This is a genomic window from Psychrobacter sp. BF1, assembly GCF_019279065.1.
Lineage (GTDB): Bacteria > Pseudomonadota > Gammaproteobacteria > Pseudomonadales > Moraxellaceae > Psychrobacter > Psychrobacter urativorans.
This window is the reverse complement of record NZ_JAGYWV010000003.1, coordinates 1-115343: the sequence shown is the minus strand read 5'-3', so window position 1 is coordinate 115343 and position 115343 is coordinate 1. Positions and strand designations below refer to the sequence as shown.

The 115343-nt window shown below is 41.9% G+C and carries 91 protein-coding genes and 2 riboswitches (1 of these 93 running past the window's edge); of the genes, 43 read left to right on the top strand and 48 right to left on the bottom strand.

Going from position 1 to position 115343, the window contains the following annotated elements; genetic code table 11:
* On the bottom strand, positions 1–311 hold the 5' end (the start) of the coding sequence (locus tag KZA12_RS05285) for a serpin family protein (protein WP_218689481.1). 1054 nt of this gene lie to the left of the window's left edge; only the first 311 of its 1365 coding nucleotides appear in the window; it begins with the start codon at positions 309–311; its stop codon lies beyond the left edge, outside the window.
* A 268-nt stretch (positions 312–579) separates the two neighbouring features.
* On the opposite strand from KZA12_RS05285, the gene KZA12_RS05280 reads away from it, so the two are divergent.
* The 6 genes from KZA12_RS05280 to KZA12_RS05255 all read left to right on the top strand — a co-directional run bounded on the left by KZA12_RS05280 (position 580) and on the right by KZA12_RS05255 (position 7506).
* Positions 580–1257, top strand: coding sequence for a DsbA family protein (locus KZA12_RS05280; RefSeq protein ID WP_218689480.1), 678 nt, complete (start codon positions 580–582; stop codon positions 1255–1257).
* A gap of 188 nt (positions 1258–1445) precedes the next feature.
* Entirely contained in the window at positions 1446–2609 is a 1164-nt protein-coding gene (locus KZA12_RS05275) for an iron-containing alcohol dehydrogenase (RefSeq protein ID WP_218689479.1), read from the top strand.
* A 94-nt stretch (positions 2610–2703) separates the two neighbouring features.
* Positions 2704–3603: an SMP-30/gluconolactonase/LRE family protein gene (locus KZA12_RS05270; protein ID WP_218689478.1), complete on the top strand. Its 900-nt coding sequence runs from the start codon at positions 2704–2706 to the stop codon at positions 3601–3603.
* A 232-nt stretch (positions 3604–3835) separates the two neighbouring features.
* Positions 3836–4873, top strand: a complete 1038-nt coding sequence (locus KZA12_RS05265; protein ID WP_373416583.1) for a TAXI family TRAP transporter solute-binding subunit — start codon at positions 3836–3838, stop codon at positions 4871–4873.
* Positions 4851–5423 (top strand): DUF1850 domain-containing protein, encoded by a 573-nt coding sequence (locus KZA12_RS05260; protein WP_201622761.1) that lies wholly within the window; start codon positions 4851–4853, stop codon positions 5421–5423. Before KZA12_RS05265 ends, KZA12_RS05260 begins: the two co-directional genes overlap by 23 nt.
* Positions 5395–7506 (top strand): TRAP transporter permease, encoded by a 2112-nt coding sequence (locus KZA12_RS05255; protein WP_256932833.1) that lies wholly within the window; start codon positions 5395–5397, stop codon positions 7504–7506. Before KZA12_RS05260 ends, KZA12_RS05255 begins: the two co-directional genes overlap by 29 nt.
* 813 nt (positions 7507–8319) lie before the next feature.
* On the opposite strand, the gene KZA12_RS14835 is transcribed toward KZA12_RS05255, so the two are convergent.
* The gene (locus tag KZA12_RS14835) at positions 8320–8454 is read right to left on the bottom strand and encodes a hypothetical protein (protein WP_256932832.1); all 135 of its coding nucleotides are present in this window, start codon (positions 8452–8454) and stop codon (positions 8320–8322) included.
* Positions 8455–8867: 413 nt separating this feature from the next.
* Here KZA12_RS14835 and KZA12_RS05250 point away from each other — a divergent pair, with 413 nt between their 5' ends.
* The 6 genes from KZA12_RS05250 (at position 8868) to KZA12_RS05225 (ending at position 15831) form a co-directional block, all read left to right on the top strand.
* Entirely contained in the window at positions 8868–9746 is an 879-nt protein-coding gene (locus tag KZA12_RS05250; RefSeq protein ID WP_201622760.1) for a branched-chain amino acid ABC transporter permease, read from the top strand.
* A gap of 151 nt (positions 9747–9897) precedes the next feature.
* Complete coding sequence (locus tag KZA12_RS05245) at positions 9898–10995, top strand: branched-chain amino acid ABC transporter permease (protein WP_201622759.1); 1098 nt, start codon at positions 9898–9900, stop codon at positions 10993–10995.
* Positions 10992–11759 (top strand): ABC transporter ATP-binding protein, encoded by a 768-nt coding sequence (locus tag KZA12_RS05240; protein ID WP_201622758.1) that lies wholly within the window; start codon positions 10992–10994, stop codon positions 11757–11759. Before KZA12_RS05245 ends, KZA12_RS05240 begins: the two co-directional genes overlap by 4 nt.
* Before the next feature lie 68 nt (positions 11760–11827).
* Positions 11828–12589, top strand: a complete 762-nt coding sequence (locus tag KZA12_RS05235; RefSeq protein ID WP_373416587.1) for an ABC transporter ATP-binding protein — start codon at positions 11828–11830, stop codon at positions 12587–12589.
* 97 nt (positions 12590–12686) lie between these two features.
* A complete protein-coding gene (locus KZA12_RS05230) occupies positions 12687–14588 on the top strand; it encodes a long-chain fatty acid--CoA ligase (protein ID WP_218689477.1) in 1902 nt (633 codons plus the stop codon).
* Positions 14589–14613: 25 nt separating this feature from the next.
* Positions 14614–15831: an ABC transporter substrate-binding protein gene (locus KZA12_RS05225; protein ID WP_218689476.1), complete on the top strand. Its 1218-nt coding sequence runs from the start codon at positions 14614–14616 to the stop codon at positions 15829–15831.
* A gap of 253 nt (positions 15832–16084) precedes the next feature.
* On the opposite strand, the gene KZA12_RS05220 is transcribed toward KZA12_RS05225, so the two are convergent.
* Both KZA12_RS05220 and lipA read right to left on the bottom strand, forming a co-directional pair.
* Positions 16085–16558 (bottom strand): GFA family protein, encoded by a 474-nt coding sequence (locus tag KZA12_RS05220; RefSeq protein WP_218689475.1) that lies wholly within the window; start codon positions 16556–16558, stop codon positions 16085–16087.
* Between the two features lie 276 nt (positions 16559–16834).
* Complete coding sequence (gene lipA / locus KZA12_RS05215) at positions 16835–17881, bottom strand: lipoyl synthase (RefSeq protein WP_201622753.1); 1047 nt, start codon at positions 17879–17881, stop codon at positions 16835–16837.
* Between the two features lie 686 nt (positions 17882–18567).
* On the opposite strand from lipA, the gene acnB reads away from it, so the two are divergent.
* Both acnB and KZA12_RS05205 read left to right on the top strand, forming a co-directional pair.
* A complete protein-coding gene (acnB, locus tag KZA12_RS05210; protein WP_218689589.1) occupies positions 18568–21171 on the top strand; it encodes a bifunctional aconitate hydratase 2/2-methylisocitrate dehydratase in 2604 nt (867 codons plus the stop codon).
* A 144-nt stretch (positions 21172–21315) separates the two neighbouring features.
* Positions 21316–22239 (top strand): toll/interleukin-1 receptor domain-containing protein, encoded by a 924-nt coding sequence (locus KZA12_RS05205; RefSeq protein WP_218689474.1) that lies wholly within the window; start codon positions 21316–21318, stop codon positions 22237–22239.
* An 82-nt stretch (positions 22240–22321) separates the two neighbouring features.
* Here KZA12_RS05205 and KZA12_RS05200 read toward each other — a convergent pair whose 3' ends face one another.
* Entirely contained in the window at positions 22322–23119 is a 798-nt protein-coding gene (locus KZA12_RS05200) for an enoyl-CoA hydratase/isomerase family protein (protein ID WP_218689473.1), read from the bottom strand.
* A 524-nt stretch (positions 23120–23643) separates the two neighbouring features.
* Between KZA12_RS05200 and KZA12_RS05195 the strand changes: the two genes are divergently transcribed.
* Positions 23644–24456: an alpha/beta fold hydrolase gene (locus KZA12_RS05195; protein ID WP_201622747.1), complete on the top strand. Its 813-nt coding sequence runs from the start codon at positions 23644–23646 to the stop codon at positions 24454–24456.
* Between the two features lie 92 nt (positions 24457–24548).
* Here the strand turns inward: KZA12_RS05195 and KZA12_RS05190 are convergent, their stop codons facing one another.
* From KZA12_RS05190 to KZA12_RS05150, 9 genes are all read right to left on the bottom strand, one after another.
* Positions 24549–25625, bottom strand: coding sequence for an HpcH/HpaI aldolase/citrate lyase family protein (locus tag KZA12_RS05190; protein ID WP_227677198.1), 1077 nt, complete (start codon positions 25623–25625; stop codon positions 24549–24551).
* A 99-nt stretch (positions 25626–25724) separates the two neighbouring features.
* Positions 25725–26933, bottom strand: a complete 1209-nt coding sequence (locus KZA12_RS05185) for a cysteine protease StiP domain-containing protein (RefSeq protein WP_218689472.1) — start codon at positions 26931–26933, stop codon at positions 25725–25727.
* Positions 26934–26950: 17 nt separating this feature from the next.
* Positions 26951–27802: an HAD hydrolase family protein gene (locus KZA12_RS05180; protein ID WP_218689471.1), complete on the bottom strand. Its 852-nt coding sequence runs from the start codon at positions 27800–27802 to the stop codon at positions 26951–26953.
* A 416-nt stretch (positions 27803–28218) separates the two neighbouring features.
* A complete protein-coding gene (locus KZA12_RS05175; protein ID WP_218689470.1) occupies positions 28219–29190 on the bottom strand; it encodes a peptide ABC transporter ATP-binding protein in 972 nt (323 codons plus the stop codon).
* Positions 29187–30260, bottom strand: a complete 1074-nt coding sequence (locus tag KZA12_RS05170; RefSeq protein ID WP_201622743.1) for an ABC transporter ATP-binding protein — start codon at positions 30258–30260, stop codon at positions 29187–29189. The genes KZA12_RS05175 and KZA12_RS05170 overlap by 4 nt, the downstream gene beginning before the upstream one ends.
* Complete coding sequence (locus tag KZA12_RS05165) at positions 30260–31174, bottom strand: ABC transporter permease (RefSeq protein ID WP_218689469.1); 915 nt, start codon at positions 31172–31174, stop codon at positions 30260–30262. The genes KZA12_RS05170 and KZA12_RS05165 overlap by 1 nt, the downstream gene beginning before the upstream one ends.
* A gap of 270 nt (positions 31175–31444) precedes the next feature.
* Positions 31445–32461 carry an ABC transporter permease gene (locus KZA12_RS05160; RefSeq protein WP_149489051.1) on the bottom strand — a complete coding sequence of 339 codons (1017 nt, stop codon included), beginning with the start codon at positions 32459–32461 and terminating at the stop codon, positions 31445–31447.
* Positions 32462–32673: 212 nt separating this feature from the next.
* On the bottom strand, positions 32674–34317 hold the full coding sequence (locus KZA12_RS05155; RefSeq protein WP_218689468.1) for an ABC transporter substrate-binding protein: 1644 nt from the start codon (positions 34315–34317) through the stop codon (positions 32674–32676).
* Between the two features lie 480 nt (positions 34318–34797).
* A complete protein-coding gene (locus KZA12_RS05150; protein WP_218689467.1) occupies positions 34798–36087 on the bottom strand; it encodes a phosphoribosyltransferase domain-containing protein in 1290 nt (429 codons plus the stop codon).
* A 307-nt stretch (positions 36088–36394) separates the two neighbouring features.
* Here KZA12_RS05150 and KZA12_RS05145 point away from each other — a divergent pair, with 307 nt between their 5' ends.
* Positions 36395–37660 (top strand): RidA family protein, encoded by a 1266-nt coding sequence (locus KZA12_RS05145; protein WP_218689466.1) that lies wholly within the window; start codon positions 36395–36397, stop codon positions 37658–37660.
* 275 nt (positions 37661–37935) lie between these two features.
* Here the strand turns inward: KZA12_RS05145 and KZA12_RS05140 are convergent, their stop codons facing one another.
* A complete protein-coding gene (locus KZA12_RS05140; protein ID WP_218689465.1) occupies positions 37936–39198 on the bottom strand; it encodes a serine protease in 1263 nt (420 codons plus the stop codon).
* Positions 39199–39484: 286 nt separating this feature from the next.
* Here KZA12_RS05140 and KZA12_RS05135 point away from each other — a divergent pair, with 286 nt between their 5' ends.
* Positions 39485–40672: a sugar transporter gene (locus KZA12_RS05135; RefSeq protein WP_218689464.1), complete on the top strand. Its 1188-nt coding sequence runs from the start codon at positions 39485–39487 to the stop codon at positions 40670–40672.
* A 293-nt stretch (positions 40673–40965) separates the two neighbouring features.
* Here KZA12_RS05135 and KZA12_RS05130 read toward each other — a convergent pair whose 3' ends face one another.
* Positions 40966–42021 carry an ATP-grasp domain-containing protein gene (locus tag KZA12_RS05130; protein WP_256932848.1) on the bottom strand — a complete coding sequence of 352 codons (1056 nt, stop codon included), beginning with the start codon at positions 42019–42021 and terminating at the stop codon, positions 40966–40968.
* A 372-nt stretch (positions 42022–42393) separates the two neighbouring features.
* Here KZA12_RS05130 and KZA12_RS05125 point away from each other — a divergent pair, with 372 nt between their 5' ends.
* From KZA12_RS05125 to KZA12_RS05115, 3 genes are all read left to right on the top strand, one after another.
* Positions 42394–43614, top strand: coding sequence for a TerD family protein (locus KZA12_RS05125; protein ID WP_201622733.1), 1221 nt, complete (start codon positions 42394–42396; stop codon positions 43612–43614).
* A 295-nt stretch (positions 43615–43909) separates the two neighbouring features.
* The gene (locus KZA12_RS05120; protein WP_218689462.1) at positions 43910–45625 is read left to right on the top strand and encodes a LytS/YhcK type 5TM receptor domain-containing protein; all 1716 of its coding nucleotides are present in this window, start codon (positions 43910–43912) and stop codon (positions 45623–45625) included.
* Between the two features lie 12 nt (positions 45626–45637).
* Positions 45638–46375: a LytTR family DNA-binding domain-containing protein gene (locus KZA12_RS05115; protein WP_218689461.1), complete on the top strand. Its 738-nt coding sequence runs from the start codon at positions 45638–45640 to the stop codon at positions 46373–46375.
* 67 nt (positions 46376–46442) lie between these two features.
* Here KZA12_RS05115 and KZA12_RS05110 read toward each other — a convergent pair whose 3' ends face one another.
* The 4 genes from KZA12_RS05110 to KZA12_RS05095 all read right to left on the bottom strand — a co-directional run bounded on the left by KZA12_RS05110 (position 46443) and on the right by KZA12_RS05095 (position 50460).
* Entirely contained in the window at positions 46443–47885 is a 1443-nt protein-coding gene (locus tag KZA12_RS05110) for a YfcC family protein (RefSeq protein WP_218689460.1), read from the bottom strand.
* 319 nt (positions 47886–48204) lie between these two features.
* Positions 48205–48819: a TerD family protein gene (locus tag KZA12_RS05105; RefSeq protein ID WP_201622729.1), complete on the bottom strand. Its 615-nt coding sequence runs from the start codon at positions 48817–48819 to the stop codon at positions 48205–48207.
* Positions 48820–48918: 99 nt separating this feature from the next.
* Complete coding sequence (locus KZA12_RS05100; RefSeq protein ID WP_201622728.1) at positions 48919–49671, bottom strand: TIGR00266 family protein; 753 nt, start codon at positions 49669–49671, stop codon at positions 48919–48921.
* Positions 49672–49884: 213 nt separating this feature from the next.
* Positions 49885–50460: a TerD family protein gene (locus tag KZA12_RS05095; protein ID WP_216580975.1), complete on the bottom strand. Its 576-nt coding sequence runs from the start codon at positions 50458–50460 to the stop codon at positions 49885–49887.
* A gap of 666 nt (positions 50461–51126) precedes the next feature.
* On the opposite strand from KZA12_RS05095, the gene KZA12_RS05090 reads away from it, so the two are divergent.
* The gene (locus KZA12_RS05090; protein ID WP_218689459.1) at positions 51127–51786 is read left to right on the top strand and encodes a 7-cyano-7-deazaguanine/7-aminomethyl-7-deazaguanine transporter; all 660 of its coding nucleotides are present in this window, start codon (positions 51127–51129) and stop codon (positions 51784–51786) included.
* Positions 51787–52174: 388 nt separating this feature from the next.
* Here KZA12_RS05090 and KZA12_RS05085 read toward each other — a convergent pair whose 3' ends face one another.
* The 10 genes from KZA12_RS05085 to queC form a co-directional block, all read right to left on the bottom strand.
* Entirely contained in the window at positions 52175–53149 is a 975-nt protein-coding gene (locus tag KZA12_RS05085) for an EamA family transporter (RefSeq protein WP_218689458.1), read from the bottom strand.
* Between the two features lie 575 nt (positions 53150–53724).
* On the bottom strand, positions 53725–55104 hold the full coding sequence (locus KZA12_RS05080; RefSeq protein ID WP_218689457.1) for a cation:dicarboxylate symporter family transporter: 1380 nt from the start codon (positions 55102–55104) through the stop codon (positions 53725–53727).
* A gap of 305 nt (positions 55105–55409) precedes the next feature.
* Positions 55410–56516, bottom strand: a complete 1107-nt coding sequence (locus KZA12_RS05075; protein WP_201622723.1) for a DUF475 domain-containing protein — start codon at positions 56514–56516, stop codon at positions 55410–55412.
* Between the two features lie 313 nt (positions 56517–56829).
* Positions 56830–57405: a TerD family protein gene (locus KZA12_RS05070; protein WP_201622722.1), complete on the bottom strand. Its 576-nt coding sequence runs from the start codon at positions 57403–57405 to the stop codon at positions 56830–56832.
* Between the two features lie 217 nt (positions 57406–57622).
* Positions 57623–59944 carry a bifunctional 23S rRNA (guanine(2069)-N(7))-methyltransferase RlmK/23S rRNA (guanine(2445)-N(2))-methyltransferase RlmL gene (rlmKL, locus tag KZA12_RS05065; protein WP_218689456.1) on the bottom strand — a complete coding sequence of 774 codons (2322 nt, stop codon included), beginning with the start codon at positions 59942–59944 and terminating at the stop codon, positions 57623–57625.
* Positions 59945–60235: 291 nt separating this feature from the next.
* Complete coding sequence (locus tag KZA12_RS05060) at positions 60236–61423, bottom strand: mechanosensitive ion channel family protein (protein WP_256932830.1); 1188 nt, start codon at positions 61421–61423, stop codon at positions 60236–60238.
* 60 nt (positions 61424–61483) lie between these two features.
* Positions 61484–62992, bottom strand: a complete 1509-nt coding sequence (locus KZA12_RS05055; RefSeq protein WP_218689454.1) for a dihydrolipoyl dehydrogenase — start codon at positions 62990–62992, stop codon at positions 61484–61486.
* Positions 62993–63236: 244 nt separating this feature from the next.
* On the bottom strand, positions 63237–63731 hold the full coding sequence (locus tag KZA12_RS05050; RefSeq protein ID WP_201622718.1) for a peroxiredoxin: 495 nt from the start codon (positions 63729–63731) through the stop codon (positions 63237–63239).
* A 209-nt stretch (positions 63732–63940) separates the two neighbouring features.
* Positions 63941–64270 (bottom strand): hypothetical protein, encoded by a 330-nt coding sequence (locus KZA12_RS05045; RefSeq protein ID WP_201622717.1) that lies wholly within the window; start codon positions 64268–64270, stop codon positions 63941–63943.
* Positions 64271–64619: 349 nt separating this feature from the next.
* Positions 64620–65417, bottom strand: coding sequence for a 7-cyano-7-deazaguanine synthase QueC (gene queC / locus KZA12_RS05040; RefSeq protein ID WP_218689453.1), 798 nt, complete (start codon positions 65415–65417; stop codon positions 64620–64622).
* A 327-nt stretch (positions 65418–65744) separates the two neighbouring features.
* Here queC and ttcA point away from each other — a divergent pair, with 327 nt between their 5' ends.
* The gene (ttcA, locus tag KZA12_RS05035) at positions 65745–66737 is read left to right on the top strand and encodes a tRNA 2-thiocytidine(32) synthetase TtcA (protein WP_256932847.1); all 993 of its coding nucleotides are present in this window, start codon (positions 65745–65747) and stop codon (positions 66735–66737) included.
* A gap of 135 nt (positions 66738–66872) precedes the next feature.
* Here the strand turns inward: ttcA and KZA12_RS05030 are convergent, their stop codons facing one another.
* The 6 genes from KZA12_RS05030 to ccoN all read right to left on the bottom strand — a co-directional run bounded on the left by KZA12_RS05030 (position 66873) and on the right by ccoN (position 73008).
* Positions 66873–67466, bottom strand: a complete 594-nt coding sequence (locus tag KZA12_RS05030; RefSeq protein ID WP_201622714.1) for a FixH family protein — start codon at positions 67464–67466, stop codon at positions 66873–66875.
* Between the two features lie 187 nt (positions 67467–67653).
* Positions 67654–69063, bottom strand: coding sequence for a cytochrome c oxidase accessory protein CcoG (gene ccoG / locus KZA12_RS05025; RefSeq protein ID WP_201622713.1), 1410 nt, complete (start codon positions 69061–69063; stop codon positions 67654–67656).
* A 482-nt stretch (positions 69064–69545) separates the two neighbouring features.
* Positions 69546–70700 (bottom strand): cytochrome-c oxidase, cbb3-type subunit III, encoded by a 1155-nt coding sequence (gene ccoP, locus KZA12_RS05020; protein WP_201622712.1) that lies wholly within the window; start codon positions 70698–70700, stop codon positions 69546–69548.
* Positions 70697–70879 (bottom strand): cbb3-type cytochrome c oxidase subunit 3, encoded by a 183-nt coding sequence (locus KZA12_RS05015; protein WP_201622711.1) that lies wholly within the window; start codon positions 70877–70879, stop codon positions 70697–70699. Before KZA12_RS05015 ends, ccoP begins: the two co-directional genes overlap by 4 nt.
* The gene (gene ccoO, locus KZA12_RS05010; RefSeq protein WP_201622710.1) at positions 70879–71517 is read right to left on the bottom strand and encodes a cytochrome-c oxidase, cbb3-type subunit II; all 639 of its coding nucleotides are present in this window, start codon (positions 71515–71517) and stop codon (positions 70879–70881) included. The genes KZA12_RS05015 and ccoO overlap by 1 nt, the downstream gene beginning before the upstream one ends.
* A 9-nt stretch (positions 71518–71526) precedes the next feature.
* Entirely contained in the window at positions 71527–73008 is a 1482-nt protein-coding gene (gene ccoN, locus KZA12_RS05005) for a cytochrome-c oxidase, cbb3-type subunit I (protein WP_201622709.1), read from the bottom strand.
* A gap of 860 nt (positions 73009–73868) precedes the next feature.
* Between ccoN and KZA12_RS05000 the strand changes: the two genes are divergently transcribed.
* Positions 73869–74258 carry an SCP2 sterol-binding domain-containing protein gene (locus KZA12_RS05000; RefSeq protein ID WP_218689451.1) on the top strand — a complete coding sequence of 130 codons (390 nt, stop codon included), beginning with the start codon at positions 73869–73871 and terminating at the stop codon, positions 74256–74258.
* A gap of 235 nt (positions 74259–74493) precedes the next feature.
* On the opposite strand, the gene KZA12_RS04995 is transcribed toward KZA12_RS05000, so the two are convergent.
* Complete coding sequence (locus KZA12_RS04995; RefSeq protein WP_201622707.1) at positions 74494–75486, bottom strand: hypothetical protein; 993 nt, start codon at positions 75484–75486, stop codon at positions 74494–74496.
* Between the two features lie 411 nt (positions 75487–75897).
* Here KZA12_RS04995 and KZA12_RS04990 point away from each other — a divergent pair, with 411 nt between their 5' ends.
* The gene (locus tag KZA12_RS04990; protein ID WP_201622706.1) at positions 75898–77133 is read left to right on the top strand and encodes a lipoprotein-releasing ABC transporter permease subunit; all 1236 of its coding nucleotides are present in this window, start codon (positions 75898–75900) and stop codon (positions 77131–77133) included.
* Positions 77134–77185: 52 nt separating this feature from the next.
* Positions 77186–77866 (top strand): lipoprotein-releasing ABC transporter ATP-binding protein LolD, encoded by a 681-nt coding sequence (gene lolD, locus KZA12_RS04985; RefSeq protein ID WP_201622705.1) that lies wholly within the window; start codon positions 77186–77188, stop codon positions 77864–77866.
* Positions 77867–77981: 115 nt separating this feature from the next.
* Here lolD and KZA12_RS04980 read toward each other — a convergent pair whose 3' ends face one another.
* A complete protein-coding gene (locus tag KZA12_RS04980; RefSeq protein WP_227677196.1) occupies positions 77982–78587 on the bottom strand; it encodes a DUF2062 domain-containing protein in 606 nt (201 codons plus the stop codon).
* Positions 78588–78920: 333 nt separating this feature from the next.
* Between KZA12_RS04980 and KZA12_RS04975 the strand changes: the two genes are divergently transcribed.
* The 4 genes from KZA12_RS04975 (at position 78921) to KZA12_RS04960 (ending at position 85396) form a co-directional block, all read left to right on the top strand.
* Positions 78921–82133 (top strand): ComEC/Rec2 family competence protein, encoded by a 3213-nt coding sequence (locus KZA12_RS04975; RefSeq protein WP_218689450.1) that lies wholly within the window; start codon positions 78921–78923, stop codon positions 82131–82133.
* 209 nt (positions 82134–82342) lie between these two features.
* Complete coding sequence (gene sppA / locus KZA12_RS04970) at positions 82343–83392, top strand: signal peptide peptidase SppA (protein WP_201622703.1); 1050 nt, start codon at positions 82343–82345, stop codon at positions 83390–83392.
* A 174-nt stretch (positions 83393–83566) separates the two neighbouring features.
* Entirely contained in the window at positions 83567–84451 is an 885-nt protein-coding gene (locus KZA12_RS04965) for an alpha/beta fold hydrolase (protein ID WP_218689449.1), read from the top strand.
* Between the two features lie 108 nt (positions 84452–84559).
* Positions 84560–85396 carry a CPBP family intramembrane glutamic endopeptidase gene (locus tag KZA12_RS04960; protein WP_218689448.1) on the top strand — a complete coding sequence of 279 codons (837 nt, stop codon included), beginning with the start codon at positions 84560–84562 and terminating at the stop codon, positions 85394–85396.
* A gap of 45 nt (positions 85397–85441) precedes the next feature.
* Here the strand turns inward: KZA12_RS04960 and dusA are convergent, their stop codons facing one another.
* The 3 genes from dusA to KZA12_RS04945 all read right to left on the bottom strand — a co-directional run bounded on the left by dusA (position 85442) and on the right by KZA12_RS04945 (position 89577).
* On the bottom strand, positions 85442–86416 hold the full coding sequence (dusA, locus tag KZA12_RS04955) for a tRNA dihydrouridine(20/20a) synthase DusA (RefSeq protein WP_218689447.1): 975 nt from the start codon (positions 86414–86416) through the stop codon (positions 85442–85444).
* Between the two features lie 67 nt (positions 86417–86483).
* Complete coding sequence (locus KZA12_RS04950; RefSeq protein ID WP_218689446.1) at positions 86484–87785, bottom strand: MFS transporter; 1302 nt, start codon at positions 87783–87785, stop codon at positions 86484–86486.
* A gap of 154 nt (positions 87786–87939) precedes the next feature.
* Positions 87940–89577 carry a phospholipase D family protein gene (locus KZA12_RS04945; RefSeq protein ID WP_218689445.1) on the bottom strand — a complete coding sequence of 546 codons (1638 nt, stop codon included), beginning with the start codon at positions 89575–89577 and terminating at the stop codon, positions 87940–87942.
* A gap of 401 nt (positions 89578–89978) precedes the next feature.
* Here KZA12_RS04945 and KZA12_RS04940 point away from each other — a divergent pair, with 401 nt between their 5' ends.
* From KZA12_RS04940 to KZA12_RS04920, 5 genes are all read left to right on the top strand, one after another.
* Positions 89979–90611, top strand: coding sequence for a hypothetical protein (locus KZA12_RS04940; protein WP_218689444.1), 633 nt, complete (start codon positions 89979–89981; stop codon positions 90609–90611).
* 173 nt (positions 90612–90784) lie between these two features.
* The gene (locus tag KZA12_RS04935) at positions 90785–92050 is read left to right on the top strand and encodes an O-succinylhomoserine sulfhydrylase (protein ID WP_218689443.1); all 1266 of its coding nucleotides are present in this window, start codon (positions 90785–90787) and stop codon (positions 92048–92050) included.
* A 212-nt stretch (positions 92051–92262) separates the two neighbouring features.
* Positions 92263–92592: a YbaB/EbfC family nucleoid-associated protein gene (locus tag KZA12_RS04930; protein ID WP_201622695.1), complete on the top strand. Its 330-nt coding sequence runs from the start codon at positions 92263–92265 to the stop codon at positions 92590–92592.
* Between the two features lie 197 nt (positions 92593–92789).
* The gene (recR, locus tag KZA12_RS04925; RefSeq protein WP_201622694.1) at positions 92790–93383 is read left to right on the top strand and encodes a recombination mediator RecR; all 594 of its coding nucleotides are present in this window, start codon (positions 92790–92792) and stop codon (positions 93381–93383) included.
* A gap of 190 nt (positions 93384–93573) precedes the next feature.
* On the top strand, positions 93574–94851 hold the full coding sequence (locus KZA12_RS04920) for a ribonuclease D (protein WP_373416582.1): 1278 nt from the start codon (positions 93574–93576) through the stop codon (positions 94849–94851).
* Between the two features lie 32 nt (positions 94852–94883).
* Here the strand turns inward: KZA12_RS04920 and KZA12_RS04915 are convergent, their stop codons facing one another.
* The 5 genes from KZA12_RS04915 to gcvT form a co-directional block, all read right to left on the bottom strand.
* The gene (locus tag KZA12_RS04915; RefSeq protein ID WP_218689442.1) at positions 94884–95558 is read right to left on the bottom strand and encodes a triacylglycerol lipase; all 675 of its coding nucleotides are present in this window, start codon (positions 95556–95558) and stop codon (positions 94884–94886) included.
* A gap of 144 nt (positions 95559–95702) precedes the next feature.
* The gene (gene gcvP, locus KZA12_RS04910) at positions 95703–98603 is read right to left on the bottom strand and encodes an aminomethyl-transferring glycine dehydrogenase (RefSeq protein WP_218689441.1); all 2901 of its coding nucleotides are present in this window, start codon (positions 98601–98603) and stop codon (positions 95703–95705) included.
* Positions 98604–98767: 164 nt separating this feature from the next.
* Positions 98768–99538, bottom strand: a complete 771-nt coding sequence (locus KZA12_RS04905; protein ID WP_218689440.1) for a nitroreductase family protein — start codon at positions 99536–99538, stop codon at positions 98768–98770.
* A gap of 130 nt (positions 99539–99668) precedes the next feature.
* Positions 99669–100049 (bottom strand): glycine cleavage system protein GcvH, encoded by a 381-nt coding sequence (gcvH, locus tag KZA12_RS04900; protein WP_201622690.1) that lies wholly within the window; start codon positions 100047–100049, stop codon positions 99669–99671.
* Positions 100050–100208: 159 nt separating this feature from the next.
* Positions 100209–101369, bottom strand: coding sequence for a glycine cleavage system aminomethyltransferase GcvT (gene gcvT, locus KZA12_RS04895; RefSeq protein ID WP_218689439.1), 1161 nt, complete (start codon positions 101367–101369; stop codon positions 100209–100211).
* Between the two features lie 170 nt (positions 101370–101539).
* A riboswitch (glycine riboswitch) is annotated at positions 101540–101665 on the bottom strand.
* 56 nt (positions 101666–101721) lie between these two features.
* Positions 101722–101850: riboswitch (glycine riboswitch) on the bottom strand.
* Between the two features lie 484 nt (positions 101851–102334).
* Here gcvT and KZA12_RS04890 point away from each other — a divergent pair.
* The 5 genes from KZA12_RS04890 (at position 102335) to KZA12_RS04870 (ending at position 107840) form a co-directional block, all read left to right on the top strand.
* Entirely contained in the window at positions 102335–102655 is a 321-nt protein-coding gene (locus KZA12_RS04890; RefSeq protein WP_201622688.1) for a YcgL domain-containing protein, read from the top strand.
* A 165-nt stretch (positions 102656–102820) separates the two neighbouring features.
* Complete coding sequence (locus KZA12_RS14830) at positions 102821–103675, top strand: hypothetical protein (protein WP_227677195.1); 855 nt, start codon at positions 102821–102823, stop codon at positions 103673–103675.
* 323 nt (positions 103676–103998) lie between these two features.
* Positions 103999–104856, top strand: a complete 858-nt coding sequence (locus KZA12_RS04880; protein ID WP_201622687.1) for a MoxR family ATPase — start codon at positions 103999–104001, stop codon at positions 104854–104856.
* A gap of 51 nt (positions 104857–104907) precedes the next feature.
* A complete protein-coding gene (locus tag KZA12_RS04875; protein ID WP_218689438.1) occupies positions 104908–106149 on the top strand; it encodes a VWA domain-containing protein in 1242 nt (413 codons plus the stop codon).
* A gap of 479 nt (positions 106150–106628) precedes the next feature.
* Positions 106629–107840, top strand: coding sequence for a globin domain-containing protein (locus KZA12_RS04870; protein ID WP_218689437.1), 1212 nt, complete (start codon positions 106629–106631; stop codon positions 107838–107840).
* A gap of 82 nt (positions 107841–107922) precedes the next feature.
* Here KZA12_RS04870 and KZA12_RS04865 read toward each other — a convergent pair whose 3' ends face one another.
* Together KZA12_RS04865 and KZA12_RS04860 are read right to left on the bottom strand one after the other, a co-directional pair.
* Complete coding sequence (locus KZA12_RS04865) at positions 107923–109359, bottom strand: heavy metal sensor histidine kinase (protein ID WP_218689436.1); 1437 nt, start codon at positions 109357–109359, stop codon at positions 107923–107925.
* A 1-nt stretch (position 109360) separates the two neighbouring features.
* The gene (locus tag KZA12_RS04860) at positions 109361–110077 is read right to left on the bottom strand and encodes a heavy metal response regulator transcription factor (RefSeq protein WP_218689435.1); all 717 of its coding nucleotides are present in this window, start codon (positions 110075–110077) and stop codon (positions 109361–109363) included.
* Positions 110078–110334: 257 nt separating this feature from the next.
* On the opposite strand from KZA12_RS04860, the gene KZA12_RS04855 reads away from it, so the two are divergent.
* The 4 genes from KZA12_RS04855 to KZA12_RS04840 all read left to right on the top strand — a co-directional run bounded on the left by KZA12_RS04855 (position 110335) and on the right by KZA12_RS04840 (position 115269).
* Complete coding sequence (locus tag KZA12_RS04855; protein ID WP_218689434.1) at positions 110335–110934, top strand: DUF411 domain-containing protein; 600 nt, start codon at positions 110335–110337, stop codon at positions 110932–110934.
* 41 nt (positions 110935–110975) lie between these two features.
* Positions 110976–111710 carry a DUF305 domain-containing protein gene (locus tag KZA12_RS04850; RefSeq protein WP_218689433.1) on the top strand — a complete coding sequence of 245 codons (735 nt, stop codon included), beginning with the start codon at positions 110976–110978 and terminating at the stop codon, positions 111708–111710.
* 590 nt (positions 111711–112300) lie between these two features.
* Positions 112301–112699, top strand: coding sequence for a (deoxy)nucleoside triphosphate pyrophosphohydrolase (locus tag KZA12_RS04845; RefSeq protein ID WP_201622680.1), 399 nt, complete (start codon positions 112301–112303; stop codon positions 112697–112699).
* On the top strand, positions 112696–115269 hold the full coding sequence (locus KZA12_RS04840) for a DUF3427 domain-containing protein (protein WP_218689432.1): 2574 nt from the start codon (positions 112696–112698) through the stop codon (positions 115267–115269). The genes KZA12_RS04845 and KZA12_RS04840 overlap by 4 nt, the downstream gene beginning before the upstream one ends.
* Positions 115270–115343: the final 74 nt, after the last annotated feature.

Below are 115343 nucleotides of genomic sequence, written 5' to 3'. Positions count from 1 at the left end.
TGATCGGCTTGAGCGTTTAGCTGTTGATACAGCGCAATGGCGAATTGATTGTTGGCGGTGACAACTTGGTTGAGGCCTTTAGGAGTTGCAACAGAATCATCAGTAAGCACTGGTTGGATGGCGTCTTGCTGCGCATCTGACTTAGATGGGTCAGTACCTGTTTTGAGCACCTTGGCAGTATCAGCTGGACTGGTTAATACATAAGTACTATTACAGCCACTTATAGCCACAACTAAGCTACTAAGAGCCAAGCTTCGGTATAAGATTTTAGATAGCATTTTTGGGGAAGGTATTAAATGATTGAAGGTCATAATATAGTCGCTAATAAGGTAAAAGTTATGCTAATAAGCTCAAGGTTATATAGGTTTATAGTCAAGCAACCACAGAGTAAATCTATCAAACAACTGTTCGATACAATAGATGAGATGAGTAGCTGGCTAAAAATGAGCAGGCTTTTAACAAGTTATAGTGAATCAATTTAGTAAATAAAGGCAACCAGCTACTAACACTAGCATTAGCTAATAAGGCTATTATTAACAATAATCATCAGTAAAATTGTCAACATTAACAGGAGTTGTTATGACCAATTCAAAAAGCCAAGCATCACTACCATCAACACCACCATTAAAAATAGACATCGTATCAGATGTGGTTTGTCCTTGGTGCGTTATCGGCTATCGACAGTTAGCGCAAGCCTTAGAGTCGACTAATACGGCTTACGAGATTCACTGGCATCCGTTCGAGCTTAATCCTAATCTAGACGGTGAAGGTCAAAATCTACGCGAGCATGTGGCCGAAAAATATGGCGTAAGTGATGAAGAGTCACAGCAAAGTAGAGATAGGATGCAAGCAGCGGGCAGCGAGGTTGGCTTTAGTTTTAACTTTAATGATGATAGTCGGATATATAATACTTTTAACTTGCATCAACTGCTACATTGGGGCAAGCAACAAAATAAGATGCATGAGTTAAAGCAAGCTTTATTCACTGCGCACTTTACCAATAACCGCGATATTTCTACCGTTGAGGTATTGGCGGATATAGCTGGCGAAGTTGGCTTGGATCGAGCTACAGCAGTAGCCGTGTTAGCAGATCAACGTTTTGCTGATGATGTGCGCAAGTCTGAGCAGTGGTCACAGCAACAAGGTATTCAAAGTGTACCAGCAGTGATTTTTAATGACCGTCATCTGATCGCTGGTGCACAAGGGGTAGAAAACTATAGAATTATCTTAAAGCAGCTGGCTGAGATGGCTGAATAAATCGCTTTTTTAGTGCTACGTAAGTTAGAACTTTAAGCCTAAGCAGGTTTCACCTCAAGTATTACTTCGCTTGAGGTTTTATGTGAACAGCCGTTTATAGAATTCGCTAGTTATTAGTGCTATAAACTGTATTATTAAGCTCATATAGCATTTTTATGAGCCAAGCTTTATAGATAAGGAAGTCGTTGATGATGGGAATTGAGTTTTATACTAATGGGCATATTATTAGTGAAGCTGATAGCATGCGCCAAAAGCTTGGGGAGTTAGCTAAGCAATACGCTGCTAGCTGCGCCATTATCGTCACTGATGCTGGTATCACTCAACTGGGCTATGTTGCTATCGCTCAGCAAGCGCTACAAGCATCGGGGATAAAAGTGGTTGTTTTCGACAGCGTGGTAGCCGATCCACCAACTGAAGTGGTCAACGATGCCATGGCACTGGCAAGAGCCAATAACTGCGACTTAGTCATTGGCTTAGGTGGTGGCAGCTCTATTGATACCGCTAAGATAGTCGCTCTACATGCTAATGACTTTGAGTGCATAAACGATATCTTAGATGTGGATCTAAGTCACTTTAAAAAAACAGCGCTTTTCGCTATACCTACTACTGCAGGAACGGGTGCTGAAGCTACCTTTGTATCGGTTATTACTAGTAAGGATGGCAGCAAAAAAGCCATTTATACCCCAAAGATTATTCCCGATGTCGCTATTTTGGATGCGACACTGACCCTAAAGTTACCTCGTCATATCACGGCAGCAACGGCACTTGATGCTATGGTTCATTGCATTGAGGCTTATACTAGCCGTAGCAAAAAGAATGTTATCTCAGATGCATTAGCCCTAAAAGGACTACAAATGCTATGGCATAACTTTGATACTGTACTCAATCAAGGCGATAACCTCGAGGCTCGTGCTGAAATGCTGCTAGGCTCCACTTTAGCCGGCATGGCCTTTGTCAACTCTTCAGTAGCTGCTGTGCATGGCCTCTCTTATCCTTTGAGTATTAACTTTCATATTCCACATGGTCATGCTAATGCGTTAGTTATGTGCGGAGTGTTTAGCTTTAATTTATCAGCTGCTGCTCCTTTATATGCTGAGCTCGCCCGTGCGGTTATGCCTATCCAAACCGCTGCCATGAATGATTCAGATGCGGCAAGAGAGCTTATAGTTCAGTTAAAACGCTTCTTAGAAACTAGTGGACTCAAGTATCGCTTAACTGAGTTAGCTATCACTAAAAATGACATTCCAGCGCTGGCTGATATCGTTATCAATACCTACGCTCGGCTTATTGCCACTAATCCTAAGGACATGACTTTAGAACAAGTCACAGCAATATATGAGGAGATTCTCTGATAGTTGCTCATAAGTACTTAGTAAAGTACTTATAATTACTGCTAGCCACGGCTAGTTTTTAACTCGTTTTGTCTATTAATCAAGGAAGATAAAGATGTCAAAATATTCATTAGAAGTTGTTGTTGATGGTTTTCACTATCTAGAAGGACCACGCTGGCACAAAGGTGCCTTATGGTTCGTAGATTTTTATACTCAAGGAGTGTATCGGGTCAATGATGAGGGAGTAGCAGAAAAGAGAGTTCATATCGAGCAGCAACCTTCGGGTTTAGGCTGGTTACCTGATGACCGGATGCTGATTGTATCGATGAAAGATCGTAAAGTTATGCGCTTAGAGGCTAATGGTGAGTTAGTGGTGCACGCTGATATCTGGCAGCATTGTGCAGGCCACGCCAATGATATGGTGGTAGCGCCTAATGGGGATGCTTATGTCGGCAACTTTGGTTTTGACTTAATGGGTGGCGCTGATTATAAGAGCGCCGGCTTAGTGCTTGTAAAACCTGATGGTAGCTCACAGCTAGTAGCAGAGGGCTTAGCTTTTGCAAATGGTATGGTAATCTCTGCTGATCAAAAAACCTTAATCGTTAACGAGCTGTTCGGGAATAAAATATCGCAGTTTACTATTAATGAAGATGGCACCTTGGGAGACAAGCGCGATTTTGCCAGCTTTGGCGAGTTGGGAGATGAGCCCAATCTTGGAGTGCGTATAGGCAATGCCAAAATACTACCAGATGGCTTAGCGTTAGATGCTGAGGGAGCAGTATGGATTGCAGACACTCTAAATCAGCGTGCAGTACGTATAGCTGAAGGCGGAGAAATACTAGAGACTATCGATACTGCACCTGAAGGTGTGTTTGCGGTTGCTCTTGGTGGAGCAGAGGGCAATACCTTGTTTATGTGTGCAGCCCCTGACTGGGATGAAGCGGCACGTAAAGCGGAAACTAAAGGGCGTATGCTAGCAGTCAGGGTTGAGGTGGGTCATGCTGGCACGCCTTAATTTAATTTAAAGCTGCTTTACTTTGTATGTGGTTTGCAACAAAGCGTTTAAAACCCCTAACGATAAAAGCCTTTATTAACAAATTGTTAGCTGGCAAATAAGCTGAATTAAGGCTATAGATCGAAAGTTGCAATATAGTTTATTTAATGCGAAGATTGCTATATTATTACAAAGTATATTTAATTTAGCTTATCTTATTGTATAAGACCAACACTATTCAAGGATGAATTCAATGTCTAATACCCTGTTTAACACTATAAAGTCGCCACTATTACTATCTGCCATATTAGGGGCTAGTTTAACCATTAGTGCCTGTTCCTCTCCAAGTTCAGAAACTGCGGCAACAGATGACACAACAGCAAAGACAACAGACGCTGCGGTATCTGCAGATAAGCTTGAGACTAAGTTTGTTACTATAGCAACAGGCGGTGCATCAGGGCCTTATAATATTATCGGCACCGCACTATCAGAGATTTATGCTAAAACTTTTGGGGTTAACTCCAAAACTCAAACCACAGGTGCATCAGTAGAAAACGTTAACTTGTTGACCCAAAGTAAGGTCGATATGGTACTAGCGCTGAGCGACGTAGTCACTGATGCGATTGAAGGCACCAATAACTTTGAAGCACCGATCACTAACATTCAACAGATTGCCGTATTGTATCCCAACGTTGTTCAGCTAGTGACCTCTGAAGGCTCTGGCATTAAAAATATCGAAGATTTGCGTGGTAAGCGTATTGCCGTTGGTGACCAAGGTTCTGGAACCGAAGTTAATGCTAGAACTCTGCTAGAGGGTTTTGGCATGACTTATGATGATGTTAAAGTCGATTATTTAGGCTTTGCTGACGCTGCTGATGCGATGAAATCAGGTAAAATTGAGGCCGCTTTTATTAGTAGTGGCTTACCAAACTCATCAATACTAGAGTTGGAACAAGGAATAAAACTGCAAATAGTCGCTATCGATCAAGCTAAGCTAAGCGAGATTATCAAAACTAAGCCTTATTTCAAAACCTTTGAGATTCCTGCAGGTACTTATGGCAATGAAAAGGCCATACCAACCGCTGCTATTATGAATGCTTTATTGGTGCGTGCTGATTTATCTGAAGACGACGGTTACAAATTAACTAAAGCCATATTTGATAATTTAGAAGGTCTAAAAACAGCTCACCAAGCGGCTAATGATATCAGCTTAAAAACAGCTAGTGAGGGCATGGTAGCCCCTATGCATCCTGGAGCTAAAAAGTACTATGACGAGCAAGCCGCGAAATAAACCTTCATGGCTAGGACTATATTTATGGTCGGGCGCAGCATTGATTGCTGCGCTAGTTGTTTTTGCTCTATGCGCTATAGTGGATCGTCAGAATGTCATTGAAGTGCGAGTTAATAGTAGTGATAGAGAGGGTAAAGTCGCCAATACTGAACTAACCTGTTATTTCGTTGAACCTAACTTTCAACTGCGTTGGATTCATTCAGTAGAGAAGCAGTGGTGGGAGGAGCAGTATATCCGTAAGAGTGAGGGGTTACTGTTGACTACTACTTATTTTCAAGCTTTTGGGGCCGGCACCCCATCGACCGAAGTGCTCGCTAAAGTACAAAAACCTGGCTATATAGGCTATCAAATTAATCAAAAACTACCCGCTCTAAATTGGGTAGTATCACGGCTGACTCAAGGTGAGATTGACTACGGTGGTAACCGAATTCTAATCCACAAGTTAGTGCCGGACTATTCTGAAGTGACTATCACTCCAAGAGCTTATAATCTAATAGATAGATGGAAAAAGGACTTATGTCATGACCTCCCACGTGAAGGATCACAATAGCGGGTTTTCTTTAACTAACCATGATGCTAACTTAGCGCATCAATCTACTAGTCATATAGATACTGGGGTTAATACTGATATTGATGTGGTTAACGATGTCAATAATGATGTTGATCCTAGTGTCACGCAAGCGATACTAGAAAAATACGATCGCGAATCAATTACCCGCCATATCACTCATGGCCCTGTAAAATACTTTATTGCTATCCTTTGTATTTTATATTCTATTTTTCACTTATATATCACCTTTAATCCGATGCCAGCATTGCTGCAACGCTCTGTGCACGTAGGAGTTGGTTTTGCACTGATTTTCCTTATCTTTCCAGCTAGTAAAACCAGTAGCCGCAAAAAAGTTGCTTGGTACGACTGGATTTGGTTTGTGCTATCGCTATCAGGGATGGCTTATTTGATATATGAGTATCAAAGTATTGTGACCTCACGTGGCGGTATTGCCAATCAGGTCGATGTTATCTTCTCCATTATTACCGTTATTTGCGTGCTTGAGGGTAGTCGGCGGATTACTGGTTGGATTCTGCCAATATTGGCTTGTATATTTTTGCTATATCCTTTTATTAGTCACTTAGACTTTATGCCGAATCGACTACTCACTAGGCCTTATGATTTTGGCGATATTTTTGGTCAGTTATTTTTAAAGACCGAAGGGTTATATTCTGTCGCTATTGGGGCGTCAGTTACGTTTATCTTTTTGTTTATTTTGTTTGGCGCATTTTTAGCACGCTCTGGTATGGGTCAGTTATTTAATGACTTAGCATTGGCGCTGGCAGGTGATAAAAAGGGTGGTCCAGCCAAGGTTGCGGTCATATCCAGTGGCTTTATGGGCAGTATCAACGGTTCAGCCTTATCGAACGTGGTCAGTACTGGCGCTTTCACTATTCCGCTAATGAAAAAAGTAGGTTATCACAAAGACTTTGCAGGAGCAGTAGAAGCTAGTGCCTCAGTCGGTGGGCAGATATTGCCACCTATTATGGGTGCCAGTGCTTTTATTATGGCAGAGACGACGGGGCTACCTTATAGCACTATCGCCTTGGCCGCACTATTGCCAGCGATACTTTATTATTTAGGTGTGATCGCGCAAGTACATTTTCGTGCTGGGCGTCGCGACCTAAAAGGGATCGCTAAAGAGAGTTTACCGCGAGTAAAAGAAGTACTAAAAGCGCGTGGCCACATGCTACTACCCATAGTATTTTTGATATTTTTATTAATAAAAAATGTCCCAGTAGGCTATGCCGCTGCTTATACTATTGGCTTTACAGTGGTAGTAAGTATGCTGCGCAAAGAGACCCGTATGGGGTTCAAAGATATTCTAGGCGCTCTTGAGGATGGGGCACGCCAGTCATTAGCAGTGATGGCCGCTTGTGCAGTAGTAGGTATTATTATCGGAGTGGTTAGTTTGACCAGCTTTGGTACGGTAATGACCTCCTCTATTGTCACTTTAGGTGCAGGGTCCTTGTTCCTTACTCTGGTATTGACCATGCTAGCATCTATGGTCTTAGGCATGGGGCTACCTTCTATCCCAGCTTATATTATTACTGCTACGATGGCAGCACCGGCATTAGCAGGCTTTAATATTCCTATTTTATCAGCGCATATGTTCGTATTTTACTTTGGTATCTTTGCTAATATTACACCACCAGTGTGCCTTGCTGCCTTTGCCGGCGCAGGTATCTCAGGTGGTGATCCAATGAGAACAGGATTCTTATCATTGAAGCTGGCATTAGCTGGATTCATCATACCCTTTATGTTTATCTATAGCCCTGCTATGTTAATGATAGATCCGACTGGGCTTGCAGTAACAGCGAAAGATTTTCCGCTGCCGTCTATCATGAGTATAGTGACTATAGTAGTGACTTCAATCATTGGGGTCTTGGCCCTTAGCGCAGCTTTAGAAGGCTATTTCAAAAGTGATATGAATCTGATAGTGCGCTGTATTTTAGCAGCTGGAGCATTATTACTGATTTATCCAGGTCTTATAACTAGTGTAATAGGCGCTGTAATAATAGTCGCTATAGCGGTATTGAATACCAAGGCTAGCAAGTCGCTATCTACCCCTTCTCCTGCTTAGTGTTGAATGCGCAGCGTTCATAGTTAAGCGCTTATAGCTAAGCGTTCATAGTTAGGCGCTTATCGACAGTCCCATTATAAAAAAAGGTCACTTCATTTGAGGTGACCTTTTTTGTTAGCTATTTTTAGTAACTGGCTTTTAGTTACTCTGCTATATAAACCTTTAGCCAGCGCCTTTATTAGCATAGCCTGACTTTGCACAAAGCCATTATATTTAGCTAAATAATCATCTGTATTTTCGACACGGCTAATATTTAGTAGCAGTTCCCAACGGCAAAATTTGGTTCTTATTAGGTTTAAATCACTGATATCTGACTTTAGTAAAACCGTTACATCGTTATAAGCTTGACCAGTGAACTTTTGGCAGCTAGTACAGTGGCAAATAGTACAGTGGCAAATGAAGCGCTCAAAGGGCTGGTCATGGATAGTATAAGGCAGGACTAGAATATGGTTTAAAGAGTCAGCAGTTTACAGAATTATTAGGTTACAAAATAAATAAGTTATAAAGTCAGTGCTTTATTTGAGAAGAAATTGTTTTTAAAAATAGCAGCCTAAGGGTACGTTTAATCATTCACTAAGTCACCTTAAAGATTATCAGGGCTTAAGACTGTGAGTAGTTCAGATTGTCAGTGGTTAAAGTTGTCAGCGATGAAAATATTAGGCTGATCAGCCGATGGTCAGCATTGCAATAAGCAAGTTGCATGACGGTTATCTGTGCTAGTAATTTTAAGATCATAGCAGGGTCATTTGTCCCTATTTTAACTAGATTGGAAATATGGTTTAGCCCAGACGAGAGTAGCGGTATCTAGGTCAGTTAGCCGCGTTGCAGCGCCTCAGTTTGTGGCGGCATCGTGGCAGTATAAAAGTCATCAGCTGATAGCGGCTGCCGCTGCCGCTCACCATAATAAAAATAGCTGGCTGGAGTGGCTGCTGTATAGGCGTTAACCATCTAAAATCAGAGTGACAATAAGGGTCATGGTGACGGTTTTAGTGTTTGCTAGTGTGGTTTATCCGCCTAGTTAATTGAGACGTCTTATCCTAGCTGACTAACAACCCCTTAAATAATACTAAGTTTAAGCTAATCTGCCCGAGCAAAGTGTTTGACTGTGTGTTTGTAGACATTGTGTAAATGTTGCTGTAGTGTAAATAAGAAATAATTATTTTTTTTGAGATGGTTAGGTTAGAAAATGGCGTATTTGTAAGCTATAGCTCGCCTGTTTAACGGTATTTAACCATCAGCTCAGCGTCAACGGATAATCACTGTATCCCAAGGCTAGCTAACTATATTGCAACAATTGATATTTAATGAAAGTTAATTTTTAACAGTGTCATGGATGACACTTGGCTTATTAGAGGAAACACATGGACGTTTTACAACTGCTCATTAGCGGTACAGCTAACGGCTGCATATACGGGCTGTTGGCGCTAGGTTTTGTATTAATTTACAAAGCGTCAGAAGCAGTCAACTTTGCTCAGGGCGATATGTTAATGTTTGGGGCGATGTTGGGCATCACGTTTATTAACGCCGATGAAGCCAATCTGCCCTTTTTAGTGGGGTTAACCTTAGCCGCCATTTTAATGGGGTTATTTGGTTATCTATTAGACCGTTTTGTACTAAGAGGTATTTTTGGCCAACCCCAATTTGCGATGGTTATTCTGACCATCGCTTTAGGCTTTTTAATTCGTTTTGTCGCTGGCGTGATCTGGGGACACAATCCCATTTATCTTGAAACCCCCTTCACTGGCAAAATGTTGCCATTGGGCACTATCAACGTGCCTATCATTGATGTGGTGATTATCTTTGCCACTACCTTGTTAACCGCCATGATCTATTTTTTCTTTGCGCATACTCGTCTCGGGATTGCGATGCAAGCTAGTAGTCAAAATCAGATGGCGGCCTATTATATGGGCATTTCGGTAAAGCGGGTGAATGGCATAGTCTGGGCTTTATCAGGCGTGGTTGCGGCAATCGCTGGGATATTATTTGCCGCCAAGGGAGCGGTAGAACCGTCGGTTGGGCTGTTATTCGGCATTAAGGCATTTTCGGCAGCCGTTATTGGGGGCTTAGGATCGTTGCCGGGTGCCTTAGTAGGTGGCTTGTTGATTGGCATTATCGAACCATTTGCCTCACGTTATTTACCGTCAGGTACCGGGCAACTGGCCCCGTATGTATTGATGCTAATCATATTAATTTTGCGTCCTGGCGGTATCTTTTCGCAAGTCAAACAGAAAAAAGTATAGCCACATTAATTGAGGTACGTCGCATCTGCGCTGATTGATAGAGAGAGAACATTTAGATCACATTTATATTTAGATAATGCTTATTTATATAAGTACCAAGTATATAAGTACCAAGCATTAAGGATATAGAGATCAAGGACGAGGCCGCATCATGAAAACCATATTTAAACGTAGCTACGATCAGGATATCAACCTGTTTAAAGACCGATCGCATTTGATCAAATATGCGTTATTACTACTTTTATTGTTAGCCGCCCCATGGCTATTGGCCAGTTACTATTTAAATGAGCTAAGTGCGGTCTTAATCTGGTCGGTAGCAGGGCTAGGTTTGATGCTGTTAACTGGCCATACCGGACAGGTTAGTTTGGGTCATGCGGCGTTTATGGCCATTGGTGCATTTACCAACTTAGCCTTGATGCTACGAGGTTGTAACTTTTTCTTGGCCCTAGCAGCTAGTGCCATTATCACAGGATTGATAGGGGCTATTATCTCTCGGCCGATTCTGCGCACCAGCGGCATTTACCTGTCGATCGCCACCTTGGTGTTAAGTATCATCATCGAGGATGTGGCGATCTTGGCCGAGCCGATTACAGGGGGCGTGGCGGGTCTAACAGCAGCGCCTATCTTTATCTTTGGCTATCAAGTTGACCGCTATGTTGCCCCAACGGCGTTCTATTTTTTGTGTTTGGCTATTTTAATTCTAGTGATTGTCGCTTACTTAAATATTTTACGCTCGTCGACGGGTAGGGCGTTTGTCGCCATCCGTGATAGCGAGGTATCAGCACGGGCGTTGGGTATTAATGTGACCCGTTTTAAAACGCTAGCCTTTGGATTGTCCTGTGCCATTACAGGGATGGCCGGGGCATTATACGCCCACTTTGTCCAAGCAGTTAACTATGAAAGTTTTTTAGTTTTGATATCGATTACTTTGTTATTACAGGTAGTGGTTGGGGGCTTAGGCTCGATTCACGGGGCGATCTTAGGGGCGATTGTAGTGGTATTGCTACCGCAAGTGATTGCCATCGGTGGCGACTTTATGAGTCAAAATATGGGTATCTCGATCGCCAATTATCCGGGTATCGATACCGCCTTATTTGCCTTGGTTATTGTCATTATGATTATTTATGAGCCGCGTGGATTGTATGGTATGTGGGTTAAGGTACGCACTTGGTTAGAGCTGTTTCCACTGTATCGTAAGGGTATGTTCCGTCGCTCGAAGACCTATCTGAAAACGGAGCGGATGCAATGAGCTTATTACAAGTAGAGTCGCTGTCTATCGCTTTTGGTGGCGTCAAGGCGGTCGACCAAGTCAGTTTTACAGTAGAAGAGGGCGAGGTATTTACCATTGTCGGGCCCAATGGGGCAGGCAAGTCGACTATTTTTAATCTGATCAGTCGTTTGTATGAAGCCGATTCGGGCACGATTCATTTTGATGGTCATGACCTGACCCATGCACCGGCCCATGATATTGCCAAACATGGCATTGCACGCACTTTTCAAAACATTGAACTGTTTGATCACTCGACTGTGCTACAAAACTTGCTGATTGGTCGTAGTTGCAAACGCACCACCCATTGGCTGCAAGAGTTGTTGTTTTTACCCAGTGTGCGGCAAAGCGAACGGGAACATCGCCGCAAAGTAGAGGCGGTGATTGATTTTTTAGATTTGGCCCCTTATCGAGATAAGCTGATCGCAGCCTTGCCTTACGGTATTCGTAAAGTGGTCGAAATTGCCCGAGCCTTATCGTGCGAACCAAAATTAATTTTATTAGATGAACCGGCTTCTGGCCTGAGTGTGGAGGAGACCGCCGATATGGCATGGTGGATCGAAGACATGCAAAAAGACTTAGGTCTAACAATTTTGATGGTCGAGCATGACATGAGCTTGGTGAACAGGGTATCCAATCGGGTATTGGCTGTTGCCGAGGGCAAGTCATTGGCAATGGGTACGCCAGCTGAGGTGCAATCTAACCCTGCTGTGATCGAGGCCTATCTAGGCAAGGAAGCCGTATGACGACGACACTGTTAGAACGCACAAAGAAAAACGATTCAGCTGGTTCAGCTGCGTCTAATCCCGATAATTTGCTAGAACTGCATAACTTAGAAGCATTTTATGGGCCAGTCATGGCCCTGCGGGGCGTCTCCATCGAGGTGCCTAAAGGCAAAATCGTCACAATTTTAGGCGCAAATGGGGCGGGAAAAACCACCTTAATGAAGACTATCTCTGGGGCACTAAAACCCCGCAAGGGCGAGATATGGCTACGTGGCAACCGCATTGATGGCATTGAAGCCGATAGATTAGTGCGACAGGGATTGGCACATGTACCCGAAGGCCGAGAGGTGTTTCCGTTTTTAACTATCGCTGAAAACCTCGCAATGGGGGCTTATATCCGCAAAGATAAAGCAGAGATTGCCCGTGATATCGAGATGGTTTATACCTATTTTCCAATTTTAAAAGAACGCCGTAATCAGAGTGCGGGCACCATGTCAGGCGGGCAACAACAGATGCTGGCAATTGGACGAGGATTGATGTCTCGTCCTGATCTTATGTTGCTAGACGAGCCATCACTTGGATTATCGCCCCTATTGGTACAAGAGATCTTTGCGATTATTCGCAGACTAAATATCGAGCAGGGCGTTACTATTTTACTGGTCGAACAGAATGCCCGTATAGCCTTAGGTGCTGCCGACTATGGTTATGTGCTTGAAACTGGCCGCATTGTGATGGCTGACTCGGCAGCAAACCTTATTGAATCAGAGGATATTAAAGAGTTTTATTTGGGCCAGTCTGACAAAAAAACTGAAGCGCCGATGCGTTGGAAGCGCAAAAAGACATGGCGTTAAAACCGATAAAAGACAGCCGTATATGGCAAGTTTACCCAGCCTATGGACAGGCGATAGCAAGCGACAATCAGGTCAGTAAACCAAAGGTCAAGCAACGATGAATACCAATAATGCAACAAGGCCAACACCGAAGGCGGCCACACATTTTAATCCAACAGTAGACGTGCGCCAAGATCAACCTGTCGCTAATGCCAGCCATCAGGCAGCGCCGATCTTGATCGATGGCTGTGACACCTTAGTTAAGTTGTGGCGACAAAACTGCTTGAAGTGGGATAGCAAAATTGCCCACCGTGAAAAACAGCTGGGTATCTGGCAAAGCTATAGCTGGCTAGATTATTATCAGCGAGCGCAAGATATCGCCATGGGGCTGGTAGAGCTGGGCTGTCAAGCGGGCGATACCGTATCGATCCTAAGCGAAGATAATAAAGAATGGCTATATTGTGACATGGCCATTAATGGCATTGGAGCGATTGCCAATGGCATCTATACCACAGACAGTGCCAGCCAACTGGTCTACTTACTAAGTGACAGTCAATCGCGCTTTTTAATTGTCGAAAATGATGAGCAATTGCACAAGTTTTTGTCAGTGCGCCAGCAACTGCCTCATATAGCGAAGGTCATTGTTTTTGATAAAAAAGGCCTGCGTGATTTGGTCGATGATGACATCCTATTTTTAGATGATTTGTATACGCTAGGCATGGCAGCACCAGACGCAGCCACCCGTTTTGCTGCTGCCATTGCAGCCACCCAACCTGAAGACATACGCACCCTGATCTATACCTCTGGTACCACTGGTAACCCAAAAGGGGCCATGATTACCCAGCGCAATATATTGGCCCAACTGCAAAACCTACAGCCGGTACTAGACGTCCATTCTGATGATGAACAACTGTGTTTTTTGCCCTTGTGTCATATGTTAGAACGTTTGGTGTCAGTCGATATGCCTATTCATCATGGCTGCTATGTTAATTTTGCCGAAAGTATAGAAACCGTGTTTGATAATCTATGTGAGATTTCGCCGGATACCTTTACTGCCGTACCTCGATTTTGGGAAAAGATCTATGCCAGCGTAATTAACTTGCGGGCTGATGCAGGCGGTTTTAGCCAATGGATGTTTGATCAAGCCATTATCAGTGGTCATGCCAATAACAATAGTCCCCGTCCCAGCCTGATTAACCGCCTACAGCTTAAATTTTGGGATCTGTTGGTACTGCGTAACCTGCGCAAGCTGATCGGTATGAACAATATCCGGCGGGCTTTGACTGGTGCTGCGCCTATATCGCCCGAGCTATTACAGTGGTATCAAGCGATCGGGGTCACCATTTATGAAGGCTATGGTATGACCGAAAGCGCTGGAGTGATCTCGGTCAATACGGGACAAGAGATGCGGGTGGGTAGTGTCGGAAAGCCAGTGCCCAATACCCAAGTGCGTATTGCCGATAATGGCGAAATCTTATGCCAAGCCGATAGCATATTTTTTGGTTATTTAAATCTACCCGAAAAAACCGCCGAAGATCTAAAGGATGGCTGGCTGCATACTGGTGACGTCGGCGAGTTACGTGATGGCTACCTGTATATTACAGGCCGTATTAAAGACATTATTATTACCGCTGGTGGCAAAAATATCACCCCAGCTGCCATCGAGAGCCAGCTAAAATTTTCTCCTTATATTGGTGATGCTGTAGTAATCGGCAACCAACGCAAATACCTGACTTGTTTGATCATGATTGATCAAGACAATGTCGAAAAATACGCCCAAAATCATCAAGTGAACTTTTCTGATTTTAAATCACTATGCCAAGCCCCTAAAGTGCTTAAGCTGATTGAACAGGTGGTTAACGATGTTAATAAACAGTTCGCCTCAGTCGAACAGATCAAATACTTTCGCTTAATTGATGTCTTGTTAGGAGCAGAAGACGAAGAACTGACCGCTACCATGAAACTTAAACGTAGTCTCGTCGAACAAAAGCATCACGCTTTAATCGACTCAATGTATTAATCGGCGTTTGCCATAGGAGCAACACATGAAACGGATTTTCACCCTGACCCTAGCCATGCTATTAGCAGGCTGTTCACAAAACCCGGTCGAAGGCGACCCTGCCAATACAGCGGAGGGCGATGCAGCTACGACCAGCCTACCGGTTAATGGCGTCACCGATGACGAAGTCTTAATCGGCGGCATGCTAGATTTATCCGGTCCCTTTGCGGCTTTTTCTGTCCCTGCCGTCGCAGCTGCCAACCAGTATTTTGAAACAGTCAATGCAGCGGGTGGCGTTCACGGCCGCAAGATTAGATATATTGTCGAAGACCATGCCTACCAAGTTCCCAAGGCAGTCCAAGCAGCCAACAAATTGGTCACTCGCGACAAAGTCTTTGCCATGTTACTAAACGTCGGTACTGCCCACAACATGGCGGCTTTTCCGGTGTTAGATAATAACAATGTTCCCAATGTGATTCCCTTAAGCTTGGCCATGCCAATGCAGACAGAAGGCGATTTCTCACGGCGCTTTACCATCGGCTCGACCTATTATCAAACCATGAAAGCAGGCATGAAATACATTATCGAAAAAGAAAATGTGACCAAATTGTGTACTATGTACTTTCCATCAGATTTTGGAGAAGAGACTCATCAAGCAGCCAAAGAGTTGGCCGCAGAGATCAACACACTAGAGCTGGTTGAAGTATCTACCCATCGCCCCGACGAAACCGACATGTCCGGTACCTTGGCAAAAATGCGTGAAGCCGATTGTGGATTGGTTGCCGTTGCTCTAACGGTTAGACCCAGTATTGGCGTCGTTGCCACTGCCAAATCAATGGGTTGGGATGAGGCGAAATTTATTGTTCCTATATCCAGCTTTCATTCGGCAGTATCCGGTGCGCCAGGCGGTATTACTGAAGGTCTCTATGCCGTCTCACTATGGGAAGATCTAGACATCTTAAAAGCCAATCCTAAGACAGCAGAATGGATTGCTAACTACAAAAAAGCCAATGGAGAAGAGCCAAATACAGGCGCAGCGATTGGTTATCTGGGTGCTAAAATATTAGTCGAAGGCTTAGAAGCTGCTGGCCCTACTCTTAATGCCGACTCGTTAGCCAAAGGCATCGAAACCGTTAATATCGATGATGATGTGATCAATGCCCATATCGGTATGAGCGCTGATAACCATGCTGCCGTAACGCAAGCCTATCTGTCGCAGGTTGTCGACAGTCAATGGCAAACCGTAGCAAAAATTATCGAGTAATCAATATTGAGGACCAGTTCGTCTACTTAACGGCTGATAATCCAGCACTCAATGAAATCGACTGACCATAAACCCTTGCCGTTATTAATGACAAGGGTTTATGCGTTTAAATTGTGAGCAAACTTAGGGCATCTTAACCGGCTTTACATGACAATCCTTAGCGCAGGCTTTGGTCTGGCTAAGCGGTCATGAATAGTCATAGTGAAAACAGAGGTCACTTAAGCTGATCTTTTTTAGTAACTATCTTTAGCTACTAACGTCTAGCTACTCTGCTATATAAACCTTTAGCCAGCGCCTTTATTAGCATCGCCTGACTTTGTACAAAGCCATTGTATTTGGGTAAGTCATCGTCCATGTCTTCAACACGACGATTATAAAATAGATGCATAGTAGGTTCAGGTAGCGCCGCTACATCAGGGTAGTTAGTAGTAGGCACTAAGATAAGATTGCCAGCTAATCCCATCTCTATACTGGGTTTATCGCAGCGAGTACATAGACCACGGCTAATATTCGGTGGCAGTTTCCAACGGCGAAATTTGGTTCTTATTAGGTTTAGATCACTGACATCTGACTTTAGTAAAACCGTCACATCGTTATAAGCTTGACCGGTGAACTCTTGACAGATAGTACAGTGGCAGATAAAGCGGCCAACAGGCTGATTGTTGATAGTATAAGTGTTGCTTTGACAGGCGCAAGAGCCTTCCTGTGGGGTAAATTCATTGCTCATCGGTCAGTCCTTAATAACAAAGTTTATCTACATTTATTATGCTTAAATATAGCATCATCTCAGGCGTATGATAGGCTCACGCCCCAATAATTAGAGGATGACCCACGTTTGGCGCATAGAATGTATCCTATGAAAGCCAAAGATACTAATCTAAGTTTCGATGCTACGTTACTAGATTTTCGGCTAGAAAAAAGCCAAGGTATTAGTAGAGCGTTTATAAAAAAAGGAGACCTATAGCAGGTCTCCTATTTTATAAACTGTGTAAGAAATAAAATTCTAGCAGCCCAATTTGCCTTCAGCAATAAGGGCTTTTTTGCTACGGATAGGAGCTGGGCAATCTTCACCATAATACTGACGGTCGGCAAAGTAGCTTGAACGTACCATAGGACCCGCCCAAATGTTAAAGAAGCCAATTTTTTTGCCGTAATCCATATAACGCTGGAACTCATCTGGATGTACATAGCGATCGACTGGCGCGTGGTTCTTACTAGGCTGTAAGTACTGGCCCACAGTAATCATATCAACGTTATGCGCTTTTAGATCGTCAAGTAAAGTATAAATCTCTTCTTCAGTCTCGCCTAAGCCCACCATAAAGCCACATTTAGTAGCGATATCAGGACGACGTTCTTTATAAATTTTTAGCAAGTCTAAAGAATGCTGATAATCAGAGCCGGGGCGGAAAGCTTTATAAAGACGGGGCACCGTTTCAATATTATGGTTAAACACATCTGGCGCTGTTTCTGTGAGTAGGTCTAAAGCGATATCCATACGACCACGGAAATCAGGAACTAAGATTTCAATTAAGCAATTCGGGCTAAGTGCTCTTGCCTCATTAAGTACTTCAACAAAGTGAGCAGCGCCACCATCTTTTAGATCATCACGATCAACTGAGGTGATAACCGCATACTTTAGCTTAAGACCTAAGATGGTTTCGGCAGTATGGCGTGGCTCATCAGCATCTAGCTGATTAGGGCGACCATGACCGACGTCACAGAATGGGCAGCGACGAGTACAAATGTCACCCATAATCATAAAGGTAGCCGTACCATCAGAGAAGCACTGTGCTAAGTTTGGGCAGGCAGCTTCTTCACAAACGGTAAATAGCTTTTGCTCACGCAAAGTGGCTTTAATACGAGCTACTTCGGCAGGGGATGAGAGTTTAACCCGGATCCAGTCTGGCTTTTTCTTGGCCTCGACAGTCGGGATCACTTTAATTGGGATACGCGCAACTTTATCGTAGCCACGTAATTTTTCGCCTTGGATGGCTTTCTTGGGTTTGACTCTGGCAGCAGGGACGTGCGTTTGTACGGCTAATGAGCTCATAGTTCTTCCTAACCCTTATGATCCTAAACCTTCATAATCCAAATTGTTACAGGATAAGGGTTTAATTTATTATTTGACGACAGTGATTATTCATTGATAACGAGTGTTTTGAATGACCCAATTATAGCAAAAATAACTATTTTTATCATCTTTGTATCGTGACAGAATAGAGGAAAAATAAACTGAAATACGGTTTAGATATTAGAATAAATAGCTATTAATGAGTTATAAGATTTAGTTGCGATGCGGCGCTCAGTTGTACTCATTTATGACTCTGAGATACAGACATGGAGGCGAGTGGTTACTAGGATAAAGCTAAAGAATTATTATATTGAATATAAGCGACTTGAGTGACAACCATTGAGATTAAAGTGCACTTTAGGCGTAGCGTTTAATTTAACAGAAATACTTGCAAAAAACACGGCAAAATTAACTTAATATCTATATTGGTTTTATTTATCACTATTGATAACCTAAAGTTTATTAAAAGCCATCCATAGTAGAAAATACCTCCCATTTCGTTAATAAATGTTGGCTATACCTAGCTGTTTACGCTTTGGTCATTAACATTTTGGACGTTTTAAGCTATATTAACAGCCATAAATATCCCATTTAGCGTGCCAGCGCAGGCAGTCATTCTGACTACCCACGTGCTGCGCTGATAATTAATGACGAGGATGACTATTGTGTTAGAAGCTTATCGTAAACATGTCGCAGAACGTGCCGAGTTAGGAATTGTACCTTTACCACTTAGTGAGCAACAAGTAGTAGATTTGGTTGAATTACTTAAAAACCCACCTGCAGGCGAAGGCGAGTTCTTAATGGACTTGTTAGAAAACCGTATTCCCCCTGGTGTTGATCAAGCCGCTTATGTTAAAGCTGCGTTTTTAGCCGCTATCGTAAAAGGTGAAGCTGAGTCTTCATTAGTCAGCAAGCAAAAGGCAGTACAAATCTTAGGTACTATGCAAGGGGGTTATAACGTCCAGCCCCTAGTTGCGGCTTTGGATGATAAAGAATTGGCGCAAGACGCTGCTGAAGCTTTAAAGAAAACTTTGCTAGTGTTTGACGCGTTCAATGACGTGACTGAAAAAGCAGAAGCTGGCAATGCTATTGCTAAAGAAGTGGTGCAGTCTTGGGCGGATGCTGAATGGTTCTTATCTCGTGCAGAAGTACCAAAAAAATCTACTTATACTACTTTTAAAGTTAGTGGCGAAACCAACACTGATGACTTGTCTCCGGCGCAAGATGCGTGGAGCCGTCCTGATATCCCATTACATGCTTTAGCTATGCATAAAAACTCTCGCGATGGCATTGTTGCTGACGAAGAGGGCGTTGTTGGGTCTATGAAACAGATCGAAGCGCTAAAAGAAAAAGGTCATCCACTTGCCTATGTTGGTGACGTTGTAGGTACCGGTTCTAGCCGTAAATCTGCGACCAACTCGGTACTATGGTTGATGGGCGATGATATCCCTAACGTGCCAAACAAACGTGGCGGCGGTCTAGTACTAGGTAATAATATCGCACCTATTTTCTTTAATACTATGGAAGACTCTGGCGCATTACCAATCGAAAAAGTAGCAGTTGACAATCTAAATATGGGCGATGTGTTTGACATCTATCCGTATGATGGCAAAATCACTAAGCATGATTCTGATGAAGTACTATCAACCTTTAAGCTAAACTCGCCAACTTTGCTTGACGAAGTTCGTGCCGGTGGTCGTATTCCATTAATCGTTGGTCGTGGTTTGACTAACCGTGCCCGTGAATACATGGGTTTGGGTCATTCAGACGTATTTGCTAAGCCAGAAGAGCCAACTGATACTGGCAAAGGCTTTACACTAGCGCAAAAAATGGTTGGTAAAGCTTGTGGTCTAGTAGGCGTGCGCCCTGGTATGTACTGCGAACCAAAAATTACTACTGTAGGCAGTCAAGATACTACTGGTCCGATGACCCGTGATGAGCTAAAAGACTTAGCTTGTTTAGGTTTCCAAGCCGATCTAGTATTGCAGTCTTTTTGTCATACCGCGGCTTATCCGAAGCCGGTCGATGTCGAAACTCAGCATACGCTTCCTGATTTTATCATGAACCGTGGCGGCGTCAGCTTACGTCCAGGCGATGGTATTATTCACTCATGGTTGAACCGTATGTTACTTCCAGATACCGTTGGTACTGGTGGTGACTCGCATACTCGTTTCCCAATTGGTATCTCATTCCCAGCAGGTTCTGGTTTAGTCGCCTTTGCTGCTGCGACTGGTGTTATGCCGCTTGATATGCCTGAATCGGTTCGTGTACGCTTCGTTGGCGAGCGTCAACCTGGTATCACGTTACGTGACTTAGTTCATGCCATCCCTTACCAAGCGATTAAAGAAGGTCTATTAACCGTTGATAAGAAGGGCAAAATCAACGAGTTTAACGGTCGTATTCTTGAAATTGAAGGTCTAGAAGACTTAACTGCTGAGCAAGCGTTTGAATTGTCTGATGCCTCAGCTGAGCGTAGTGCTGCTGGTTGCACCATCACTCTATCTGAAGCGTCAGTGACTGAGTATCTAACGTCGAATATCACCTTACTTCAGTGGATGATTTCAGAAGGTTATGGCGATGCACGTACTATCAGCCGCCGTATTGAGCAAATGCAAGAATGGCTTGCTAATCCAAGCCTGATGCGTGCTGATGAAGATGCAGAATACGCAATCGATATGACTATTGATATGTCTGAAATCAAAGAGCCGATACTTTGCTGCCCGAACGATCCAGATGATGCTAAGACTTTAGGTGATGTCGCTGGTGATACTATTGATGAAGTATTCATTGGGTCATGTATGACCAACATTGGTCACTTCCGCGCTGCTGGTAAATTGCTAAAAGATGTCCCAGCAGGTAGCTTGCAAACTCGTCTATGGATTGCGCCGCCAACCAAAATGGATGCGCGTCAATTGATGGAAGAAGGTTATTACAATATCTATGCGCAAGCCGGTGCTCGTACTGAGATGCCAGGTTGTTCACTATGTATGGGTAACCAAGCGCGTATCGCCCCAAACTCTACAGCGGTTTCGACTTCAACTCGTAACTTCCCGAACCGTTTAGGTCAAGGTGCTGACGTCTATCTAGCGTCTGCTGAAGTAGCGGCGGTTGCTGCGGTACTAGGTAAACTACCAACCAATGACGAATATCAGCAATATGCTGGTATGCTGAACAGCATGGGCGATGAAGTGTATAAATACATGAACTTCGACCGTATGTCAGAGTATACCGAAGAAGCTGATAAAATTAGCGTTGCTCAATTGAGCTAAGCTTTAGGTTTGAAAGTTAATGATTAAAATAAACCCCGTATCTTTATGATGCGGGGTTTTTTATTGAGTATAATGCTTGATAATACGAAAAATATATTTAAATATTGTACTATTCTACGAACTATTACATTAAAAGGAAAATATATGAGTTTAGCTCCAAAGTGTTTTATCTCATATTCTCACGATAATGATCTTCACAAAGAATGGGTGTTGAATCTTGCCACAAGATTAATGAAAAACGGCGTAGATATAATTTTAGATCAATGGGATGTAAGGTTAGGTGGCGATCTACCATTTTTTATGGAACGTGGATTAACTGAAGTAGATCGAGTGATATGTGTTTGTACAGAAACATATGTTTCTAAAGCAAATACAGGTTCTGGCGGTGTTGGCTATGAAAAAATGATTTTGACGTCAGAATTAATGAGTAATATAAATTCTGAAAAAATAATACCTCTTATAAAAAATAATGATGCATCTAAAGTTACACCAGTATTTCTTCAGTCAAAAAATTACATAGATTTTCGTAATAAAGATGATTACGAAAAAAAGTATATTGAATTGATAAAAGAAATACACGGTGAGTCTACTAAGGCTCGACCAGCACTAGGTAGTAATCCATTTGAAAATTCTGAAAGTCCAATAGCACGTATGACTAGTATAAGTGTAAGTCAATATTTAAACCCAAATTTCAGTGATAAAGTCGATTTTGATTACGAAAACAATGACGGTCGCTACATAATTGGCGCAGGTAGTATGCAATTTGAACTCTACTTTTCTAGTGCAAGCAATGGAGCAATACATATTTATAATGCTCCATCAAATATAGAGGGCGTAGCCTTGGCCTATGGCGCTAGCTCTTTTTCTGATATAACTGATGCATCAGTACTTGATTACACCTCTAGTTCGAGAACACCTAAAACAGGGGAGTTTATTACTTTAGTAAACCGAAGTGGGTTTTTTGCTGTTATTAAACTTGGTGATATAAAAGCAAGAAATCATGGAGCAGAAAGATCATCTGTATCATTTGAATATAAAATCAATCAAAATAAGAAATCAGCTTTTTAGTTAACTTTCTTTATTTCTAGCTACTTAATTAATCTTATCGCTCGTTTTATCGCTCATAAAAGTGAGCGATAAAATGATTTGGCTACCTACCCACATAAATCGGCTTACGCTTTTCCATAAATGCCGTAATGCCTTCCTTAAAGTCATCCGTTTTGGCGAGCATGGTTTGCTGATCGACTTCCATATCCAGTGCTTCATTTAGTCCCATAAAGCTGTGAGTATTAATCATATGCTTCATAGAGGCTAGCGCCTTGCCAGGCAGATTGCTTAAACGAGTTGCCAATGCTTGCACGCTTGCATCTAATTCATCGCTGCTGACCACTTGATTCACTAAGTTTAATCTTGCCATATCTTCGCTAGTCAATTTGTCGCCAAGCATCACCATTTCAGTGGTCTTAGCTACGCCAATTAATTGAGTCAATAAATAAATCCCACCAGCATCGGGTACTAGACCAATATTCACAAATGCCTGCACGAATTTGGCATTATCAGCCGCAACACGGAAGTCACAAGTCAGCGCTAAGTTCATACCTGCGCCTGCGACCGCACCTGCTAACTTGGCAATAATCGGCTTATGGATAGCGCGCAGTTTCAAACTAATTTCAGCAACTTCGCCAACCATAAAGTTAAGCTTGTCAGATAAGGCGCCACCTTCCATACCGTTCTCAAGCATCTCACCAATATGCCCACCACTTGAGAAGTTACCACCAGCGCCTTGCAATACAATCACTCGTACTTGCTCATCAGTATCGGCCTTGTTAAGGGCCTCCATCATAGCGTTCTTAAGGGTAGTACTAAAAGCATTTAAAGTCTTTGGATCATTCATAGTAATAGTGGCGATATGATCGTTAACTTGATAATCAACTGAAGGCTGCGACATGGGTTTTATCCTTATTGTAGTTTGTGGTAATAAATCATTAGATGCTCATTACTATAGCAGTTTGGATGACTTATAAAAGCAGGTTCTATGAGCGCTGAGACTATGCGTAGATGCCAAATGCATAGATACCTAGATACAGGTCTGATAAGTGGCTTCATTGCAGGCTGGGTTTTGTACACTTCAGGGTTAATGGTAAAAAGTCGTTTGTAAGCACTGAAGCTATAAGTTTGGTTATCCTAATGGCTAAGTAATAATACTATTAAATCAATGCATTATATTCTATGATAAAAACATTGAAATTTAGTTTATAGTCAGTCCACGCAAGAGTTGCTGCAGAGTCATTAGTATAAGTTTGCACGAGCCTTAGTCATATCTTCACTTTTAGACAGAAAATTTATATCAGTAGCTGGCGATTTACTAGTTGTAAATAGGATTGACTATATTAACCGATCAGCTGACATTTAAAATTAGTCAGCAAATCAATCGAACTTATTAAAGTTACTATTGCCTACAAGGAAGTGGTTATGCCTCATATTCAGCTTAATAATGCCAATATATATTATGAAGATAGCGCGCCTGACCAGCGGCATAAGCCTGTCATAATATTCGCTCACGGACTACTGTGGAGTACGCGAATGTATGACGAGCAAGTTGCCTATTTTAAAAAGAACTATCGCTGTATTGCTTTTGACTTCCGGGGGCAAGGTCAGTCGCAGATTACCAAAGACGGCTATGATATGGACTCGCTAACTGATGACGTTATTGCCTTGATGGATGCGTTGGCCATACAGAAGTGTAATTTTGTTGGTTTATCGATGGGCGGATTTGTAGGTCAGCGTATCGCTATTACTCATCCTGAGCGCTTATTATCATTAGTTCTATTAGAGACCTCGGGCGATGCTGAAGACCCTGATAATATCCCTAAATACGCTAAGTTAATGACCGCTATGCGCTGGTTAGGTATGAAGCCTGTCAGCAAAAAGATAATGCCTATCATGTTTGGTAGCACTTTTTTGACAGATAAATCACGTCGGTCGCAATATAAACAATGGCAAAAAATGCTAGAGGGCAATCATAAGATTGGCGCAACTAAAGCCACCAAAGGGGTGATTGAGCGTGCAGGTGTTTATCAGCAGCTGGGTAAGATTAACACACCAACGCTCATTATAGTCGGTGATGAAGATATGGCGACCCCTTATCCTAAAGCTGAGCGTATACATTTTGCTATAGCAGGGTCAAAGCTGGCCGTAGTGAAAGGCGCGGGGCACACGGCGACTGTAGAACAACCTCAGCAAGTGAATAATCTAATTAGCAAATTCTTGGGTAGCTGCCTTTAGTGGTAGCAGTTAGGCTATAAATTAGCTGTTAAAAAGCCGTTATCAAATTTATGATAACGGCTTTTTTACTATTTAAGGCTTATATTATAAGCTTACAGCAAGGGCTTATAGTCACTATTACCATCATTAATAGTACCAAAAACTTCAGCACGATTGACAACTTCAGTCGCCCATGCACGATGAGTTGCTGGCTCTAGCATAGTATTATTGTATTTAAATACCGCTTTGGCCTCGCTATGGAGTATGGCTTGCGCTTCATCTAACATGCTAGCAGGCACACAGTAGGCTTGTTGCACTAGAGCAATTTGACTAGGATGAATAACAGTTTTGCCGACTAATCCTAAGCCCACGTCACGAGTTAACTCTTGCATAAATAGTGTCGGCTGGTCTAAGTACTCAAAGACTGGCGCTGACAGATAAAACCCATGAGGCACAAAACAGCCGAGCAGCTGATAAGCTAAAGTACCAATTGGAGTATCATAGATGATACTGTTCTTTGGACGGCGCAAACGTAGGGCTGCAAATAAGTCGTTACCACCGATACGTAAGGCAAATACCGGCTGACTAAAGGCTTCTTTAAAACCGATGGCCAACTCTTGGTTGTGATGCGGATCAAAAAGGGCCGCGGTCTCTAGAGTCGGCATCAACAGTTGGTCGGTATCTAGATTTTGACAAGCCATACGCCAATTAGATAGGCTATACATATCGACTTTAGGTAATACAAACCCATCGAGCAATCCAATATGCCTAAAATCTGCTAATTTCTGTAGCATCATTGGGTTGCGTGGGCGCACAAATACTAAGGGTCGGGTAGGCTGCTTTGATTGCGGCTCTATCTGATCAACAGCTTGTCTTGAAGGCTCATTGATCATATCAACATGCGCCGCCCAAGTATCTAACAGCGCTTGTAAACGTATCAATGCTAACTCTATGTCGCTATGACTAACCGCATCTTCTAAACAGATAATAATACTGTTGATCGTCGAGAGTTTGTCACGCTTGATAACTTGCCAGATATCTTGTCGCGTAGCAGGCATGTAGAGACTAGCACCCAACTGGTAAGGATGATGGGTGTGCGGCTTGACCAGCGCATGCCGATCGGTAATGAGATTGGCATAAGACTGAGTATAATTATAAAGGCTGGACTCGTTTGTTGTCATATCGGGCATAATTAACGTCGTAAATAGTGATAAAGAAGTGAATGTAATTAACAGATATTGACCATAGCAATACTATAAATAGCAGGTTTAAAATAGTGATTTAAACTACTAATTATCTGCGGTTGTATTACGTTGCTTGATTAAGGTAATAGCCTGATAAGGAAGTATTTTAACACCTAATACCTCAATATTAATATCTCGCTGAGCACATAAATGTCTTAATAATAAGGTATCAGGATGGTCGGCTGTCGCTAGCAAAACACACTCAGGATCACGGCGCAATATCGCTCTTGTTGCCTCGGCAATAGTCGGTTTAATACGATTGCGATTGCTAATGTCATATTTTATTGCCAGCTCATCAATTAACGCTGCGGTCTGATAGCGTGGCTGTCCAAAGGTAGCTAAAGCCACTGGTAATACCGTCAGCTGTTGTCTTGCCATGTCAATATGATCAATGAAAGCTAGACTATGATCAACTTCTACTAAGTTATCATAAAATATACTGCGATGTAGCCCGTATTGTGGCTCAGTATATAAGCTACGTGATATAAGCCCTGACACAGTACTGTTTAACAGTCCGGAGGGAATTAACCAGTCATCGGTACTGGCTGCTAGCCAAGCCACACCAGCAGGATCAGCCAGAGTCAATAGCGGCACAACACTTAGACCTTGATGAAAAAAGTTAGCAAAATTCATATCAGTAGGATGATTAAATGACGCAAGGCTACTCGCTAGCTCTTGATAGATAGCCCCTTTACCCGTCCAGCCATCGACAAATACTATAGGACTATTCGGATAAGCCTCCAGCAGCATTTTTAGGGCTACAGGATCAAGGCCACGATCACGAATGATGCTGATACCATAATGCACGCTAGGCAGATTGTAAGCACTATTCGTGTCGGCTAGAGCACGTTGTAATAATACCCCTACTGGCAAGCCGGCACGCACTAAGCTGATTAAGACTAACGGGTTTTTATTAGTGATGCTTTGATAAAAAATATCATGTAAAGAATAGGCTAAGTTAGCGATATCAGTAGCAGTGCGCTGGGTGCCTTGCGTCAATGCTTGAGCGTATAGCTGCTCGTGCATCGCAGTTGGAGCGCTCTCCAAAGTTAACATATCTGAGTAATGGCGTTGACCGTTTTGAATTAAGGCTTCTTTTTGGCTGACTGGCACATTGGCAATGGCTTCTTTATTGACGATATCTAACAGGACAATGACATCGCTGGCAAGATAACTCCCTGAGCCATAACGAGCTAACTGAGCTATTTTTGTAGCTTGATCCACTGGAGAGATAGCAAGGTTATCTTTATTCATTATGATGGCCACGCCTGTTATTGAGAGGTTGATGCTGATTGTAGCTCTGAATGTAGCTGCCCATGGTTGGGCATACCGTACCAGTCTAGTAATTGCAGAAATGGGAGATCTGCCAAACTATCACCAAAGCCAAAACTGGGGCGCTGACTGTCTAAATGGTGTTCTAGCAGGAACTGTACCGCATGACGTTTATGAATAACATGCGGGAGTATCGCTAAGTTATTAGCGTTGACATGGACATAAAAGTGCTGATCAAAATCCCGTATTAATAACGGTAATTTATCGGCCAAATCTACTAATACTTGATGGTCTTTTTGCGCATGTTTAATAGCTAAATAAATGGTTAACTTGCGCTTATTAGTACCATTATAACTAATCTTACCACTATCAAAAGTATCGCTATGCGGCGTAAACACTAACTGACTGTTAGCCCCTTTACTGTGATTAGCAAACACTTCGCTTAGCTGGTTGAGCTTATCTTGTAGTGGTGTGAGCTGCTGATACATATGCTGTTGCCAAGCCGCCAGTAATTTATTATCTGGGCTTAGTATTATCGCGCCATGAGTCAATACTTGCCAACTGTCAAAAGGCAGTTTGACTCGTTGTATCTCCGATCTATCACGCGCAGTGACTACTATCAATTCAGTGCTAACAAGCAGCCAATTAAAAAACGCCGCTTGGCGCTGAGTCATAAAGCTCAAGGGCTGGCCTTGTTTATTTACACTGGCACAAATTAAGTTTTCGGTTTCACCGGTCGCTAAATCCCAAGCGTCAATTTTACGCTGGGTCTGAAATAGAGTATCGTCCAAATCCATTAGCGCATAAGGTTTGATGAGGTTTGCACTAGGTTGGAAAAATGGGAAGGTCATTAGGTTTTCCAAAAATAGAATAATAGCAGGGCTGTTTAGATAGGGCTTATATACAAATATTTAATGGATATAAAGCGCTGATTGTTAGAGTTGTTAATTAGCTATCTAGCATGCTTTAGCCAAGTTCAGACAGTATAACGATAATCATAAAAAAGGTCAGAATAAATCGCTAATAAAAAAGGAAAAGTATGATAACAGGAGTGGATTGAATCCATTTGGGGTTGGGTAGATAAGTTTGAAGGAATAAAAAATGAAGGGACGCGTTATAAAAACGAGTTAGAGCTGAGTAGGGCTATTGATTTGATAAGCTCAGAAGATTTAGCTTGTAAATATTCTGAGCTTATTGAAGTTTGATTATTCAAATAATAGAACGGCATTAAGCTGGTAGGGCTGATCATTATAGAGTCAGCACCTAATTATCCATATATCTCTTCTAGTCGTAAACAAGAGACTAAGCGTCCTTGCCACTCACGCAGCTCAGGCTCGATTTCGCTACAGATAGGCTTAGCATAAGGACAGCGTTTATGAAGCGCACAGCCACTTGGCGGGTTAAGAGGGCTAGGCAACTCGCCTTGTAGGGTCAGCTGTTTTTTATGTCCGGTCACTGAGGGTGCTGCCGAGAGTAAAGCGATGGTATAAGGGTGTTTGGGATCATCGTAAATAGCATCTTTAGCACCATGCTCGACCGCCTTACCTAAATACATCACCATCACATCATCGGCTACATGGCGTACGACCGAGAGGTTATGCGAGATAAAAACATAGGCGGTGCGATACTCATCTTGCAAGTCCATAAATAAATTCAGTACTTGCGCCTGAATAGAGACGTCAAGGGCTGATGTTGGTTCATCAGCGACCACAATTTTAGGGTTGAGCATCATGGCGCGGGCAAGAGCAATACGCTGGCGCTGACCACCAGAAAACATATGCGGATAGCGACCAGTATGCTCAGGACGTAAACCAACATGCTTCATCATGGCATGCACTTTGCTGCGTTTTTCTTCTTTGCTCAGCGTAGTATGAATGTCTAACGGTTCGGTCAGCTGAAAACCAATAGTATGGCGTGGGTTGAGACTGCCATAAGGGTTTTGGAACACCATTTGAATCTCAGTACGCAAGTTTTTAAGCGCACTTCTGCTGTAACTGGTAGTTGCCTCATTATTAATAAATAGCTCGCCACCGGTCGGCTGCTCTATCAAAGTAAGCTGGCGCGCTAAAGTAGACTTGCCACAGCCCGACTCACCGACAACCGCTAGGGTTTTCCCTGCCTCTAACTCAAATGAGATGCCGTTCAACGCCTTGACGAAGGCTTTACCTTTTCCTAATCCTAGAGACACCTCATAGTGTTTATGTAGGTTGTCGGCCTTTAAAACGATTTTATGACTCATATTTCAGACTCCAGAGTTGCCGTTTGAGCAGTCCGAGTAGGATGTTCAGGAAGGGTGGCGTGAATACAGCGGACCTCGCCATTTGGGGTTTTTAAAATAGGGGGCGGCACCTCACAGGCGGGCTCTTTATAGGGGCAACGTGGCGAAAGTAAGCACCCTGTTGGACGATCATATTGACTAGGAACCACACCCGGTAAGCTGTTCAATCTATCTTGTCCAACTGCCAGCTCAGGAATAGCTTGTAGTAGCGCCTCGGTATAAGGATGGGCAGGTTTTTGGAATATTTCTGGCACGGTGCTAGTCTCGACCACTTGACCGGCATACATAACGGCGACATCACGAGAGTTCTGCGCCACTAAGCCCAAGTCATGAGTGATAAGCACCATGGCCATTTGCTTTTCACGCTGCAGGCGACCGAGCAAATCCATAATTTGAGCCTGAACCGTCACATCGAGAGCGGTTGTCGGCTCATCAGCGATAAGCAATTTCGGCTCACAAGCCAGCGCCATTGCAATCATCACTCGCTGACTCATACCACCTGAGAGTTGATGCGGATAGACACGCAGACGGTTCTTAGCATCTGGCATTTCAACCAGCTCTAATAATTCTAAAAGACGCTGTCTTACCGCAGCTCCGCGCAAGCCAAGATGGGTGGTTAATACTTCGCCCATTTGCATCTCGATGGTAAAGCTTGGATTAAGGCATGACATGGCGTTCTGAAATATCATCGAAATATCTTTGCCAATAATCTTGCGCTTTTGTTTTGCTGGCATGGTTAACAGCTCTTTGCCATCAAAGTTCAGTCGATCAGCAACCACAGTAGCAGAAGAGGGCAATAATCCCATCAGCGCCATCATAGTGACTGATTTACCAGAGCCAGATTCACCAACAACCGCAATGACCTCTCCTTGTTTTATTTTTAAAGAGACGTCATCGACCGCACGAAAAGCTCGTGCTCCTTCGCCAAAAGTAACCGATAGATGCTCAATATCGAGCAGTAGTGAGTTATTGGTGGCAAGGGTATTCACTGAGCTATTTACGTCAAAGCTATTTACTTGAGAATCGTTCATTAAGACACCTGCTTCAATTTTGGATCTAAGGCATCACGTAGACCGTCGCCCGTTAGATTGATAGACAAAGCAGCTAAGAAAATCGCTATACCCGGCCAAATCGCTAACCAAACATTGCTTTGGATATATTGGCGAGCAGTACCTAGCATGGCACCCCACTCAGCATCAGGTGGTTGCACACCGAAACCTAAGAAACCAATCGCACCCGCTTCCAAAATAGCAGTAGAGAAAATCATAGTAGCTTGGACGATTAAGGGCGCCATACAGTTGGGTAGTATAGTAATAAATAACAGCCTTAATACGCCTGCACCCATAACTTTTGAGGCGATAAAATACTCACGTTGTAGCTCAACCATGGCTGTAGCACGAGTCAACCTGATAAAAGGCGGTGTACATACTAGGGCAATAGTAATAATGGTATTAGTCATTGACGGCCCTAAGATAGCGGCAATAATGATGGCAAGCAATAGGCTTGGATAAGACATCAAAATATCATTCACTAGCATGACCGCTTTGCCCCAAACCTTGGGCCAAAAGGCAGCACTTAGTCCTAAAGATACCCCGACAATCATAGCGATAGAGGTAGCACTGATACCAATAAATAGCGAATAACGTGCGCCGTGCATAACGCGTGAGAGGGTGTCACGACCAGCATCATCGGTGCCCAAAAAGAACATCGAATCACCACCACTAAAGAAGGATGGCGGTAGCTGCTCTTTACCGGTAAATAATTCATACGGGTCATAAGGCGCAATGGTAGGGGCTAATATGGCGATGATGACCATCAGCATTAAAACGATAAAACCCAGTACGGCGCCTTTGTTTCGACAAAAGGTGTATAAAAACAGCTGCCAAGAAGTTGGCGGTTTAGGGGCAACCTGCGCAACATCGGAAGGAATTACAGAAGGCTTCATTGGATATTCCTTTAGTGAATTAGACCTTGTTTTACTCCACTAGTTTGCTTACTTTATTGCGCTAAGTTGCTTATTTAAATTGCTTATTGCTTGAGCTAACTTAGCATCTGCTTGTCTTAGGCAAGCTGAGTAATACAAACTTAGGGACACAAGGTCATCATGAGCACTATGGGTAATTATTAAAAACTATAAATAGCTATTGCAGATACAATTATGATGAATTACAGAGGCATCAAAAATGTAGCAAGTGGGCTTCACCCTAACAATAAACTATGAAGAATGGCGAATTCTAGGATTAATAAATCCATATAAAATATCGATCATTAAGCTCACCAGAATCAGTGCAGTGGCGACCAATAAAATACCATTTTGTACAATAGGGTAATCACGAGTAAAGAAGCCATCTAGTAACCAGTTGCCAACGCCCGGCCAACTAAAGATAGTTTCGGTGATAATAGCCCCAGCGAGTAACGTCGCCATCTGCAATCCCACTACGGTGACCACAGTGATAAGCGCATTACGCATCACATGAATCAAAATCACCCGTTTTGGTGATAAGCCTTTAGCTCTTGCTGTACGTACATAATCTTCGTCTAACACCTCAAGCATTGCTGAGCGGGTCATACGAGCGATCATAGCTAGAGGAATGGTAGATAGAGCCACTGAGGGTAAGATAAAATGTTTGACAACGTTCCAAAAGGCACCGGGCTCACCAGAGCTTAAAGACCCTAATAGCCAAGAACCATATAAAGGTTTGACGTCTAGGAACTGGGCGACAGAGATGACCCCAGAGACCGGTAGTAGACCTAAATAATGAGCAAAGATACCTGTCAAAATAGGCCCAAGTAGGTAGATGGGCATAGAGTAGCCGGCAAGTGCGCCCGACATTAAGGTATAGTCAATCCAAGTGCCTCGACGCAATGCGGCAAAAATACCCAAACTGATACCAACCACACTCGCTATGGTAATCGCGCAAAGTGCTAATTCTAATGTCGGCACAAAATGGGCGAAAAAATCTTGTAATATAGGGGTGCGAGTACGAAAGGATTCACCAAAGTTACCTTGCAGTATCCCAGTGAGATAATCCCAATATTGTACGGGCAAGGGTTTGTCTAAACCAAGGCGCGCTAAAGCCTGCGCATGTAGCTCAGGATCAACCATACGCTCGCCCATCATAATCTCAACAGCATCGCCAGGTACAAGACGAATGAGAATAAAAGTCGATAGGGTTAAGCCGATATAGACAGGAACTAAGATTAAAATCCGGCGTAGAATATAAAGTAGCATAGCTCGGCTCGTTTTTATAAAAGTGGCTTTTAGCAAATATAGCTCAAGCTCAGACAAAGGTGGCTGGAACAGAATCTCTGAACCAGCCACAAACGTATATAAAGCAATAACTATCAAGTAAAAGGTGGCACTAAAGTTTATTAGGTATTGGTATTGAAGCTAATACTAGTACTGAATGCAGCGCTAGTATTAACTAAGGCTATTTACTACCTTTATTCAATATCAACGCCATCAAAGCGAATTGAGCCGAGTGGGCTGATTTTGTAGTCTTTAACGTTAGGGGTGGTTAATACCGTCACCACTGAGTTAGCAACTGTGGTCCAAGGCAATTGATCTTTAAAGATAACCTGAGCTTGCGTATAATTGGCAATACGCTCATCTTGGTTGGTAATGGCACGCGCATCGGTCACCAGCTTATCAAAGTCTTTATTACACCAGCGTGAGTAGTTATTACCACCAACCGCATCACAAGATAATAAGACACCTAACCAGTTATCAGGATCCCCATTATCGCCAGTCCAACCCGCTAGAATAGCCTCAGGCTCGCCTTTGGCAGCACGTTTTAGATACTCGCCCCATTCATACGTCACCAGCTTGGCTTTTACGCCTACTTTGGCCCAATCGGCCTGAATCATCTCTGCCATCAGCTTGGCATTAGGGTTATAAGGGCGCTGCACTGGCATATACCATAAGTCGATTTCTAAGTTTTTTGCACCAGCTTCGGCCAATAGTGCCTTAGCTTTTTCGACATCGTAAGGCGCATCTTTGATGTCTTTATTATAGCCCCACTGCGTTGGCGGCATTGGGTTAGTGGCTTTGATACCAGAACCTTGATAGACCGCATCGATAATAGCGTCTTTATTAATCGCCATATCGAGCGCACGGCGAACATTCACATCTTTAAGTTCTGGTTTTTCAGTGTTATAGCCTAAGTAACCGACGTTAAAGCCAGCCTCATCTAAAACGTTTGCTTTGCCAGATTTTTTAGCAGAGTCTACTTCAGAGGGGTTGGCATAAGCTGAGACATTACATTCGCCCGCTTGTATTTTTTGCGCACGAACCGCAGAGTCTTTGGTGATGACAAAGACTAAGTTATCGATATGGATATCGTCTTTGTTCCAGTAGTCAGGGTTTTTGCTATAGCGAATCTGTGCGTCTTTTTGATAGGAAGTAAAGACAAACGGCCCAGTACCGACCGGCTTAGTGTTTAGGTCAGCGGCTTTACCAGCATCCTGTAATTGCTTAGCGTACTCTGCAGAATGCACATAGGCAAACGGCATGGCTAGGTTTTGTAAGAAGGGCGCATTGGTCTCAGTTAGAGTAATTTTGACCGTATAATCATCAACTTTTTCTACTTTATCGATGATCTCAGGCAAACCCATATCTACTGAGTAAGGGAATTCAGCCGGATAGTCTTTGTTAAAGGCAAAGTCAGTATCAATCATACGTTCGATAGTAAAGATAACGTCATCAGCGTTGAAGTCACGCTTTGGCGTGAAGTAATCAGTCTTGCCGAACTTGACGCCTTTACGTAGATTGAGGGTATAAGTCTTGCCATCTTCGCTGATTTCCCAGCTTTCTGCTAAGCCTGGCTCAATTTCGGTTTCGCCACGTTTGAACTGGACGATACCGTTAAAGATAGGGTAAGAACTGGCATCAAAGTCAGTACCTGCCGTATATTGAGCAGGGTCAAAGCCGGCAGGGCTACCTTCTGAACAATAAATTAGGGTCTTAGCTGCTTTGGCATCGCTGCCAGCATCTGCTGTTTTGTCGGTGGTTTTATTGTCGCCGCTACAGGCACTGATGCCTAAGGTTAGGGCTGCTAATAAGGTAAGCTTGAAAAATGGGATTTGCATTGTGATAACATCCTGTATAAACCATCAGATAATTACCAATTAATAAGACGACAGTGACACTATGCGCCACTGATATCGTCATATAATTGATAAACCCTTAATTCCTTTTAAAGTATTTACTCATTCGCGTTATGTTAGGTCATCATTAATTAGCTAAAGCTTGAAATGATCTAACAACTGCAATCTCAAATCTTTGGTTTTCAAATAATTGAGAGGGTGGCGCTGAATGAGCAAATGAATAGACAGAATATATATGTAAAGGTAAGGTTAAGCAAGATGTCTATAACGTAAATATGAATTTTTTTATGCTATAAGCATCTTTTTTATTATGATTTTTACAATTAAGCGCCTTAAAATCAGATACCTATAAAGCTAAAGTCTGTTTTAGCAGTACTATTACACAATCTAAACACGCTATTATTAGTGCTATAAACCCATTATCAGTAACTATTAAGACCAATATCTATCTTAAACGAGACTCTAGCTAGGACTTACTATCAGCACATTATCCAAACCATGCCACAGCGAATCAACACTCTCAGACGAGGTTTCTACACACAATACGATCAAGTCCCAGTCAGCAGGGTTGACGTTATAAACAAAGTTAGTCATGCCTAAACCATAATTATCGGTAAAGCTTAACCTCGTGCTAATACCGCCCCCTAGCGCAATTGGCGAGCGGGTTAAGGCGCTAAATTTAATCTCAGGATGATTAATTACATTATCGATATTGCTGTTTTTCTCAAGCCATTCGGCCAATAAAAACGGTAACCATACAAATTCATTACTGCCCAATACTAGAATTCTTGGAGGCAAGTAGGCGTCATCAAGCTGTCTTTGCTGATTAAAGACCCTAACTGCTTGTTGAAAATTTGCCAAGTAACTATCGAAGCCATCGGTGCTAGTTAAGGTGGGGAAACGTCCCCAATTGCCCGTATCACCTAAAGCATTACTACCAGCTTCTGTGGTATCAACTGATGGCATCATTATAGGCTCAGGATTAGGGGCATCCGTCCATTGCCAAGCGCCAGATAGCAGATGATGCCGATAAAAGTCGATATTTGCTAAGCGGCTGGCAACGCTATCGTCAGTATCAGCTTGATGCTGATTTAGCGACCAGTCAACCAAGGTTGTAAGATGTACTTGCTGTAGTTGGGTTAATCCTGCTGCCCGTAATGCGCTGACCACATTGACGCAAGTATTGCCTGTTGAGGCTTCATCATCGACCATAATAAGGGTCTTGGTTGCTAGCAGCTGGGCCTGAGTCACCTTATCAGCGCTTTGATAAATCAGGTGCTGACTGGCATGACTATGGTCTTCGCTAAAAGTGGTCAATAAAACATTGTCGTTATTACCATCATCGTGCTGGGCATGGCGAGTAGAGTTAAGCAATAACGCATTGGGATAGCGAGTCTGCAACGCTTGATGAACGCCAGCGGATAGCCCAACTGCTGTCTCTGCCATACCAATCACTAGGATAGGTTCAGCTAACTCATCAGGGACCAAATTGGCTAAATCAGTAAAGGAGGTGCGCATAACACTCGGCGCTACTGGGATATGACGTCCTAAGACTTTTGAGACAAAAAGAAATGCACGCTTAGGATTAATACGCTGGGCAAAGTCTAATAAGTCTTCTAATTGATAAGGCTGCTCGCCAGCACCGGCACGGTTAATAGCCGAATTTATCTGATAGCTTAGCGCCAGCTCACCACGGGGTAGAACGATATTACGTTTGTGAACATCAATAGATTTAGCACCGTTTTCAATCATCGCCTATATATTTCCTGTTTTATAAATTCTATAAATAATTTTTATGATATCTAGTACATTATACCCTTAGCCTTACATATTTGGGCTTAGCGGGTTCTTATTTGAAAAATTAAATGGCTTTTTTTAACCTTTATTTTAGTTGTCTTAAACGAAGTTTATTTGTAGGTGCAGCAGTTATTCCTATGGTACAGTTGTACACTATCACTGCTGTTCCTAACTATAATTATCTCGCTCTGCTTTTGCTAGGGAAAATACCCTTAAACCAATAGCTCTATAAAAATACATACCAAATAGGATCTATTTACCCATGAATAATATCATTATAAAAGCATCAAGAAACACGGACAGTGTCGCAAAATGCCCATTATCAACGCAAACCGTTGCGTTTTCCCATTATAACCATCTCTCTGGCCAATTACCTGTTGATCCACAAACCAAGGACGTAGTCGCTGGCGATATTAGCGCACAGACAACCCAGTGCCTAGACAATATTAAGGCCATCGTTGAGAGTATTGGTCATGTTATGGACGACGTGGTTAAGATCACTATATTTCTAAAAGATATTACTGATATTGCCGCTGTAGATGCTGTTTATGCTACTTTTTTCCAAAGCTATCTGCCAACACGTACCGTGCTAGCAGTAGCAGCGCTTCCTATGGATAAGGCCTTGATACAAATAGATGCCGTCATCTCAAACGGTGAAGGGACTCAGCCACAAGCACCTTGTGATTTAGTAAAAGTGACCAACAACACGGATAATGCGCCAAAAACTAGCGTCTCTACGCAAACCGTCGCTTTTTCTCACTATAATAATATTTCAGCGCAATTGCCCATTGATCCTAAGACCGGCAGCTTAGTTAGCGGCGATGTAAAACAGCAGACCGCTCAGTGCTTAAAAAACATTAAGGCTATTTTACAGAGCATCGATGTGCCCATTGATGATATTGTAAAAGTAAATATCTTTTTGACGGACCTGACAAATACTGACGCTGTAAATGAAGTCTACAGCACCTTCTTCCCAGATTCGGCTATTGCTAGAACTGTTGGTTACTTGCCAGCACGCACGGTTAGTGCGGCCACTGCGTTACCGATGCAGGCGCTAGTACAGATTGATGCGGTGGTGTCGCATGGTGATGGGACGCCTCCGCAAGAAGTTGAAGATAGACATGGTATCGTCATAAAAGCTAATAATACTACTAATGCTCCAAAGAGTTCAGTAGCCACACAAACAGTCGCTTTTTCTCACTATAATAATATCTCAGCTCAACTTCCTATCAGTGCTGAATCAGGTAAAATGATTACAGGCGATGTGACGGCTCAGGCAACGCAGTGCTTAGAGAATATCAAAGCAATATTACAAAGTATTGATCATGTTATGGATGATGTGGTTAAAGTCAATATCCAGCTTAAGAACATTGCTGATATCGATGCGGTAAATGATATCTATACTCCGTTCTTTAACAGTGATTTGCCTGCGAGAACAGTCATCGGTGTGTCCGCCATTCCAATGGATGCTTTAATACAAATTGATGCTGTGGTTTCTAATGCTGAAGGTACACCACCAGCTTTATAGCATATTGTAGATAGTTAATATTTATACAGTTAAGAGTTAGCTAGTTAAGGGCAGTAGTCAAGGCTTTTAAGGATAGATACTACTGAGCAACCTGACTTAATAAAAGGGGACTAATAGCCAAAGCTACTAGTCCCTTTTTAGTGGTAATACTTGCTTTATACTGCTGGCAGAAGTAGCGTTGGCATCGATAAGTAATGCAATATTATCGAACTCAACGGACATTTATCTTCCTTAGTGCAGCGCTTATCAGTAGCTGTTTGCATCCTATTAAAAAATTATCCCTCACAACCTACCAACCATAGCGCACCCCGGCTTTGCTTACTTAGCTGCGGTGTGGTTAGTGGTATATGGCTGGCCATAGCAGAGAGTGAGTGGTTGGCTAAAGCGTTAACCGTATCATCGGTTAAATCCGTTAGGCTGATACCGGCACTGCTTAACAGCGCAGATAATAACTGAAATTTCACCGCGTAATTCATATTTTGTGCGTGCTCATAGTTTAAACTTGACGTAACCATGCCTAGCACCTCCCCAGTAGGTAATAATAGAGGGCTGCCACTAGAGCCAGGTTGAATCGGGGCAGTAAATTGCATATAGCGGATATCATTGCCAAAACCTGTCAGTCCTGAGACACAACCTTGAGTGACTTGTAGTTGACTGCTCACTCCAGATAAGGGAAAGCCCAAAGTAGTAATAGTCTCACCTAATAGATCATCGCATTGCTGCGCTAACGTTAGATAACTGGGTAGTGGCTCACTAACTTTTATAATCGCTGAGTCGCTACCGATGTCGCTGAGCACTACTTGTGCCTCACGATCAGGATAGCCTTGCTGGCGGATAGCGATCAAAGCTGCGGACTCAATCACATGGTAACAAGTGAGTAGATGATAGCGATCAATAGCAAAAGCAGTACCTGTCCAAGTTTCACCTGCGGTTACTTGTCGTGGCGGTCGCTCATCGTTATTGAACTGTCCTTGCTGCTGGCGTTGGGCTTCTTGTAGCAGGGCATGAGTATCTGGCGGGCGGATATCAAGACTAATCTGAATCCGTTGCTCTAGACTTGCCAATCCTTGGCTGGAGGCCTCGCCCAATGCCCGACATTTAAACTGCCCATTGCGCTGATAGATCTCTAAAATGATAGCGGCTTTGACATGACGCTCATTGGCAATAAAGTCATAATGAATAGTGTCATTGTTTACCGCTAAGCTAACGGTATTTAGCTCAACAGCCGGTAAATTAAGCGTAGGTTCGTAATAGGCATAGACGATAAGCTGTAAATAGTGGATACCCTGAGTGTTAAAGAGTGTCTGTAAGTCTAGCTGCCAAACCTTTGGCTCATCAGCATTATCCAATTTTGCCCACTCCTTAGGCTCATGTAAATAAGCTGGACTGCAAGCTGCCTTGCGACTCTCGTCTAGAGGTAGCAATAGTAGTCCAAGCTGCTGACCAAATTTGAGCGGATCTGAGGTAGAAAAACTCACTGAACATTGCGCTTGCTCAATAACCGTATTGGCGCCTAAAACTAAGGTCTGTGTACTCATAGCACGTCTCTTCTAGTTTTGCGGTAGGGTGGTTTATCATACTTAGGCATACTTAGGCATACTTAGGCATACTTAGGCGTACTGACACCTACATAGGCTTCACTTTAGTGACGCTAACAAAAAAGCTTTACTCTGTAGCATTATAAACCATGTCCACAAAGTAAATAAATGCTATCTAGGCTTGTTAGATTTTTGTTATTTTGCCATGCTACCTTAGTTGTGCTTAGCTGATAATATCCACTATTAAGCCAAGTATGTTCTAAAAGACAATGTTTTGGTAGGTCTTATGGCAAACCCTGTTACAGCCGATTTAGTGACGCTTCCAACCCAATACCTTCGTGTTATGTTAATGGGTGTCAGCGCGTTCGTCATCAATACCACAGAATTTGTTCCGGTAGCTTTACTAAGTGACATTGCCAAAGACTTTTCTATCACTACCGCCCAAACAGGTTTGATATTGACCCTTTATGCTTGGGTCGTGGCTGCTATGTCGCTACCGCTCATGCTGTTGACCAGTAGGCTTGAGCGTAAGCGCTTACTATTGGCGCTATTTGTAGTATTTATCGCCAGTCATGTACTGTCTGTTTTTGCTTGGAGTTTCCAAGTACTGCTCATTAGCCGAGTTGGCATTGCGTTTTCACACGCTATATTTTGGGCAATTACTGCCGCTATAACTTTGCGCGTAGCACCTGAAGGCAAGAGAGCTATGGCACTTAGCATACTAGCGACAGGAACTTCCTTAGCGCTAGTGTTGGGCGTTCCTATAGGCCGAGTATTAGGCCAATGGTTTGGTTGGCGTACTACTTTTGCGGGCATAGGTATTCTTGCTTTTGTGGTATTTATTCTACAAATAAAATTACTGCCAAACTTGCCTAGTATGTTTGATGGCTCTTTTAGAAAGCTACCAGAACTCCTTAAAAATCGACTATTAGTTTCGTTATATATCTTTTGCTTTGTAGCCTTTAGCGCTGACTATGCCGCTTATTCCTATATCGAACCCTTTATGAATCGGATCGGCTCTCTTAGTGAAAACTCAGTCACCTTTATACTGTTACTATTTGGTGGTGCTGGCCTTATTGGTAGTTATATATTTGGTCGTTGGAGTGATAAATCCACGCCCATGATGATGCTGGTTTCTATAGTACTGATATTAGGGTCTATGTTATTGATGTTATGGTCAGTCAAATCGATATGGTTATTTAGTATGGTTACCGTGATTTGGGGTACAGCCATGATGCTATTAATGCTGACTGTTCAGACCAAAGTCATTGAGATTGATATCAATGCGCAAGATATGGTGATGGCCATGTTCTCGGGCGTTATCAACTTCGGTATTGGGGCTGGGGCGCTACTGGGTGGCTATGCCGTTAGTTATATCTCATTGTCTAGCGTAGGTTTCGTAGGAGCTGGTATTGCAAGCTTGGCGCTCCTACTTATGGTGGTTATGCTAAGACGCTTTCCTGAGTTGCGTTAGAAGTTAGTGTTAAAAAATATCTAAGATAAAATTTAACTAAGTTAACTTTAATCGGCCTATCTTAAGAATATATAGTCAATCCCTTATACAGTATTAGAGTAACAAATAAGGTGCTACTGGGATGAATTTTGTGCAGTCTCTACAAGCGCAGCATGCAAGCAAAATTTATACCAGTAGCAGGCGGTAATAGCTGCCCTGTTTTTATTTAGGAGTAGCTAGAGTAAAAGTGCCTTTCGTGTTATAGCTGCTATATTTTTAGTCGTTATATTTTAGTCGTTATTTTTTTGAAAATATTAGATCTCAGCCTCAATTTTGACACTAGTCATGATCGAGCGCACTTGGCAGGGCTTAATTAGCTTGATGACGTCTGCTAACTTGGGCTTAGCGGTTAAACCAAGCCAATAACCAAAACCAATTTGGGTTAAGTCTACACCGCTATGAGTAGTATAACTGATGCCCCCAGCAGGGCGACTATTGATTTCGAGGACACGATGCACGCCCTCATCATCAGCCTTAGTCTGTACACTTACGATACCATCACAGCCAAAAGCTTTGATCAAGGGAATAACCACTTCCATCACTGATTCTTCATAGCCTATATGTTGGATTTTGCCAGTTTTATAACGGGTTACAGCAGCTAGCACTTCGCCATATTCACAGACCACATCGATAGAGTATTCTTGTCCTGACAGATAAGGCATTAATAGCATGGGAATAGGACGCTCTTTGATCATTTGACTGTTGTCATAAGCGGCTATAAATTGCGAAGTATTAATCTTCTTCTCTTCAGTGAAATAAAGGTGCTCAAAGCTATCATACGGCTCATCACAGCTCTTACCAGTATCCAGTCGCCAAAACCCTTGGGCAAAGATACCTATGACAGGTTTGACACATAAAGGCTGATGGTCATGCAGCGTTAATAAAGCTTTTAGCTCAGCAGTATTATCAAAGCGCCAAGCGGCTGCTACTGGAATATCATTAGCATGACACTGCTGCATAAAAGCAAACTTGTCTTCTATCGATGCCAAAGCTGCGATGCTAGTAGCACCTGTTAACAGTCTGATACCTGCAGCTGTAAAGGCTTCACGCTGCGCCTCGTAATCTATGCCATTACGACCAGTAAGCAGCACTTTGACATTATTGCGCTTGGCATTTTCTAACACAAACTGCCAGCGCGGGATAGTAATCGAAGCTTGAGATGCTATCTCTTCATCCGCCACAGCAATAGTAGGCTCCCTATATACCTCATCAGCATATTCAAAAATCTCGGGACGATCATGACGATGTGAGGCAATGATAGTGAATGGTACAGGGCTATGAGATTTCAATATTTGTAAGCTGGCAAGCATATCACGTTGGCTAGATTGACCTTCAGCGAGCCAAACGGCTGCTTTTGAATTACTAGGGTTAGTAGTTTGGTCAGTAATGGTTTGACTAGTGCTATTGTTTACAACGTCATTCATAACTTTCTCAGGGTTGGCTTATCAGTATTGAGGTCAGGCTAAGTAGTTGAGAGATTATGCGCAAAACCCACTGTAGATACAACAGTAAATGGTCATAAATGCAGCTTTGAAATCTAACAAAAAGACAGTATAAGCAATACTATGATTATTAAGGTTAGGGTTCAACCGAGCAAGACAGTCGCTTTATTCATGCTACTATAGGTCAATGCTAAAAACCCTGTTACCCCTTAATTATAACGACTTTAAAGGACCAATAGTATGAGCCAAAAGCTGATTGCTGGAGCCAATGCGCCGCTACCAACTGATAATATTAGCATCCGTATCTTGAGCCAGAGCTCTATTGACTGCGCCGCTTATCGCTTAACCACACAAGGTAAAGTGCGCGGTGATGGCGATATGATTTTTTATGGACAGACTAGTAGCGATGATAATAGTGTGAGCTTTCGCGGTCATGATAGCGATGGGTTCTTCGATATCAATTTATCGAGTCAACCTGCCAATATTGATAAGATTGCTTTAGCGTTTTCTAGCGCCCAAACGTTGGCCCAAATTGGTGATGTAGATATTCAAGTATTGCAAGGCAGCCAAGTATTAATGACTTGTCAGCTCAGTAGCGCTGGACGCAACGAGAAAGCTATCATCTTAGCAGAATGTTATCGCCGTCAAGGTAATTGGAAGTTCCGTTTTATCGCTCAAGGCTTTGAGGGCGGGCTGAAACCTTTATCGGAGCACTTCGGGGTAGAGATTGCGGATGAAGCACCTGTGCCTGCCGCAGCTATCAACACCTCAAAACCTGCGCAAGCCAATGCTGCCAATAGTCCACCACCTATTCCGGCAGCTTCTTCGATTAACCTCAGTAAAATTACTTTGACCAAAAATCAATCCAGCATTAATCTAAAAAAACGCGACGATTTTGGTAAAATATCAGTCAACTTAGACTGGAATCAACGTCCAAATACGGATAAGGCTGCCCCTAAAAAAGGCTTGCTAGGCGACTTGTTCAAGCAGCATGGCGCTAGTGGTATTGATCTCGATGTTGGGGCAATGATCCACCTTAAAAATGGCGAAAAGACTCTGATTCAAGCCCTAGGCAATCGCTTTGGCAGCTTGCAGTCAGCCCCTTATGTTTGTTTGCGTGCAGATGATAGAACCGGACAAGTTAGTGGCGGTGAATGGCTAGATATCAATGGTCAGCAGTGGGCACAGATTGAAGAGGTGTTTATCTTTGCCTTTATCTACGAAGGCGCACCCAATTGGGCTCAAACTGATGGGGTAGTGACAGTGCATGTTCCTGAGCAGCCACCGATCGAGACTCGTTTAACTGAAGGAGCTGGCAACTTGCCAATGTGTGCGATTGCACGCTTGGTAAACCAACAAGGCAGTATCAACGTTGAGCGTATTAACCAGTACTTTAAAGGCCATCAAGAGATGGACAAAGCTTTTAATTGGGGCTTTAGTTGGAAGCGGGGTCGCAAGTAAGGTTTTTAGCACTAATAATAGGTCAATTACACTCTAGTGACGATTTTGGTAGTCGGTGCTAGGGTGGTCAGTACTTGTTAAACCGCCTATATGTTTTCAAGCCTTTATTTGCCTTAAACAACGCTTATGCTTCAAAAAATTGTCATGTTCTAAGCAGCTTATATGCTCTAAAAAACTTAGATGCTTTAAACACCTGCTATGTTCTAAACACCTTTTAGACATGCAGCACCTCCTATAGCCACTATAAAAATGAGATATTTCGATGTGGGAAATATTGCTCCAAATGCTCTCAAGAATGACCCTCATTATTACTATTGCTTATCTAATTACTAGACTGCCTATATTTAGAAAGATGATTTACCAGAGAGTCGGCATAGGGGGATTATTCGTATTAATAATAATATTCGGTATGTTCGGCGTCATCGGTAACTATACCGCTCTTGTGGTAGAGCCTGGCAATCAAAGTGTTGTATCTAATTTGTGGAACCCTACGCTTCAGACAAATAATGCAGTAGCGGACACACGAAATATCGGCATTATTATTGGCGGTTTCTTCGGCGGTCCAATAGTGGGTATAGGCGCATCCATTATTGCTGGTGGGCATCGGTTATTAATGGGTGGCTTTATCAGTGAGGCTACTCTTTGGGTATCTATCTTAGGAGGCTGTCTTGCAGGATGGTTTGGTTACAAGTGGCGCGAAATGCGATTTATTAAACCCAAGTACATGTTTTTTACCAGTATTGTCATTCTAACGGTCCAAATTTTGGCTATTCCCTTTATAGCTGACAATCATCGTGCCGCCTTTGAATTAATTAGTTTTACAGGCCCCCCAATTATTATTGTTAATGGTATAGGAATATGGATCTGTGCCATGATTTTTTATAACGTCGTACAAGAAGAAGAGAGAACCAGAGCCAATCAAACCGTTAAAACCTTTTCAATTGCTGACCGCACTTTCTCCTTATTTCGAGGGGGTTTGAATGAGAAATCAGCTAAAGAAAGCACTAAGATTATCAAGCAATTAACGGGAGTCGAGCATGTTGCGATTACTAGAGGTATTCGTGAGCTGGCTTATACTGGGTCATTGAGTAATCACAAAAGACACGAACAAGAAGATTTGGTCTTACGCAAGCAGGTTTTAGCAACTGGCAAATCAGTGTTAAAGGAACCAAGAGCAAAATGGCTGTTTTCTAAAAAATCTAATAGCAGAGCCTTTATAGTGGTCCCCTTTTATGTCCATGATAAAACCATTGGTACGATCACTTTTTACTATGCAAGCTCGACTCACATTACTTCCGTTGAAAAGGAATTGGTTGAAGGTCTTGGTAAGCTGTTCTCAAATCAACTAGAGCTTGGTGAGATTGAACGTCATAATTTATTGCTACAAAATGCAAAAATTGAGGCATTACAAGCACAGATACAACCGCATTTTCTGTTCAATGCCCTTAATACCATCGTCGCTTTATGTAGAATTGATCCCATGCTAGCTCGAAATTTATTACTGCACTTATCTACTTATTTGCGCAACAATTTATCAGGTATTGCTGATTTTTTAGTACCGATCAGTAAAGAGATGGAAAACGTACAAGCCTATTTGGCTATTGAACAAGCACGTTTTCCAGATAAATTTGAGGTGCATATAGCAATAGATCCTGAGTTGATTGACTATGGCATTCCACCTTTTATCATTCAACCTTTGGTAGAGAATGCGATAAAGTATGGCGGATTTAAAAAGACAAAAGCCAAAGGTAAAGTGAGTATTGACATTAAGAGAGTATCAGAAACCTTGATCTCAATTGAAGTAGCTGATAATGGTGTTGGGGTGGCAGCGGATCGAATAGTAGATTTGGGTGAGCGAGTGGTAAAGTCATCTAAAGATGGCAGTGGTACGGCGTTATTTAACATAAAAGAACGACTTACCGCATTATATAGTCAAGAGGCTTGCTTTGTAGTTAATAGCGATATGGGTAAAGGGACTAAGGTTATAATTATATTGCCAGCTGAACACTAAGGAAACGTGTCGATGAATGTATATGTTATTGAAGATGAAGTGCTGGCTAGACAAGAATTGATTTATCTACTAAAGGAGACAGGTAAGATCAATGTTATTGGTGAAGCTGAAGATATGCATCAAGCTTTATGGGATATCAATGACAAGCAACCAGATGCCGTTTTTTTGGATATAGAACTCGAGAACGGCAACGGTCTTCAACTTGCCAAACAATTTCGCAATATGAAAAAGCCACCTATGATTGTTTTCGTGACTGCTTATGATGAATATGCGCTGGACGCATTTGAATTAGATGCTATAGATTATATAGTCAAACCCATTGATAGAGTGCGCCTGCTAAAAGCAGTGAACAAGTTAATGAAGCTGAGTAGTACATCTCATACAGAGAGTAAGGTTGAGATTTTGCCCTTAGTTAGTAAGGACAAGAAACATAGCATTAGTATAAAAGAGGAAGATCGAATTATAGTTATCAATACTAAAGATATCTTATATATAGGAACAGAAAATCGGCAAGCTTATGTTCAAACTATAGAAAAAAAATATATAACTGATACTTTACTTTATAAAATGATGGATAAGCTTGGCGATGATTTTATTCAAGTGCATAGAGGCTATATCGTCAATATAAAACAAATAGTAGCGTTAGAGCCTTGGTTTAATCGAACCTATTTAATTATCCTAAAAAACGGCGCTAAAATCTCGGTAAGTCGTTCTTACGTTAAAGCAGTCAAACAACTTCTTGAGTTATAAAAAATAAGGCGGGTAGATGTAATAAACATCTACCCACCTTATCTGAACAAAGCTATTTAATAATTGGTTATGACCAACCAATCATTTGAGCGACAATTAACGAGCCAATGGCAATCATGGCCCAAACGGCAAAAAGAGGTAAGAAAAAGCGCATCCATTTTTGATAAGGCACACCAGCGATAACTAGTGCCGCCATAAAATATCCGCTGGTAGGGAAGAGAACGTGGGTAAAGCCATCGCCAAGTTGATAGGCTAGTACCGCTGTTTGTCTAGTTACGCCAACCAAATCAGCAAGCGGTGCCATGATAGGCATAGTCACTAGAGCTTGGCCACTGCCAGAAGAGATTACAAAATTAATTGCAGTTTGGACGAAATACATACCAACAGCTGCAAGCTCAGGGGGCAAGTCTCCAACTAAAGTCCCTAAAGAGTGTACAAGGGTATCCATAACGTTGCCATCTTCTAAGACGACAGCGACTGCGCGAGCTAAGCCAACGATAAACGCGCCCATCAATACATCTTTAAAACCTTGGTTAAATCCATCACATATCTCAGTTAGCTTAAGACCAGCAATCATTCCAACGACGATGCCCATGATGACAAAGAGTCCAGACATCTCTATCATAAACCAGCCTTGCTGCAGCACGCCGTATACAAGTACTGCAAATAGAATGAGCGTGGCATAGGCAGCTAGCTTCTGACGAAATGTCATGGTAAGAGCAGTACCACCAACAATTTGATTAAACTCTATTCTCTTTTCACTATCCTCTTCATAGACATAACTTTTTGAAGGATCTTTCTTAATCTTCTTCGCATATCTTATAATAAAGAAAATCACAGCAGTGACTGCTAAAACAAATACGATTGAACGTAATCCCATTCCTGAGAATACTGGTAATCCAGATAGTTTTTGTCCAAGCCCTGTGTTGATTGGATTAAGCACGCCAGCACTAAAACCCGCACCAGTGCCACATAATGAAATCGCAGCAGCCGTTACCGAGTCATAGCCTAAAGCAATAATCAACGGCATAATAACTGGGATATAGACTAATGATAATTCGGGTGTACCAATTAGGGTGGCAATAAAAGCAAATACAGTAGTTAAAACCGCTATTAGCAGTAGACCATTATTGGCAAATTTACGTGCTAACTTATCAACGACAACTTCAATAATTCCCGTCCTTCTAAGAACCATAAACATACCACCGATGATGAATGTGAAGAACACGACTTCACCGGCATCAATAAGACCCCTAGGCACAGCAGTTAAAAATTCGGTGACCCCAACAGGCGTTTGCTCTATCAGATGGTAGGAGGTGGCATTAATGGTTGTTCTACCTTCTGGTCCAAGGACACGGTCATATTTACCAGAGGGTATAAAGTGGGTAAGAATAGCAGCGATGGCACTGAATACAAATAAGATGACATAGATATGCGGCATCTCGAAATTCTTCTTTTGCCCCACTTTTTTATCAACGCTAGCAATGCTATCAATTTTATGGTCTGACATTTTGTTTACTCCAAATAATCCGTTTTAGAGAATATGACTTATACGTCCTGTGTAGGTAAAACTGTATTATAAAAAGTACTGACAGTGTTGGGAATCATACGAAATGGTCATATAGACGACGAGTTGTACATCAGGAGCAACGAGTTGCTCATTAGTGTTATATCCATAAAGCATCAAAAGATAAATAAAGTCTTGAGTTAAGGCTTTATTGATAAGTAGGGTAGGCAGTAGTAGAGCTAAAAATTATAGTTATGAGGAGCAATAAAAAAGCCCAGCTATTTAAAATAGCTGGGCTTTTTTATTGCTCTATGGTGATTAACTAAGCGTGCGGAGAAATGGCCGGCATCAAGTCATGAAAGGTACGACCAGTAGCAGTTTCGCCAATAGCGTGCATTTTCCACTCGTCATTATGACGATAGACTTTAGCCATGATCATAGCAGTATGAGTACCTTGCGATGATAAGTTATAGCGAGCTACTTCACTATTATTATCCGCATTAACAATGCGGCAAAAAGCGTTTTCTACGGTCTCAAAGGTTTGACCAGTAAAGCTGTTTACTGTAAATACTAGTGAAACCACATTAGCTGGAACTTTTGATAGGTCAACATTGATGACTTCATCATCGCCATCGCCATCACCAGTACGGTTATCACCTGTATGTAGGATACTGCCATCTTTGGACTGCAATTGGCTAAACCAAATGGCATCGACGGCTTGTTTATTGCTATCGAACATAATGCAAGAGGCATCTAAATCGATAGAATCACCGCCACCGCTACCGCCGCCAAACAGCTTACCTAAAAATCCGCCTTTCTTCTCTGGCGCTGCTGATTGCGCAACATCCCAGCCTAAGCCTAGCTTAACTTTAGTAAGCGTACCGCCGGCTTCTTTGCTTAAGGATATTTTCTGTCCCTTTTGTAGACTAACTGCCATGTTATATTCCTTATACTAGTCATTAAAATGAATTATTAGAAACGAGCTCTTAAAAATAAACGGTTAATAAAATAGAACTTATAACTTATAGTGCAGCATTTATAAAAGGTTACCTAGCATGCCACTGTTACCGCCACGACCTCCTGAGCTAGTGCCTAGGATACTCTGTAGCCAGCCTTGATAGCTGTCACGATTTCTGGAACAAATAACAACCTTTCCGTTACCTGAAAAATTCAATACCATACCTTCACCGCTAGTAACTGAGTTGATGATATTACTCATAAAGCCTTTTTTCTTACTAGTAGCGACGGAGAGCTTATACTCTAAATTTGAATCCCAGCAAACCACATGACCATTATCGATAATGACATCTTTACCCGGGGTTACTTCAATCTCAAATAATGAGCCAAAACCAGAAACTACTACCTGACCATTACCTTGAGTCTGCATAACCATAAAGCCGCCGGTATCCCCGAATACAGCCCCACCAAGATTGCGTTGAATTTTAGCTTTAACATCAACACCGGTTTGTGCCGCTACAAAGGCACCGTCACTCAAAGTGTACTGTTGAGCACCGACATCTAGTATTTGCATATCACCGTCTAGAGTAGGAGCTAGCAAACAATCTCCTTCGCCATTGACTGCTTCAATCTGTTGCTGAAACAATGATTCATCATTGGCAAAACGGCGCATTAGTGACTGCACTAAGCCGCCTTGCAGCTTACCTTTAAGCTCAAGGTTAGACTCCATCATCACCATTGCATTGGCTTCACAATAAATCGAATCGCCTTTTTTAAGATTACAATGTAGAAACGGTTCGATGGTACCGATTAAGCTGAATGTTGCCGCCATGGGATGAAAATCCTTATATCAATATTTTAATAGTGCTTTGCTAGGGTTTAAACAATTAGGGTTTAAACGATTATAATTTAACGGTATTTCTTTGTTTTTGTATAGCTGTTTAAAAAAAAGACTTTCACTAGCCCATTAATTTTAAAGCCATCAAATGTGATTATAAAACACAGTTGATGGCTTATTTTAAATTGGCTAAGTTAGCTTTTATTGTTAGACATTAACGCCATAAGATGAAGCTAATGGACCTAAACCGCCGCTGAAGCCTTGGCCTACTGCACGGAACTTCCAATCACTGTTATGACGATATAATTCACCAAAAATCATCGCCGTTTCAGTACTACCATCTTCTGATAGGTCATAGCGAGCGATCTCAGTTTGACCATCGTCATTCACGACACGGATATAGGCATCACCAACTTGGCCAAAGTTTTGGTTACGAGCTTGGCCTTCGTAGATAATGGCACAAAGTGCGACTTTACTGACATCAGCTGGAATGTTAGCTAGATTTACTTTGATAGCTTCATCATCGCCGTCACCTTCGCCAGTACGGTTATCGCCAGTATGTTCTACAGCGCCATTGTCTGACTTTAAGTTATTAAAAAAGATAAAATCTTGATCGTTACGTACTTTACCGCCTTCATTGACCAAAAAGCCAATAGCGTCTAAGTCAAAATCTTGACCGTCAGTAGCACGTGGATCCCAGCCAAGACCAACGGTAATGTTAGTTAAGCCTGGTGCTTCTTTTGATAAGTTTACGTTGCCGCCTTTCGTTAAGCTAATAGCCATAAAAATTGTCCTTTGATTTATTGATTGGATTGATTTTTTGTTGGAGATACTGGTACTAAAAATACTGAGTTCAAAATACAGCTTTTATAACCTTACCTACTATAGTGGTACTACTCATAATTTTACTTACTAGCTAGCTATATTAGTAATTATTATAACTAGCACTCACCATAACTAGCATTTATCATCATTTTAACTGCTATGTCAGAAATGATATCAGCAACTATAGTTGGTAAAGAGGCAGCTGCTTAGATAGCACTCATCTACTTGGACTAAGTGAATTAAGCCATAGATATATTTAAGTTTTACTATACTAAGCGCTTACAGACTAAGCAAGTCGTATTTTGTGCATATGTATTACACTTGTATCGTAGTTGAATTATCAGTGGTTCAAACCTTAATCAACTCCTGCTAACTATAGTGAATATGTAGTATTAAGCTCTATAAATCTCAAATTTTAAGCCCTTGTTAGCAAGTCCGGTCAATAAGTGTAAAGGCTATAGTCAAAGTATTGTTTACAAGGACAGCGTTGCGCAGGATAGAGCTTACGCAAGGTGAAGAGGCTCAAACTTTGCGCTAGAATCACTTTAGCCATAAGTACCATTTTGCTTTATAATAATGCGCTCTCAGGTTCCCTCAACCCTGATTTAAAAAAAGGACTCTTTGATGAGCATCAGTAATATTTCTATCACTCCGCTTCAATCCATACGCTACAGCCGTGCTTTATTCTGGCTAGTCGGCCTCCATATCTTTATCATTGCTATCAGTAATTATCTGGTGCAAATACCTGTCGGATTATTTGGTTTTATCACTACTTGGGGAGCGATTACCTTTCCCTTTATCTTTTTGATTACTGATCTGACCGTACGTATATTTGGTCAGCAGTTAGCCCGAAGAATTATATTTTTCGCCATGCTTCCGGCGCTGGTTATCTCCTATTATTTCTCTGTAGTCTTTGCAAACGGTCTATTTGTTGGCCACGAGAAGCTATTAGATTTTAATCTGTTTGTGTTTCGCATTGTCTTGGCAAGCTTTGCCGCTTATGTGGTTGGTCAGCTGTTAGATATCCAAGTCTTTAACAAATTGCGCCAGCTTAAAACTTGGTGGATTGCACCCCTTGCATCAACGTTTATTGGTAATTTGATCGATAGTCTGTGCTTTTTTGCTATTGCCTTTTATCGAAGCCCAGATGCCTTCATGGCGACCCACTGGATCGAAATTGGCACTATGGACTATCTGTTTAAGATGGTGATGGGGGTGTTGATCTTTTTACCGCTGTATGGTGTGGTATTAGCAAAGTTGCAAAAGATGCTGGCAGGGAAGTAGAAACTAGATGGTGGCTATAGTCAGTTCATTGTAAAAATGATACAGCGAGATTGAGATCGGTTATTTGCAGCCTCTGTCGACATAGGCATGGGCGTAGGTATAGGCACAGCAAGCAAAAAAAACTCTTTACAGTCTTGTGTCATAAAGTGAAGTATCTATTCTATCTGGTATCGACTATATAAGTGGACTGCTGACGTTATTGTATATCGCCAGCAAAAATATGACTGATGCTGTATAAAGTATCTGTATAGCAAAAACTGGGTAGCAAATACCGCAGAGCAACTACTAGTATCAGGTTATCGGTTTGTTTAATTGATAGCCGAATATGACTTTTGAGTACGTTCCACTGTCAGCAAAATATTTATAATCTGCCTCTATTGTTAGCCCATCAACTTAACCTAGGCTTCGCCTGTCGCACAAAATGGCTGCGCTTTAAATTCGCCAGCACCAATCCCAATAAAATTAACCCCATCGCCAACATCTTCCACCAAGTTACCACTTCACCAGTGAGTAGCACCGACGTTATCATGCCAAATATGGGCACGAGTAGCGCAAACGGTGTTACCTTTGAGGCGTTATTTTCACTCAATAACAATGCCCATAATCCAAATCCAACTAGGGTAGAGATATAGACAATAAAGACAAGTGCCCACCAAGATTTTATTGAGGCGTGCGTAAATGTAGCAACTTGCCAACTATCGGTCTCAAATATTAATGAAGCAATAGTCAAGATCACACAGGCTATTAAGCCGCCCCAAACCACCAGCGATAATGCTGATAATGGCGCTGACTGTGCAGTAGTTACTGGCGCTAGACTTACTGCTGTATTAATAGGTTGAGGTGTATTTGCAGATAGTGGCTTTGCTGCCTGACTCGAAGCCTGTTTGGAGGCAATATTGCCAAAGCTCCAGCCTGTAGCGGCAATCAAAATACAAATAAACCCAAGCAGCGGCATATCCCCGCCTAAGTTGGTCGCAATCACCGCCAGCCCCAATACGCCAATGACCATCCCCACAAGCTGCATTCGGCTAACAGGCTCACCCAGCATAAAATAGGCAAGCGATACAGTGATAAATATCTGTAATTGCAATAGCAGCGCCGTCAAGCCAGCTGAGGCACCAAGGTGCATGGCAGTGAATACAAAGGCGTATTGCATCACAAAGGTGCCGATGGCATAAATGAATAGGGTGCGGTTAAACTTAGGTGGCTTGATAAATAGCACCAACGGAATGGCAGTAAAAAAGAAACGCATGGCGCTCAGCATCAGCGGCGGAAAGCTCTCAAGCGACCAAGCAATAAAGGTAAAATTGATACCCCAGATTAGGGTGACAATGACAGCAAGCGCAAGGTGTAGTGGGGTCATTGATTATCCTTTGAGTTGGCGTGTTGTGAGAGATCAGCACGATAATAGCTAGACGGCGTACCCGGCTCATTAAATGTATGCCAAGCTCTTCTCAACTGAACATCAGAGCTAAATCCTGTATTACTATCAATCGCACCATCCTCAGCAAAGTTGTGGCAATGGTTCAGTCCTCCTTTAAATAAAAGCTGCAAGTATTGATTAAAAGCACAGCTATTGGTTTAGCCTTAAAAGGACGTTGCGGTAGTACTGGCTATCATTATTTTTTGTTTGATAACCGCTATTGTACAAGCCTTAACATGCTGCTGCGATTTGCTAGGCGCCAATGACCGAACAGATTGGGACATTTTTATGCTACTACCACTTTATGGAGACTGGTTTAATTTTGCTGATTGAATCCTAAATAGGTTTTAGTAGGAAACTTGGTAGATTGCTAAAAAGTATGCTGGTAGCAGATATAAGCATAATGGCTATGAAAGAGAATCAAATTAAAGACTTTAAAGTGATTCTCTTTCATAGAAATAGCAGCTTCTTCTAACGGCTCTCTTGAGTGAGTGTCTAAGATGGCAGTTATAAGCTTAGCTGGCCTTATAAGCTACGTTATCAACTGTAGTGCCTACAAATTCATCGGCTTCGATAGATTTACCGAGAATACGGTTGCCAACGACACCGGAAGTGATAGAGCCACTAACATTCACTAGGGTGCGCATCATATCGATTAATGGCTCGATTGAAATCAACAGTCCGGCTAGCTCTAACGGCATGCCTAAAGTCGATAACACGATGATAGCTGCAAACGTTGCACCACCACCTACACCGGCCACGCCGAATGAGGCGATCATAGAGATGCCCACTACAGAAGCTAGAAACCCTGCGTTCCAAGGGTCAATGCCCATCGTTGGAGCAATCATAATCGCTAGCATGGCAGGATAAACACCGGCACAACCATTTTGCCCAATAGTAGCGCCAAAAGACGCAGAAAAGTTGGCAATAGGTTTAGCCACGCCAAGCTCATTAACTTGCGCATCAATATTTAGTGGAATTGAAGCGGCAGAGCTACGTGAGGTAAAGGCAAAGGTCAGTACAGGAACGATTTTTTTAAAATGCGCAATAGGTGAGCGGCCTGTCAACATGATAATAAACGCGTGCACTATTAGCATGATAAATAGCGCAACATAAGAGGCCAATAAGAACTTGGCCAATTGCCAAATAGCAGTAGCATCAGTGGTGACTATTACTTTAATCATCAATGCTAAGATACCATAAGGGGTCAAGCGGATGATAAAGCGCACCAGAGCCATGATCCAGCTTTGTAAGACATCAATAGTGCGGATAATGACTGCACCTTTTTCGGGATCATTCTTATTGACCGTCAACGCTGCCACACCCAATAAGCTGGCAATGACTACTGCCGCTATCATCGAGGTACTTTCTAACCCGGCGAATGTACCACCGATACTAGTAGGAATAAAGCTTAATATTAAACCTGGAATCGTTAAGTCTGCAACTTCCGTACTGCTCTCTACCATGCTTTGGCCACGAGCGATTTCTGATTGACCTTGCACGATTGAGCTGGCATCAAGATGGAATAAATTGGCGATAATAGCACCATCTAAAGCAGCGATACCGGTAGTAATAAGTAAAGTGCTGATGATCCAAAAACTCATTGAACCGATCATAGAGGCTTTTTCTAAGCGAGCAATAGCGGCCAATATCGAGATGAAGACTAAAGGCATAGCAATCATTTTTAATAAATTCACGTAGCCATTGCCGACGATATTGATCCAAGGTAAGAAGTCAGTCGTATCAACGTTAAGAGCTGAGAGTATCAGACCGTACACAACACCTAAAAATAGACCAAGAAACACACTGCGACTCAAGGAATCACTTTGGCGGTGATAACGCCACAAGCCATAGAGCAGTACTATAAAAACAGCAACTAATAATAATAACATCATGATAAAGACCTTAAACACCGAAAAATATAAAGAAAACCTAAAAATCAATCTGGGTCATTATCCTGATCTAGCTCATAAGGTCTAGCGCTAAGTAACGATGTTGTTATTCCATTTCGTTATAAGCATCAAACAATTAGGTTATAAGTCTTTTTTGTCTGGTTTATAGAGTTCATTATCCTACTAATCACCTCTAATTATCTCCCATGCTATATCTAAAGTATTAGCCATAAAAAAACAGGCGGTAGCGAATAATTGCTACAGCCTGTTAATTTTCTGACAGTTGTAAATTGATTTAAATGACTAAGTTAATCTAACTGTCTGACCTTTAAATCAGGATCATTGGTTGCTTTTAAAGCTTCTTGTCGACGATGCTTAAGGGACGCTAATAACGCCCAACCGATAAAGGCAATACCGATAAGACCAGTGATAAGCTCTGGCACATGGAACTTCATCGATATCAACATAATAAGGGCTAAGGCACCAATAGCGTAATGCGCACCATGTTCAAGGTAGATGAATTCGTCCAATGTACCTTTATCTACTAAGAAGATAGTCATAGAACGTACAAACATCGCACCAATAGCTAAACCTAACATGATAACGATAACGTCGTTGGTAATAGCAAAGGCACCGATAACACCATCGAAACTGAATGAGGCATCGAGCACTTCTAAGTATAAGAAGCCGATAATACCACCTTTCATAATAGCACTACCTGCAGCACCAGTGCTGCCAGTACTACTGCCTTCACCCTCTAATTCTTCTTCTAAGTCGCCCTCTAACATACCAGAAATTACTTGCACCCCTAAGTATATTAAGATACCCCAGACGCCAGCTATTAGCACTGCAGCTGACTGATCAGGTTGAACCCAAGTTAGAGAAATCATCAAAATTACTAGCGCAACAAATACGCTCATAGCATCGACTTGACCAAATTTGGCTAAGCGGCTCTCAAGCCAATCAAACCAGTGTACTTCTTTATCATCAAAGACAAAGTTTAAGAATACTAGTAATAAGAACATACCACCAAAAGCTGAAATTTCAGCATGATGCGCTAGTAGCTTAGCTGAGTATTCTTTTGGATCATTCAAGGCCAAGTCGATAACTTGCATCATTCCTAAGTCAGCGGTGACGGCAACAATGACGATCGGGAATACTAGGCGCATACCAAAGACGGCAACCAAAATACCCACAGTCAAGAAAATCATCTTCCAAAAGTCATCCCAGCCTTTGAGCACTGAAGCATTGACTACTGCGTTGTCGAAAGATAACGAGATTTCCATAACTGCCAAAATAGCAGTAATCGATAGCGTAGATATGAGCCCGCTCATACCGCTATGTGAATACCCCCACCATGCGGCTACCGCTAAAGCGATAGCGGTAAAGATAAAATCTAAATAAAAATGTCTCATGACATGTCCTGTCTGATTGCATAAAGCTAATGTCGTTAAAGCTGGTTTGTCGCTGAGGAAATAACCTAGGCCTATACTATAAAAAGCAGCTATTGCTAGCTACTTTTTGAGTATAGTTATAAATAAAAATCAATAGAAAGATAAACCATTGCCGAAGGTTTTACTACTAAAAAATGCATAGTTTTGCAATTATTTGTACTTCATCCTTAGTCAACCCAAGATATGGGCTAAGGACTGTATATCAATTTTTTATACCCAGCCGCTATTGGATGGTCCACTATCTATTATAAAAATATCGAGACTAAATTGAGAGTTAGATATCAACGCCATACTGCTGACACATAGCTTGCAGACCACCAGCATAGCCTTGACCTACTGCGCGAAATTTCCACTCATTGTTATGGCGATAGACTTCACCGAATACCATTGCGGTTTCGACAGAGTAGTCTTCTGCTAAGTCAAAGCGTACCACTTCAGTGCCCGTTTCTTCATTAACAACACGGATAAAAGCGTTAGCAACTTGACCAAAGTTTTGACTACGTGCAGCCGCATCATGAATGGTAACTGTTACGACGATTTTGTCTACATCAGCTGGGACTTGAGTTAAGTTAACTTTAACCAATTCATCATCACCATCACCTTCGCCAGTGCGGTTGTCGCCAGTATGCTCAACAGCACCGTTATCAGATTTTAGCTGATTATAAAAAATGAAATCGTGGTCGCCGCGCACTTTGCCAGCAGTACTCAATAAAAACACACTGGCATCTAGGTCGAACTCGGCCCCTGAAGTAGCACGTTCATCCCAGCCTAAGCCAATAAGTAATTTGGTTAAGTTAGGATCAGTTTTGGTTAGCGATAGGTTACCGCCTTTATTTAATGATAAAGCCATGGTTATGTCCTTTTTATTAGAATAAAATTATTTTAAGAGCAAAGAAGCTAAACGAATGAAGATATATATTATTTAGGAACGGTCTATCATAACAACAATAAATGACCCAATCAAAGCTGATAAGGTCATTGTTATTAAGGTTTATGTAGTTTTGCTATAAATTTAGCTGCTTTGCACAGCAAAACAGCTGGTTAGACGGCTTTGCTGTTGCAAGCGATTAGCGATGACGAATCTCAAAGCTCTGATGAATAGGTTTTTTGACATTGAAGTCGAAACCAATAGTCTCTTGAGTCACATCGACAATATCATAACGCTCAGTCAGCTGCTCATCGAGCTCAAAGCGGGTAAAGTTGTTAGAGAAATACAAGACCCCATCAGCAGTCAGGCGGTTCATTGCTCGATTGATCAGTGCTGAATGATCACGTTGAACATCAAAGGTACCTTGGAATTTCTTGGAGTTAGAAAAAGTAGGGGGATCAATAAAGATAATATCGAACTGTTCAGTATTGTCTTTAATCCACTCAAAAATATCCGCAGCGACGAACTGATACTTATTACGGCTAACATCAAGACCATTAAGCACGAAGTTTTGCTTACCCCAGTCTAGATAGTTTTGCGATAAATCAACGCTAGTCACTTTTTTGGCACCAGCAAGGGCAGCATGGACACTAGCAGTACACGTATAAGCAAACAAGTTCAGTACCGCTTTGCCACGGCTATTGTCTTTAATGCGTGCGCGCATATTACGGTGATCAATAAACAAACCAGTATCTAAATAATCAGTGAAGTTGACATAAAAATAAGCGTCGTCTTCACGAGCGATATAGAATTTACCTTTTTTCTCGGTATTGCCTTGCTTACTATACTGATCATTACCCGACTGGCGAGCACGAGTCTTGATAAACACTTGCTCACGGTTAATGCCTAAAACTTCACGGATACCCATCAAGGCTAAATTAAAGCGCTTTCTAGCGGTTTCAGGTGGGATAGTCTTAGGCGGTGCATACTCTTGTACGTGCACATAATCACCATATAGATCAATGGCAACCTTAAAGTCAGGCAGATCGGCATCATAGACACGTATATTGCTGACTTTCTCTTTAGTAGCTTGTTTTCTGAGGCGACCGAGATTCTTTTGTAGACGGTTGATAAAGTCTTGGCCTTCCTCAGTATCAATCTCACGCTTCTCAAAGCGACTCATTAGATTGCCAACTTGGCCAGGGATTAGCTTGCCGTAACGGAAATAAACCGTGATAGCACCATTATGACAACGCAGAGTTTTTGGCTCGCTAATAGGCAGAATATCGACTTGTTCGACATTGGAAGCTAAGATACCAACCATAGGATTGACGTCGCTACCAGCAAAGCTATCCTGCAGGATAAGCCCTATAGCCTGATAAAGAGGACGAATATTCTCCTCATCGCCTAGACGCTCACCATAAGGCGGATTGGTAATGATCAGTGGATTACTCAATCTACCGTCTTTGACCATCGGACTCAAAGTACTATTAAGTTGATCAAGGGCACGAGTCTCAAGGTCTATCAGCGATAACAAGTCTTGTAAACCGGCGGCAATTAAGTTTTTCTCAGTAGCTAGTATTGCGCCACTATCGGCATCAAAGCCTAAGATTAGCGGTAGAGTATCCGGTTGCTCGCAAGCAATAGCTAAAGCGTCACGGAATCGGGTTTGCGCATCATCCACCATCGCCATCCATAAGGTCTCATCGTGATGCTGCCACTGATAAAAACCAAACTGATTGGCGGCCTTATCAATGCCAACCGCATAATCGCAATGCATCAGCAGCGCTTCGATAATAAAAGTACCTGAGCCACACATCGGATCGATTAGCGCATTATAAAAAGGCGTGTTATCAGTCTCATTCTGCTTATGCCAGCCCGCACTGTATAACAGAGCTGCAGCTAAGTTTTCTTTTAACGGTGCATCGGTCATAGCTACACGATAACCACGACGATGTAAGCTAGTACCAGATAAATCTAAATACAGTTCGGCTTGCTTATCATTGACCGTTGCAAAAATAGCAAAATCTGGGTTTTTGCTGTCGACATTTGGGCGGCTGTCATAGACTTCATTAAAAGTATCGGCAATCGCATCTTTGATACGCAACATAGCGAACTGTTGACTGACCGCCACGCGCTTGTCTACTGATAATCGAATAGCAAAAGTCTGCTCAAGCTTAAATTGCTCAGTCCAATTGATCGACTTGGCTAGGCCATATAACTGCTCCGCTACATCATATTCAGCATTGATATTTTTGCGTTTGATCAGCATCAATACTCTAGAGGCCACCCGCGACCACAAGCAAATAGTATATAAATCACGCAAGGATCCGTTGACGTTTAGACGCCCTGTACTTTTGATTTCACTGGCGATACCAAAGCTGGTTAGCTCAGTCTGTAGTGGTGCTTCTAGCCCATCAGCACAAGTGATGATAAGCTCAAGCGCTAAATCTGGCGCTGCTACTGGCAATGAGGTTGATAAGGGCGCTTGCGCAGCTGCGGGCGTGGTTGGTTCGGTCATACGGATACCTGTGTCTAGATAAGCAAATCAGAAAATAAAGCGTTAGCGTTTAACCGGCGATTTTACCATAATTTCGGTCGATAAAGTTTAAAGCACAGAGGTTTAAGCGATATTAGATAACCGTAATAATGGTTAATAAGCCAATACTCTAATAAGTCTAAAGCAGCTCACTCTATTTTCTTTATCACCAAACTATTAATAATATGCCAATAGCATTAACAAGATAATCATAGCCGATTAGCATCCAACAGGGGTAAAGGGATAAGTTATGCGTGGCCTAAAGTGAGAGGGTCAGTCATTATTTTTAGCCAATAAGGTTTTGTCTTCTACAATTTGAGTAGTAGTGGCAAAAGGTTTAGTCGGGATAGGGTAGTCAACGTCTTTAGGCATAAGCAGACGCATATGCGGATAAGGAGTCGAGATATTAGCGTTGTCAAAGGCACGTTTTATAGCCTCTTGTAGGTTTTCCTTAATCTTAGGCATACGGGCAACTGATGCAGGTTTGACCCAGAATCTGACAATAAAGAACACCCCATACTCACCGATTTCAGCTACTGTGGCTGAGGTTTCAGGACGGCTCAATACTACCTCAGTATCTTCTAATATTCGCATGATTTCTGCACGCGCCGTATCGACATCATCTTCAAAAGCGATACGTACTCGAATATCGAAACGGATAAAGTTCTTGGAGGTGATATTAGTAACTTCAGAAGAAGCAACATTGGAGTTGGGGATGATAATAGTGATGTTATCACGAGTTAGGATATGAGTAGTACGCAAAGAAATAAGGACCACTCGACCTTCTTTGTCATTGATATTAATCCAATCCCCTACTTGGAAGGATTGCTCGAGCAAAATAGTAATACCAGCGATAAAGTTGGCCAATGTAGACTGAGCGGCAAAGCCGACCGCCAAACCGACGATACCTAAACCGGCTACCAGCGAGACTATGTCGAAGCCAAACTGAGCCATTACGCTGGCTAGACCTAGTACTAATAGCAGTACGGATAGAATGTTTTTGAGTAGCTGTTCAATAGAAGCGTTTAGACCATAATGCTGCAGAACTTTATGAATGATCTGCCCTGATGAGGTCCATAATATGTAATAGATGCCGGCCCAAGTACAAGCTTTGGCAGTCGCTTTGACAGTAGTAGGCTCAAAATTAATTTGGCTCATAATCGCAATCAAGCTAGCTACTATCCAAATATAGCGCAGGATGGAGCGAGCAATTTTGGCGCGTCGATCATTAAAGCGCAAACGCATCTTATTATGCTTAATAAAATAAATAGTTAGCCAATAAAAAAACCCTAATACGGCGAGCAGAATTAAGATTTTTATACCTGTACTGACTAGCTCTACCGCATGCGATGACCAATCTAAAGTGTCTTCTTCTACTGAGCCACCAATCGCTAAATAGAGACTAGTATGCAAATCACGAATGATCTCTTGAAAAAACTCAGTAATTGTAGCTATTGCCATTGTTTGATCCATAAGGGTGGTAGGAATCAGCTTTGATTAGAAGTGTAGCTGAGCCACTATCTACAAGCCATCTTGCTGTGCATCATTGGGTTGACGCGAAATCGACATCTTATCTTGCACATCTCGCAAAGCAGTACGTAACCCTTCTAAAATAGTAGGGTGATAAAAAGGCATGTTGAGTAAGTCTTTAACGCTTAAATCATTAGTAATAGCATTGGCTATTATGTGACCAATGTACTCCGCATCAGGACCTACCATGCTAGCCCCTAAGATGGTATGGGTTTTTTTGCAACCATAAACGTGCAGCAGACCACAATTAACCCCCATAACACGGCTGCGTCCTTGGTTATCAAAACTCACTTCACCGATAACATACTCAAGCCCTGAATTTTTAATTTCAGGTAGTGACATGCCTACATTAGTAATTTGCGGCTCACAAAAGACGATAGAAAAGGGCACGGCAGGAGCTCTAACGTAGGCATCATCATTGTCTTTACAGACAGCATTACCAGAGCTAAAGCCTTCATCGCTAGCGACATGCAATAACGGAATATGAGCATTAGCATCGCCGATGATATAGACGTCAAGATCGCCAATCTGACCAGTAGCGATATCTAAGTCTTGTGGCTTGTTACTATCATCAAGGACTACCCCTAGATTTCCAACGCCCAACTGCTCAATGTTATTACGTCGTCCAGTGGCTACTAAGACGTATTGGCCTTCCCAGCGGCTCTTGTTATCCTCTTTATCTTTATAGTTAATAAAGGCTTGGAGTTTTTTATCCTCAGTAGTCAAAGTCCCGACCTCAGTAACTTCAGTAGCCAGTTTCATGGTCAGATCACTACTCAAGCATTCAATAGCTTTTTGATTGATAGCTTCATCTTTAAGGCTAGCCACTCTATTGACATTATTGAATAGAGTCACTGCTACCCCTAAACGAGTCATAGCTTGGGCAAGCTCTAAACCTATTGCGCCCGCGCCAATGACCGCCATTGATACTGGTAGATCCGAGAGCTCAAATATAGTGTCAGAAGTCAGGAGCGTAGTGCCTAAGTTATTACGCCAATCGTCAGGGACAAAAGGAGAGCTGCCAGTAGCAACGATAATTTTATCAGCTTTGATTATTTCGTCGTTAACTTCAATCAAACCTTGCTTATTGATATAGGCCCGCCCAGATATCTTTTTGTCCGCAGGCCAGCCTTCAACTTGTTTTTTAACGCTATTAGCGAAGTGATCACGCTCAGCTTGAACTCGTGCCATGACTTGCTTGCCATCGATACGTACTTCAGTATGAATACCAAATTGGTCAGAGGACTCAGCTTCATGAGCACGATTAGCAGCAGCGATTAATAGTTTGCTGGGCATACAACCAATAGTGGCACAAGTGGTTGTCCAAAACCCATCATTAATAATAACGATATTTTTAGTTATCTTGCTGGCTTGGCTAAAAGCATTTTGTCCAGCAGTACCAGCACCAATCACTGCAACATCGACATGGCGAGTGATTTTGGTAGTCGATGACTGGTCATCAGCCTTACTAGCAACTTGGTTATCAGATGATTTGCTCATATTATTCTCAACTTAAAAGTAATAATTTTAGGTTATATAGCTTAACGATAAGCTTTGATCGATTATAAATAGTTTAGCTATTATCTAATAATCAGCAATTAGATTAAGTAAAGCTACATAAGCACACAGCACTATAAATGTAGTAGGCTGTTGCAGAAATGTTTTTAACTGAGCCTACTACAACCTAAGCTTGATAACCAGGACACTATATCAACTAGAGCACTAGGTAATGCGCAGCTATTTATTAGGCTAAGGTTTCTAGCAAACGCTCAGCATAATCCTTAGCTCGTAAGTTGCGCTGGGCATGAGTGAGTACTCCTTGCTTATTAAATACAAAGGCTGAGCGCACTAGGCCGATAGTGGTTTTGCCATACATATTTTTTTCTTGAATCACATCGAAGTATTGGCATAGCTTCTCGTCACTATCACTGATAAGCGCAATTTGTAAGTCGTATTTTTCGATAAATTTTTGATGTGATTCTACACTATCACGAGACACACCAATGATGTCGTATTCAAGATCATCAAAAGCATTGAGGTGTTCAGTAAAGTCATTCGCTTGAATAGTGCAGCCAGGGGTATCATCCTTTGGGTAAAAGTAAAGAATAAGCCCTTTGCTTTTATGAGTAAGAAGGTCCACTAAGCTAATATCATCATGAATGAAATGCCCATCTAACTGGCGAACTAGGGTTACTGGAAAAGTAGGTAAGGTGATAACTTCAGTAGTGGCTTTAGCCATGATAAATTCCTTTTTATATTCATTGACAGAGTTAGCTAAAAAGCTGCTAGAACGACAAGCTAATTTAGCAGTTTTACACTTTGCTAGATTATAGGCAACTGCTAGCAACAAAAAAAGACTGACTAAGGTCAGTCTTATTTGTAGGACGATCAACCATAGCTTAATTAAAGCTCTAACTATTTAGCCGTTAAAAGCTTTGCTAAGTTATATTAAGCAGGCTTCTGTGGTTGTTTTAGATTCAGGCCTTCAGTACATTGCTGCAACTCTTTTTGCATCTTTTTTACATAAGACAAGCTTGAAGGGTCTTTTTTGTTTTGCGCGTAGCTCTCAATTTCCCACATTTGGCCAATAGTCATTTGACTACGCACATTGATAGTACAAGTGCACAGTTTAGTTGCAGTATTTTTATCTGCTACTTTATATTTGACGGCGCCACTGACACAGCTATTGATATTGTCTTGCTTGATATCGGCGGCATTAGCTTGCGGCATAGCGATCAGACCGATAACTACTAAAGGTAAAATTTGCAATAACTTCATAAGGTTTCTCTCTCGGACAATATAAACAGTGGGGTTAAAAAAGTAGATAACTAGACATTAGTATCAGTTACTATAATCTGCTATTTTTGGCTAACTATTATAAGGCATGTTGTACACTCACAACTAGATCCTGCTATGGTCTATCGTTCAACACGCCTATTCACAAACTGGCTTTTAGTGTTTATTGTTTATAAGCTCATAGCGACGAGCTTAGCCGCTACAATAACAATTATGCTGAGAAAAAAACACTACGCTCCTGCTGTGATGATGCAATCAAATGTTACGCTTTTGTTTAATGAAGCTGTTTATTGGGCATTAATAACTTAAGGACCCATCAAACTGGCTATTATTAGCCTTGATAGCGAGTTGGATCAGTGACCTTGGCTTGTGCGAATCCTTGGCGACGCAGTACACAGCTATCACATATCCCACAAGCTAAACCCTGAGCGTCTGCTTGGTAGCAAGAGATAGTCTGAGCATAGTCGACCCCTAGAGTAATACCAAGCTCAATAGTCTGTGCTTTTGATAACTGTTGCAAAGGGGTTTGAATCCTTAGTTGATGACCAGTAACACCAGCTTTAGTGGCTAGGTTGGCTAAGCGCTCAAAGGCGGCTATATATTCAGGGCGACAATCAGGATAGCCTGAATAATCCACTGAGCTGACACCGATGACAATATGATTGGCATCAGTAACTTCCGCTACCGCTAGGGCGTAAGATAGAAAGATAGTGTTGCGTGCTGGTACGTAAGTATTAGGAATGGCATCATTATCAACTTCATTATCAACGCTTGCATCAGCAGCCGCGTTGGTACTTTTAGTCGTGAGCTTATTAGCAGTAGTGAACTTATCAGTATCACCATCAGGTATGCTCATGCTGTGATCAGTCAGTGACGAACCCCCCAGCTGGCCGATATCGAGGTCTATAATACGATGAGCGACACCAGCATTTTGGGCGATAGCTTTAGCGGCTACCAGCTCACTATTGTGGCGCTGACCATAATCAAAGCTTATAGCAGTAACACAAGCATAGCGCTCTTTAGCCCAATAAAGACAAGTTACTGAGTCCAAGCCACCGGACAGTAGCACTACAGCATTTTGAGTATTAGAATTACAATCAAAATCAGTGATCGGCATAGTGTTAGTCATAATAATATTTATCGTTAATAGGCAAAGGAGCTATTTTAGCAAAATTATTATCATTACAACACCGTAGCTTAGAAGACTACTAAAGCTGCATAACTATTTTTTTTAGCCTGTTAATAATATTTGTTATAATTGTCGCTACTCTAGATAGCAGAACTATTATCAGGCCCTCCAGTATGAGGTTGCTTTGTCAGTTTTTATACCCTAATCCCTTTGAGCCCAGTCCTTTATTATCCAACTTGTATAGATATTGAGTATTTTATGACCGCAGCCACTGTTTTTACTCCCGATCCTTCTACTGCCGAGCAGCCAGCCATAAGCTCTGTGCCTATGGAGCTAACAGCGGACTTTGGCAAACTACAAAAAAAGCTACGTCGGCAAGTGTCATTAGCTATTCACGACTTCAATATGATTGAAGAAGGGGATGTGATAATGGTCTGTGTTTCTGGCGGTAAGGATAGCTATACTTTGCTAGATATATTGCTACTATTAAAAAAAGCAGCTCCTATCAACTTCGATATTGTTGCGGTTAATTTGGATCAAAAGCAGCAAGGCTATCCAGAAGAAGTGCTGCCTAATTATCTAAACCAGCAGGGAGTGCCGCATTATATTTTAGAAAAAGACACTTATAGTATCGTCAAAAGCGTAGTGCCCGAAGGCAAAACTTATTGTTCGGCATGTTCGCGTCTGCGCCGTGGTTCGCTGTATGGTTTTGCCAAACAAATTGGCGCTACTAAGATTGCGCTTGGTCATCATCGCGATGATATGCTGGCCACTTTTTTTCTAAATTTATTTCATAGTGGTGCGCTAAAGTCTATGCCGCCCAAGCTACTCAGTGATGATCAGCAGAATATCGTTATTCGACCTTTGGCTTATGTCGAGGAAAAAGACATTATCAGCTATGCAGGTCTAAAAGAGTTTCCTATTATTCCTTGCAACTTATGCGGCAGCCAAACCAATTTGCAACGCGCTATCATCAATGACATGCTGCGCGAGTGGGATGATGCCCATCCGCAGCGTTTAGCCTCAATTTTTAAGGCTATGCAGAACGTAGCTCCCTCGCAATTAGCCGATCGTGAGTTGTTCGATTTTGAAACTCTCAAGATAGATCGTAATGCTACTGAGCGTCTGTTTGAGGGGCATAATATTCAAGTCGGACAAACTGCTAGTCTTACGGAAATGGGTATGCCTATTGCGCCAGAGATGCAAGACTTTAAGGCTAAAAACGACTTAACTAACCATAGCCATAGCAATGACTCCCTAGCAGAGCAAGGTAGCATCGACAATCACCGAATTCCAACCATCAACCCAGTATTATCTTAAGCTTAAAGCTAAAAAAATCTTAGTGAGTATGGTTGAAACATGAATCGAAACCCAATAAAAAACCAGCGATTAGACTAGTCGCTGGTTTTTTATTTAAAGGCTCAACAGGCTTCGCTGCACAAAATTTTATGAGCGTTAGCTAGGTTTTTCAAATACCGGTAAGGGGTCGAAGCTAACCTTTGCACGCGGCAGCTTTGCTACATCACGCATGCGCCAATCCTCTTTACCATCATTACTAACTTGTAGATAATATTTAGCTTTTACAGGATCAAGATTGACAGCTGGTGCGCTATATTTATTAGCGCTCTCATGATGCAAGACCACATCACGATCTTTTTTGATGTCAGTAGCATGAGAGATAGATAGTGCCAACTCATCAGGGTAGACGAGTGGGGTACCATTGAGTAGCTTACCGGACTGCAGGCTTTGCTCAGGATAATTAAGATAAAAGGTAATATCGCCATTATCTGCAAACTGCATTTGACCATGTAGGTCTAAATCATAAGTAAGCTTATCGCGGGATACATCATGATATAAAGTTTTGCCATCCATATACCAGTCATCACGTACCACGCTATCACGGATTTGATAAGAGTAATAAACGAACCAAAGACAAGCCACTACCACGAATGCTGGCAGACCAATCACAAAGATAATGACCATGTAGTTCTTGTACCATGGCTGGCTATCTTGGTGCTTAAAATTCGGTGATTGTGTAGGAGTAGACATATAATACCTATTTAACGCATCAGTTTATAAACGCAACTGCTAAATGCAGCCCACTTAATGCTAATTAATAACCGCATCAGTATAGCCTGATTTAGTAGGCACCGCATCTGCTAAGCACTCTATAAATAAGTACTTAGCAGGAAATGATAGGTGAGTTGTAGGGCTAAAAAAGTTGTCTATTGATAACTTACTGGCCTTGAGTTGTGAAGACGTTGTCTTTGCTAACTTTATACTGACCATCTTCACTTACCACGTTGAGAGTGACAGGTGTTTGACCTTCATCGACAATAGCAGGATCACCATAGATACTTACTGCCATATCAAAGCTCTCACCAGCATCGAGGGGAACGTCATTAAAGCGTAATTGTAAGCTCAAGCCATCTTTAGGCGCTAAAGTAATCTTATAAGTATGCTCATTTTGAGTTTTGTTAGTTAATTTGACGACGTAACTGTTCTCAATCATTCCTTGAGTATTCAACGACGATAGCTGATTACGATCACGGCGAATATCAATCTCTAGAGGCACACGATCGGTTAGCGCATAGACTAAACCGCCACATAGCACTAGCAGTAGCGCTAGATAAGCGAACAGCCGCTTACTAAATACCCGAGTATTCTCTTTTTCTGCTAACTGGCGCTCGGTAGTGTAGCGAATCAAACCACGCTTATAGCCGACTTTGTCCATAACCTCATTACACGCATCGATGCAAGCAGCACATTGAATACAGCCTACTTGTAAGCCATCACGAATATCGATACCAGTAGGGCAGACTTGCACACACATTTGGCACTCAATACAGTCGCCTAAGTTCTCAGGATGAGTGCCTTTTTTGCGAGTACCACGTGGCTCACCACGCTCATAATCATAAGAAACGATTAAGGTGTCTTTATCGAACATAACACTTTGGAAGCGGCCATAAGGGCAGATCTGGATGCACATTTGCTCACGCATGTAACCTGCGTTAGCATAAGTTGCAAAGGTAAAGATAAACATCGATACCCATATCCAAGTTGGCCAGTTTGGAATAGGGATTAATCCTATCAGCTGCCAACTTTGATAAATTTGGTCAGTACCAGCCACGTAACTTACAAAAGTTGCTGCAGTGATTACCGATAGAGCCAACCATATAAAATAAACTAAACCACGCTTAAAGGCTTTAGTTGCGCCCATAGGAGATTTATCAAACTTGATACGCTTATTACGATCGCCAATAACCCACTTTTCAACGTGCTGATACAAGTGGGTCCAAATGGTCTGTGGACAGGCATAACCGCACCATACTCGTCCAGCATAGACCGTTACCATAAACAAGGTAAAGGCAGCAATAAGTGCAAAGGCGGCAATAAAATAGAAATCCTGAGTCAAGAAGGTCATGCCAAAGATATAGTAATGCTGCGACGGAACATCAAACCATATAGCCTGTCTACCGTCATATCGCAGCCAAGGTAACAATAAAAACAGTGCTAGAAAGAAATACATACTAACCAGACGAATGTTTTGATAAAGACCTGTGACAAAGCGAGGATGGATGCGATGCTTAGTAGCATCAAGATCAATCTGCTGCGTAGGAATTTTATTAGAGTGTTGTGCTGACATAAACTTGCCTCTTTAAAAAAAGAATCAGTCTGCTGGCATGAGTAACGAACATAAATTATAGCTATTGAATGTATAAATCTACGCTTTTATCAATGTCAGTAAGGAGTTGAAACTTGCATCAGAGCTACCACTTATAGCTACTGTTGACGACACTTAGCATCTAAATATCGATACAGTTTCAACGACCAAATGATCGATTGTATATAACCAACAACAATTGAAAATATGTTGATCATCCACTAATTACTATAAAAAAATGTCTTAATAAATAGTTGTTTGAGTCACTATTTTAGCATTACCCTTACTGTAAATGGGGAGATGTAATAAAAAATAGTCACTATATTTAGGTGGTTGATAATTGTTTTTACTTTTTGTAGTTACTACCTACTAATAATAAAAAGGAGAACTGTATTAACAGTTCTCCTTTATTTCACATCCTATCTAACACTAACCACTGACGCTTAACTAAAATATTATAGACTTTAGTTAGCGCTGCTTACTTTTACTGCAGCTACAGGAGCAGTAGCACTAGCGGTAATATTGGCATCAGCTTTAACTGTCTTAGCATTTTTGTCTGACAGCGAGTAAACATAAGCAACGACTAACATAATACGCTCATTACCTAGCTTAGTTTCCCACTGTGGCATAACACCAGCGCGACCATAACGTAAAGTATTACGTACTGTCTCACGATCACCACCATATAACCATACTTGATCAGTAAGGTTAGGAGCGCCAGCTGAAATCATACCTTTACCATCTTTACCATGACAAAGCGCACAGTTTTGAGCAAAAATAGCGCTACCTTGAGCTACTAAAGTTTTATCAAGTTCGCCATTAGCTTTGCTACCATTGTTGGCAGATAAAGATAAAACATATTCAGAAGCGGCACGCACACCTTCTTCGCCAATCTGTTCACGCCAAGCTGGCATACCGCCGACACGTCCATTATGAAGTGTGGCTAGAAGATTACTAGCATTGCCGCCATATAACCAGTCACCATCCGTCAAGTTGGGATAGCCTAGTGCACCTTTGGCATTAGAGCCGTGACAGACTGCACAATTCTGCAAGAACAGACGGCTACCAACTTTTAAAGCACCTGGGTCTTCAGCCAGTTTCTCAACAGCTGGGGCAAGCTCTTCAATTTTCTTATCTATTTGAGTCTGTAAGTCTGCTGGTGGTGTCTCACTGCGACGCATAGTCGCTTGAAGAACAGAAAGTTCATTCAAGGTTTCAGTAGCACTAGTAGCATTTGCTTTAGCTAAAATAGACTTCTCAAAGTTATCAGTGAATACTTTATTGTTTTGTTCAAGCTCACTATAAAGCTCATTTTTCGAGGTCCAAGGTACTGTGTCGCCATCGACTTCTACAGTTGCGATGCCATGCCAAGTACCAGGGAACATAGCTGGGAAGAATACCCAATAAACTATACCCCAGGCTATTGAGCCAAAAAATATTACTAACCACCATTTAGGAAGTGGTTTATCGTATTCTCGAATACCATCATAGTCATGACCAGTAGTACCATCTTCTTCTACTTCAGGTTTAAACTTGAGTACCATTAACAGTATGCCAAGAATAAATAACCAACACGAAAAGGCAATTATGGTAATCCAAGAACTCCAAAAAGCTGTCATCTTTCATCCTTATTGCGCTGCTCTTCAGATAAAGTATCTACAACCTCATCGTCAAGCGCAAGCTGTGCATCTTCTTCGAAGCGTTTTTTGTTTTTTGGCGAATACGCCCACCATGCAACACCTATAAAGGCAACAAAAGCTGAAACAGTTGCAATTGTTTGTAATTCACCAATGCCCATTAGCGCTGTCCTTCCATTGCAGTACCTAACTGTTGAAGATAGGCGACTAAAGCGTCAAGCTCCGTAGCGCCAAGTACAGCATCAGGAGCGCCGTCTATGTCCTCTTGAGTGTAGGGAACACCGAAACGGTCACGGAATAAACGCATCTTAGTTTGCACGTTAGTACCGTTGATCTCATTTTCTGCAAGCCATGGAAATCCTGGCATAATTGATTCAGGTACTAATGAACGTGGGTTCATTAAATGTTGCTTCTGCCAGTCTTCTGAATAGCGTCCGCCAACTCGTGCTAGATCTGGTCCAGTACGTTTAGAACCCCACAAGAAGGGATGATCCCAAGTTGATTCAGCAGCACGTGAGTAAGGGCCATAACGTTCAACTTCTGCACGTAGCGGACGTACCATCTGTGTATGGCAAACATGACAACCTTCACGAATATAGATGTCACGACCTTCAAACTCAAGTGCAGTCCACGGTTCCATAGAAGGTAGCGGTGCGTTCACGCCACCTTCTTCAGGACCTTTGTTATCATAAATTAGCGGTACAATCTCAACTAAGGTTGCAAAGCTGATTGCGATAACGATACCGATAACCAACAAGCCTGTGTTTTTTTCAATAATCTCATGCGGTGTACCAGCCATGATCGTTCCTTATATTTTAGCCGTTTTCGACTCATTGACACTAGGGTTATGATCAGTTGGATCAGCGATATCTACAGGCTTACCTTCTGGCATTTTAAGGGTTTTATAACAGTTATAAGCCATTACGAACATGCCTGAAACATAAAGTAGACCACCGAATGCACGACCAATATATGGGAAATGTGAGAACTCAACCGTGTCAACGAAACTATATACTAAAGTACCATCAGGGTTAGTAGCCAACCACATCATACCTTGGCCGATACCTGAGATCCACATCGAAACGATATAGAAAATAGTACCTGCTGTTGCTAGCCAAAAGTGAGTAGTAATCAAGCTGATAGAGTACATTTTTGGCTTATTATAAATACGAGGTAACAACACATATAACGAACCTATAGTGATCATACCTACCCAGCCAAGTGCGCCTGAGTGTACGTGACCAATAGTCCAGTCAGTATTATGCGATAAGGCGTTGACGGTCTTAATAGACATCATCGGCCCTTCGAACGTTGACATCGCATAGAAGGATAAAGCCACGATCATAAAGCGAATAATTGGATCGGTACGTAGTTTATCCCAGCTTCCTGATAGAGTCAGAACACCATTAATCATACCGCCCCAAGAAGGTGCAAATAGGATAATAGAGAACACCATAGCTAATGATTGTGTCCAATCTGGCAAGGCTGAATAATGAAGATGGTGACCACCAGCCCACATATACGAAGCAATCAATGCCCAAAAGTGAACGATAGAAAGGCGGTAAGAGTAAATAGGACGACCAATCTGTACAGGAACGAAGTAGTACATCATTCCTAAGAAAGCGGCAGTTAGGTAAAAGCCTACTGCATTATGTCCATACCACCACTGCACCATCGCATCAGTTGCACCACCAAATAGAGAGTAAGACTTAAACGCACTAACAGGGATAGCCATACTATTAACAATATGCAGTAATGCAATTGTGATAATAAAGGCGGCAAAGAACCAGTTAGCCACATAGATATGTGAAGTTTTGCGCTTAATCAAAGTACCGAAGAAGACGATGGCATAAGATATCCATACTAAGGCGATCAAAATATCGATCGGCCACTCTAGTTCAGCATATTCTTTAGTAGAGGTTAATCCTAATGGAAGAGTGATGACAGCGGATACGATAACTGCCTGCCAACCCCAAAAGGTAAACCAAGCAAGGTAGGGGGCAAATAGTCTAGTTTTACAAGTACGCTGGACAATATAATAGGAGGTAGCGAACAAGGCTGAGCCACCGAATGCAAAAATAACAGCATTAGTATGTAGTGGTCTTAAACGACTAAAAGTCAGCCATGGTGTATCAAAGTTAAGCGCTGGCCATGCCAATTGTGAGGCAAGGAAAACACCGAGACTCATACCGATAATGCCCCATACTACGGCCATAGTAGTAAAAAATCGTATAATAGTGATTTCGTACTCACGGTCCACTGGAGCGACTGCTGTGTTTTGTAAACTCATTGGATGATTCCTTTACAGCCTGAATGATCAACAGTGTTAACTAAATATTCACCGTGCCCTCATTATAAAAAATAATTTTATAACTAGTTAACGATCGCGGTAAATGCGCGTTATAAATTGTTGTCTGATTTATTACTTTAATATTATAACCTATCAAAATAAGGCTTTAGCCAACTGATAGTAGGATTATATATAACATTGAAGTAACAACAAAACTGCCGTCTTTTGAAATCAAATCGAGGTTTGATAGGGTGCATTAGTACTTATATAATTAACTGGTCTAGCGTCGATAAAATAAGCTGTTAATTATAGAATTAAGCTGGCGGCGGCTGACAAAAAAATATTTGCGTAATGTTTAGTTAAAACTCCCGACTCTGTTTAAGGTATTGTAACGCAATCTTAATGAAATATCATCAAACTCATGCGCCAAAATACAAACTCTTTGGTAAATGATTTAACTGATAGCTTTTAATAATTCGCTGATAAAGCGCTGCGGAATACTGGAAAACAGTACAATAAAGCATTACATCTATAGGCACTCATAATAACAAAAAAAATCAATATATCAATATGAAATGTAAGGAATTAAATTCGAATAGCTGGTTAGTGAGTAAAATCAGCTGACTACCTAGGTTGCATACCGTTACAAAACACTAATATTTTATTGCTTACAGGTTGCTGATACTATTCATCGGGGTTAACCCTCTTTACTTCTCCAAAAACCACGGCATAATAATGGAGAGCCTTCGATTCTCTTATCTAATAGCTCTATTAGTTGATCTAGTGGATAAGAAGGATCTTATCGAGGTTACAAGAACTACTTTTAGTTTACGAACTACTCAATCATAAAGGATAATGAAATGGCTGTTTTTTTAACTGACGAATGGTTTGCACAAGTTGAAGAATTTGGTAACGAAGCAGGTGAGTTGAACTTACCACCAGCTCTTGCCAGTATGGTGATTAATCTTAAAGTTGCTGATGGCAGTGAGACTATCGAAGCTAGCTTCGCTAATGGTTTATTGCATCGTGGCTTGAATGACCAAGCAACGACTACACTATTATTAGATCGTGCTACGCTTGAATCTACTATTACTAATTTTGACATGAATGAAATCATGGGCGCTTTCATGAGCGGCAAGATTCGTGTTGAAGGCGATATGTCGCAGTTGATGGCGCTACAAACGGCTCGTCCTAGCACTGAACAAAAAGAGCTATTTAAGCGTATCAAGTCAATCACTACTACCGCTTAAGCTATTTCTGTAGCTAGATTATTATTTGATGTTAGCCTTACCTTTGGTGACAATATAGTCTTTGAACGCTATTCTTTCAACGCTATATAGTTATAAGGTTTTGGCAGCAATCGTAACTACGCAAAAAGCCCTTAATATAGTTAAGGGCTTTTTTATGGGCCAGCTTATCGATTTAAGCCAAGGTTTGCTTAGCTAGCAGCTACACACTGCAACTATGCTGACTACATTAGCTTGGCTAACTGGCTCGCGATTGAGTTTGCAGTTGCAACTTAGTATTTTGTTTGTTTTGATTTTCTTTATAAATAGCTGCTTGTAGCCAAATATTAGCTTGGATATAGTTGAGTACACCAATGGCTTGAGTTTGTGGGGTACTAAGCGCAGCGATACGAACCACGAATGGATCGGCATTTTGCTCACGTAAGATAACCACATCGAACAGTATAATATCTTTGCCATTGAACTGACACTGTTGCTTACCTAACACTTGTCCTTGACACCAAGCTTCGTCCTCTTGACCTAAAGTATCACCGAATAAATAAGCACACATATGGCCTAGGTTGATTTCCACTGGCTGCATTTGCTCTTTAGTGGTTGGCTGCCAGTCTTTGACTTGCTCTTGGATGTCAGTAGGTACTTGACCGTTATTGGCTGCCACGATATCGTTAAAAGCACGGTGAGAGCGAATGGCTTCTTGATCTTCAACCATGATCACTTCTTGTTGTTCGCTGATAGTAATCTCATGCGCCCAAGCACTGAAGTTGACAAAATAAGAAGTGCCTTGCTGATATAAATGGCGATTGGCGGTATAAAGCTGATCAAAGGCATAGATTATACTGCCATCAGCGGTTCGTAGACGCAGTACCGCATCATGAGTAGTCTCATTGACGATCATACGCTCAATAGTACAATTAAGACCGTACAGACTATCGACACAAGGATAGGCGTTGACAAAACGTTCAGGTTTACCGTTTTTCATCGCTAATACTTGATTGATATGGCAAGGTTGATCCTCAGAGAGCAATAAGCAGCTATCTTCAGCACTGACATTGCTATTGAGACCTTTAGGCATTGTGGCTTGCTCAATCATCTGCTGTAACCATTCAGGTACATCATGACTCATGTCATCGGTTAAGATACGCCAATGATCAGCATGACCAGCCGTTTGGGCCTCGGTTAAAGTGATTTTGGTAGGAGATTGTAGGTTTTTATAATGATAATTAGTAGTCATGAAAATACTCAAACTTAAGTCAGCTGTGAAGTTTGGACTTAAACAGTTCAACAAACAACACTGATGGGTTAATGACAATAATCCTTTACATACAATATATAGGTATAGACTTAACTAATAGCAAGGCCCCTATAAAAAATAATAACAAAGCAGTACTTTTTTTAAAATAGCGCTTTTATTTTACTGTTAAGGATGACGTTTAATAGCACATTTTAGACAAATTGTGTCAAACTATCTCCTTTTTGCTAGCCTCAACCTTATAAACACCAAAATACAAAATCATATAAAGTGTCAATACAGCATCAAATAATTAGCAGGTCTGTCTAAAACCATATCTAATCCTCAGCGCAAGGCTACATCATTATCCTAGCATTTGTGCTGCTGTGGTTAGATAAGATAAAGAGTTTGAATATGTTTCGTCCTTTAGCCTTATTTATTGGTCTACGCTATACCCGAGCAGAGCGCAGTAACCGCTTTATCTCTTTTATATCGCTTATTTCAATGGTCGGTCTGACTCTTGGGGTGGCGGTATTGATCACTGTATTGTCAGTGATGAATGGCTTTGATCGTGAGCTCAAAACCCGTATTCTGGGTATGGTGCCACAAGCGACAGTTATCTCAACTGAGGTTATTAGTGACTGGCAGCAACTGGCTGATGAGATCAAAAAAGATCCAGAAGTCGTCGCTGTAGCGCCTTTTATTCAGCTGCAGGGTATGCTGACTTCCAACGGTCAAGTGGCTGGCATCATGGTCACTGGGATCGATCCTGATTACGAGAAAAAAGTCTCAATTATCAACGATAACATGACTGAAGGCAGCATCGATACCCTAAAAAGCGGTGATTTCAGTATCGTATTGGGTGAGGAGATGGTGCAGTCGCTAGGGTTACGCATCGGTGATAAAGTCACGCTAGTATTGCCAGAAGCATCACCGTCAGCAGCTGGGGTTATTCCGCGTTTTAAACGTTTCACTTTGACAGGTATATTCAGTATCAGTCCGGAAGTAGATAGTTTGATGGCCTTTATTCCAATGAATGACGCCGCTAAATTACTACGCTTGCCTCCTGGTGCTCAAGGGATTCGTCTAAAGCTAAATGATATCTTTACTGCACCTATGGCTGCACAAAAAGCTGCTGCTATAGCACCTGATCAGCTCTATCCCAATGACTGGACGCAGACGCATGGTAATTTATTTGGTGCTATCCAAATGGAAAAAGCTATGGTCGGCTTGCTGTTATTTTTGATTATTCTAGTAGCGGCATTTAATATCGTGTCCAGCTTGGTAATGCTAGTCACTGATAAAAAAGCCGATATCGCTATCTTAAAAACTTTTGGCGCCTCGCCAAAGTTGATCACTCAAATATTTATGGTGCAAGGAGTAGTAATTGGCTTTATTGGCACTATCGCTGGCACGATTTTGGGCATTATATTTGCGTTAACGGTTGGTGACATCCTAGGTTTTATTAACCAAACCTTTGGTCTGAATCTATTCGATGCTTATTTTATCAACTACTTACCTTCGGAGCTGCGTTTTGTCGATGTGGCATTGATAACTGGGGCTTCATTTGTCTTAAGCTTTTTGGCGACTATTTATCCAGCACGTCGAGCCGCTAGGATTCAACCAGCGCAGACCTTGCGTTACGAATAATCGCGATAAAAGAAATAATAAGTTGAATTGTAATATAAAAAAAGGAAGTGCTATGTCTGCTATTTTAGAGGCGACCAACATCAGCAAAATATATGATGAAGGCGCCGTACGCACGCAGGTATTAACTGGTTTAGACTTGTCGGTAAGACCTGGCGAACGCATAGCCATCGTTGGCACTAGTGGCTCAGGAAAGAGTACCTTATTGCACCTACTCGGTGGTTTGGATACGCCTACTAGTGGCGAAGTGTGGCTGCATGGCAAATGTCTTAATCACATGAATGAGACTGAGCGTGGGTTAATGCGTAACCAGCATTTAGGGTTTGTTTACCAGTTTCATCATCTATTGGCGGAGTTTACTGCTATAGAAAACGTAGCTATGCCGTTATTGATGCGTCCAAAAGTCTCTACCGCTGATGCTCGTAATCAAGCGATTGAAATTTTAGAAAATGTCGGATTGGGTCATCGGTTAGAGCATAGACCAGGTGAGCTGTCAGGTGGTGAGCGTCAACGTGTCGCTATTGCGCGTGCGTTAGTGACTAAGCCCTCGCTAATATTGGCAGATGAGCCAACGGGTAACTTAGATTATGACAATGCGCAAAGTGTTTTCGCCATGCTTTCTGAGTTACAAAGCACTATGCAAACTGCGCTATTAATGGTGACTCATGATCGCAACTTGGCAGCACTGGCTGATAGACAGTTGTTATTGCGTAATGGTCAGTGGGAACAGTATTAGTAGCAAGGGGTCTAATGGATGCTGAATATTCAGTGGCTATAAGCTCAGTAGTAGTGTGAGTCGTCTCTAATCTAAGTGGCTAGTGGAATTTATTTTTGCTAGCGGCTTTGCATAATTATTCTAATGGCTGTTTTAACGGTTTGTCTTTTGCTGATTTGCCCTTACTTTTTGCATCTTGAGGACGTTTTTGCCAACTGACGATAGTTTTATAACGCCAAATAGCTTTAAAAGCTAAACCACAAATCAAGCTGCTTAGGATGGCTAATAATGTCAATCCTAAACAAAACGCTCCGATCGATACCACCCCTTTATAAGTGATAAAGGGGTTGGCCCCATCAGATATTATCCATAAGCTAAAGTCAGTAATCATCCGCCCAATCAGCCGCAAACTGATCATTGGCACATCAAGAATCTTGGCACCTACATAGTAACCAGCATAGAATACCGGTAAGGTTGTGAGTGGATTGGTGATCCAAGTCAGACCAAGAGCCATTGGTACGTTGGCACGAAAGACGAGTGCGCCGATTAATGCCAGTAGCATCTGTCCTGGCAAGGGAAAAAAAGCACTCAGTACCCCTATATATACCGCTTTATTCAAACTGTGGCGATTAAATTGCCAAAGCCGTGCATCGGTTAGGTACGGTGCAAACAGTTTTAAGGTGCGACTCTCAAGAAGTTTTTCAGGGGTGGGCAGCAGGTTTTTTAGGTGTTTTTTTGGCACAGGCTTGCCTTTGATCATGGTGTAAGGGTCACCACTACTGACATTAAGTGGCTGATAGTTAAAGATATAATAAGTAAAATAGCAACGGTTATGAAGCAGAGCATCAGCTGTAATGGCCAATGATTGCAACAACTGCATTCAGTATAGGGTAATATAAATAGAAATGCTATTGTTCAGGCTAAGCTATAAAGCAATCGTAGATCGAGGCTAATGAGCATAAGGGCTGTAACAGTTTCGCCTTATTTTATACAGTTCTCTCAGCCAAGTTTACCCTCTGACTTATTGGACGATCTAGCGTATTTGGCGAAGTAGGTCATTAACTAAGGAGTGCTAGTGTATTGGTTACTAAGCATACTTATCTTAACGGTGATGATCGCCGTCTTAGCTATTGCCAGTAGTAATACCTTGCCAGCCAGTTTGCTATCGTTAGACATAGCTAGCCTATCAATTTTGCCTTATCTATTAGGTATGTCGTTAGTTTTAATAGTTATCAGTCAAACAGGTGTAGCACCTGTTGCTACTATCCTAAGCACTAATTTATCTACTAAAAAAACCTCATTGATCTTTAGCTGGTTGTCTCAAGCACTGTATTCCTTATGTATGGTCGCTTTAGTCACTCTATTAGTCATGGCTAGTGCCTTGCAAGCTTTGAGTAGTCATCAGCGTGCTGAAAATACTAAGCTAGCCTTATCAATGCGAGTGCAAGCGCTAGTGACTATCGAGGGTATCAGCGATAGCTTATATGATCCTACTAGCAACAGCGGTTATCGGCAAGTGGCCACTCTCAGCTATTTAGCGCCGCTCACTGCTGAATTAACTGCGCAGGAATTAGCGACTATAACCGTTGAGCAGTTACCGCTAAACGCTAGCAATAAGGATGGCTTTAAGCAAAAATTCAATGATCTCTCTATTAACAATAAGCAAGTCGCAACTTATCGAGTGCTACTTAGTGCTTATCCCAAAACAAACACCAGCAGCAATAATCTAGCCACTGTTAACCGCTTGCAGCCAGGTGATCAGCTAATGATGAGCTTATCACTGGTGCCCCTGGCAACCTCAGAGCAAGCCCTCAATAATGCGACTGGCTTCGATAGTTATCGTTGGCTACGAGGGCGTCATATTGACGGGATGGCTAATATTATAAGCGTTGGTGTTCCTATCAATAACCTTGCTAATACGGTTAATAGCGCCCAAATGGCTACTGCTAGCGCCGCAGCCGATAATGCTATCGCACCCCTGACTGTTTTATCAAATACTAGCCTCAACTTTAAACGTTGGCGTACTAAAATTGATCAACAGCGCTGGCAATTGCGTCAGAGCTTTTATCAACACTGGCCATCATTAAGCCCAGCACAGCAGCAAGCCAATGCGGTTGCTTTGAGTCTATTGACTGGCGATCGTAGTTTGATAAGTCGTGAGACTAAAGACTTATATCAGCTAGCAGGTATCTCGCATTTATTAGCTATTTCTGGCACTCATGTTTTGTTTTTAGCCATTATGCTGGCAGGTCTAGTAGTGCTAGTCTCGGATCGATTTTGCCCGATACTATATAGCTATTTGCCACGCTGGCAACTGCGCTGGGGAGTGATGATCAGTGCCGCTTTTATTTATGCTTTGTTCACCGGGTTCGATGTACCTGCGGCGCGTACGGCGTGGATGTTACTGGCTGTTGGCCTCGTGCGTTTATCCTTACTACCAGTGAGCGCTATGCGAGTATTATTAGCCTTAGCAGTACTGCTAGCTTGGTTTGATCCTTATGTGCTATGGCAAGCGGGATATTGGCTGTCCTTCGTCGCCGTAGCCCTAATACTGAAATACGATAATGGCTTGCAGCAACAGCACTCGGATAATAGCTTTAACAACAGCCGGCAGCTTGTTAGTAAACACCAGCAAAACTGGCGAAATAATAGCCTTATTTATAGTATTTTGACAAAAACTTGGCCGTTAATTAAGCGTCTGTTCAAGCTACAGTGTTGGTTATTTATAGCGCTGCTACCGATTACTCTATTGCTGTTTGGCAAAGCTTCATTGTGGAGCTTAGTGATTAACTTGTTCGCTATAAGTTTGTTCGGTTGGGTTATCATACCGCTGAATCTATTGGCAGGGCTGTGCTATCTTTTATGGCCCTCTGTTGCATCCACTATTTGGATGTTAGTCACCACTATAATGGTGAATGTGCATCAGCTGATAGCTTGGTTGACTTCGTTGCCAGCAGTCAGTAATGCTTGGCTATACACCCCAGTAAACACTGCTATATTATTGATGGGGTTGTTAGTATTATTACCTTGGCTATTGCCGCCTAAGTTACTCAGTCGCTGGCTAGCATTGCCACCGCTAAGCTTGTTAATAATAACTCTCTATGCCAATCAACAGCGATTGAGCTCAATGCCAACTTTATATATTTTACCTACTAACGACAGTTATTTGACCGCGGCTGTATTACAGTATCCCGTTGAAGCTATTAAAGTGAAAGATTTTAACCGCGATGATAAAAGTGCTCAGCAAAGCTCAGATAGTATCAGTTGGCTAATCTTAGCCGATCACCGACCTAAAGCTGCACGCATTACCGCAAGCCTACTGACAGCCGATCAGTTATCTGCGACTTTAACGCAGCAGCTAGGAACGCTAGCCATTAAGCGTTTAGAGGGGATAGTGGTGCAAACTGGCTCAGCTACACCAATGGCTAAGCAGGATCATAAGCAGCAGAGCGTGGTTAAGATCCCACATAGTCCAGAGGGCTTATTAGCCCTGACCGCTAGGCAGTTGAGTCAAAGCTTACCTACTAAGCACTATTGGCAAGCAGGCGAGCACAAGAGACTGCCAGCTGCTAAGCAACGCGTTATTACGGATGATCGATTAGCAAATAAACCTACTAGCAAGTCCCTTAATAGTGACTTAGCTATTAGCGCGCAACACTGTGCAGCAGGGAAGGTTTGGCAGTCAGCAAATGAAGCGCTGACCATAAAAGCGGTTACCGGTTGGCCGACGATAGCTGATAGCAGTGTTTGGGATTGCAGCTTACTTATACAAAGCGATGAGCCTATCGATATCTTACAGTTCAACCCGGCTAATCCTGTACAATCGCCAGCACTAGCCAGTCAAATATTAAGACCGGCGGTATCGTCATTAACAGCATCGCCAGCGCATAAGCACGCGCAGCAAAGTAAATCGCGGTTGATATTAGATGTAGCCACCCATCAGCGTCTTTGGCAACTGTGGCAACTAATGTGTACAGCAGATGAGCTAGACGTCGATAATGGTAAGTCTATTAATGTTATCAAGGATAGCGATGTTCAGGATCAGCGCAATCGCTTAAGTAAGCACTCAAACCATTGGTTAAGCCATAGTTCCTCAGCGGTGCCTAGTAGCGTGTTGATAGCGCAGCGAGTTGAGCAACTACTAAGCTATGATAATAAGCCATTAGCAGTGGCCTTTGCTGCTACTGCTAGTTTCGATACTGATACTGATACTGATACTGATACTGATACTGATACTGTTACCGATAGTAATGTCGATGTTAATAGCCATGACAATACTATAAAATAAAAGCCGCTTTAATAGAATGGCTAATACAACAGTCGCCGTTAGGCTTATGTTTGGTTAGCTTTTGTGCTGTGACTACTATTGAACCCTAAACTAAAGATCACCATAACCAATAAGCCGCTTATAGAATTAGTAAAGCGTTTAGGATGATGTAGCACTTATTTTTATTGCTTTACCTTTTTTTAAATATTGTTTCTAACCTAGGAAGTTATATGCCTAACTGGCCACCAGATCCCAATAAACGTCCTGATAATTCGGTCAACCAGCCTGTACCTCTGCAGCAGCAGCCAAGTGGTCAAGAATGGCGTCTTATCGAAAACACTTTACTAGCCAGTATACAAGAGCAACGTCGCGCGCGGCGCTGGAGTATTTTCTTTAAACTGCTGACTTTTGGCTACATCCTACTGATATTTTTGACCCTCGGACGTGGTTGCAGCAGCAGTGCACCAACCGGACTTGAAGGTGTCGATACTAGTAAACCACACTTAGCGGTAGTTGAGCTACAAGGCACTATCAGTAGTGGTGATGTGGCTAATGCTTATGATGTTAGCAAAGCCTTGACTCAGGCGTTTGAGAACCCTAATTCAAAAGCAGTAGCACTCGATATCAATTCGCCAGGGGGCTCGCCAGTACAGTCTGATGAAATCTGGCAAACGATGAGGGATTTGCGTAAAGAATATCCTGATAAAAAACTCTATGCGGTAATCGGTGATATTGGCGCATCAGGCGCTTACTATATTGCCTCTGCTGCTGATGAGATATATGTTAATCCTTCCAGCTTAGTTGGCTCGATAGGGGTCATTATGCCGAGCTACAATATTGAAGGGTTAATGGATAAAGTCGGGGTTAAAGATCGTACTATCACTGCTGGTGAGTATAAAGATATTTTAAGCTTAAGCCGTCCGCTTACTGATTATGAAGAAAAGCATGTCGAAAGTGTGTTGGCTAATACTCATAAACACTTTATAAATGCTGTAAAAGAAGGTCGTGGTAATCGTCTTAAAGATCCAGAAAAGAATAAACTATTCTCAGGACTGTTCTGGACTGGCGAGCAGTCTATTGCATTAGGTTTAGCAGACAAAACTGGTAGTATTGCCAGCTTAGAGAAAAAATTAGAGCTGAATAATGTAGTAAATTATACCCCAACGGATCCATTCCGCTCGTTTATGGATCGCTTTGCGGTACAGATGGGTGCAGGAGTAGGGTCGAGTATCAACTTCGATATCTTACCTAAAGAAGAAAATAACGCGCAAATGCGCTAATAGATGTGCTGATAAAGCTGAGCTATGGATAATAGCTCAGCTTTTTAGTGTCTAGCAGTTCAACAAGCTATAATCAGTTGATGGGTCACAAATATTGTTAGCATTGATTGCTATTGACCGTTATATTTTCCATGATAGCCCATGAGTATAATTTAAGTTTAGTGAGAATAGTCTATGAGTATTATTAATGCGCAGAGCTTCGCTGCCCTTGCTGTATCAAAAAAAACCAACAAGCCAGTTATCCATTTTGCTCATGCTAACGGTATGCCAAGCCCAGTCTATAAAGCGTTCTTCGCTGAGTTAGAGGCTTTTTTTACTATCGAATACATCGCTATGCTAGGTAACCATCCTGACTATCCGGTTGATAATCATTGGCGCAGCTTAACTCAGCAAGTGGTCGATAGCGTAAAAGCTACTTGTGAGGATCATCAGGTATCGCAAGTAGTCGCTGTTGGTCATTCGCTTGGCGCTATGTGTACCCTACAAGCATTGTATCGTGCGCCGCAATACTTTAACCAAGCGGTATTGATGGATCCGCCTTGGCTGTATGGCAAGATTAGCTTGTTATGGCACTTAGCTAAGACTACAGATAGATTACCGCTGATGAATCATCGTTTGATGGATAAGTTATCGCTAGCTGGCATCTCCAAAAAGCGCCGTGACGTTTGGGAGAGTCGTGAGGATGCTCATGATAAGCTACGTGGCAAAGGCTTTTTTAAGGACTTTGATGAACGCAGTTTTGCCGGTTATATCGAGCACGGCTTACACCAGCGCGCGGATGGCAAAGTTACTTTAGCGATTCCTAAAGCCAGTGAAGTTGCAGTATTCCGTACTAACCCTTCGCTGTATTGGCTAAAGCCAAACCATAGTCCTAAGCCACCAGTAACGCTTATCATTGGTGAAGATAGTATTTTTTTAAAGCGCAAGTTCCCCCAGCAAATAAAAGCGCGCTTGGGCATTCCTTATCAGACTCATAAGGGGGGTCATATGTTCCCATTAGAGCACCCAGAGTCAGTATCTGCGCAAGTACTACAGGTCATTGCTCAACAAATAGCTTGATAAATAAAGCCTATAACTTCACTACTGTTTCTATCGTTTTATTGTTCTGTCGCTTTGATAGACTTTACTGACAGATAGCTATCTACTGAATTTTTGAGTGACCATGCTATGCCCAATTCTCCTAAAGACCGTCTTGAGGTTATAAGCGCACCAATTAGTGGAGGCTTAACGCCGTCACCATTGTTTTCACGCTTTGGCGTAGCTGCCTTAATAATCGGCATGGTAATAGCGTTTTTTATTAGCCAGTTAATAGGCGTCTATGGGGCTGGTAAACTACTGTTACCTGCTGATAAGTCGTTAAGCTTAGGTGACCTCTTTTATTTTGGTAGTAGTGATGGCACTATAGTCAGTCTTTCAGTAATCGTTAGCTGCATGTTAATAGCATTACTAATCATCGTTATTATCTGCCTAAAAAAAGCCGATCTGAGGCAGTATTTGGCGCTCAAACCATTTTCTTGGACGCTAGGGATAGGGATGTTTAGCCTGCTACTGATATTTATGGTGGCTTCTCAGGCGTTGACTTACTGGTTAGACAAGTCACCATCAGATTTTGTAGATCCTTTATATCACTCGGTAAGCTCAGTGGGGTTGTTAGTTTTTGCGCTAGTGATTGTGGCGCCAATTTATGAAGAGTTGGTATTTCGCGGTATACTTTGGCAGGCTATTAGTGAGCAATTCACAAAAAGCAATTTAGAGTCACAGCCAACAGGGCATCCACAGCAAAAACCAACCGTCAAAGGCGCGCTAATAGCCAGTATTTTGACTAGTCTAATCTTTGCCGTTATTCACTTGCAGTATGGCATTTATGAGATCAGTACTATCGTATTGCTGGCTTTGATATTCTGCTACGCTCGTTATAAATCAGCATCATTGCTACTGCCGATACTGCTGCACATTATCAATAATGGGGCAGCAATGTGGCTTTATTTGTCGCAAGTAAGCTGACGCTGCTCTTGTTGCTGGATGTGTTGCTGGGTTTGGACCAGTTAGCTAAGCATCAGGGTTTAACGCTAGTACTTCATCAGCGGCTTTTTCAATATCGGCAATAGTCAAACTAGGCTTGCCACTCAATGCCTGTCGCCAGCGCCGTGCACCACTCAACCCTTGAAACAAGCCTAGATAGTGCCGTGCCATAGTCGATAGGGGCTCACCTTCAGCCACTTGCGCGCGCAGATGTGGATATAGCTGTTGCAAAATCTCGGAACGTTTAGGTATCGGCTGATCCCATAAACTATTGGTCTCTGCTAATAGATAAGGATTATGATAAAAAGCCCGCCCAATCATTACCCCATCGATATGTTGTAGATGAGACTGAACCTCTTCTATAGTCTCAATACCACCATTGATTTCTATTATCAGCTCAGGATAGTCCTGCTTAAGACGATAAACATCCTCGTAACGCAGCGGCGGAATTTCGCGGTTCTGTTTAGGGCTAAGCCCTTGCAGCCAAGCGGTACGAGCATGGACGATAAAACGTTTACAACCAGCTTCGGCAACCGTCTCTACGAACTGCGCCATAAACTCATAGCTATCAAAATCATCAATACCGATGCGATGTTTGACCGTCACCGGGATATCAACAGCTGCTTGCATATGCTTGACTAAGTCAGCTACAGTATTCGGCTCAGCCATCAAACAAGCCCCGATCTTATTATGCTGCACCCGATCTGATGGGCAGCCAACATTAATATTGACCTCATCATAGCTATGCTGTTGAGCAAACTCGGCACATTGCGTCATCTCATTGATGTCAGCGCCACCAAGCTGCAACACTACAGGATGCTCTTGTTGAAAAAAGCGTAAGTGGCGTTCACGATTGCCATACAGCAAGGCTCCAGTGCTGATCATCTCAGTATAAAGATAAACTTGCGGGTTAAACAATCGAGCAAAATATCGATAATCTGTGGTAGTCCAATCTATCATCGGGGCGACTGACAAGCGCTTGTTAGTCATATCAACGGTCATTATAGACAGTCCTTTTAATACTTAGTAGTTTCAGTTTATTAGCGAATATTCAAGGTTTGATAGCGGCTTAAATAATTTTATTTATTTGCTTAAATTCAGGTAAGCGATAAAAATAAAGTCCCATGATAATGCCAATTAAACCAATAAAGGCAATATAGAGTGCGGGGGAGAAGCTGACAATTAGCGTGGCATAACCAAGGCCAAATGGAACTAAGGCACCCACAATGGCGTACATTATATTATAAGAAAAGGCAAAACCGGTTGAGCGTACATTGGTTGGAAATAACTGCACAAAGATCGCGGGTATCATACCTATAATACCGGCAAAAAAACCTAGCAGTGCATACATGATCAAAATGTAATCGCCACCAGCTTGTAGATGATAATAAAAAGCGAATATTTGACCGATCAATAACACACAGCCAATGACCAAAATTCTACCAAAGTTTTCGTAGTTAGATATTAGCCCATAAAAAATACAGCCAAAAATCATAAAAATAATACCAAGACCATGTGAGAACTCGAACAAGTCGCTATCTAAAGCGAAGCGTAGCTCAATAAGATCAGGCAGGATAAGAATGACTACAGTAGTGACACTAGCAATGATTAAAGTGAGCATTAAACCGACAAATATAGAATGTTTGCAATGCTTAAAGAGTAGGGTAAAAGGTCTTTCGATATGATCAGCAGGTCTTAATGTTTTCATAGCCAAGAAAAACGGAGATTCACTGACAAAACGCCAAGTTAATAATGGCAAAAAGCTTAATGTCGCTGCGACTATAAAGGGAATGCGCCAGCCATAATCGATAAGCTGATCGGGACTCATAGAACCTGTTAGCCAGGCAAAGAAAGCATTAGAAAATAGCACCCCTACAAAAAAGCTGGCCGAGACATAGCTACAGCCAACAGATAGGTATTGTCTAGGAAGATGTTCAGCAATGAAGATCCAAGTTAAAGGTACAAAGACGCCAAACGCCATTCCTTGTACTAGCCGTAACAAGATAAATAAAATCGGTGCTGCTAAGCCCCATTGTTGATAAGTAGGTAAGCATGCCATAGCCAGTAAGCTACTAGCAGTAATAAGCATAGTAGTAAATAATACTGGTTTTCGACCTATAGTATCACCATAACGACCAAAAAAAATGCCACCAAGAGGGCGTGCTAAATAACCAACCGAAAACAAGCCCAGTCCTTGTAATTTGTTAATACTTGGATCTATATTGGCTGGGAAAAAAGTAAGAGAGATAAAGTCTGCCATATATAAATAAATCAGAAAGTCAAAAAATACTACGGCACTACTAGAGCAGATAAATAGCACCATGTTTTTGTCTTTAGAAGACATCAACGCATATTGAGGACGGGAAGGCATTGTATCGTTTATCCATATATCAAAATAATAATGGCGCTCATTAACCTTATGCTAATGAGCGCAGTCGTAAACTATAAGAGCTATAAACAAGGTAAGTATTTATAGCTCGGTAAATCAATTGAAAGTATCTTATCTAAATAATGTCAGCTATCAACTATAGTAACCAATCGATAGGTAACCAAGACATAATAGTCAGCCAAACATGGTCGGTAATATCAACTTTTGGTTCCGCTCCATAAATTACTTCTTGGCCATTCTCGATGGTATGCCACTGCAACGCACCACTATCTAATATTTTGACTTCATAGGCTTGACCTAATAGATCATCACTGAGCGCTTCGTGCAATTGGTGTGCCAGCTCATCATCATTAATAATGACTCCCATTTCAGTATTAATATTAGCAGAGCGGGGGTCAACATTATAGGAGCCAATAAACACTTGGTGGTCGTCAATAGCAAAAGTCTTAGCATGTAAACTAGTTGATGATTGGCTACGAGCTTTCCACAGCTTGTTTTCACGCTTGTCTTCACTGGCAGTTGACTTCAACTCATATATTTTTATACCAGCGCGCAGCATTTTAGGTCGCCACTGGCTATAACCAGAATGCACAGCCGTCACGTCAGTGGCATCGAATGAGTTGGTCAATATTTTTATATCGATACCAGCGTTAGCCAATTTAACTAAAGTATCTACGCCATCTTTAGTAGGGACAAAATACGATGAGATAATAGTCAACTGTTTAGTGGGGCGCCCAAGCAGTGTGCGCAGCTGCTGTACTAAATTAGTACTAGCAGGCACACTCTTAGTGAGTTTGCCGACATCATCACCCAAAAACTGCATGTCTGTCCAACGAAAAGGCACACGTTTATTGATTAAGTCAGTATCAATAGAAGAGTCTTCAATAGCCGTCTTATACATTGATAAGCTGCTACGCAGCTCATTATCTGTATCGCCTTTAATTTTATCTAAAGCCGGCAAAAATTCTTTAGTAGTGTTTTTGTCTAGGGTGACTAAAGTTTCGATATCAAAAGAGATAGGCGCTGACCAATAGCTTGCAAAACTATTATCAATGTCAGCGACGACTTTACCTATAAGTAAGACATCTAAGTCAGCAAATTGACTGCTTTGATCGTTGCTTAGGTACTCATCACCGATATTTCGACCGCCGATGATAGTGATTTGCTTATCAAAAGTCATGCTTTTATTGTGCATACGTCGATTGATACGTGGCAAACCAGTAACGAAGTTCAAAGCTTGAAACTTGCGATACATCAGGGGATTAATAATACGCACGGCAATATTGGGATGACTAGCAAAGCGTAATAAATGCTGATCAAACTTGGCCGTATTGTTAAAATCATCCAGCAGTAAGCGTACAATGACCCCGCGCTCAGCTGCTTCCCATAAGTCTTTTAGCAGCAGTTGACCGGCTTGGTCATCGTGCCAAATATAATATTGCACATCAATATTACGAGTAGCCATACCCGTTAAGATGCTGCGAGCGGCAAAAGCATTAGCCCCAGTCACAATAGGATGGTAGCCAGATAAATCAGGGTGAATCTCATTTTGAGAACTGATGGCACTTACTAAATCTGTATCAGCACCTATTATCCCTTTAATAGGTCGCTGAGGCTGATCTTGCTGATATAACGCACTGACTCGAGCGGATAGCTGTTGGCTTTCAAAGAGATGCGGTTGTTTAGGTAAGATTTGGCAACCAGTCACCCCTAAGCCCAGTGCCATCACAAGAGTTAGCGATAGTTTTCTAGGGTTTATAATCAATGTTGACATAATAGGTTTACCTCAAATAGCTTCAGCAGTATTTATTAGTGAATGTTCAACACGCCCTAGTGTTTGTGCCATTTTTTATTAGAGTTATAAGGGTTATAATAACACTGCTGGTAGGGTAAATGTCAGCGCTGGCAAGCTTAGCAGTTGTAGCAACATCTGCCTATTATAAATACGTTAATTTTACTAAGGGCAACTATGAGTTTCAGCTTTAAGCTAATTTACAGTTGTTAGTTTAACCGCCCACTTAACAACTCAGTCCGTCAAACAATAGAGCAGCAAACTAGCCCTATAGCTTCCATTTTAGCTAGCATGGCTAAGGTAGAAAAATCGCTGATGTACTTATACTGCTTACAAGCTACAAGTGAATAATGGCTAAAAAACCACTGAAGAATGAGGAAACTATGACTCATCAGCTAGGCAAAGAGTTATTATCACTTAAGGTATGTTCAGTTGCTCTTGGGCTAGGGCTGCTATCAGCATGCAGCCTAAAAACAGAAGTGCCTCCAATCAATCCTAATCCTACTGACGAAATCATTATTTATGGATCTCTACCTTCAGACCAAGGGTTAGATCTACAGATGACAGCGCGCTTTGAGTCTACCAACAAACGTTGTGGCAACTACGTTGACATCTCGCATGTATATCAGCTTAGCGAAACCCTAAGTATTAAGTTGGAAAAAAACGCTAATCAATATCGAGCACATTTTTTTCGCGATGCCATTATGAAAGGGAAGTGTGATTGGGCTTTGATCTATGTTGAAACTAAATTGACTCATAAACAGGCTGGCAATAACTGGGATAAGTTTTATAACCCCACCGCCAAGGACTTGGCGACCAAGCGCTTTGCCAGTACAATGTATAATCAAGAAGATCATCTATTCAAAATAGAGTGCGCATTAGAGGCTGATAGTGGGTCAGACAGTAATAGTCACTCACCGGCTAATAAAGCTCTACAATGCCAAGGTCCAGCAGTGTTTTTGATGCCTGAAATTCACAGGTATCAAGTGGACTACTATTATTCTGAAGGTTTATAGATGATTGATAAATAGCGACATGATATGATGAAACAGCCTTTAATTCACTGAGTTATTTATGGGCGAAAAATAAAAACATATCAAGGTGGAGCCTGTTGAACAACTGACCACAGCAGTATTTAGTTGTGAGTGTTCGACAGGTTCTAGTCAAAATTAACAGTAATGGATTATTTATGAGTAAGTCGCAAGTGCAAGAAGATAGCAATTTAGATCCAAACTGGCGCTCTGATGCTTTAGACCTAAGCCTAGATTATGGGATGCAAACTATCGCCGTACGTGCAGGACAGCATCGTACTGACGAAGGCGAACATTCTGAGGCGATTTTTACTACTAGCTCCTATGTCTATAGCTCAGCGGATGACGCGGCAGGACATTTTGATGGTACGAAGACTGGTAACGTTTATTCACGTCATACTAACCCTAGTGTACGTACCTTTGAGCGTCGATTGGCCGCTTTAGAGAATGGCGAACGTGCGGTAGCTACAGCTTCTGGTATGGGCGCAATTTTGACTATGTGTATGGCTTATCTAAAAGCCGGCGATCATTTATTAGCTGCTAATCAACTGTTTGGCTCATCGATTGGTTTGTTTAATAACTATATGGCTAAGTTTGGCGTTGAAGTCAGTTACGTTGATTGCTTCGATAATGAGGCGTGGGCCAATGCTATACAGCCTAATACTAAGCTTATCTATTGTGAGAGTCCCAGCAATCCGTTAGCGCAAATATGCGATATTGGCTTTTTGAGTGAGCTGTGCAAAGCTAATAACATTTTATTAGTGGTCGATAATTGCTTTGGTTCCCCAGCTATTCAGCGCCCCTTAGATCTAGGGGCGGATGTGGTTATTCATTCCGCTACTAAATATCTTGATGGTCAAGGCCGAGTCCTTGGCGGTGCGCTAGTGGGTAGTGATGCATTGATGCAAGAAGCCTTTACTGTAGTACGCTCAGGGGGTATCAGTATGAGCCCATTTAATGCATGGGTGTTTACTAAAGGCCTTGAGACCTTAAAATTACGTATGCAAGCGCATTGCAGCAATGCCAATCAAGTGGCGCAGTTCTTAGACAGTCATCCTAAAGTAACTACCGTACATTTCTCAGGATTACCTAGTCATCCAGCGCATGAGTTGGCCAAACGCCAGCATCATATGAAGGATGGTTTTGGCGCTATTATGGGCTTTGAAGTTGCTGCCACTGCTAGTCTGGATGCCAAAGCGGCCGCTTGGCACGTTATTGACTCAACTAATATGATATCTATTACTAATAACTTGGGCGATACCAAAACCACCATTACTCACCCAGCGACTACTACCCACTTTCGTTTGACTGCTGAAGCTCGTGCTGAAGCTGGGGTGAAAGATGGCTTGATTCGTCTGTCAGTAGGGCTAGAAGATGTTGAAGATATCATCAAAGATTTGGCGCGCGGTTTAGACAGTTTGTAAAGATTGCTTTACAGTTGCTATCAGATAACTGCTATCCGATAATTGCTGTTAATGCTGTAGTTGAGGGGACAATAAAGCCGAGTTTAGCTTTAAAAAGCTAAAGGTAATCACCATATCAGCTCTGTTAAACCAGTGCCCCAAACCAATAAAAATTTCTTACTATCTAAATGTTATTTAACTATTATCTAATTATCATCAATTAAGAGGCTATTATGAATATTCAAGCATTAATGCAACAAGCACAAACTATGCAAAAAAAAGTAGAAGCTAATGTTGAAACCGCCAAAAAAGAATTGGCTAATAAAGAAGTGCATGCTGAAGCGGGTAGTGGTCTAGTAAAAGTTACTATGACTGGTCGTCATGTGGTCAAGCGTTTGACTATTGATCCTAGTCTATTAGAAGATGAGCCAGATATGATCGAAGACTTGATCGCTGCTGCTATCAATGATGCGGTTCGTCAAGCTGACGAGTTATATGAGCAAACCATGACTGGCGCAACTTCAGGTATGGGCTTGCCACCAGGTATGCAAGGTATGTTCTAAAGCACAGTACTTAAAGTTGAACTTACAGTTGAACTATAAGTTAAGGTTTGAGCGCTAAGTGGTTGCAAATACTAACTATTGAAGTCAAAAATGGGGTTGTTATCGACAGGATACGACCCCATTTTTATAGCTGCAAAACGAAATTTATTGATTCTATTTAAAGACAAATAATGTAAAGATAAACAAAGGAAGATACTTTGCTTACCCCAAAATTTGATCAGTTAGTTAAGCAGTTGCGGATTTTACCTGGTGTGGGTCAAAAGAGTGCTCAGCGTATGGCGCTACATTTATTGACCAAAAAACGCCCGCAAGGGATGGCGTTAGCCCAAGCGCTTGATGAGGCAATGCGAGATATCATTGAGTGCCAGCGCTGCCATAGTTTCAGTGATGATCCTATCTGCCCGCTGTGCCAAGACCCAAGGCGAGATGACAATCTATTATGTGTAGTCGAGACTGCTGCTGATGTCATGGCTATTGAACAAACGGCTGGCTATCGCGGTCGCTATTTTGTATTAGGTGGTCATCTGTCACCTATTGATGGTATCAGTGCTGATGATCTAAATATTGATCAGCTAGTTTGGCGGGTCAAGCAAGAGCCTGTCGAGGAGCTGATATTAGCTACAGGTACTACGGTTGAAGGGCAGACCACGGCGCACTTTATTAGTGAAGCGGTCAGTCGCCATGTCAATAAAGTAACTCGTCTAGCGCAAGGGGTACCGATGGGCGGTGAGCTTGAGTATTTAGATAGCATGACTTTAGGGCAAGCGCTACAAAACCGCTCCTTTTTGTAGCAAGCCAATCAATAGCGATTCTAGACTTTATTTATATCTGTAATGGTTAGCGCTTTGTTAGTCAGCCTGTTGCCAAGTCATAATCAACTAGCGATGCCTAATCATCAATGTCTAGTTGTGAATGTTCAACAGGCGCTAATATTGCTATAATAAAATCACTATTCTCTCTTATCTAAGCAGGTATCTGCCCGTGTTAACCCCTCTAGCCGCCGTAAACCCTCAAGACCCTTCTGCTATTACTGAAAACCCTACGTTAGTCCCTTCTGTCGTTGAGCCGGATATTGATGCTCTGTTAGATATCGCCGATGAAGTGGCAGTCACCTGGATTCGTGAGCAGTCGCAGCTGGATGAAGTTATCAAGGCTTTACAAGGTTGCGGGCGAGTAGCGCTAGATACTGAATTTATCAAGCGCGATACTTATTATCCACGCTTAGCGTTAGTGCAGCTTAATACTGGTAACCATATTTATTTATTGGATGCCCCGCAGCTACAATTGGGTGAGTTTTGGCAAGCGGTTAGCGAAGTAGATATTGCTATTTGGCATGCTTGCGGAGAGGACTTAGGTATCTTCTATTTACTCTCTGACTGCCCGCCATTAACCAATATTTTTGACACTCAAATCGCTTTGTCTTATCTGACCGGGCAACTACAAATGGGCTATCAGCAAGCGCTTGATGACCAGCTCGATATGCATATCGATAAGGAGCAAAGCCAATCCGATTGGTTGCGTCGGCCATTATCTGATGAGCAAGAGCAATACGCCATCGATGATGTGCGTTTTTTACCAGCGCTTTATTTGAGTATCGAATACGCCTTGAAGTCGCAAGGACTGTACGATTATGTCTGGGCTGACTGTCAGCTGTATGCCGCTGAGCTTTATGCGGCGCAACATGTAGCAGATGACGAGATGTATTTAACTATGGCGGATTATCGTTATAACTCTCAGCAAATGGCCGTCTTGCAAGCAGTAGCCACATGGCGTGAAGAGCTAGCACGCTCCACTAACCAGCCCCGTACTTTTGTGATAAAAAAACAAGCTGTCCGCGAGATAATTACCGAGAATCCTTCTAGCCTGCGCGAATTGGCGCACAAAACTACTATCCATCGTAGTATGCTGCGTCTATACGGTGAGGAGTTACTCAAAATAATTACTGATGCCAAAGGGCTATCCGCCGTTGAACATCCCGCTTGTTTACCAGCTCCTTATCGCTCTAAAAACAAAATACTCTCCAAAGCGGTCCAAGATGCTATTGCTGAGCGTGCTGAGCAAATTGGTGTACCAGAAAATGTACTAATACGTAAGAAATGGCTCAGTCAGTTATATGAAGTTATCGCTTATAGTAAGGATTGGGTAGAGTTACCTCAAGGCTTAAAAGGCTGGCGTAATCAATGGGTGACTCAAACTCTAATCCCAGTGATCGAAACCCATAAGGCTGAGTTAAAACAAGGCATGGGTGTCAAAGGCTAACTATAATCAATTAAGCATTAGCTGAGCTTTGATTAGCGTTTAAACTGGCCGTTTTTTAAAAAGTAGCTGGTTTGCTGCGCCACCTCACTATTGACTAACATGCCAGTATGCGACACTGGCATAATTAAGTGATCGGCAGCGGTAATCAACTTAGTTTCTGCAACATATACTGTGCCATCATGAGCACGATAGTTATCCAATAGTGGGTGATTTTGTCTCTGTAGTTTGCGGTTATGATACTGCAGTAACAGCTGACCTAAACCTTGTGGTTTGTCACCAGCAATCACTCCTAAACTGATATTGTCAGGTAACGGCGCAACCGTCCCATCCAAGGCATCCAAATAAGATTTGCCTACCACAGCAGGAGCCAGACCCCAAATATAATCAGCGCAGATGCTGCCAAGATGCGGTGTCCCTAGTGTCACGCACTGGCTAATCTGCCAATGCGGGTAATAACTGACAAAATCACGAATAATTAAACCGCCTAAGCTATGACCCACCAAATCTAACGGTTGTTTTGGATCATGATGGGTTTGCAGCCAAGCATTTAAGCGCTGACTGTTTACAGCAATGCTATCGCGCATACTACGATAGCCGTATTGATGGGTATCAAAACCTTGAGCTTGTAAGCGCTTGGCTAAGGGACGCATAATAAAAGGAGCTTGATGCAAGCCATGAATAAGAATGACGCGGTTTTTTTGGCTCATATTAATATCCATAAATAGTGATTAATAGATTATAACGCTATATAGTTAGAGTAATAAACAAAATAAAACCTCCAAATCAGCTGCTGATTTGGAGGTTTTTGTTATTAAATAAAGAGGATTATTGCTAGGATCTAGGATAACCGCTTACATATAGTTTTCGATAGCTGGGCAAGAACACATCAAGTTTTTATCGCCATAAGCGTCATCAATACGAGCCACACTTGGCCAGAATTTATGCTCGCGTACATAAGCTAATGGGAAAGCAGCAACTTCACGGCTATACGGATGTGACCACTCACCATCAGTAATCATAGCAGCAGTATGCGGGGCGTTAACCAATGGATTGTCTTCTAAAGTCCAACCCTCATCACCAGATTTGACTTTTTCAGCTTCAGCACGGATAGTAATTAGCGCATCAATAAAGCGATCTAACTCTTCTTTTGATTCAGACTCAGTAGGCTCAATCATCAAGGTACCTGATACTGGGAAGCTCATCGTTGGCGCATGGAAACCATAATCCATCAAGCGCTTAGCAATATCGCTTTCACTGATACCAGTGGCTTCTTTTAACGGACGAATATCGATGATACATTCGTGAGCTACGCGGCCGCTTTTACCCGTATAAAGAATAGGATAACTGCCTTTGAGCTTATCAGCGACATAGTTGGCGTTCAATAAGGCGAGGTTAGTCGCTTTTAGTAAACCATCACGGCCCATCATGGCAATATACATCCATGAAATCGGTAAGATACTTGCTGAACCATAAGGGGCGGCTGATACTGCTGAGCTGCCTCTTTGAGCGTTATGTACAGGAATAAGCGTATGGTCAGCCATAAACGGTGCCAAATGCGCTTGCATACCGATAGGACCCATACCTGGACCACCACCACCATGCGGAATACAGAAAGTTTTGTGCAAGTTCATGTGCAAAACATCAGCGCCGACATCAGCGGGTTGCATGATCGCAACCTGAGCATTCATATTGGCACCATCCATATAGACTTGACCGCCATGATTATGAATAAGGTCACAAATCTTGCGAATGCCTTCCTCAAACACCCCATGAGTGGATGGGTAAGTGATCATTAAAGCGCCAAGATTTGCACTATGCTCTTCACACTTAGCAGTCAAATCATCAATATCGATATTACCATTATCATCAGTACTCACGACGACAACTTTCATGCCCATCATAATAGCAGTGGCAGGGTTAGTACCATGCGCTGACTGCGGTATTAGGCAGACATCACGATTTTCTTCGTTACGTGACTCATGATAGCGACGAATAGCTAAGATACCAGCATACTCACCAGAAGCACCAGAGTTGGGCTGCATAGACACATCATCAAAACCAGTGATGGCTTTGAGCTGCTCTTGTAAGCTATCGATCATCTCAATGTAACCACCCATTTGGCTAAGCGGGGCAAACGGATGCACATTAGCGAATTCAGGCCACGTAATAGGGATCATCTCACTAGTAGCATTAAGCTTCATAGTACAGCTACCCAAAGCGATCATACTACGGTTCATCGCCAAATCTTTATCTTCTAAAGACTTTAAGTAACGCAGCATTTCATGCTCAGTATGATGCGAGTTAAATACCGGATGGCTTAAGATATCATCAGTACGTAAATGAGCACTGTCTAATGAAACGCTAGCGGCGGTAGGTAAGTCGTGTGACTTGCTAACGAACAGTTGGGTTAGTACCGCAAAGTCTTGCTGATCGCTAATTTCACTAAAAGAGACAGAAAGCTGAGTATCGCCTAGACGCCATAAGTTATAGCCAACGTTATCAGCATTTTCAAAGATCTGGGTAGCTAGTTTTTCTGAACCACAATCTACCAATACCGTATCGAAGAATTGGTCATGGACTACACTAAGTTGGTTATCTCCATTACCCGTTTTGATCACTTCAGCGAAAGCCGTAGCAAAGGCATGGATACGGGTGGCAATACGCTTAACCCCAGTTGGGCCATGATAGACTGCATACATACCCGCTAAGTTAGCTAGCAATACTTGCGAGGTACAGATGTTGGAGTTGGCTTTTTCGCGGCGGATATGTTGCTCACGAGTTTGTAGCGCCATACGTAGGGCAGTGTTGCCTTGCGCGTCTTTTGATACCCCAATGATACGACCAGGTGCTGAGCGTTTGGCTTTATCAGAAAAAGCAAAATAAGCGGCGTGTGGACCACCGTAACCCATAGGGATACCGAAACGCTGAGTACTCCCTAAAGCCACATCTGCACCCATATCAGCAGGAGACTTGAGCAATACTAAGCTCATGATGTCACTAACTACTGAAGTATAAGTTTTGTTAGCTTTGACAGCGCTGATAACTTCAGTTAAATCTTTAACATCACCTTCACGGCCAACATACTGGAACAACGCACCGAAGTAATCACCAGATTTAGCCAGCTCAAAATCACCTACCACCACTTCAAAACCGAAGTACTTAGCACGAGTACGGATAACGTCTAAGGTTTGGGGATAAACCCGATCATCAACGAAGTATTGCGTGGATTTGCTTTTGCTCATGCGTTTTGACATCGCCATAGCTTCAGCAGCGGCAGTTGCTTCATCAAGTAACGAGGCACCAGCAAGCTCAAGACCAGTTAGATCAATACAAACTTGTTGGAAGTTAAGCAAAGCTTCTAGGCGACCTTGGGCAATTTCTGCTTGGTAAGGCGTATAAGCTGTGTACCAACCTGGATTTTCTAACACGTTGCGCTGAATAACTGCTGGCATGCGTACTGGCGAATAGCCTTGTCCGATGTAGCTCTTATTAACGGTGATCTTGTCTGCCATTAAGCGTAATTTGGCAAGAGCAGCATGCTCACTCATAGCTACTGGTAGCTCTAAATCTTTATGCAAACGTACCGCTTCTGGCACCGTATCATTGATAAAAGTAGCCATGTCGTCATAACCGATAGCACTAAGCAAATCAGCTTGCTTAGTGTCATTAGAGCCTAGATGACGATAGACAAATTCTGCTTCATTAAACAAACCTTCAAAAGTATCAAAGGTAGGAGTTTGCGAGGTAGTCATAATAGTCCTTGTTAGCTTTTACAATACAAGCTATACATATAATAAAAATAGATAAAAAGTAATGAAAACAGATAAAAAGCTTATAAAACTGATAACTATTAGCTTAAAAATAATGCTGAGCTTTACTCATTAAAGCTTAAGCGCTGAACTTTAACCGTTATGCGTTAAACGTAGTGTACAAGCTGCTGCTGATCGAAGCGAAACTGTGAGTGATAAATGCCATTATCTGCCCGTTCACCAGCACCTATCATCATCACGATATGATGGTCATCGCTCAAGTTCAACAGATCCTTCATCGCAGGCTCATCAAAACCGCCCATAGGACAGCTATCAAAACCATGAGCACGTAAGGCTAACATCAAGTTTTCGGCGCCAAGAGCAGTGTTATTGGTCGCCCAGTTTTTGACATCATCAAAAGTATAATAAGGCGATTTTATTGGGCCTTTAACTCGTCTAAACACTTGCGCAGCACTCCATTTGGCGACAGATAGAGCGTTTACTGGTCCACGTATAAAGTCCATAGTGACTGCTTGAGTGTAGTAGCTTTTAACTTTTTTGGGTACAGGCTGAATAGGATATTCACGCAAAACTTGCTGCGCATGTTCATGCCAATTATCAGTACGAGCGACTACTGCAATCAGACGTGCTGCGGTCTTGGCAGCGTTTTGACCCATGCAGTTTTTTACCGCTAATTCACGCTTAGCAGCGCTATCAATCACATAGAATTCCCAAGGCTGCAAATTGCTTGAGTTGGGCGCTAACATAGCTAAGCGCAAACAATCAGCCAATACCGCATCAGGGATAGGGGTGTCAGTAAAGCGACGCACTGAGCGACGTGACTCTACCACTTGCTGGAATGCTTGTAATTGTGGAGTATAAGTAGGTGTCGCCATATCAGTTGAATCAATATGGTCGGTGGTATCAGCTGGTTTCATGAGTGACTCCAGAACAAGATAACGTTAGATGATAAATAATAGGGGATAAGACGAGATGGTGACAGATACCAACTGACGCTAGTATCTGCGAATAGCTATGAGTCAAAAAGATAGGGCAGTGAGCAAAAGCTTACAGCTCGCTTTCGTATTCTTCAGCGCTTAATAAGGCTTCATAGTCGGCCATATTGTCAGGCTTCATTCTAAAGAACCAACCTTCGCCATACGGGTCAGAGTTGATGATTTCAGGATCATCTTCTAAACTTTCGTTAATAGCGACAACTTCACCAGAGAGTGGAGCATAAACGTCAGAGGCAGCTTTAACAGATTCAACCACTGAAATTTCGTCATCAACGGCGATGATATCGCCAACATCTGGTAACTCAACGAATACTACGTCACCAAGTAAGTCTTGGGCGTGATCAGTAATACCAACAGTGATAGTACCGTCGTCTTCTAAACGTAACCATTCGTGGCTAGCAATATATTTTAGTTCTGCTGGGACGTTGCTCATAAAGTGCTCCTTTAAGGATAGTTTTTAAAAAATATTTGAAAAATTAACAATTACAAATAACCCGTTAATAGCAGCGGTTAATAGAACAAGGTAGGGTAAAAGTCTACTTAACCGCTAAACAAATACTATTGGTTGAACCTAGCCAATACGAAATAAAAATTAACTAAATTGTTGTTCGCCATTACGCACAAAAGGTAGCTTTAGGACACGGACGTCTACAAACTTACCTTTACCACGTAAGTCAATTTGTACATTATCTTCATCGGATAGGCTCATAGGAACACGAGCTATAGCGATAGAGTTTTTTAGAGTTGGCGAAAAAGTACCACTAGTGATAATACCCGTTTGCTCATTGTCAGTACCTTGATTGATAGACACTGCCATACCTTCGCGTATTACACCACGAGTAGTCAATAACAAGCCGACTTGCTTCATAGCGGTGTTGTCTTCTTTAGCTTGCTCGCGCTTTATGACCAATGCTTCACGACCAATGAAGTCGCGCTCATCTTTTAAGGCTAGCGTCCAGCCCATATTACACTCGTACGGGCTGATGGTTTCATCCATATCGTGACCGTATAAGTTCATGCCAGCTTCCATACGCAAAGTATCACGTGCGCCAAGACCGGCAGGCTTGATACCTACAGCTTTAAGCTGCTCAAAAAAAGCAGGAGCATTATCAGCATGCATAATGACTTCGACGCCATCTTCACCAGTATAGCCGGTGCGTGCCACGAACCAATCGCTACCTTCAATATCAGTCAAGTCAGCACCAACAAAAGGCGTTATTTTTGCTAAAGTATCCGCCCAACTTGGCTTAGCTTGGATCAGTTTTGCAACAGCATTAGGGCCTTGAACCGCTAGCATAGCTAACTCAGTACGTTCAGTTAGCTCAACGTCGAAGCCTTCAGCGACTTTATGGAACTGTGCAATATCTTTGTCATGAGTTGCAGCGTTTGAAACGATACGGTAAGCCGTCTCTTCGCTGTTTGATAAGTAAACAATTAAGTCATCGATGATGCCGCCTTGCTCATTAAGCATAGGCGAGTATAAAGCTTTACCAACGATTTTTAGTTTATTGACATCATTAGCTAGCAGCTTTTGTAGCCATGCCTTGCTGTCTGCACCTTTAACATCAACTATGACCATATGTGAGACGTCGAACATCCCAGCATCAGTACGAACAGCTTCGTGTTCTTCGATTTGTGAACCGTAATTGATTGGTAATTCCCAACCTGAAAAGTCTACTAATTTGCCATCGCTATCGATGTGAGACTGATATAGAGGAGTGCGTTGAGGAGCTTGAGAAGAGATATCGGTCATAACAAATCCTTGTGTAGACACTGTCGATGCTAATTAATAAGCAATAATAGCAAGGTAGACAGTGGCTATAAAGTAACGAGAAGTAATAATACAAAGGGCATTATTACCACAAAAGGTGGCGCACACAACAAAGCTGCAAGCCAAAAAGACCAAAAATGTCTGATTGAGCAATAGCCCTATCTGTCCTGTGACCTGAGATTTTCAACACGAGCATCGCTATAAGCTATAGGATGTCGCGTTTTCTCCCCTTCGGTGGGTAAGGATATAGATCTTTACCGCTCTCCAGATTTGTTATGCCTTAAGCTGCAATGACAGCTATTAAAAAATAACAGCATCAATTAAAACTTACGGCATGTGTTTTTCAGTCCTTTTACCTGAGCGATTGGCAGGGTAGATGCGCCTTCGGTGGTTTTATAAGCATTATTAAGCCACATTAGTAAATGTCGCCTTTGGTTATAAAACTCTCTCCTGAGAAACGCTATTATTATGAAAGGTTCATAACTATTTTACAAGCTACTAAAGGGATTAAAGTCAATAAATTTGGTAAAAACGCACCCTAGTATTGTTTTTGGTTGGCAGAACTCTTATAACTCTAGTCGCTACCCTCTAACAAAAGCTTAGCGTATAATTTTGAGGGCATTGTACAATACAATGCTGAGTTAGATAATAAGCTAATACTACTGCTGGTAGCCTTATTAGTTCTCTAACGGTCAATTGGCTATGGCTGGCAAGTTTAGAAGTTTTTTTAACTATTAATATTAGTAACGGCCTCTGCTTTGACACTAATTTGACACTAATTTGACACTAATTTGACAATAAAGCGGTGGTTACAGATTGCCAGCCCGCTGCTAATACGCAAAGCTACTATTGAGAATAAAATAAGTTATGCTAGGCTAGTAGTATCCATTAACGTATTTAACGTTTATTTATTGGTTGTAATCCTTTTTACCTTATAGGTCTATTTTATGCATTGTGATATTTACAAATTCCCCAAGCATGATGATATGTACATTTATATCGCTCGCCCTGGCTATCCTGATGATACTGATGAGATCAAAGATTGGCTCAGCGTGGTTCCTAAAGACTTTCGTAAAGGTTTAGGAGTCAGTAAGTTTGTGATGCATTTGGATTTAGCAGCCACAGAAAAACTGGCGCGCGTCGATAAAGAAGAAGTGCTCGCCAAGCTTAAGTCTCAAGGGTATTTTGTTCAGCTGCCGCCACAAGACGTTATGCGCAAGCAAGCGGAACTCAGAGCACGTGAAGCTCAAGACAACATTTATGACTGATAAAAGCATTAGGGTTGTGAGTAGAGAGTTAACATAATAAGCGGCGTTTATAGATAAAAAAAGCGCTGTTGCTAAGGGTAAGGTATGCATTTTGGCATAAAGTCGTGATAAACTAGCGGCTTATTGTGCATGCATACGCTAGGGTCATTGCTATAGCATTGTGCTATGCCACTTATAAACGCAGGTAGTCAAACACGCATGGATTGGTTAAAAAGCATTTTAAATAGTTTACCATTAGAGAAAATCAGTGACATTCTTGGTGAGATTGTCATTTGGTGGAGCCAAATGGTCAAAGGCGTCCCGCCAGCTGATTTGCCGATGTATGCTTATCTTGGTGGGGCCATTTTGGTACTTTTACTTTGGGTATTAGTGGCTAGAATGTTGCCACGACCTTTTGGTGGTATGAGCTGGATGATCCTATTTGCGGTGTTATTAGCACCAGGTACGGCGCTCAATGATCCTAGTATTATAGCGCCAGCCAGCATCAGTGTGGTATATGCCATCATGATGAAAGATACTGCCGGTGCTATTAGTAATGCCTTACCTATATTAGTAGTGCTAGTAGTCGGCTTGTTTGTGGGCTTTATATGGCAGCTAATCCGTGGGGCATTTGAGACAAGTTTGGATAAAGCTCGTCAACATACTGCGGCTGATACTCAAGCAACTATGCAGCTGGCGGGTGGTAACTATTTGCCGCAGGATGGCTCAGTAGCAGTCGAGCCTGTAGAAGCTAAGCAACCGCTACCGTTCGCTATACTTAAGAACAAGGCTAATACTGGCAAAACAGTAGCCAGCTCTAAGCTAGCTAGTAGTGCTAACCCAACTACTAGCGCTGAAACGTTTATTGACTCTGATGCTAATAAGCTTAAAGCCAGTAAGCTTGCAGATAGCCAGCTAACCACTAAAAAGGTTAATCGAGATACAGCGATAAGCAGAAAGCCAGTCGAGGGCTTTTATAGTAAAAACCCGGTTCAAGACCCAATAGTACCCAGCGACAAAAAAGGCGAAGACAGTAAGTAAAGCCTGCGCAGACATAACTTTGAATAAATAATTAATAAAAAAGACACTTAATAGTGTCTTTTTTATGGGTGGCTGTTTGTTATCTGCTAGCAGTCGGCTATAGCGCTAATGTTGAGCTTTAGCAAAAACGCAGACGCATCAGTATTTGGGCATTGTCATAGGCTGTGCTAATCTTCAACCCTATAAAATTATTCGCTAGTAACTGTTATTGATCTGATGGTTTTTGATCTAATAGCTTTTGATCTAATGGCCTTGAATCTAACAGCTGTGCATCTAATAGCTTGTTAATTTATTAAATAAATATAATCACTGAGACTGATACTATGACTAATAGCGCTAAAAAAAGCTTTACTGGCACCGATAGTTATATCGCTACCGATGACTTGCAACTGGCGGTAAATGCCGCTATGACGCTGCAAAAGCCGTTACTTATTAAAGGTGAGCCTGGTACTGGAAAAACCTTATTAGCCGAAGAAGTCGCCGCCAGTTTGGGTATGCCCTTAATTACTTGGCACATTAAATCAACGACTAAAGCTGAGCAAGGCTTATACGAATACGATGCGGTATCCCGTCTACGTGACTCACAAATGGGTGATGATAAGGTTTATGAGATTGGTAATTACATTAAACCCGGTAAGCTGTGGGAGGCTTTTACTAGCGAACAGCGCAGCGTGTTATTGATCGATGAGGTCGATAAAGCTGATATTGAGTTCCCCAATGACTTACTGCACGAGCTCGATAAGATGTCATTCTATGTCTATGAGACTGGCGAGACTATTACGGCCGAGCAGCGTCCGGTAGTTATTATCACTTCAAACAATGAAAAAGAGCTGCCAGATGCTTTTTTACGTCGTTGTTTCTTCCATTATATTGATTTCCCAGAAGAGCAAACTATGCGTCAAATTATTGACGTGCATTTCCCTAATATCCAACAAAAACTGGTCAACGACGCTTTAGATGTCTTTTATAAATTACGTAATGTGCAAGGACTAAAAAAGCCACCATCAACTTCAGAATTAGTCGATTGGTTGACCTTATTATTGGCCGATGATATGGCACAAGCTGAGCTAGAAGAAAATTTACGCGGGGAAAAGTCTATTCCACCGCTTTATGGGGCGCTGCTTAAAAATGAAGCCGATGTCAACCTGTTACAGCGCTTTGCTAATTTGATGCGCCGTTAAATAGGCTAATAGGCCTGCTGAGAACATTCGCTAATAAGGGAGGCGTGCTTTATGTTTGTCAAACTATTCTATACCTTGCGTAGTTACGGCGTGCCCGTCACTACTCGTGAGCTGCTCGATCTCAATGCGGCGCTTGAGCATGGATTGATGATGCAGCCGTATGTTGATGAGCGGCAAAGTCAACAAGATTGGCAGCCACGTGCTTTCGCTAGTCGCGAGGATATGTATCGACTTATTCGCTTGTGTATGGTCAAAGATGAGCGCCATTTCGATAAGTTCGATCGGGCGATGGCGGATTATTTTGAAGGCGTTGATAGCTTAGATATCGATGAGCTAATGGCTAAGCTGACTGATATCCCGCAAGAGTGGCTAGATCTTAAGCTTGATCCTAATAATCTAACTGATGAGCAACGGCGACTGTTAAAAAAATACGGCTCGCTTGAGGAGCTGATGAAAGTGTTGGAAGAACGCCTTAAAGAGCAAAAAGAGCGCCATCAAGGCGGTAGTAAATGGGTTGGAACTGGTGGCAGCTCACCGTTCGGGTCTTATGGCGATCATCCAGAAGGGGTGCGAGTCGGTGGCGAATCGCGCAAGCGTAGTGCGGTGAAGGTGTGGGAGCAGCGCAAATACCGCAACCTTGATGATGATAGTTTACTCGGTACTCGGCAAATACAGATGGCGCTACGTAATTTGCGCCAATTTGCCCGTACCGGTAGTGCTGATGAGTTAGACATCCACGAGACTATCAAGCGCACTGCCAAAAAGGGTGTGCTCGATATTCATATGCAAGCTGAACGCCGTAATCGGGTCAAAGTGCTAATGCTATTCGATGTGGGTGGCAGTATGGATGTGCATGTTGAAGCTTTAGAGAAACTGTTTTCAGCCGCTAAAAATGAATTCAAAACCTTGGATTTTTTCTATTTTCATAATTGTCTCTATGACTATGTATGGAAGGACAATAACCGTCGCCATAGCGCGCCTATGCCAACCTTTGAGCTATTAAACAAGTATGGTCGTGAGTATCGAGTGATATTCGTGGGTGATGCGTCGATGTCTCCTTATGAGTTGTTTTCAGTAGGCGGCAGCGTTGAGTATATGAATAATGAAGCTGGTGTCGTTTGGCTAAAACGGGTACTAGCCCATTTTGATAAAGTAGCTTGGCTAAATCCGGAAAACCCTAGCTATTGGTCTTATACTCAAACTATTGGGGAGATAAAAACCTTAATGAACGAGCAAATGTATCCGATGACGCTGCATGGCATTGAAGATATGACTAGTTATTTAGCGCGGTAGTAAGTAGATAAGAAGCCTTTATTATAAATGGATATCACTGAATCCTTACAAAATCAGTAAAATCAGTAAAATCAGTAAAATCAGCCAAGCAGTCGTTATGGAACTCCTTCATAGCGGCTTTTTTTATTTAGCATAAAGCGTTTTTTATTTTAATTATCATCTCTGTATAGCGATTATTGAGGACTTTGAGGGCTGGTTTTGTAGTATTTTCCCAATATTTTGCAATACTTTCGTTGAATATTTCTGCGATTATTAAGGCCCAATCAAATAGAAAAATCTGTCATTAACAGTAGCGGGTACTGATATTTTATTGGTATTATTTCACAATTATGATAACATTCATTTTAAATATATCTTATAGATAATGATGGCGCTATTGTCTGACGGCTGAGCACATAATTGCTTTGAGCAACGCTAGTCGCTATCGCTCGCTGTATTACCTAAACTTATTAATATCAACCACTACTAAGAGAGACATAATGGCTAGCGCAGAAACTATAGCAATCGTAAAAGCCACAGTTCCAGTACTTGAGGCGCATGGCACAGCTATTACCAATGTGTTTTATCAAAACATGTTCGTTGAGCATCCTGAGCTATTAGATATTTTTAATAAAACCAATCAAAAACTGGGTCGCCAACAGACCGCTTTAGCAACGACGGTATTAGCCGCGGCTAAACATCTTGAGCATTTAGCCGTGTTATTGCCACAAGTAACTGAAATCAGTCATAAGCATCGGGCTTTGCAGATTTTGCCAGAGCATTACCCGATCGTAGGTAAGCACTTAATCGGCGCTATCAAGCAAGTGCTGGGTGAAGGGGCGAGCGATGACATTATTGAGGCTTGGACAGAGGCTTATGACGAAATTGCTGGAGTGTTTATTGAGCTTGAAAAAGGGATGTATAAGGAAGCTATGTGGCAAGGCTTTGCTAGCTTTAAAGTGATTGAAAAAGTAGCAGTAGCTACTGATATTGCAGCTTTTACTGTACTACCAGTAAATGCCAATCAAGCTGGCAACCAACTTGATAACCAAAGCATTGATTTGAGTCAACTAACTCTAACAGCGGGTCAATATATCACCGTAAAAACCGATCCTAAAAATAGCGATCATTTAGCTTTGCGTCATTATTCTTTAAACTCAGCGAGCACTGAAAAAGGTATTCAGTTTGCGGTAAAAAGAGACAATCGCGATGGGCACTCAGGTTTAGTTTCTAACTATCTGCATGACGAACTGCAAGTGGGCGAGACTATTTTGTTATCCGCACCAGCGGGCGATTTTGCTCTTAATAAAGCGCTGATACATCAGAATGAAATTCCGCTAGTATTGATCAGTGCAGGTGTTGGCATTACCCCTATATTAGCTATGCTAGAGGCGCAAGTAACGGCCAATCCGCAACGACCTGTTATTTGGGCATATGCTTGTCAAAATGAGCAGCATCACGGCTTTAAAGCGCAAGTCGATAACTGTTTAGCTGGCGCGCAACAAGTAGATAAAAACATCTTTTATTTCGAAAAAGGGCAGCTATTAGAGGAGAGCTATCTGGCCACGCTACCTAAGCCTGCTGATATTTATGTTTGCGGATCAATGCCCTTTATGCAAAGTATGATCAATGGTTTGACTACTCTACAACACAGCGTTGATAGTGTTCACTACGAGCCTTTTGGTCCTAAAATGAGCTTAGAGATTAACTAAAATTAGTAATCAGTGGCTTAGCTTGTAAGTTGCGGTTTTGATTGATTAACTATCATTTAAGCACGCAGAAAAGCTAGTTATATTACTGAACTATAGGCAAGGTGATATGAACCTCAAAAGTATATTGATCTTTTATTATGATACTTATCTTGCCATTATGGGCGCCAGCTATAGCCTGCACAATTGATAAACCTAGCCCTGTGCCAGCATGCCAGAGGTTATCTTTATCATGGCGATAAAAACGTTCGAATAGTTTATCAGCTTCTATTTGCGTCATCGGCTTAGCTAATTGATTGCTTATAGTTATTTTAGTCTTGGACGCTGTGCTAGTAGCAGCGACTCCGATAGTAATCACGCTGTCAGTTGCGGCGTAATAAATAGCATTGGATAGCAAGTTAGCAAATAAGCGCTGCAACAGACTTTCATCACCCAGTAGCTCTGGAAAATTACTACTCTTGATAAAAGTTATGCCTCTATCTTCTGCTATCACTTCATAATAACTGAGCAGTTTAGTGAGTAAAGTGGCCGTATTAACCTGATTTAACTGCGAGCGATAAAGCCCCTTTTGAGTCTTAGCTAGCAGTAGCATATTATTAATGAGAGCAGATAACTGATGTAAAGTGTCATGTTGATGATGCAGCTGCTCGACATATTCGCTATTGTCTCTAGGCTTACTGAGCATCACTTGGGTTTGAGTGCTCAAAGTCGCCAGTGGGGTGCGTAGCTCATGAGCAATATCATCTGAAAAGCGTGATATTGAGTCAAAATTATGTTCAAGCTTATCCATCATAGCGTTATAAGCATCAGCCAATGGTCGTAACTCACTAGGCATCTTGCTGACGGTAATTCTATCGCTGAGTTGTTCGGCGTTGATGCGCTGCATTTTATAACTAAAAGTCGCTAGCGGTGCAAAGCCTAAATGGACGCTAAAGGCGGCAACGGATACTAATAAAAAAGTAATAGCGATTAATATAAAGATCAGTTGGCGGTTGAATTGGATAAGGTATTGATGATGGACATCCATAGGCAGAGCAATCAGCGCTAAGTAGTCAGCCTGTTCAATAATAAGAGCACGATAATGATGATTATTAAACCGTAGATTAAAAGGCTGGTCAAACTGACGTTGCCATAAGTGCTGTAGGGAAGCACTATCAGCGGCACTGGTAAAGCCTGTAGGTGAGCTGCTGAGGATTTGACCACTTTTATTAGCAATGATGATCTTTACTTCATAATCAAGCTTAGGATTGGCAAGGGGCTGCTGATCTAGCTGCGGACTATTAACAGTCTGCTTAGCGAGTTCAGGGGTGCTGGGTTGCTCAAGTGCAGTAGCGCTCATACGCTGGCGTAAGTTAAAAGCAGCATGAGTCAAAGTTTCGCTATCCATTTGCTCAAAATGGCCTCTGACAGAATGCTGTATCCATATATACAAAAATATCTGCGTGATCATCACAAAGACTGTCAATAATAAGATCGTTCGCCATAGTAGTGATAAGCGTCGATCAGTAGTGAGAGGCGTCATGCTAATGAGTTTCCGTACCGGTTTCTGTAATATCGCTGCTGTCTACGGCCTCTAGCCGATAGCCCATGCCGCGAACGGTACGTATTAGCTTTATAGGATAAGCATCATCGATTTTTATTCTTAAACGTCGAATAGCAACATCTATGACGTTAGTATCGCTATCAAAGTTCATATCCCAGACTTGAGAGGCGATAACTGAGCGTGGGAGTACTTCGCCTTGATGCTCAAGAAAAAACTGTAATAGGGCAAATTCTTTCGCCGTCAAAATAATAGCTTGCTCCCCTCTATGGACGCTACGTTTAGCGATATCCATTTTTAGATCAGCAATGTGCAGGACGGTACTTTTATATTGCGCATGATTGGCGCGGCGCAATAAACTTTTTATTCTCACTAGTAGCTCAGCAAAAGCAAAAGGCTTAGTCAAATAGTCATCACCACCAATCTCGATACCTTTTATACGATCACTTAAATCGTCTTTTGCGGTCAAGAATAATACTGGAGTGCTGTTACCGGCGGCGCGATAATTGCGCACTAGCTCAAAGCCGCTAATATCAGGTAGCATCACATCCATGACTACTACCTTGAAATCCTGTGTTATCAAGGCGTGATAGCCATCGAGTCCGGTGGTTTTATGCTCAACGATAAAGCCGGCTTCGGTTAAGCCTTTTTTAATATATTCGCCAAGTGATAATTCATCTTCGACTAATAAAACTTTCATATAGCACCTGATTAAATAACTTGTGGGTAGATGACTTAGCGTTATACCACTCAATAGCGTGCTCAGAGGAGAAGATTTTTGCGTGGTAACGGTATTTTTTACCTGATGATAGAGCAAGGCGCAGCGTATTAGTAGCTAACAATCTTAACATGACAGTATTGTCATCTAAGCGTCATCTTGGGGTCAGAATCAGCATGGTAGCTTGACAGCTATTATCACCTACTAACTATGTTATATTGAAGTGCAAGGATAGTTTTATGCCAAGCTACAACCGTCTTTTTTCTGCTAAATATCGTCATTTATCTGCTCCAGTGTTGTTATTAATATTGAGCTCAACATTATTCGCTTGTGGCCAAACGGAGGCTATAGAGGCTGCTAATAGCCCTAAAGCTGATGCTGGGCAAAACCAGAAGTTAACCGCTGTCACCGCAGCAATCAGTAACCCAACATTACTAAACAACGTCTCAGCGACTGTCTATAAAGATATAGATTGTAGCTGCTGTAAGGACTGGATAGATTATGCGCAAAGCAATGGTATGAGTGCTATCGCTAAGCATCCTAAAGATTTAGCTTCATTAAAGGATCGTTATAGTGTGCCTAACGATATGCGCTCTTGCCATACTACGGTCACTACTGATGGCTATGTGTTCGAAGGTCATGTACCTGCCAAATATGTCGCAGAGTTTTTAGCCAAGCCGCCTATTCAAGCGCTGGGACTGGCTGTCCCTGGCATGCCGATGGGTAGTCCGGGTATGGAGTATGACAACCAGTTTATGCCTTATCAAGTTATGCAGATCAATAAAGATGGCAGTAGTGAAGTTTATGCCAGTATCGAAACCAGCGACCAGCAGCTTTAGTTTATTGTGCAATTCAAAACCTTTAAAAGTAAGGATAGAGTATGAAAACCAGATATCAATCACGCTTAGCGGTTATTGCTAGTATTAGTGCCGCATTGTTAGTCAGCGCTTGTCAGCCCACCTCTGAAGAAGCTGCCCCAGCAGAAGCAGTAGCTACTGAAACGACTGCAGCTACAGAGGCGCATTCAGGTCATGATATGACTAACATGGACATGACGCCAGCAGAGGGCGCGCCTATGACCGAAATGCTCAAAGACTACACGGCTGCTATGACTAGTATGAATGTAGAAATGATGAAAGGTATGGACTATAACGACCCTGATACGGCGTTCGCCCAAAGCATGCTGGGACATCATATCGGCGCTGTAGATATGGCAAAGATTGAGTTAAAGTATGGTAAAGATGAAGAGATGCGTAAGTTGGCGCAACAAATTATCGATGCGCAGCAGTCTGAGATTACTACTATGCAAACTTGGCTGGCAAGTCATCCTGACGCTACTGAACCTACCGCTGATACCAAGGCTATGCAACAAGCTTATGCCAAAGGTATGGACGCTATGCATAGTGAGATGATGACTGGTATCGCTGACCCTGTCGCTGATATAGCCTTTGCTCGGGGCATGTTACCGCATCACAATAGCGCAGTAGATATGGCTGAAGTAGAGCTTAAATATGGTAAAGATGCTGAAATGCTTAAGCTTGCGCAACAAGTCATTGATGCGCAAAAAGCTGAAATCGAGCAGATGCAAAACTGGCTCGCTAACAACAAAGCTTAGACTTTTAAGCAGCAGCTGACTATCACAACTGTGCTGTAAAAGCGGTAAGTATAAAACACATCCTCTGCCAAGCATTAGTGCTAGCAGGGGATGTTTGCTTTGAGCTATACGATATTATTTTGAGATTTTAGTAGGGTTGATTTTAAGCTGGGTGACGTCCTGCTTTATTTCTTTTCAAAGACCTCAAAGAGAAGTTTTAACTCTTGCCATATTCAACATACTGAGCTATAACCTACCTTGCGGTTTTGATTAATAGTTGTTCTCAGTAGTAGCTATTAATCGATAATAAAACCTAAAATTAGTAGCTTATGGCTTCTTTATCTTGAAAGCTATTATCCTAGATCATTCTGTTGTTCTTATAGGTTGTTAAACCATACTGGTTTAAATATTATCTCGTTTGTAGTAATAAAATCTAACCTTGATACTGTCAGATCAAAGCATTGTTATAAACCTGTCCAACGGTATTAACTTATGCTGCTGGTTTAAAGTATGAGGCTGCTTTTTGAGAGTCTCTCTAACCTCAATATATAATTGAACTTTTCGACTCACAACAGTAGAGAAGAGTTGAATAATAAACTTATTGGATAATAATGAAAACTATAGAAGTGGTTGCTGCCATTATCATTGATGAAGGGGAGTTTCTCTGTGTTCAAAGAGGTGAAAATAAGCTAGCTTATCTTTCAAGAAAATTTGAATTTCCAGGCGGAAAGTTAGAGAAGAATGAAACTTTAGAGCAAGCTTTAGCCCGTGAAATAGAAGAAGAGCTTAAACTATCAATTAGTATTGAACGCTTGTTTATGACCGTTGAGCATAGTTATCCAGACTTCAAAATTATCATGCACAGTTTTATATGCAAAACCCTTAACCGTAATTTGATCTTGACTGAGCATCTGCAAGCTGTTTGGTTGGATGTTTATAAAATTGATACTCTTGATTGGGCCGCCGCAGACATTCCTATTGTCGAGCAGCTAAAGGTGTCAATGTCATGAGTCGTGTTACCAGCAATATATATGAGGACTTAAAAAGTGCTTTGGTATCTGGCTTTATAGACCACTCGCAAGCATCGAAACATGATTTTAAGCCACAGTTGTTAGTCAACGATGGCAAAGGAAAAAAAGTTTTAACCTCAATTAACAAGCATCTGCAATCAAGCGATAAGTTTTGGTTCTCTGTTGCATTCGTCACAACTAGTGGTATTGCCTGTCTAAAACAAGAACTAATTGAGTTAGAAAAAAAACAAGTCCCAGGTCGTATATTAGTTTCACAATACCTTAACTTCACTCAACCAGAAGCTTTACGTGAGCTACTAAAATTTAAAAATATAGACGTACGAATCGCTACAGATTCTAATTTTCATGCAAAAGGCTATCTATTTAGTAACTCTGATATTCATCACCTAATCATTGGTAGTAGCAACTTAACAGCCAATGCTTTAACCATTAATAAAGAGTGGAATCTAAAAGTCAGCTCTAGTAAAAACGGTGCTTTATCTCAGCAAGCGATAAATGAGTTTAAGAGTGAGTTTAATTCTGCCCTCTTAGTAACGCCTGAATATATAGAATACTATGAGTCACTATACCGACAAGCAAAGTTGTTTTTTCAACACACTTATAGTCCATCTAGCTCTGTTACGGCAAGCACCATTAAACCCAATAAGATGCAGCAAGAAGCATTGAAAAATCTAGAAACATTACGTGATCAAGGTAAAGATAAAGCTTTACTAATCTCAGCTACTGGCACAGGAAAAACTTATCTTGCTACTTTTGATGCCCTAATTTTCGGCGCTAAACGCTTATTATTCATAGTTCATCGGGCAAATATTGCTAAGAAAGCTTTACAAACTTATCACTCTATTTTTAAAGATCAAAAAACCTTTGGCTTATATAGTGGTAAAACAGTTGAAGCTGGAAGTGATTATATATTCTCTACTATACAGACTCTTTCAAGGGACGATCATCTAGCAAAATTTGCTCCAGATGCTTTTGATTATATTGTCATCGACGAAGCTCATCGGGCCAGTGCTGCATCTTATCAAAAAGTACTAGATTACTTTAAACCGCAATTTCTTTTAGGAATGACGGCAACCCCAGAGCGTACCGATGCCGGTGACGTTTTCGAGATTTTCGATCACAATATCGCTTATGAGATTCGGCTACAAAAAGCATTGGAGATGGACATCTTAGCGCCTTTTCACTATTACGGTATTACCGATTTAAGTATCGATGATAGGTCTATAGATGATACTTCTATGTTGAATCTACTAATTAGTAAAGAGCGCGTTAAACACATTTTAAATTATATCGATCTTTATGGCTGTGATAATGGCGAAGTCCGTGGTCTCGTTTTTTGTTCTAATATTGAAGAGTGTAAGTCTCTAGCTGATATATTTAATAATCAAGGTTTACCATCTTTAGCATTAACAGGGGAAAGTTCAGAGGAGCAGCGTGATCAGGCAATAGAGCGTTTAGAGTCTTGCGATCCCTCGACTAAAATTGATTATATATTTTCTGTTGGTATCTTTAATGAAGGAATCGATATTCCCTGTATTAATCAGATTGTGATGCTACGTCCTACAGAGTCAGCGATTATATTCGTTCAACAGTTGGGGCGTGGGCTAAGAAAGGCTGAGGATAAAGAATATCTTACCGTTATCGATTTTATCGGTAACTATAAAAATAACTTTATGGTTCCTATCGCTTTATATGGTAATGACTCCTATAACAAAGATACATTGCGACGTTTAATGGCTAGTGAAAGCTGTTTTATTCCTGGCACCTCTACCGTAAGTTTCGATAAAATAGCTAAAGAGCGTATTTATGCAGCTATAGATACGGCAAACTTACAAACCAAAAAAGACTTAGTACAAGACTACAAAATGCTGAAGCAGAAATTGGGCCATGCACCCATGATGATGGATTTTGTTCGTCATGGTGCTCGCGAGCCTTTCTCATACGTAAACTATGCTAAATCATTTTATCATTTCGCTAAGGAGCAAGAAGAAACTCTAGAGCAATTGAATGAAAATGAGCTCAAACTACTTATTAGTTTTTCAAGAGAAATTAATAATACTAAACGTATAGAGGAGAGCTTAGTATTAAGTATGCTCCTAGCAGGAGAGGTTATTACCACTGATAAGTTAGCATCTATAATAAGGCATCAGTATGGCTATAAGATGAACTTTGATGCCGTAAATTCGGTCATTAATAACCTCAATTTGGGTTTTGTGACTGAAAAATACCAGAATAAATTAAAGTCTATAGGTGAGATTTACAATTTTAATATTGTTGAAATAAAAGAAAATAAATTTCATTGGCATCCTGATTTCTTAGCTTATTTAGCCAATGATACTTTTGTAAGGTTTCTAATAGACAGTACAGATTACGCTATTTATCAATATAATAAAGAATTCAAAATTTTAGATTTTATTGAGGGTTTTCAACTATATCGTAAGTACTCACGTAAAGATGTGTTTAGGATTTTGAATCGAAAAGTAAATCCTGTAGCTCGAGAGTTTCCCAAACTTTGTGTAACTGCTTATAATCCACTAACCGGAGAATAAGCAATGACTACTCAATCTGACCTTAAAAAACTGGCTGAGCAAATGGCTGGTAGCATGAAAAGCTTTGATGACCT

What these genes read in the sequence shown, in the direction of transcription:
- KZA12_RS05180 (WP_218689471.1), bottom strand. Translation starts at nt 27,802, where the DNA reads ATGACCTTCCCATTTTTCCAACCTAGTGCAAACCTCATCAAACCTTAT.
- KZA12_RS05090 (WP_218689459.1), top strand. Translation starts at nt 51,127, where the DNA reads ATGAGCATCAGTAATATTTCTATCACTCCGCTTCAATCCATACGCTAC.
- KZA12_RS05230 (WP_218689477.1), top strand. Translation starts at nt 12,687, where the DNA reads ATGAATACCAATAATGCAACAAGGCCAACACCGAAGGCGGCCACACAT.
- KZA12_RS05130 (WP_256932848.1), bottom strand. Translation starts at nt 42,021, where the DNA reads ATGCTTGCCAGCTTACAAATATTGAAATCTCATAGCCCTGTACCATTC.
- KZA12_RS14830 (WP_227677195.1), top strand. Translation starts at nt 102,821, where the DNA reads ATGCCACTTATAAACGCAGGTAGTCAAACACGCATGGATTGGTTAAAA.
- KZA12_RS05110 (WP_218689460.1), bottom strand. Translation starts at nt 47,885, where the DNA reads ATGTCAGACCATAAAATTGATAGCATTGCTAGCGTTGATAAAAAAGTG.
- KZA12_RS04945 (WP_218689445.1), bottom strand. Translation starts at nt 89,577, where the DNA reads ATGTCAACATTGATTATAAACCCTAGAAAACTATCGCTAACTCTTGTG.
- KZA12_RS04880 (WP_201622687.1), top strand. Translation starts at nt 103,999, where the DNA reads ATGACTAATAGCGCTAAAAAAAGCTTTACTGGCACCGATAGTTATATC.
- KZA12_RS04905 (WP_218689440.1), bottom strand. Translation starts at nt 99,538, where the DNA reads ATGAAACCAGCTGATACCACCGACCATATTGATTCAACTGATATGGCG.
- ccoO (WP_201622710.1), bottom strand. Translation starts at nt 71,517, where the DNA reads ATGGCTGGTACACCGCATGAGATTATTGAAAAAAACACAGGCTTGTTG.
- KZA12_RS04935 (WP_218689443.1), top strand. Translation starts at nt 90,785, where the DNA reads ATGAGTAAGTCGCAAGTGCAAGAAGATAGCAATTTAGATCCAAACTGG.
- KZA12_RS05115 (WP_218689461.1), top strand. Translation starts at nt 45,638, where the DNA reads ATGAATGTATATGTTATTGAAGATGAAGTGCTGGCTAGACAAGAATTG.
- KZA12_RS05240 (WP_201622758.1), top strand. Translation starts at nt 10,992, where the DNA reads ATGAGCTTATTACAAGTAGAGTCGCTGTCTATCGCTTTTGGTGGCGTC.
- KZA12_RS04840 (WP_218689432.1), top strand. Translation starts at nt 112,696, where the DNA reads ATGAGTCGTGTTACCAGCAATATATATGAGGACTTAAAAAGTGCTTTG.
- KZA12_RS05105 (WP_201622729.1), bottom strand. Translation starts at nt 48,819, where the DNA reads ATGGCAGTTAGTCTACAAAAGGGACAGAAAATATCCTTAAGCAAAGAA.
- rlmKL (WP_218689456.1), bottom strand. Translation starts at nt 59,944, where the DNA reads ATGACCGAACCAACCACGCCCGCAGCTGCGCAAGCGCCCTTATCAACC.
- gcvH (WP_201622690.1), bottom strand. Translation starts at nt 100,049, where the DNA reads ATGAGCAACGTCCCAGCAGAACTAAAATATATTGCTAGCCACGAATGG.
- ttcA (WP_256932847.1), top strand. Translation starts at nt 65,745, where the DNA reads ATGGAGCTAACAGCGGACTTTGGCAAACTACAAAAAAAGCTACGTCGG.
- KZA12_RS05015 (WP_201622711.1), bottom strand. Translation starts at nt 70,879, where the DNA reads ATGGGCATTGGTGAATTACAAACAATTGCAACTGTTTCAGCTTTTGTT.
- KZA12_RS05250 (WP_201622760.1), top strand. Translation starts at nt 8,868, where the DNA reads ATGGACGTTTTACAACTGCTCATTAGCGGTACAGCTAACGGCTGCATA.
- ccoP (WP_201622712.1), bottom strand. Translation starts at nt 70,700, where the DNA reads ATGACAGCTTTTTGGAGTTCTTGGATTACCATAATTGCCTTTTCGTGT.
- KZA12_RS04875 (WP_218689438.1), top strand. Translation starts at nt 104,908, where the DNA reads ATGTTTGTCAAACTATTCTATACCTTGCGTAGTTACGGCGTGCCCGTC.
- KZA12_RS05280 (WP_218689480.1), top strand. Translation starts at nt 580, where the DNA reads ATGACCAATTCAAAAAGCCAAGCATCACTACCATCAACACCACCATTA.
- KZA12_RS04995 (WP_201622707.1), bottom strand. Translation starts at nt 75,486, where the DNA reads ATGACTACTAATTATCATTATAAAAACCTACAATCTCCTACCAAAATC.
- KZA12_RS04855 (WP_218689434.1), top strand. Translation starts at nt 110,335, where the DNA reads ATGCCAAGCTACAACCGTCTTTTTTCTGCTAAATATCGTCATTTATCT.
- KZA12_RS05205 (WP_218689474.1), top strand. Translation starts at nt 21,316, where the DNA reads ATGAGTTTAGCTCCAAAGTGTTTTATCTCATATTCTCACGATAATGAT.
- KZA12_RS05270 (WP_218689478.1), top strand. Translation starts at nt 2,704, where the DNA reads ATGTCAAAATATTCATTAGAAGTTGTTGTTGATGGTTTTCACTATCTA.
- lolD (WP_201622705.1), top strand. Translation starts at nt 77,186, where the DNA reads ATGTCTGCTATTTTAGAGGCGACCAACATCAGCAAAATATATGATGAA.
- KZA12_RS04860 (WP_218689435.1), bottom strand. Translation starts at nt 110,077, where the DNA reads ATGAAAGTTTTATTAGTCGAAGATGAATTATCACTTGGCGAATATATT.
- KZA12_RS05085 (WP_218689458.1), bottom strand. Translation starts at nt 53,149, where the DNA reads ATGACCCCACTACACCTTGCGCTTGCTGTCATTGTCACCCTAATCTGG.
- KZA12_RS05160 (WP_149489051.1), bottom strand. Translation starts at nt 32,461, where the DNA reads ATGCTACTTTATATTCTACGCCGGATTTTAATCTTAGTTCCTGTCTAT.
- dusA (WP_218689447.1), bottom strand. Translation starts at nt 86,416, where the DNA reads ATGACCGTTGATATGACTAACAAGCGCTTGTCAGTCGCCCCGATGATA.
- KZA12_RS05060 (WP_256932830.1), bottom strand. Translation starts at nt 61,423, where the DNA reads ATGGCAATAGCTACAATTACTGAGTTTTTTCAAGAGATCATTCGTGAT.
- KZA12_RS05150 (WP_218689467.1), bottom strand. Translation starts at nt 36,087, where the DNA reads ATGATTGAAAACGGTGCTAAATCTATTGATGTTCACAAACGTAATATC.
- KZA12_RS04965 (WP_218689449.1), top strand. Translation starts at nt 83,567, where the DNA reads ATGAGTATTATTAATGCGCAGAGCTTCGCTGCCCTTGCTGTATCAAAA.
- KZA12_RS05225 (WP_218689476.1), top strand. Translation starts at nt 14,614, where the DNA reads ATGAAACGGATTTTCACCCTGACCCTAGCCATGCTATTAGCAGGCTGT.
- KZA12_RS05075 (WP_201622723.1), bottom strand. Translation starts at nt 56,516, where the DNA reads ATGAGACATTTTTATTTAGATTTTATCTTTACCGCTATCGCTTTAGCG.
- KZA12_RS05265 (WP_373416583.1), top strand. Translation starts at nt 3,836, where the DNA reads ATGTCTAATACCCTGTTTAACACTATAAAGTCGCCACTATTACTATCT.
- ccoG (WP_201622713.1), bottom strand. Translation starts at nt 69,063, where the DNA reads ATGTCAGCACAACACTCTAATAAAATTCCTACGCAGCAGATTGATCTT.
- KZA12_RS05030 (WP_201622714.1), bottom strand. Translation starts at nt 67,466, where the DNA reads ATGTCTACTCCTACACAATCACCGAATTTTAAGCACCAAGATAGCCAG.
- gcvT (WP_218689439.1), bottom strand. Translation starts at nt 101,369, where the DNA reads ATGACCGATATCTCTTCTCAAGCTCCTCAACGCACTCCTCTATATCAG.
- KZA12_RS05140 (WP_218689465.1), bottom strand. Translation starts at nt 39,198, where the DNA reads ATGAGTACACAGACCTTAGTTTTAGGCGCCAATACGGTTATTGAGCAA.
- KZA12_RS04960 (WP_218689448.1), top strand. Translation starts at nt 84,560, where the DNA reads ATGCCCAATTCTCCTAAAGACCGTCTTGAGGTTATAAGCGCACCAATT.
- KZA12_RS05195 (WP_201622747.1), top strand. Translation starts at nt 23,644, where the DNA reads ATGCCTCATATTCAGCTTAATAATGCCAATATATATTATGAAGATAGC.
- KZA12_RS05125 (WP_201622733.1), top strand. Translation starts at nt 42,394, where the DNA reads ATGAGCCAAAAGCTGATTGCTGGAGCCAATGCGCCGCTACCAACTGAT.
- queC (WP_218689453.1), bottom strand. Translation starts at nt 65,417, where the DNA reads ATGACTAACACTATGCCGATCACTGATTTTGATTGTAATTCTAATACT.
- KZA12_RS05170 (WP_201622743.1), bottom strand. Translation starts at nt 30,260, where the DNA reads ATGAACGATTCTCAAGTAAATAGCTTTGACGTAAATAGCTCAGTGAAT.
- KZA12_RS04845 (WP_201622680.1), top strand. Translation starts at nt 112,301, where the DNA reads ATGAAAACTATAGAAGTGGTTGCTGCCATTATCATTGATGAAGGGGAG.
- KZA12_RS05045 (WP_201622717.1), bottom strand. Translation starts at nt 64,270, where the DNA reads ATGAAGTTATTGCAAATTTTACCTTTAGTAGTTATCGGTCTGATCGCT.
- KZA12_RS05155 (WP_218689468.1), bottom strand. Translation starts at nt 34,317, where the DNA reads ATGCAAATCCCATTTTTCAAGCTTACCTTATTAGCAGCCCTAACCTTA.
- KZA12_RS05080 (WP_218689457.1), bottom strand. Translation starts at nt 55,104, where the DNA reads ATGATGTTATTATTATTAGTTGCTGTTTTTATAGTACTGCTCTATGGC.
- KZA12_RS05050 (WP_201622718.1), bottom strand. Translation starts at nt 63,731, where the DNA reads ATGGCTAAAGCCACTACTGAAGTTATCACCTTACCTACTTTTCCAGTA.
- KZA12_RS05120 (WP_218689462.1), top strand. Translation starts at nt 43,910, where the DNA reads ATGACCCTCATTATTACTATTGCTTATCTAATTACTAGACTGCCTATA.
- KZA12_RS05190 (WP_227677198.1), bottom strand. Translation starts at nt 25,625, where the DNA reads ATGCCCGATATGACAACAAACGAGTCCAGCCTTTATAATTATACTCAG.
- KZA12_RS04850 (WP_218689433.1), top strand. Translation starts at nt 110,976, where the DNA reads ATGAAAACCAGATATCAATCACGCTTAGCGGTTATTGCTAGTATTAGT.
- KZA12_RS05185 (WP_218689472.1), bottom strand. Translation starts at nt 26,933, where the DNA reads ATGAATAAAGATAACCTTGCTATCTCTCCAGTGGATCAAGCTACAAAA.
- sppA (WP_201622703.1), top strand. Translation starts at nt 82,343, where the DNA reads ATGCCTAACTGGCCACCAGATCCCAATAAACGTCCTGATAATTCGGTC.
- KZA12_RS05255 (WP_256932833.1), top strand. Translation starts at nt 5,395, where the DNA reads ATGACCTCCCACGTGAAGGATCACAATAGCGGGTTTTCTTTAACTAAC.
- KZA12_RS05245 (WP_201622759.1), top strand. Translation starts at nt 9,898, where the DNA reads ATGAAAACCATATTTAAACGTAGCTACGATCAGGATATCAACCTGTTT.
- KZA12_RS04865 (WP_218689436.1), bottom strand. Translation starts at nt 109,359, where the DNA reads ATGACGCCTCTCACTACTGATCGACGCTTATCACTACTATGGCGAACG.
- KZA12_RS05200 (WP_218689473.1), bottom strand. Translation starts at nt 23,119, where the DNA reads ATGTCGCAGCCTTCAGTTGATTATCAAGTTAACGATCATATCGCCACT.
- KZA12_RS04915 (WP_218689442.1), bottom strand. Translation starts at nt 95,558, where the DNA reads ATGAGCCAAAAAAACCGCGTCATTCTTATTCATGGCTTGCATCAAGCT.
- KZA12_RS05000 (WP_218689451.1), top strand. Translation starts at nt 73,869, where the DNA reads ATGGCTGTTTTTTTAACTGACGAATGGTTTGCACAAGTTGAAGAATTT.
- KZA12_RS04890 (WP_201622688.1), top strand. Translation starts at nt 102,335, where the DNA reads ATGCATTGTGATATTTACAAATTCCCCAAGCATGATGATATGTACATT.
- KZA12_RS14835 (WP_256932832.1), bottom strand. Translation starts at nt 8,454, where the DNA reads ATGGTTAACGCCTATACAGCAGCCACTCCAGCCAGCTATTTTTATTAT.
- KZA12_RS05220 (WP_218689475.1), bottom strand. Translation starts at nt 16,558, where the DNA reads ATGAGCAATGAATTTACCCCACAGGAAGGCTCTTGCGCCTGTCAAAGC.
- ccoN (WP_201622709.1), bottom strand. Translation starts at nt 73,008, where the DNA reads ATGAGTTTACAAAACACAGCAGTCGCTCCAGTGGACCGTGAGTACGAA.
- KZA12_RS04930 (WP_201622695.1), top strand. Translation starts at nt 92,263, where the DNA reads ATGAATATTCAAGCATTAATGCAACAAGCACAAACTATGCAAAAAAAA.
- KZA12_RS05165 (WP_218689469.1), bottom strand. Translation starts at nt 31,174, where the DNA reads ATGAAGCCTTCTGTAATTCCTTCCGATGTTGCGCAGGTTGCCCCTAAA.
- KZA12_RS05100 (WP_201622728.1), bottom strand. Translation starts at nt 49,671, where the DNA reads ATGGCGGCAACATTCAGCTTAATCGGTACCATCGAACCGTTTCTACAT.
- KZA12_RS04950 (WP_218689446.1), bottom strand. Translation starts at nt 87,785, where the DNA reads ATGCCTTCCCGTCCTCAATATGCGTTGATGTCTTCTAAAGACAAAAAC.
- KZA12_RS04990 (WP_201622706.1), top strand. Translation starts at nt 75,898, where the DNA reads ATGTTTCGTCCTTTAGCCTTATTTATTGGTCTACGCTATACCCGAGCA.
- lipA (WP_201622753.1), bottom strand. Translation starts at nt 17,881, where the DNA reads ATGAGCTCATTAGCCGTACAAACGCACGTCCCTGCTGCCAGAGTCAAA.
- KZA12_RS05145 (WP_218689466.1), top strand. Translation starts at nt 36,395, where the DNA reads ATGAATAATATCATTATAAAAGCATCAAGAAACACGGACAGTGTCGCA.
- KZA12_RS05135 (WP_218689464.1), top strand. Translation starts at nt 39,485, where the DNA reads ATGGCAAACCCTGTTACAGCCGATTTAGTGACGCTTCCAACCCAATAC.
- KZA12_RS05260 (WP_201622761.1), top strand. Translation starts at nt 4,851, where the DNA reads ATGACGAGCAAGCCGCGAAATAAACCTTCATGGCTAGGACTATATTTA.
- KZA12_RS05175 (WP_218689470.1), bottom strand. Translation starts at nt 29,190, where the DNA reads ATGAGTCATAAAATCGTTTTAAAGGCCGACAACCTACATAAACACTAT.
- KZA12_RS04870 (WP_218689437.1), top strand. Translation starts at nt 106,629, where the DNA reads ATGGCTAGCGCAGAAACTATAGCAATCGTAAAAGCCACAGTTCCAGTA.
- gcvP (WP_218689441.1), bottom strand. Translation starts at nt 98,603, where the DNA reads ATGACTACCTCGCAAACTCCTACCTTTGATACTTTTGAAGGTTTGTTT.
- KZA12_RS05055 (WP_218689454.1), bottom strand. Translation starts at nt 62,992, where the DNA reads ATGAGCAAATCATCTGATAACCAAGTTGCTAGTAAGGCTGATGACCAG.
- KZA12_RS05095 (WP_216580975.1), bottom strand. Translation starts at nt 50,460, where the DNA reads ATGGCTATTAGCTTAACGAAAGGCGGCAACGTAAACTTATCAAAAGAA.
- KZA12_RS05275 (WP_218689479.1), top strand. Translation starts at nt 1,446, where the DNA reads ATGATGGGAATTGAGTTTTATACTAATGGGCATATTATTAGTGAAGCT.
- KZA12_RS04940 (WP_218689444.1), top strand. Translation starts at nt 89,979, where the DNA reads ATGACTCATCAGCTAGGCAAAGAGTTATTATCACTTAAGGTATGTTCA.
- KZA12_RS05070 (WP_201622722.1), bottom strand. Translation starts at nt 57,405, where the DNA reads ATGGCTTTATCATTAAATAAAGGCGGTAACCTATCGCTAACCAAAACT.